Raw genomic sequence first — 114,337 nt, 5'->3', positions numbered from 1 at the left:
CGACGGCGATCCAACCAAGCTCGGTGAGGCGCTGCGCCGACTGACGGCGGCCAAGCCGGCCGAATAGCGAGCAGGGGAGGCCCACCAGGGCGACTTCGATCGCCTCTCCGTCCGGAGAGGCTTTTTGTTTTTCGATGCGCACGCATCATCCCAAGCGAGGGGACGACATGACAGCCCGGATCATCGACGGAAAAATCATTTCAGCCGATTTGCGTGGCCGCGTCGCCGCAGAGGTGACGCGAATCAAGGCCGAGCACGGCATCACGCCGGGTCTGGCGGTGGTGCTGGTCGGCAGCGATCCGGCCTCCGAGGTCTATGTCCGCAGCAAGCACAAGCAGACCCAGGAAGCCGGCATGGCGTCGTTCGAGCACCGGCTGCCGGCCGACGTGGCGCAGGCCGATTTGCTGGCGCTGATCGGCCAGCTCAACGCCGATCCGGCGGTGCACGGTATTTTGGTGCAATTGCCGCTGCCGAAGGGGCTCGACAGCAATGCGGTGATCGACGCGATCGATCCGGCCAAGGATGTCGACGGTCTCAACCCGGTCAATGCCGGCCGGCTCGCCAGCGGGCTGTTCGCGCTGACGCCGTGCACGCCGCTCGGCTGCATCATCATGGCCAAGCAGGTCCATGCCTCGCTGGAGGGCATGAATGCGATCGTGATCGGCCGCTCCAATCTGGTCGGCAAGCCGCTGGTGCAGTTGCTGCTCAATGAGAACGCCACGGTGACGATCGCGCATTCGCGCTCGCGCGATCTGCCGGCGCTGTGCCGTCAGGCCGATCTGGTGTTCGCCGCGGTGGGCAAGGCCGAAATGGTCAAGGGCGACTGGATCAAGCCGGGCGCGACCGTGATCGACGTCGGCATCAACCGCACGCCGTCGCCGGACGGCGGCAAGGACAAGCTTGTGGGCGACGTCGCCTTCCATGAGGCCAAGGACGTCGCCGGCGCCATCACGCCGGTGCCGGGCGGCGTCGGGCTGATGACGGTGGCGTGCCTGCTGGTCAACACTGTCCGCGCCGCCAGCGCGATCCACGGCCTGCCGAAGCCGGGCGTTTGATGATCTGATTCCAACGCCGTCATGCTGAGGCGCGCGCCGGTTTCGGCGCGCCTCGCAGCATGCGGCAATCTGGATGGCGTGCGCGGCCCATCCTTCGAGGCCGCCGCTGCGCGGCGGCGCCTCAGGATGACGTGCGAGGTGTTGAAAGGCTGCTTGGAAGCTGTCGCCTTCAGCCGGCCGTGTTCTGGATCAGCCGTTGATAGAACCGGATCATGTCGGCGTAGTTCTTGATGCTGATCCGCTCATTGGTGCCGTGGAAGCGCTTGAGGTCTTCCGAGGTCGCCCGGACCGGCGAGAACCGGAAGATGTTGTCGGCGACGTCCGCATAATGCCGCGAATCGGTGGCGGCGATCATCAGACCGGGCGCCACGACGACGTCCGGGAAGATCTCGCGGATGGTGAGGTTCAGCGCGCCGTAGGACGGGCTCGCGGTGCCGGTCACCGGCGGCGGATCGAAATTGCCCTCGAACGGCTTGATCGCGATCTTGTCGTTGGCGACGGCGGCGCGGACGTGGTCGGTGACGCTCGCCTGCGTATCGCCGGGGAGCAGGCGGAAATTGACGCTGGCCTCGGCAATGCCGGGCAGCACGTTATCCTTGTCGCCGGCGTTGAACACGGTCAGCGCGGTGGTGGTGCGCACCATCGCCTCGGTGGTGCCGCTCTTCTGGAATTCCCGCAGCAGCAGCGGCTTGAACAGCCACAGATTCGACAGCACGACGCGGTTGAAGCCGCTCATCTCCGGCGCCAGCGTGTCGAACATGTCGGCCACCGCACCGCGCACCCGCATCGGCAGGCGTTTGTCTTCCAGATGGGTCAGCGCCGCGGCCAGCATCCCGATCGCAGTGTCGCGCGGCGGCATCGAGGAATGGCCCGGGGTGCCGCGCGCGGTCAGCACCAGCGTCGCGTAGCCCTTTTCCGAAACGCCGATCAGCGCCGCCGGCTTGTTGAGACCTTTCATCACGCCTTCGGTGATCAGCAGGCCCTCGTCGAGCACGAAGTCGAGCCGGACCTTGCGCGCGGCGAGCAGATCCGCGATCTGCTTCGCGCCGCGCAGGCCGGAGACTTCCTCGTCATGGCCGAAGGCGAAATAGATCGTCCGCTTCGGCCTGAAGCCCTGCTTCGCCATCAGCTCGGCGGCTTCGAGCATCGCGTAGAGGTTGCCCTTGTCGTCCCACGCGCCGCGGCCCCAGATGAAGCCGTCGGCGATCACGCCGTCGAACGGCTTCTGCTGCCAGTCCTGCTCGGTCTTCGGCGCAATCGGCACCACGTCCTGATGCGCCAGCAGCGCGATCGGCTTGGTCTGCGGGTCCGAGCCCTGCCAGGTGTAGAGCAGGCTCTTGCCGTTCACGAGCTCGCGGGTCGCTGCGGCGTGGAACGCCGGGAAGCTCGCCGCGATATGCGCCTGCAAACCGCGCAGCGCCTCGGCGTCCTGCTCCGGGTTGAGGAAGTTGGAGATGGTCGGAAAGCGGATCGCCTCGGCCAGGCGTTTCGCCGCGCCCTGATCGTCGACCGCGATCGGCGGAGCGGGATCGACCGCGATCTGCCGCGACGGCTGCCGATAGGCGTTGTAGGTCAGCACCGCGGCAAGGCCGGCGACCGCGACCAGCGCGATCACCACGATGTTGCGGATCCATCTCAACAGCCGGCGCATCGCAATCCCCCTCGCGGCCGGCGACGCCGCCGATGCTTAAGTTTTCGCCGCCTTGGCCCGCTCGATGCCCTCGAGGATCAGCCTGTGCGCATCCTCGGCGCCGCCCCAGCGCAGGATCTTCACCCATTTGCCGGGTTCGAGATCCTTATAATGCTCGAAGAAGTGCTGGATCTGCTGCAGCGTGATATCGGGCAGGTCGGAATAGGTCTTCACCCGGTCGTAGCGCTGGGTCAGCTTCGACGACGGCACTGCGATGATCTTCTCGTCATGGCCGGCCTCGTCGCTCATGAACAGCACGCCGACGGGGCGGACGCTGATCATCGCGCCCGGCACGATGCCGCGGGTATTGGCGACCAGCACGTCGCACGGATCGCCATCGTCCGACAGCGTGTGCGGGATGAAACCGTAGTTCCCCGGATAGCGCATCGCGGTATAAAGAAACCGGTCGACCACCAGGGTGCCGGCGGCCTTGTCCATTTCGTACTTGATCGGCTCGCCGCCGACCGGAACCTCAATGATCACATTGACATCATGAGGCGGGTTAACGCCGACGGGAATTGCGTCGATGCGCATCGACTGCTCCGGATTGACTTGAGTGCGGGACGAACCGAATAGCCCGAGCTAGCGCCGTTCGCCAGCGCAAAACGTCAGTTGCTCCAGGCGAAGGCGACCTTGTCGAGCGACTTCTGGCCGAACCGCTCCGAGGAGCGCGCCACCATCCGGCCGCCGAGCGCCCGGTAGAACTCGGTCGCCGGCTCGTTGTCCGACAGCGCCCAGATCACCATGCTCTTCAGGCCGCTCTGCCCGAGGTCGCGGCGGGCCGCGGCGAACAGCCGCCGGCCGAAGCCGAGCCCCTGGAATTCCGGCCGCAGATAGAGCTCGTAGATTTCGCCCTCGAAATGCAGGCTGCGGGCGCGGTTGCGGCCGTAATTGGCGTAGCCGGCGACCTTGTCGCCGAAGCACAGCACGCTGACCCGGCTGCCCTTGCGGATCGCCGAATCCCACCAATTGGGGCCGCGGCGATTGATCAGTTTTTCCAGCTCGGCTCCGGGGATGATGCCCTGATAGGCAGATCGCCAGGCTTCGTCATGGGTGGCGGCGACGGCGGAAGCATCCGCAGCCCTGGCCGGCCGAACCTCGATCAGCGTTGTGCTCATGACCGTGATCAAAGCAAGTCACGGGCGCGGCTTCAAGGTCCAACGTTAATTATCGGTTAACATGTGGATTTCCTGCATCACCGCGGACAGGATTGTGCCGGAATCGGACAGGCCGGGCGGTGCAGGGCGGTCGCGAACGGCTTTGCGATGGCGGACGAAAACGTTCCGCACTGCAGCGCCCGGGGATCGCCGGAAGATCACTCCGGCTTTCGCGCTGTTACTACGCGTGGCCGATGATCTCCCTTGCCGCCCGCTCACCCGAGTCCCTCGCGCCGTGGGCGGTGGAGAAGAATTGCGGCGAGGTGGCTTCGCCGGCGAAGAACAGCCGGTCGTCGACCGGCGCGGCCAGCACCGCGCGGGCGCCGGCGTGGCCGGGCAATGCGTGCGAGTAGGAGCCGCGCGCGAACGGATCGCGCGTCCAGCGCGATTCCGCGAGCGGCTTGAGCTTGCGGCGGATGTCGTTGCCGAGCAGGCCGGCGATCTCGTCGATGCTCTGCGCCGCCAGTGCGCCGTCGCCGGCCTGTTCCAGTTCGCGGGCGAAGCGGCCGCCGAAAAATCCCTCGACGCCGTCGTGGCCGAACGGCCGCAAGTGATAAGTCCCGATCGCGGTGCGCATGGTCGCGCCGCGCAGATTGCCGTCGGCGGGAAAGTCGTTCGGATCGGATAGTTGCAGCATCACCTTGGCGTCGGCCCCGAGCGGCAGCCCGCGCGCCGCCGCGAGCTTGTCCGGCAGTTCGGGCGTGAAGCGGATCGCCTCGTCGGCGATCAGATTGGTCGGCACGGTGATTATCACCTTGCCGGCGGTGAGCGTGCCTTGCGAGGTTTCGAGCTTCACCTGCGGGCCGGAATGATCGATCACGCTGACCGCGCAATTCAGCGCGACCGGGCAGTGCGCGCCATAGGCCGCGATCAGCGCGCCGTAGCCTTCGCGAATCCGCCAGTTGATGCCGGTGTCGCGATAGGCCTCGACGTCCTTGACCGACACGCGGTCCAGTTCGGCGCCGTTGACCCAGGTCGACACCGCGTCGATCATCGCGTTCCAGCGATTGCCGGGCTCCAGCAACGTCGCAGCGGGCGCATCGGTCTTGCGCTTTGCGGCGCGCCAGACGCGCTCGTAGAAGGCGTCCAGCGCCTTGCTGAACGCGGCGCGCTCGCGCGGCGGAAACACGTCGCCGAAGCTGCGCTCGCTCCACGGCGGATGAGTGGTATCGATCTCGACGCTGAGGTCTCTGGCGATCCCGACGAACGAATTCTCGTCTGCCGAATGCAGCCAGCCGCAGCCGACATCGAAGGCGATCCCGGGCGTCACCATTCTGGTGAAGGCCCGGCCGCCGATCCGGTCGCGCGCTTCAAGCACGATCACCGACAGGCCGGAGTTCTCCAGCGTCCGCGCCGCGCCGAGGCCGGCCGCGCCCGCGCCGATGATGGCGATGTCCACGGAAGAGGGAAAGCGTTGCTGTGGCATGGTTCGAAGCTCTTACCATGTCGATCACGGCGCTTCGATGTCGCCGGCGAGTGCCCGACATGAAAATGCCCGGCACGAAGCCGGGCATTGATCATTCGGAGACTGTCGCCGATCGGATCAGGCCACGGCCTGCTTCGACTTCTCGGCGCGCTTGCGCTCATTGGCATCGAGGTGGCGCTTGCGCAGCCGGATCGACTTCGGCGTGATCTCGACCAACTCGTCGTCCTCGATATAGGCCAGCGCCTTTTCCAGCGTCATCCGGATCGGCGGGGTGAGGCGAACCGCCTCATCCTTCGAGGTGGTGCGGATGTTGGTGAGCTGCTTGCCCTTGAGCACGTTGATCTCGAGATCGTTGTCGCGGGTGTGCTCGCCGACGATCATGCCCTTGTAGACCTTCCAGCCGGGCTCGATCATCATCGGGCCGCGGTCTTCCAGCTTGAACATCGCGTAGGCGACCGCCTCGCCCTGATCGTTCGAGATCAGCACGCCGTTGCGGCGGCCCTGAATCTCGCCGCGATACGGCAGGTAGTTGTGGAACAGCCGGTTCATGATGGCCGTGCCCTTGGTGTCGGTCATCAGTTCGCCCTGATAGCCGATCAGGCCGCGGGTCGGCGCGTAGAACACCAGCCGCAGCCGGTTGCCGCCGGACGGGCGCATCTCGATCATCTCGGCCTTGCGCTCGCTCATCTTCTGCACGACGACGCCGGAGAATTCCTCGTCGACGTCGACCACGACTTCCTCGATCGGCTCCAGCAGCTGACCTTCCTCGTCGCGGGTCAGCACGACGCGCGGACGCGACACGCTCAGTTCGAAACCTTCGCGGCGCATGTTCTCGATCAGGATCGCGAGCTGCAATTCGCCGCGGCCGGACACTTCCATCGCGTCCTTGTCGGCGGCCTCGACCACGCGCAACGCGACGTTGCCTTCGGCTTCGCGCAGCAGGCGGTCGCGGATCAGGCGGCTGGTGACCTTGTCGCCTTCGGTGCCGGCGAGCGGCGAGTTGTTGACGATGAACGACATCGACACGGTCGGCGGATCGATCGGCTGGGCCTGGATCGGGGTGTCGACCGACGGATCGCAGAAGGTGTCGGCGACGGTGCCCTTGGTGAGCCCCGCGATCGCGACGATGTCGCCGGCTTCGGCGATATCGAGCGGCACGCGCTCGAGGCCGCGGAAGGCGAGGATCTTGCTGATCCGGCCGCTCTCGACCAGCTTGCCGTCGCGCGACAGCACTTTGACGGTCTGGTTCGGCTTCACCGTGCCGGACGCGATCCGTCCGGTGATGATGCGGCCCAGATAGGGGTTGGCTTCGAGGATGGTGCCGAGCAGACGGAACGGACCTTCTTCCACCGACGGCGACGGGACGTGCTTCATCACCAGTTCGAACAGCGGACGCATGCCGTCTTCGTGGCTGCCGTCGGGCTTGTCCGACATCCAGCCGTTCTTGCCCGAGCCGTACAGGATCGGGAAGTCGAGCTGCTCGTCGGTGGCGTCGAGCGCGGCGAACAGGTCGAACACTTCGTTGACCACTTCGGTCACGCGGGCGTCGGAGCGGTCGACCTTGTTGATTGCGACGATCGGCTTGAGGCCGAGCTTCAGCGCCTTGCCGACCACGAATTTGGTCTGCGGCATCGGGCCTTCAGCGGCGTCGACCAGCACGATCACGCCGTCGACCATCGACAGGATGCGTTCGACCTCGCCGCCGAAATCGGCGTGGCCCGGCGTATCGACGATGTTGATATGCGTGTCGTCCCACACCACCGAGGTGCATTTGGCGAGGATGGTGATGCCGCGTTCGCGCTCGAGATCGTTCGAGTCCATCGCGCGCTCGACCTGGCGCTGGTTGTCGCGATAGGTGCCGGACTGCTGCAGCAGCTTGTCGACGAGGGTGGTCTTGCCGTGGTCGACGTGTGCGATAATGGCGATGTTTCGGATGTTCATGGTTCTCTGTCGGGTCCTGCGGGCCTGGTGCCGGTCATCAGCGCGATCGCAGGCAAGCCGCGGAAGGCGCCCGAGGCGCGCCGCAATTTGCCTGTGCCTGAAACGCGCGGGGCAATTCCAAAAAACAGGCCCGGCCAAATGAGGGCCGGGCACTTGCACGCGTTGCGACGCAATATAACCAAAAACAGCGAAAAAACAATGACGATCGGGGATTTGTTGTTTTCCCGAGCGGCGCCCGAGGCTTGGCAGCGCCGAGCCTGACCGTCCCGTGACACCTCCCGTCATTGTCGCGCTTCGGCTTGGGGGCAGTCTTTCGATACCTCAGCTCAGCTTCATCGTGCCGGCAACGTTCGCAGCGCCCGTGCCACCTGCATTCAATCCAAGGCCGACCGGAAGGAGGGGGCGTGCGGGGCGCGCTTGCGCGTCGAAAATGTAATGTTATAACATTACATCCAGCATTGCTTCTGTTTTTCTCACCGAGGCTTCAAGCGATGGTTCAGACGCGTCCGGTCGCCCTGTCCGGATTATCCGACGCAGCCCACTCGCTGATTCGGATGACTCCCGAGCGCGCCGGCGGACGGGCCGCCACGATCGATGAGGCCCCGGCGCGAACAAGGGTGCCGCCTTCGAACGACTTTTGGGGAATGCGGGGCCGCGTTCGTTGACAGTGTTTCGTTACTCCCGATACGGTGAACATCGACGGTTCCCGCAAGGGATCAATAGGGAATGCGGTGAGGATTCTCGCGAATCCAATTCCGCGGCTGCCCCCGCAACTGTAAGCGGCGAGCCTTTCGCCAAGCGCCACTGGGCTTCGAGCCTGGGAAGGCGGCGAAAGGCAGCGACCCGCGAGCCAGGAGACCTGCCGTCGTCGTGGTCACACGCGAGCACATTGGGCGGGGTGTCCTGGTGGGTGTCGAACTGCAGCCCGAATGGCTGCGGCGAGGCTTTCGTTCGCGGTGACGTACCACGTTAACCGCGAGTCCTTGATGTCTCCCTCCCAAACTGCTTCCGGGCGCAATCGTCGCCTGTTGTGCTCTGTCGCCGTTGTCGCATTGCTCTGGCCAACCAACGGCTGGACCCAGATCGCCGCCATCTCTCGCGGCCTCGATCCGATCGTGGTCGAGGGCCAGACCGCGCGCGCCGCCAAGCCGCGCGCCGCGACCCGATCCAGCGCCAGCGCGGCGCGTGCGCAGCGTGCTGCGACATCGCCGGCCGCGACCAATCCGGCCGCCACGCCGTCGCCGACAGCGTCGACCGCACCGACCTTCAACCTCGGCGCGCCGGCGAGCAGCGCCAGCCGACTCAACCTGACGCCGCTGCAGACGCCGGCGAGCGTCGAAATCATCAAAAGCGAGACCATCGCCGAGCGCGGCCAGCGCAATGTGATCGACGCGGTGACGCAGAACGCCACCGGCTTCACCGCGAGCCCTCAGCCCGGCAATGGCGGGTTGTCGTTCACCACCCGCGGCTTCGCCGGCAACGGCACGGTGATGTCGCTGTATGACGGCACGCGGATGTATGTCGGCGCCGGCACCATGACCTTCCCGTTCGACACCTGGACGGCGCAGCGGATCGAGGTGCTGCGCGGCCCGGCCTCGGTGATGTATGGCGAGGGCGCGATCGGCGGCGCCATCAACGTGATCTCGAAGAAGCCGCTCGCCATCCAGCGCAACGAGGCCGAGATCTCGCTCGACACCAATCTGACGCGGCGGCTCGCGGTCGACAGCGGGGGGCCGATCAACCCGAACGTCACCTACCGGCTGGCGGCGATCGGCAACATGTCCGACGGCTGGGTCGACCGCGACAATACCTCGAACGTCGCCGTTTCCGGCTCGGTGCGGGTGCAGGCCGCCGACAACCTCGCTTTTACGCTGAGCGAGGACTACGCCGATCGCAGCCCGTCGCGCTATTTCGGCACGCCGCTGGTGGGCGGCCGGCTCGACGAATCGCTGCGGTTCCAGAACTACAATGTCGGCGACGCCGGCATCCGCTATCGCGACAACTGGACCCAGCTCAAGACCGAGTGGGACGTCTCCGACAGCGTCTCGGTCAAGAACGTCAGCTATTATCTCAGCAGCCATCGCCACTGGAAAAACGTCGAGAGCTACGCCTTCAGCCCCACGACGGGAAACATCAACCGCAACTCCTATATCGAGATCTTCCACGATCAGGAGCAGATCGGCAGCCGAACCGACGCGACTTTCCGCGGCCATCTGTTCGGGCTCGCCAACCAGTTCGTGGCGGGCTTCGACGTCAACCGGATCGCGTTCACGTCCACCAACAACTCGCCTTATGCGGGCGCGTCGTCGGTCTCGCGGTTCAATTTCGATCCGGGCGCGTTCCTGCCTGTCAGCCCGACCCGGCCCGGCTTTCATACGCTGACCACGCAATACGGTGTGTTCGCCGAGAACCGCCTCAGCCTGACCGATCAGTTGGCGGTGGTCACCGGCATCCGTTCCGATCAGCCGACCGTCGAGCGCACCGACTTCCTGACGCCTTCGGCGAGCTTCGAGAAATCCTATTCGGCGCCGAGCTGGCGCGCCGGGCTGGTCTACAATCCGATCCCGGATTTTGCGATCTACGGGCAATATTCGACGGCGGTCGATCCGGTCACCAATCTGATCACCATGACGGGCGTCAATCGCGATTTCGCGCTGTCGACCGGCAAGCAGATCGAGGTCGGCGTCAAGCAATCGCTGGCCGGCGGCCGCGCCGAGTGGACGCTGGCGGGTTATCAGATCGTCAAGAACAATCTGCTGGCGCGCGATCCGCTCAATCCCGCCAACACCAACCCGCTGCAGATCGGCCAGCAATCCTCGCGCGGCATCGAGGCGTCCGCCGGGCTCATCGTCGTGGACGGGTTGCGGCTCGACGCCAACGTCGCCTGGCTGCGCGCCCAATATGACGACTTCACCCAGGTGGTCGGCGGTCGGGCCGTGAACTATGCGGGCAATGTGCCAGCCAACGTGCCGCAACTGGTCAGCAACATCTGGGCGACGTGGGCGTTCGCGCCGAACTGGTCGGCCAATGCCGGCGTTCAACTGGTCGGGCAGACCTTCGCCGACAACGCCAACACGCTGACGCGGCCGGCCTACGGCCTCGTCAATGCGGGTCTGAGCTGGAAGCCGGATACGCGGCAGACGCTGTCGCTGCGGATCTACAATCTGTTCGACACGGTCTACACGACGTCGGGCAACACCACGCAATGGATGCTCGGAATGCCGCGCACCGCGGAGCTCTCGTACAACGTCAAGTTTTGACGATGCGTCGCGTCGTTCGGCGGCTGAAGCGGTGGCTGTATCTCGGCCACCGCTGGCTCGGGATCGCGAGCTGCGTGCTGTTCGCGATCTGGTTCGTGTCCGGCGTGGTGATGATGTATGTCGCGTTCCCGAGCTTCGACACGCGGGAGCGCTGGGCGTCGCTGCCGGACCTTGCCTTGAGCAAGGTCCGGCTCGCCCCCGATCAGGCGATGGCGGCGGCGGAGCTGAAACGCTATCCGCGCGAATTGCGTCTGGTGATGCAGAACGATGAGCCGGTGTACCGGCTGCTCGGCGCGGACGGGCGGCGGCAGGCGATCTCCGCCGTCGATGGCCGCGTCCTCGGCGACATCACCGCCGAACAGGCTCTGGCGGTGGCGCGATCTCATCCCGCCGCCGTCGCGCCGCGTCTGCTCGGCGTCGTCGAGCGCGACCAATGGAGCGTGACCGCGCGGTTCGATCCGTTGCGGCCGATGTTCCTGATCGGGCTCGGCAACGACGCCGGCACCGAGCTTTACGTCTCGCAGCGGAGCGGCGAGATCGTGCTCGACACCACGCGGCACGAGCGGGTCTGGAACTGGCTCGGCGCGATCCCGCACTGGATCTATTTCACCGCGTTACGCCAGGACGCGCCGCTGTGGCGGCAGGTGGTGATCGGGACTTCGGGGATCTGCGGTCTGGTCGCCGTCAGCGGGATCTGGATCGGTCTGTTGCGCGCCGGCCTGCGCCGCCGCTATGCGGCGGGTCGGATCACGCCGTATCGCGGCTGGATGGCGTGGCATCATCTCACCGGCCTCGTCGCCGGCGTGGTGGTGCTGACCTGGATGTTCAGCGGCTGGCTGTCGCTCAATCCGTTTGATCTGTTCACGCGGCGCGGCGACGCCCGCGAGGCGTTGCAGCGCTATGCCGGCCACGATGCGCCGACCGTCGCGGCGGCGCTTCCCTCCCGCGATCGGCCGGGCGTGGTGGAGGCGCGCTTCATCTGGGTCGGCGGCGCACCGCTGATGCTGCTGGCGCATCGTGCCGGATCGCAGAGCGTGGTCGATCCGACCAGCGGTGCATCGCGGACGCTGTCGCAGGACCGGATCTTCGCCGCCGCGGCGCAGCTCTTGCCCGAGGCGACGATGACGCTGCAGCAGCGGCTCGATCAGCCCGACGTCTATTGGTACGCGCATCATCTTCAGCGGGTGCTGCCGGTGCTGCGCGTCGGCTTCGACGACGTCGCGGAAACCTGGTTTCACCTCGATCCCCTCAGCGGTGAGATTCTCGGGCGCAGCGATCGCGGCTTGCGCGTCCGGCGCTGGCTGTTCAACGCGCTGCACAGTTTCGACTTCCCGCTGCTGCTGGCGCACCGGCCGGCGTGGGACATCGTGGTGATCGGCTTGTCGCTGGCGGGGCTGGTGGTGTCGATCAGCGGCGTCGTGATCGGCTGGCGGCGGCTCGTGCGCGGCTGACCGCGCCAGTTCTCACACTACCTGCGGCCGCGCCGGGCGAACAATCGGCGGCGCCGGCGGGATCGTCGACAGCAGGATCCTGCGATCGACCACCGCGTTGTGGAACTGCTCCAGCGCGATGCTGAAGGCGGTCAGCGACGCGCTGTCGATCGCGCCGTTCTCGTAGCAGGTCAGCGTATCGCGCAGGATGGCGTCCGCTTCGGTCTGCATCGCGTCGAGTTCGTCGGAAACATCGCAGCGCCGCGCCGCGGCCAGCATGTCGAGCAGCCGGTCGCGCTGCGAGACGTTGGTGTTACGCTCGTCCTTGCGCAGATAGCTGGCGAACCACGCGCCGAGCGAGCCCGTCGCCGACAATCCGATCAGCGAGAACCAGATCAGATCGCCGTAGCGATCGAGGAAGCTGCGTTCCTCGCCGTCGACATAGGCGGCGGCGCCGGCCTGCACCGGGATCACCGCATCCTTGTCGGTGTCCGGAGTTTCGATCATCGCCGCGAGCGGATTCTCCGAAATCACGTTCTGCCGCGCCGTGAACAGCTGCTGCGTGAAGGTGGCGATCGTGCTGTCGGACGCGCCCTCACGCGCGACGATGTAGTGCGAGAAGCTGATGGTCTTGATCTCGCTGTCCGGTCGCGCCGGAGCGCCGCCGAACGCGCCTGCCGGGATCGCGGCGGATTCGTAGGACGGATGATTGGCGGCGAGCGCCTCCGCCGAATCGATTCCGAGAAACACCGGCTCGGCCCCGCCATGCGCGGTGGCGGCCAGCGCCTCGCTGATCACCTTGCTGTTCAGCGGGCCGGCGGCGATGAAGGCGTCGACCTTGCGGTTCTGCGCCGCATCGGCGACGTCGGCGGTGGTGAGCTGGATGCTCTCGACCTTGGTCGGATCGACGCCGTATTGCTGCAGGATCACCCTGAGCAGTCCGGCATTGGCCTCGGTGCGGCCGATCACGCCGACGCGCTTGCCGACCAATTGGGTGATGCCGGTGAGTCCCGGGACGGCCTTCTTGCGCTTGCCGCCTGCAGGCTTGCCCGGCGCCCACAGCACCGCGACGTTCTTGTGCAGCACCGCCACCGAGCGAGCGTTTCGCGGCACCGGCAGGTCACCGCGGATAACGGCGAGATCGGCGGCGTCGGTTCGGATCGCCGACGCGCTCGCCGCCGGCCCGTCGGTGACGACCGGGCGCATCCGGACATTGTTGCGATCCCGGTGAAACGCCTGCGCCAACGCCTGAATCAGCCGCAGATCGTCGCCGCCTTGCGGCCCGACCGCAATCTTCAACGTCGCCGGCCGCATCGCGAAGTAATAGGCAGCGCTCACCGCGCCGATCAGCGCCAAGATGGCGGCCAGCGAGACCAGGGTCATTCTCCGGCGCACCGGGCGCGGAGAATTGTGCAGCAACGGGTCCACGCGCTCGGGCTCGTCCATCGACCGGGTGAACAATCGCTTGAAATCCATCCCCGGTCAGAACCCCTTATTAGCAGTTCCGAGACTGCCCGAGACTTTTCGTTTCGCTGTTCCATCCCGATATGGTGAACGGCGGGCGAAAAACGATCTGGCTCGCACTTTGTGGCCGAGTTCGGCGCGCAGCGGCGCGGGTCGATAAATTTGACGTGAGGAGAACCACCATGGTCGAGCGATTGGCGGCGGCGGAACGGCACAAGGCGCTGCAGGGCGTGCCTGGCTGGAGCGAGGTGAATGGCCGCGAGGCGATCGCCCGCATTTTCACCTTCAAGGACTTCAACGAGGCGTTCGGCTTCATGACCCGCGCGGCGCTGGTCGCCGAGAAGAACGACCACCATCCCGAATGGCGCAACGTCTACAAGACCGTCGAGGTGGTGCTGACGACCCATGACGCGGGCGGCGTCACCCGCCGCGACATCGACCTCGCGAGCGCAATGGACGCGATCGCACGGCAATTCGGCGCCGCCTGACGCCCGGCGAAGCTTGCGGCGGGGCCGGCAAATCCCCAAATCTGCATGGATCGACGACTGCATTCCGCAGCGGCGGAGGAGTTCCGATGACGACAGAACATAGTGTGGGTTTCGAGCCTGCCGACAAGCTCGCGCAGGATCCCGAGACGCTGCGCCGGCGGTTCTGGCACAAGATCAAGCGGGTGGCGGTGCATCTGCCGTTCGCCGAGGACATCCTCGCCGCCTATTATTGCGCGTTCGATCACCAGACACCGCGGCACGTCCAGGTCGCGCTGCTCGGCGCCATCGCCTATTTCGTGCTGCCGTTCGATTTCATGCCGGACATCCTGCCGATCCTCGGCTTCACCGACGACGCGGCGATCCTCGCCACCGCGATCCGCATGGTGGCGAGCAACATCACGCCGACGCATCGCGAAGCCGCCCGAACTGCGATGCGGCGGGGCCTCGAGGAACAAGCCTGACGGCTCGGCTTCGGTCTGCGCCTCACTCCGTCTCCATCATCCGACGCAGCACGCGGGTCGCCATCGCGGCCTTTTCGGCAATGGCCTCCGGCGTGAGCGGCCGCTCGGTGCCGAGCAACGTCTGCAGCGGACTGATTCCGATCAGCACCGAGAAGAACACGTTGATCAGCATCGCCATGTCGTCGCGGCGCAGGATGCCGCGCGCCGCCGCCTGATCGAAAAACCGGGTCACGCCCAGCACCACCGGCAGCCGGCCGCTGGCGTCGAGTTCGCGCGCCACCGCGCCGTCGCCGCGGCCGCCTTCGGCGATCGCCAGCCGATACATCGCCATCCGCTCCGGATGCAGAAACTCGGCGAGAAACGTGGCGCCGAACTGCTGGATCGTGGTGAGGAACTGCTCACGATCCTGCGGCGCCGGCAGGTCGGGCGAGGGCTGCATCTTGAGGCTGCCGTAGCGGATCAGCGCCGTCAGAATGTCCTGCTTGCTGGCGAAGAATTCGTACAGCGTCCGTTTCGAGGTCCGCGCCCGGCGGACGATCTCGGCGGTGGTCGCAGCCTCGAAGCCCTTCTCGACGAAGATCTCGAAGGCCGCCTCCAGGATCGCCGCCCGCCGCGGGTCGGCGGATTTTTTTTCTTGTTCAATCAGATCATTAGGCATTGTTGTCACAGGTCTTGAGATTCCGGTACCATTCAGTACCGATCTTGCTATAAATTCGGTACCCGATGGTACCGAAACGTGGCCCGGCGTCAATGTTGCGGCGTCGCCAAGGCTTCAGGGCCAGGGTCCATGATCAGCCCGGAGGCAACGATGCAGACCTTCCTGACGGTGAAACTGGTGCTGGCGCCGTTCGCGCTGTTCTGGGCGCTGCTTGCAACGCATCACCCGGACTGGGCGATCGGCGCGGGGCTGTTGCTGTCGCTGATCGGCAATGGCTGGCGCGCCTATCGGGGCGAATTGTTCGTGCTCGAAGCCGGCGGCCTCGTGCTGTTTCTCGGCCTTGCCGGATTGCTGATCGCAGCCCCCGATCTGGTTGCATCCAACGCGCTGTGGCTGTCCTTCGCCGGCCTGTCCGCGATCAGCGCGCTCAGCCTGCTGGCGTGCCGTCCGTGGACCGCGGACTATGCCCGCGCCGCCTATCCGGACAATGCCGGCACGCCGCAATTCTTCGTCATCAACGCCGCGATCACCGCGTTGTGGGCGGTGCTGTTCGGCGCGATCGCCGCCTGCCGCTATTCCGACGCGCCGGGCGAAGTGATCACCGCGATCGTCACGGCCGGCGCGCTGATCTCGATCTTCGGGCCGAAACTCGCGATCCGCTTGGTGCTGCAGCGGCTGGCGGCCTCGCAGGAAACCTTCCGCTGGCCGGCGCCGTCCTTCGCCAAGCAAGACACCGCGGACGACGGCGCCGATTGCGACGTCACGGTGATCGGCGCCGGCATCGGCGGGTTGACGGCGGCCGCATTGCTCGCCGACGCGGGCCTGAAGGTCAAAGTATTCGACCAGCACGTCGTCGCCGGCGGCTACTGCCACAGCTATCTGCGCAAGGCGCATCATCGCAACAGACCGGTGGTGTATCGCTTCGACGCCGGGCCGCATGACTTCTCCGGCGTTCATCCGGGCGGACCGTTCAACAGCCTGCTGCAACGGCTCGGCGTCGCGGACCGGCTGCAGTGGGAGCGGGTGACCCACAGCTTCCATCTGGCGGGCGGCGCGATCGACGTGCCGCCGGACTGGCGGGACTATGTCGCCGTGCTCGGCAAGAAATTTCCCGACAGCGCCGGCGGCATCGCAACACTGTTCGACGAGATCAAGGCGATCTTCGACGACATGTTTTCAACCGCCGCGAGCCGCGGCGGCGTTCCCGGATCGCCGGCGACGATCGACGAGTTGCTCGCCTTTCCGCGCGCGCATCCGCACGCCTACAAATGGATGGACAGGCCATTCGCCGACCTCGTCGCGGCGCATGTCAGTGACCCCAGTGCCGTGGGATTCATCAATGCGTTGTCCAGCTATATCGGCGACGGCAGCGAGCCGCCGAGCTGTGCACGGATGGTGCCGATCTTCGGCTACTACTTCCATGGCGGCTCCTATCCGCGCGGCGGCTCAGGCGTCGTCGCCGACGCGCTGGTCGACGCGATCGCGGCGCGCGGCGGCGTGGTCCGGCTGAAGACGGCGGTCAAGCAGATCCTGGTCGAGAACGGCCGCGCCAGCGGGGTGGTGCTGGCCAATGGCGACACGGTGCGCGCCCGGGCGGTGATCTCGAATGCCGACATGAAGCGCACGCTGCTCGAACTGGCGCCGCCGGATGCGCTGCCGCGCGGCTATTGCGACGATCTCGCCAAAGCGGCGCCGGCGAATTCCTGTTTCAGCGTGCATCTCGGCGTCGATTTCGTGCCGGAGCTTCGTCCATCGACGCATCTGCACGCGCCGATGAAGCTCGGCATTGCGATGATGTCGAAGCTCGATCCCTCCGCCGCGCCGGCCGGCCATTCGATCCTGTCGCTGATCGCCTTGGTGCCGCACGCGGAGGCGCAAAGCTGGTTTCCAGACCAGGGCGGCGGCAACGACTGGAAGGAGTGGCGGCGTTCGGAGGCGTATCTGCGGCGCAAGGAAGAACTTGGGGACCGGATGGTCGCCGCCGCCGAAACGGTGATCCCCGGCCTGTCGCAGCATATCGTCTATCGGACCGATGCAAGCCCGGTCACCTATGCCCGCTACGACTGGGCCAGCGCCGGCTCGATCTACGGGATGTCGAGAGCGGGACAGTTGAAGGGATCGAAGTCGCCGCTGCGCAATCTGGTGATCGCCGGCGGCGGCAATAGCGGCGCCGGCGTCGAGGCGGTGGTGATCTCCGGCGCAAATGCCGCCGAAGCGCTGCTGCCGGGATTGCTGAGCCGGCCGGCCTCAGCCGCAGGCGTTCGACAAGCCGCTGTCATCGCGCCGGTGCTGACGCCGGCGTAGCGCGGAGGCCGCAGGGCGGGCTAGAGCTTTTCCGGTTCTGAAAGAATCAGAACCGGAGCTCTCACTTTTTGGTCTGACGCGTTTTCTTCACGCGAACCGGTTTCCACTTCGCTCGAAAACGCTCCAACGCTCAGAGCGTCACCCGCCCTCCGAAGATCACGCGCCGCCGATTACGGATGCAAGATCACCTTGCCCATCGCCTGGCGGCCGCCGAGCACTTTCAGCGCGTCGGCGGTTTGCGCCAGGGGGAAGGTGCGGTCGACATGGGAGGAGATCTTGCCCTCCGCGGTCCATTGCACCAGTTTCTCGAGATTGGCGCGGTTTTTGGCCGCGTTCAGCCGCGTCCACGCCCCCCAGAACACGCCGCGGATGTCGCAGCCTTTCAGCAGTGCGAGGTTGAGCGGCATCTTCGGAATGTCGCCGGCGGCGAAACCGATCACCAGGAAGCGGCCTTCCCAGGCGATCGAGCGCAATGCGGCCTCGGCGTAGGTTCCGCCGACCGGATCGAAGATGATGTCGACGCCCTTGCCGCCGGTCAGCTTCTTCAGGCCCTCTTTCAGGTCTTCCTTGGCGTAGTTCAGCGTCAGCTCGGCGCCATGCTGCCTGGCGAATGCGAGCTTCTCGTCCGACGAGGCGCAGGCGATCACCTTGAGACCCATCAGCTTGCCGAGTTCGCAGGCGGCAAGCCCGGTGCCGCCGGCGGCGCCGAGCACGGCCAGCGTCTCGCCCGGCTTCGGGCTGGCGCGATCTTCCAGTGCGTGCAGCGCGGTGCCGTAGATAATGATGATGCCCGCGGCGCGGTCGTAGTCGAGGTTGTCCGGAATCTTGACGATCGAGGCGGCCGGCAGCGCGATCTTCTCGCGCGCGCCGTTATGGCCGCACGACGCCACCACGCGGTCGCCGACCTTGAGATCGGTGACGCCGTCGCCGATGCTCTCGATCACGCCCGCGACTTCCGCGCCCGGCGAGAACGGAAACGGCGGCTTGATCTGGTACTTGCCCTGAATCATCAGGATGTCGAAGAAATTCAGCGCCGCCGCCTTGATTGCGATCACCGCTTCGCCGGGGCCGGCGACCGGATCGGGCACGTCGGCGAGAACGAGATCGTCGGGACCGCAATATTGCTGGCAGAGAATGGCTTTCATCGGCTCACCTGACCTTCTGGCTCGAGACAGTTGTGAACTTCTTGCCGGATTTGCGCAGTGGGGACAATCGGTTTCGGGCCTGCGGCGCGCGCGCGCGGCGGTCGTTATGGCAGGATTTGCAGGCGCTTATTCCGTGATGCGGAGCGCGCCACGGCGAGGCGCTTGCAGGTTCCGATGGTCCCGCCCGACGCCTTTCCAGAATCGACCATCCCGGCTATTCCGGGTCGCGTGATTAGGCGAATCGCGCAAGCCATTTTGCAGTCACAATAATGAGGGACCAGACTTGCCCATGAGCGCGAGGCGAATGCTGATTGCCGCAGTTGCGGGGGCGATGGTGTGGGGCGCGGGCAGCGCCGCGCTGGCGAAGCCCGAGTCGAAGGGCGCGGCCGCCAAGCCGGCGTCGACCGGGAGCGTCGGCGCCGAGCCGACCCTGATCGGCCAGTTCGGCATTTGGGGCGCCTATATGGCGGCGCCGAACGGCAAGAAGGTCTGCTTCGTTCTCGCCAAGCCGTCCTCGTCCAAGACCACGCCGGCAAACCGGCCGCGCGATCCGGCCTACGCCTTCATCTCGACCCGTCCTGCCGAGAAGGTGGTCAACGAAGTCTCGGTGATGATCGGCTACCCGCTGAAGCCCGGCTCGGAATCCACCATGGAGGTCGGCGGCGCGACCTTCGCGATGTATACTCAGGGCGACGGCATCTGGATCAAGAACGCAGCCGAGGAAGAGCGGCTGGTCGAAGCGCTGCGCAAGGCTCCGGAGGTGACCGTCAAGGGCGTCTCCGCCAAGGGAACCGCCACCGCCGACACGTTTTCGCTGAAAGGCCTGGCGCAGGCGCTCGACAAGGTGGCGCAGAACTGCGGCGGCTGAGGTCGAGCCATCTGATTCGGCCGGCGCCAGCCGCGATTCGCGGCTTTGCAGAACCGTCGGAAACGCTTATCTGAGACGAGCTTTCGAGCCGCGGACGTCCGCGCTCGTCCCTCACGATGAGGAGTCCGCCGTGGCGGACGCCTCGAACCGTGAGGCCGAAGACCCTCCTCATCCTTCGAGACGCGGCCGCCGGCCGTTGCTCGGGAGGAGGATGTTCTGCTTGCTGCGGGCATTCGGCCCGCCTGAAACCGGTATGTCATGACCCTTGCCGCTGCTGCTCAGCTCGAGAAAACACCGCTGGAAACCTATGTTCCGCCGGCCAAGCCGTCGCTGATCGGGCTGTCGCGCGCCGAACTGGCCGAGAGACTGGGCCACATCGGCGTCGCGCCGGCGCAGCGCAAGATGCGCGCGCAGCAGCTGTGGAACTGGATGTATCTCCGCGGCGCCCGGGATTTTTCCGAAATGACCAACGTCTCCAAGGAGATGCGGGCGCAGCTCGGGGAGCATTTCACGGTCGACCGGCCCGAAGTGGTGGCCGAGCAGATTTCCAATGACGGAACCCGCAAATGGCTGCTGCGGCTGCCGAGCGGCGACGACGTGCAGAAGGCGCACGAGGTCGAGTGCGTCTACATTCCCGAGACCGACCGCGGCACGCTATGCGTGTCCAGCCAGGTCGGCTGCACGCTGAACTGCTCGTTCTGCCACACCGGCACCCAGCGGCTGGTGCGTAACCTCACCGCCGGCGAGATCATCGGCCAGGTGATGGTGGCGCGCGATCGTCTCAATGATTGGGTCGACCGCGAGACCCCGAACGGCAACCGCCTCGTCACCAACATCGTGATGATGGGGATGGGCGAGCCGCTGTACAATTTCGAGGCGGTGCGCGACGCGCTGCTGATCGTGACCGACAACGAGGGCATCGGCATTTCGCGTCGGCGGGTGACGCTGTCGACCTCCGGCGTGGTGCCGAACATCATCCGCACCGGCGAGGAGATCGGTGTGATGCTGGCGATCTCGCTGCACGCGGTGCGCGACGAATTGCGCGACGAACTGGTGCCGCTCAACCGCAAATATCCGCTCAAGGAGCTGCTGCAGGCCTGCCGCGACTATCCCGGCGCCTCCAACGCTCGCCGCATCACCTTCGAATATGTGATGCTGAAGGGCGTGAACGACTCGCTCGACGATGCGCGGCGGCTGGTGCAACTGCTGAAGGGCATCCCGGCCAAGATCAATTTGATCCCGTTCAATCCGTGGCCGGGCTCGGCCTACGAATGCTCGGACTGGGACCAGATCGAGAAATTCTCCGAATACATCTTCAACGCCGGCTATTCGTCGCCGGTGCGAACGCCGCGCGGCCGCGATATTCTGGCCGCCTGCGGCCAGTTGAAATCGGAAACCGAGAAGCTGTCGGTGCGCGAGCGCGACGCGTTGCGCGCGATGGCGATGACGGATTGACCGGATGATGCCGGCGCACGAGATCAAGGGCGCGCTCACATTCCTGCGTGAGGCGGAGCGTCTGAAGAGCGTGCTGCGCAGCGGCCACACCTCCACCGGGCGACCGGAGAGCACCGCTGAGCACACCTGGCGGCTGTGCCTGATGGCGATGCTGTTCGCCGATGCGTTCGGCGACATCGACGTGGCGCGGCTGCTGAAGATCTGCATCGTCCATGATCTGGGCGAGGCGTTGCACGGCGATGTTCCGGCGGTGGCGCAATCGGACGGCACCGACAAGGCGGCGCAGGAGCGGGCCGATCTCGAAGCCCTGACGCAGCCGCTCGACGCCAGGCGGCGCGCGGAAATCCTGGCGCTGTGGCAGGACTACGATTCCGGCGGCTCGCTCGAGGCGCGGCTGGCCAAGGGGCTCGACAAGCTGGAGACCATTCTGCAGCACAATCAGGGCCTGAACCCGGCCGATTTCGACTACGCCTTCAACCTTGGCTACGGCGTCAAACAGACCGGGGTTGATCCGTTGCTGGCGACGATCCGGACTGAACTCGAAGGCGAGACCCGAGCCCGGATGGCGCAGCAGCCATCGTCGCAGGCCGACATCTGATGGCGCTGATCGGCCGGCTGTTCGCCATTGCTTTCGGCTTCCTGTTCGCCAGCCTCGCGGCGGGGCTGGTGATCGTCGGCACGATGCTGTTTCCCGAGCTGAGCGATATCGCCGGCGCGCCGATCGATCCGGATGCGCTCAACATCGTGCTCGGCTTCGGCTTCATCTTCGTATCGGGCTTCGCGCTGTTGCCGGCGCTGATCGTCGTGCTGGTGACTGAAGCCTTCGCGATTCGCAGTGCTCTGGTCTATGCGATCGGCGGCGCTGCGGTCGGGGTCGCCTGCTATCTCGGCCTGGTGCCGTTCGATCCGGCGACGCTGCAGTTCGACGGGATCGTCCGGCGGCATCTCGAGATCATGACCGGCGCCGGCATCATCGGCGGGCTGGTGTATTGGCTGATCGCCGGACGCAACGCCGGCCTCTGGCGCGATCCGCCGCGGCGTTCACTGCCGCATCCCGGCGTTCCGCCGGCGCCGCAGCCGCCTTCGCCGCCTTCGCAAATTCCGCCGTCGCCCTGAGGCGCCGGGCCGCAGCCGGAGCTCCGGCCGCTCGCGGCGGCCCGCCTTTTCATCCCCCGCCGCCTCGGATAAACCCCGCCCATGAACCGTACGGGACTTATCATCGCGCTCGGGCTGTTCGCCGCAGTCGGATTGCTGTTCGGGCTCTATCCCGAGCTCGACCTGTGGCTCGCCGGGCTGTTCTTCGACCCTGCCACCCGCAGCTTCCCGCTGAAGGCGGTGCCTTTTGCCAATTTCGCCCGCGACGCGGCGATGTGGATCGCTTGGGCGTTCGTCGCGCCGTCGATCATCGCGCTGCTGGTGAAGCTGGCGCGGCCGGACAAGCCGCTGATGGTTCGCGGCCGCACCATGATGTTTCTGGTGGTGACCATGACGCTCGCCGCCGGCATCCTCACCAATCTTACTTTCAAGAGCCATTGGGGCCGGCCGCGGCCGATCTTCGTCACCGAATTCGCCGGCGCCAACCAATTCATGCCGTGGTGGGACCCGCGCGGCGCCTGCCCGAAGAACTGCTCGTTCTTCTCCGGCGAGGCCGCCACCGCCTATTGGACCTTCGCGCCGGCGGCGCTGGCGCCGGCGCCGTGGCGGCCGCTGGCCTATGCCGCCGCCTTCACCTTCGGCACCGCGACTGGCGTGCTGCGGATGGCGTTCGGCGGCCATTTCTTCACCGACGTGGCGATCGCCGGCCTGGTGACGTTTCTGGCGATCTGGCTGATGCACGGCTACATCTATCGCTGGCGCAAGACCCGGCTCACCGATGAGCGGATCGACGCGGCGCTGACCCGCTTCGCCTGGCCGCTGTACCGTCGGCGCTCGAAATGGCGCGGCCGCGACGTCGGCGAAGCGCCGGCCACGTGAGCGAATTCATGGCGTTCGGCGTCATTATGCGCGTGCCCGTGGCCGCGAAGTTTGATATTCGCGCAGCCAAACCCTTAAGCCGATTGGAATTTCGATGACGACGATCTTGAAAAGCCTGCCCAAAGGAGAAAACGTCGGCATCGCTTTCTCGGGCGGGCTCGATACCAGCGCGGCGCTGTTGTGGATGAAGCAGAAAGGCGCCCGCGTGTTCGCCTATACGGCGAATCTCGGGCAGCCCGACGAGGCCGACTACGACGAAATTCCGCGCAAGGCCATGGAGTTCGGCGCCGAGAAGGCCCGCCTGGTCGATTGCCGCTCCCAGCTCGTGCACGAAGGCATCGCGGCGATCCAGTCAGGCGCCTTTCATGTCTCGACCGGCGGCATTGCCTATTTCAACACCACCCCGCTCGGCCGCGCCGTCACCGGCACCATGCTGGTGTCGGCGATGAAAGAAGACGGCGTCAACATCTGGGGCGACGGCTCGACCTATAAGGGCAACGATATCGAGCGGTTCTATCGCTACGGCCTGCTGACCAATCCGGAGTTGCGGATCTACAAGCCGTGGCTCGATCAGCAGTTCATCGACGAGCTCGGCGGCCGCGCCGAAATGTCGGCGTTCATGACCGCCCATGGCTTCGCCTACAAGATGAGCGCCGAAAAGGCTTACTCCACCGACAGCAATCTGTTGGGTGCGACCCACGAGGCCAAGGACCTCGAACACCTCGACAGCGGTATCAAGATCGTCAACCCGATCATGGGCGTGCCGTTCTGGCGCGACGACTGCGCCGTCAAGGCCGAGACCGTCACGGTAAGGTTTGAGGAAGGCCAGCCGGTCGCGCTCAACGGCCAGAGCTTTGCCGATCCCGTCGCGCTGTTCCTCGAGGCGAATGCGATCGGCGGCCGTCATGGCCTCGGCATGAGCGACCAGATCGAGAACCGCATCATCGAGGCCAAGAGCCGCGGCATCTATGAGGCGCCGGGCATGGCGCTGCTGCACGTCGCCTATGAGCGGCTCGTCACCGGCATCCACAATGAAGACACCATCGAGCAATACCGGATCAGCGGGATGCGGCTCGGCCGGCTGTTGTATCAGGGCCGCTGGTTCGATTCGCAGGCCCTGATGCTGCGCGAGACCGCGCAGCGCTGGGTAGCGCGTGCCATCACCGGCGAGGTGACGCTGGAGCTGCGCCGCGGCAACGACTACTCGATCATGAATACCGAAAGCCCCAATCTGACCTATGCGCCGGAGCGGCTCAGCATGGAGAAGGTCGAGGACGCGCCGTTCACCCCGGGCGACCGGATCGGCCAGCTGACGATGCGTAACCTCGACATCGCCGATACGCGCGCCAAGCTGGATATCTTCGCCAAAGCCGGCTTGCTGTCGGCCGGCGAGGGCTCGCATATCCCCAAGCTCGAGAACGACAAGGGCTGAGGCGGCCGATTCGCTTCAACGTCATTCCGGGGCGCACGCAGCAAAGCTGCGGGCGAACCCGGAATCCCGAGATTCAGGGTTCCCCGCGGTTCGACGCAGACCAGCTCGGGATTCCGGGTTCGCGCTGCGCGCGCCCCGGAATGACGGTGGTGAACGACGTCATCGAACTGTCGTTTGTCGTCCATACCGTCCGCGTCCGATCCGGAGCGTTCTCATGATGCGTCTCGCCGCCACCCTTGTTGCCGTGCTGGTGTTGAATTCGGCCGCCTCGGCGCAGACGATCTACCCGATCGATCGCGCCGAGATTCTCGCCGGCGCAAGATTCGACCTCAAGGTCGAGTTCGCGGGCGAAGTCACTGCGGACAAGGCGACGCTCACGGTCGACGGCGCGGACGCAGCCGCCGTCTTCGGGAAGATGCCGGAGCTGATCGCGCGCGAGGACGGCCGCCCGCAATCGGCGCTGCTGCTGCGCGACGTGGTGCTGAGCAAGCCCGGCCGCTACACGATCGAAGCCGGCGACGGTACCGATCGCCGCAACGTGAGCTGGACGGTGTACGACACCGGGCCGCGGCGGGCGAAGAACGTCATCCTGTTCATCGGCGACGGCCTGTCGCCGGCGCATCGCGTCGCCGCGCGGCTGTTGTCGAAGGGCATCGTCGAGGGCCGCGCCGGCGGCAAGCTCGCGATCGACGACATGCCGCAGATGGCGCTGGTGTCGACCGCCGGCAGCGATTCGATCATCACCGATTCTGCCAATGCCGCCAGCGCCTATGCCACCGGCCACAAGGCCGCCGTCAATGCGATGGGCGTCTATGCCGACCGTACCGCGAGCCCGCTCGACGACCCCAAGGTCGAGACGCTGGCCTCGCTGGCGAAGCGGCGGCTCGGGCTGTCGATCGGCATCGTCACCAATACCGAGATCGAGGATGCAACGCCTGCGGCGGTGATCGCCCATACCCGCCGCCGCACCGCCTATGACGACATCGTCGCGCAGTTCTTCGCGGCGCAGCCCGAGGTGCTGATGGGCGGCGGCGCCGCGTATTTCCTGCCGAAGAGCGGGCAGGGCAAGCGCAAGGACGATCTCGACTACCTGTCGAAATTCCGCGACGCCGGCTACAGCGTCGCCACCAACGCCACAGAACTCGCGGCGGCCGGCAAGGCTGGTCCCGACAAGGCTGGTCCCGGCAAGCTGCTCGGCCTGTTTGCGTCCGGCAACATGGACGGCGTGCTCGACCGCCGCTTCCTCAAAGGCGGTGGGGTCGCGAAGAATCCGGACCAGCCGGATCTGACCGAACAGGTCGCGGTCGCGCTCGACATCTTGTCGAAGAACGAGGCCGGCTTCTTCCTGATGGTCGAATCCGGGATGATCGACAAATACGCCCACGCGCTCGACATGGAGCGCGCGGTCTACGACACCATCATGCTCGACAATGCGGTGCGGCAGACCCGTGACTGGGCCCGGGCACGCGGCGACGACACCCTGATCCTGGTGGTCGCCGATCACAACCATCCCAACGCGCTGGTCGGGACCGTGCGCGACGACCTCGCCGAGGGCGAGGATGCGCCGCTGCGCGAGCGGATCGGCGTGTATCAGAGCGCCGGGTTTCCGAACTACCCGGCGCCCGACAAGGACGGCTATCCGGACCGCGTCGACGTCAGCCGCAGGCTCGCGATCTTTTCCGCCAGCCTGCCCGATCACTACGAGACGCTGCGGCCGAAGCTCGACGGCCCGAACCAGCCGACCGAAGCCGGCGACAAGCCCGGCACCTTCAAGGCCAACGAGAAATACAAGGGCGTGCCCGGCGCGGTGCTGCGGCTCGGCAATCTGCCGGCGATGATGAATGCCAGCGTGCATTCCGGCGAGGACGTGATCCTGACCGCGGCGGGGCCTGGCAGCGACCGGGTCCGCGGTTCGATGGAAAACACCGATGTGTTCCGGGTGATGGCGGAGGCGCTGGGGCTCGCAGCGGCTTCGGCGAAATAGCGGCGGCGTCACCGCCCGCCGCACCATCCCTCGCGACGCCCGCTGCCGTAAGCCCGGGCGTGACCGGCTTCGATCAGCGCGGCGGAGACATTGGGGGTGCGTTTGGTCGCGACGTCGGCGACGACGCGGCCCTGATACTTGTCGGGGCCGATATTGTAGATCGCCACGCCGCCTTGCGCGAGAAGGCCGCGCAGCGCGCCGGTCGCGGCTTCGGCGAGCTTCAGTTCCTGCGCGCATTGCGCCTTCAGCTCCGGCGCGTCGATGCCACGCAGCCGGACCCGCGTTGCGAGGTCGAGTCCCGGCCACAGATGCACCCGCGCCTCGAACGTGTCGCCGTCGATCGCGTACAGCACGTCGACGGGGTGTCGGACGCCGGGATCGCCGGCCCGCCGCCACACCGTCTCGCTGTCGTTGCTGATCGTCTCCGAGGCCGGCGGCTTGGACCACGGCCACTGCACCCAGTGTCGCGACGGCAGCATCGTGCCCGCGGCGACGCCCAGCACGAACACCCATGGCCAGACCGACGACAACCGACTGCGCCATGGCAATCGCGCGATCCGTACCGGGTTCGTTCTCGATCGTGGGGACATATTCCTACGATAACCCGAGTCGGATCAGGCTGCAAGGCGTGATCGCAGTCCTCGGTTGCGTCTGTGTCGGGATGGACCTCCGCCGGGGTGGCGCCGCAGCCGAAAGCGAGAATCTGATTCGCCGAAGACGGATCGGACCCTAGAAGTCCGACGCGATGCCTTTGACTTCCCAGTCGCCGTAGCGGGTCGGCTCGGGGCCCTTCGGACCCTGATACTCCTTGGCGTGCGCGGCGGCGTGCTTGGCGGCTTCGGCGCGCCGCGCTTCGGCTTCGGCGAGCGCGCGCTTCGCGGCGTCGGGCAGTTCCTTGCGCGGCGTTTTGGTCGGCACAGCGGCCTCGATCTGCGGATCGGATTTCGTCATCGGCTCGGCCTTTCGTCGTCGCGCGATTTCAGTCGTTGGTCGATGGCATCACAACGCGGCAGCGGCACGGCGATTCTTAGAATTGGCATATTCGCCTGCCATCCAGCGCCGACCGCGTGCCACATCGCGCACGGCATTTTCCCTCCAAATGTGATACCCTCATTCCATGCCCGCACCAAGATTCGCACAGCCATCCGAGACGCCAGGGTTAGCCGCGCGCCGGATCGCCGCCGACATCCTGGACGGCGTTTTGCAAAAGCGCCGGACGCTCGACGAGCAGCTCGAAGGTCCAGCCGCGCATCCCGGACTGAAGACGCTTCCCGATCGCGATCGCGCGCTGATGCGCCGGCTGGTGGCGACGATTCTGCGCCGGCTCGGGACGCTCGAACACCTGCTGGCGCGGATGCTCGATCGCGGCGTCCCGACCGATGCGCCGCGCGCCAAGAGCGCGCTGTTGATCGGCGCCGCGCAGATTCTCTGGATGGACGTGCCGGATCACGCCGCGGTCGATCTATCGGTGCGGTTGGTGCAATCCGACCGTCGCGCGGCGAAATATGCCGGCCTCGTCAACGCGGTGCTGCGACGCTGCGCGCGTGAGGGCCAGCCGTTGATCGAGGAGGTCGCCGGCCAGGCGCTCGACGTCCCGGAATGGCTGATGGCGCGCTGGCGCGCGCATTACGGGGAGGACGCCGCGAAGGCGATCGCGGTTGCGATCAGCCACGAGCCGTCGCTCGACATCACGGTCAAATCCGATCCGCAGCATTGGGCGGGGCGGCTGTACGGCGAATTGCTGCCGACCGGCACGGTGCGCACGCTGTTGCAGGGCTCGGTGAAGATGCTGCCGGGTTTCGAGGACGGCGAATGGTGGGTGCAGGACGCCGCTGCGGCGCTGCCGGCGCGGCTGTTCGGCGATCTCGCCGGCAAGTCGGTGGCCGATCTCTGCGCCGCGCCGGGCGGCAAGACCGCGCAATTGGCGCAGGCCGGCGCGCGGGTCAGTGCGATCGACCGCTCGCCGGCGCGGGTGGCGCGGCTGCGCGAGAATCTGGCGCGGCTGTCGCTCGAGGCGGAGACCGGCGTCGCCGACGCCACCGAGTGGCGCAGCGATGCGCCCGGAAGTTTCGACGGCGTTCTGGTCGACGCGCCCTGCGCTTCGACCGGCACGATCCGGCGCCATCCCGACGTCGCCTGGCTGAAGCAGGAGAGTGACATCGGCGCACTGTCGGCGGTGCAAAGCCGGCTGCTGGAGAAGGCTGCGGCGCTGCTGAAGCCCGGCGGCACCCTGGTTTATTGCACCTGTTCGCTGGAGCCGGAGGAGGGCGAGCAGGCGATTGCGAAATTGCTCGCCGCCGAGCCACAGATGCGCCGCGTCCCGGTCGAGCCGGCCGAAGTCGCCGGCCTTGCCGAAATCGTGACCCCGCAGGGCGATCTGCGGACGCTGCCGTCGCATCTGCCCCATGCCGATCCAAGGCTCGCGGGGTTCGATGGATTCTACGCCGCGCGTCTGACGAAGTCCCTGTAATCGCTCTGAATTGCCGTTGTGTCGCGCGCAGGCGCGTCGCCCGGAAAGGCGCTCGTCCACACCCCGCCCAACGGCAGGGTGTGTGCTGGCGATTTCCGGATTAAAAGGATTTGAAACGAACTTTCATTAATCCGAGGTTGCTTTGGTTCATCACATCCTTTCGCCTCCGCAGCGCAGATGCCCGCAGAGCTGGTTCAGACCAAGCTGCGTTGGACCGCAAAGGTCGCCGACGTTTTGCCGAATCTGAAATCTGCCGTCCGCAAGGCGCAGAAAGTCGATGCGTTCCATGAACCCGGGGCATTAGCGCGCGTGTCATCCGCTCAACGCAAACGGATCTCGAGCCTGATCGTGGGCCGCTTCGCGCGGAACATGGCGGCGCGTGTATCCGGCGGTTCGGCGGCGCTGACCCGGCTATGGCCCGGCCGCACCGACCGGCTGATCATCGCCCCGCACGATCTGCGGACCGCCGACGCGACCCGCGCTGCGGAAATCTACGCCGGACGTTTCGTGTTCGCCGGCAAGATCGTGACCTGCCACGGCCGCTCGATCTTCGATCTCGAACCGCCGTCGGACGATTGGGAAGCCGCGCTGTTCGGCTTCGGCTGGCTGCGCCATCTGCGCGCCGCCGACACCGCGATCACCCGCGCCAACGCCCGCTCGCTGGTCGACGACTGGCTCTCCAATATGGGGCGCAACCGCACGGTGGGGCGGCGCCCGGATGTGCTGGCGCGGCGGGTGATCTCGCTGTTGTCGCAGGCCCCCCTGGTGCTCGGCGACACCGACGGAAAATTCTATCGCCGTTATCTGCGCGGCCTGACCCGCGAGATTCGCGCGCTGCGCTATGCGCTGCTCGACGTGCCGGATGGCGTGCCGCGGCTGCAGGTGATGATCGCGCTGTGCTATGCGGCGCTCTGCCTCGCCAATCAGGCGCGCAACATCCGCGGCGCGACCAAGCGGCTGTCGGAGGAATTGCAGAGCCAGGTGCTGCCCGATGGCGGGCATGTGTCGCGCAATCCCGGCGCGCTGATCGAATTGCTGATCGATCTGCTGCCGCTGCGGCAGACTTTCGCCGCCCGCAACATCGCCCCGCCGCCGGCGCTGCTCAATGCCATCGACCGGATGATGCCGATGCTGCGGTTCTTCCGCCATGGCGACGGCAGCATCGCTTTGTTCAACGGCATGAGCGGCACGCCGTCGGATCTGCTGGCGACGCTGCTCGCCTATGACGACAGCCACGGCACGCCGATGCCGAGTATGCCGCATTCCGGCTACCAGCGGATCGACGCCGGATCCACGCTGGTGATCGTCGACGCCGGCCTGCCGCCGCCGCCGAATGTCAGCCAGGACGCCCATGCCGGCTGCCTGTCGTTCGAATTGTCATCCGGACAGTGCCGGATCGTGACCAATTGCGGAATGCCCGGCACCAATCGCGAGAGCTGGCGGGCTTTCGCGCGCAGCACCGTGGCGCATTCCACGGTCGCCTGCCACGACACCTCGTCCTGCCAGTTCATCGAGCGCTCGGCGATGAAGCGGCTGCTGCAGGGCGCGCCGATCGTCAGCGGCCCGACGCTGATCGACAACCGCCGCGAGGCGGTTGCGGGCGGCGTGCTGCTGACCATGTCGCATGATGGCTACCGCGGAAAACTGGGCGTCCTGCATCAGCGGGTCATTATGGTGAAGCATGACGGCAGCCGGGTCGACGGCGAGGATACGGTGTCGCCTGCGCAGGGCGGGCGCCACCGCGCGGCGCAGGCCGACTATGCGGTGCGGTTTCATTTGCATCCGTCGATCAAGGCGACCCGGCTCGTCGACGCCCACGGGGTGATGCTGGTGCTGCCCAACCGCGAGGTCTGGACGTTCGAGGCACTGGACGACAAGGTCGATCTCGAAGACAGCGTGTTCCTCGCCGGCAATGAGGGCCCGCGGCGCACGACCCAGATCGTGATCCGTCAGAATTCGATCGAGGCGCCGAACATCCGCTGGAGCTTCATCCGCTCCAACGCCTCGCCGCAGGCGACCAATGCGCGCCGCAATGCCCGCCGCGAGCCGGAATTGCCGCTGTAACGCCTGTTCGGGCGGGCGGGACCCGACCCCGCCGATTGGCCGGTTTCATCGTGCGGAAAACCATGCTAGGCGGGCGTTCTTCCACCACAGGACGTCCCCAATGACCCATCATCCGCGCCGCGTGACCCGCGCTCTGTTGTCCGTTTCCGATAAGTCCGGGCTGATCGACTTTGCCCGCGCGCTGTCCGGCCACGGCGTCGAACTGGTCTCGACCGGCGGCACCGCCAAGGCGATCGCGGCGGCGGGGCTTGCGGTCAAGGACGTCTCCGAGCTGACCGGCTTTCCCGAGATGATGGACGGCCGGGTCAAGACGCTGCATCCGAAGGTGCATGGCGGCCTGCTGGCGATTCGCGGCAATGCCGAGCACAAGCAGGCGATGGCCGCGCACGGCATCGCGCAGATCGATCTGCTGGTGGTCAATCTCTATCCATTCGAGGCGACCGTCGACAAAGGCGCGTCCTACGAGGATTGCATCGAGAACATCGATATCGGCGGTCCGGCGATGATCCGCGCGGCGGCGAAAAATCACGACGACGTCGCGGTGGTGGTCGAGGCGTCCGATTATTCTGCGGTGCTCGACGAACTCGCCGCCAATGCCGGCGCGACCTCGCTCGATCTGCGCAAGCGCCTCGCCGCCAAGGCCTATGCCCGCACCGCGGCCTATGACGCCGCGATCTCGAACTGGTTCGCGCTGCAGCTCGAGACCGACGCGCCGGATTTCCGCGCGATCGGTGGCCGGCTGATCCAGAGCCTGCGCTACGGCGAGAATCCGCACCAGAGCGCGGCGTTCTATGCGACGCCGGAGAAGCGCCCGGGCGTCGCCACCGCGCGCCAGGTGCAGGGCAAGGAGCTGTCCTACAACAACATCAACGACACCGATGCCGCCTATGAATGCGTCGGCGAATTCGACGCCGGGCGCACCGCGGCCTGCGTCATCGTCAAGCACGCCAATCCGTGCGGCGTCGCCGAAGGGGCGAGCCTGTTTGAGGCCTATCGCAAGGCGCTGGCCTGCGATTCGACCTCCGCCTTCGGCGGCATCGTCGCGCTCAACCGCACGCTCGATGCCGAAGCGGCGCGCGCTATTACCGAGATCTTCACCGAAGTGATCATCGCGCCGGACGCCAGCGAAGAGGCGATTGCGATCGTCGCTGCGAAGAAGAATTTGCGGCTGCTGCTGGCGGGCGCGCTGCCCGATCCGCGCGCCATCGGCCTCACCTACAAGACCGTCGCCGGCGGCCTCTTGGTGCAGTCGCGCGACAACGCCGTGGTCGACGACATGGCGCTGAAGGTCGTTACCAAGCGGCAGCCGACCGAGGCGGAGCTGCGCGATCTGAAATTTGCCTTCCGCGTCGGCAAGCACGTCAAGTCGAACACCATCATCTACGCCAAGGACCTCGCCACCGTCGGCATCGGCGCCGGCCAGATGAGCCGCGTCGATTCCGCCCGCATCGCCGCCCGCAAGGCGCAGGATGCCGCTACCGAGTTGAAGCTCGCCGCGCCGATGACCAAGGGCTCGGTGGTGGCCTCCGACGCGTTCTTCCCGTTCGCCGACGGGATGCTCGCCTGTATCGAGGCCGGCGCCACCGCGGTGATCCAGCCCGGCGGCTCGGTCCGCGACGACGAAGTGATCAAGGCCGCGGACGATGCCGGCATCGCGATGGTGTTCACCGGCACCCGGCATTTCCGGCACTAGAGCTTTTCCGGTTCTGATTGAATCAGAACCGAAGCTCTAACTTTTTGTTCTGACGCGTTTTCTTCACGCGAACCGGGATCAACTTCGCTCGAAAACGCTCTAACAACAAAGCCGCAGCGGGACAGCGCATGATCGCCATCCCGCTGCCGGCTGGTTTCAGGCCGCGGCACCCTTGTGCTGCAGCCGCGCCGGCTGCCTAGCGGCGCGCCGGCCTTCCACGGCGGCGGCGAGATCATGCAGCACGCTTTCGGTCGTCGCCCAGTCGATGCAGCCGTCGGTGATGCTCTGGCCGTAAGTCAGCGGCTTGCCCGGCACCACCTCCTGCCGGCCGGCAACGAGGTTGCTCTCGATCATCATGCCGATGATGCGGGCATCGCCCGCCGCCACCTGACGCGCGACATCGGCCGCGACTTTCGGTTGGTTCTCCGGCTGCTTGCTGCTGTTGGCGTGGCTGGCATCGATCATCAAACGCGGCGCGATGCCGACCTTGGCGAGCACCGCGGCGGCCGCTTCGACGCTTGCGGCGTCAAAGTTCGGCGCGACGCCGCCGCGCAGGATGACGTGGCAGTCGCTGTTACCGGTGGTGGCCGCGATGGCGTTGCGGCCACCCTTCGTCACCGCCATGAAATGATGCGGCTGCGTAGCCGACTTCACGGCCTCCGCCGCGATCCGGACGTTGCCGTCGGTGCCGTTCTTGAAGCCGATCGGGCACGACAGGCCCGACGCCAGTTCGCGGTGAATCTGGCTCTCGGTGGTGCGGGCGCCGATCGCGCCCCAGGCGACGAGATCCGCAATGTATTGCGGCGTGATCAGGTCGAGGAATTCGGTCGCGGTGGGCAGGCCGAGATTGGTCACGGTCGCAAGCACCTGCCGCGCGAGCCGCAGCCCCTTGTCGATCCGGAAGCTGCCGTCGAGGTCGGGGTCATTGATCAGCCCTTTCCAGCCCACGGTGGTGCGCGGCTTCTCGAAATACACCCGCATCACGATCACGAGCCGGTCGGCGAAGGTCTCGCGCAGCGCCGCCAGACGGCTGGCATAGTCCATGGCCGCGGCCGGATCGTGAATCGAACAGGGGCCGACCACCACGAGCAGCCGGTCGTCGGCGCCGGTGAGGATGTCATGAATGGCGCTGCGCGCCGCAGCAACGGTGCGCGTCGCGGCAAGCGTGCGCGGGATCTCGCGTATCACCTCGTCGGGCGTACTGAGTTCGGTGAGTTGCTTGAGGCGAAGGTCGTCGGTGGTGGTCAACACGGCAGTTAGCTCCTGATCAGGAGACCCGCCGGCTTCAACGAAAAAGCCGCCAGGTCTGGCGGCTGTTCGGATTTGATGCTGCAATCTTCAGATCGAGCGAAATCCTCCCGCCGCCAGCGAGCTGTTAAAATAGTAATACCAGAACGAGGCGGTCAGGTGGATCATGCTGGTCGTATAGACCAAGCCGGCGTGTTTGTCCACGCGGTGGTTCATCAGTCCTCCGAGCGGCGCACCTGCGTCAAAAGCGCCAGCCCCGCGGCGAAGAACAGCACCAGCACCGCCATGCCGGCTTTCTGGCTGGCGGTGATCGCGGTGATGCTGGCGATCAGCAGCGGACCGATGAACGACGTCACCTTGCCGGTCAGCGCGAACAGCCCGAAATATTGCGCGATGCGGTCGCGCGGTGCGATCCGGATCAGCAGGGTGCGCGACGCCGCCTGTAGCGGGCCGCCGGCGATGCCGATCAGGCAGCCGAGCAGCAGATAGGCGCGCTCCGCAGGCGCCGCGAACAGTGCGGCGCCGGGCTGCGGCGGCGTCACGTCCATGAAGAGAATGTGCGACGGATCGATCAGCAGGATGCCGATGATCGAGATCAGCAGCAGCACGATCGATCCGGCGATCACCCGCTTGGAGCCGAGCGCGTCGTCGAGTCGCCCGCCGATGAACGCGCCGAACGCCGCGGCGATCGCCAGGATCACGCCGAAGCTGCCGATCTGGATCGTGCCCCAGCCGAAGGTGCCGGTGGCGTAGATGCCGCCGAACGCGAACAGCGACACCAGCCCGTCGGTGTAGATCATGTTGGCGAGCAGGAAGGCGGCGAGCGAGCGCCGCCGCGGCAGGTCGCGCAGCGTCTCGCGCAATTCGTTCAGGCCCGTACCCACAGCGGCGCGCAACGAGCGCTTTGCGGGAAAATCCGGCGTCAGCAGAAACATCGGCAGCACGAACACGATGAACCACAGCCCGGTGAGCGGGCCGGTGATGCGGTCGCCCTGATGGCTCGCCGGGTCGAGCCCGAACAGCGGAGTGACGCCGAGCAGTGTCTTGCCGGTCTGCGGATTGGCGGCGAGGAAGCCGAGCACCAGAACGAGCGAGAGAATTCCGCCGATATAGCCGGTGGCCCAGCCGGTGCCGGACAGTTTTCCAATCTTCTCGGGCGGCACCAGATTCGGCATCATCGCATTGTTGAACACGGTGGCGAATTCGACTCCGATGGTCGCGATCGCATAGGCAATCAACAGCGGCAGGATCACGCCGGCATCGCCCGGCCTGCCGAACCACATCAGCGTCGATCCGATCACCAGCATCGCGCCGAACACGGCGATCCACGGCTTGCGTCGGCCGCTGGCATCGGCGACCGCGCCCAGCACCGGCGAAGCCAGCGCGATCACCATGCCGCTCGCCGCGGTGGCGAAACCCCACAGCGATTGTCCGGTGGCCGGATCGGGCGCCACATAGGTGGCGAAATAGGGTGCGAAAATAAAGGTAGTGATCAGCGTGAAATAAGGCTGCGCCGCCCAGTCGAAGAAGATCCAGCCGGTGACCGCCGCCCGCGACGGATAGGTTCTCGGCACACGGTCCCGCGAGAGGTGAGGGACGATCGATGACGCCATCTTGTCTTCCTTGGGGCGGCCGGCGTTTGGCGGGCCGCGCCGAAACCACTATAGGATTCTGACGTGCAGGACAGCAAAACACTTACACCGCCGGAACCGATGATGCGCACGATGACGATGCTTCATCGCAAGGCTGTGACAGCGCTGGTCGCGATCGTCGCGCTACTGGTGACACAACTTGTCGCGCCGGCGCAGGACATGCGCGGCGGCGGGGCGCGTGCGCCGAGCGCTATGCCGGCCGTCGTCGCCAGGCACGGCATGGTGGTGGCGCAGGAGCGGCTGTCCGCGGAAATCGGCGCGAAATTTCTCGCCCGCGGCGGCAACGCAATCGACGCTGCGGTCGCGACCGGCTTTGCGATGGCGGTGACCTATCCGCGTGCCGGCAATATCGGCGGCGGCGGCTTCATGGTGATCCACTCCGCCGCGAAGAACGAAGACGTCGCGATCGACTATCGCGAGACCGCCCCCGCGGCCGCGACACGCGAAATGTTTCTCACCGACGGCAAGCCGGACCCGTCGAAGTCTCGGGATTCCGCGCTCGGCATCGGCGTGCCCGGCAGCGTTGCGGGACTCGCACTGGCGCTCGACAAATACGGCTCCGGCAAATTCTCGCTCGCCGAGATCCTGCAGCCCGCGATCGAACTCGCGCGTGACGGCTTTGTCGTCGCCGACGACATCGCCGACACGCTGCCGGGCTGGCACAGCCGGCTGGCGCGCTGGCCGTCGACGCAGAAGATATTCGCCCGCGCCGACGGCTCGCCGTTGCGCGAGGGCGATCGCCTCGTCCAGCCCGATCTCGCCGCGACGCTGCAGGCGATCGCCGCGCGTGGTCCGGACGGTTTCTATCGTGGTGAGGTCGCCGACAGGCTGGTGCGCGGCATCAGGGATGCCGGCGGCATCATCAGCGGCGACGATCTCGCCAACTACCAGGCGATCGTCCGCACGCCGGTGCGAGGCACCTATCGCGGCTACGACATCGTGGCGATGCCGCAGCCGTCGTCGGGCGGCGTTGTGCTGATCGAGACGCTGAACATCCTCGAGGGCTTTCCTCTGCATGAAGTCGGGCAGGGGAGCGCGCCGTCGCTGCATCTGCTGGTGGAGGCGATGAAGCGCGCTTATGCCGACCGCGCGCGTTATCTCGGCGATCCGGCCTACGTCGACGCGCCATTGTCGACGCTGCTGTCGAAGAACTATGCAGCGCAGCTGCGCGCAAGCATCGATCCCGCCCGCGCGACGCCCGCCGTGCAGGCATTGCCGCAGCCGAAAGAAGGCGAAAACACCACGCATTATTCGGTCGCCGATGATCAAGGCAACGCCGTCAGCAACACCACGACGCTGAATTTCTCCTACGGCCTCGGCCTGGTCGCCGACGGCACCGGCGTTCTGCTCAACAACGAACTCGACGACTTCACCGCCGCGCCCGGCGCGTCAAACGCCTATGGTCTCGTCGGCTTCGGCGCCAATCTGCCGGCGCCCGGCAAGCGGCCGCTATCGTCGATGTCGCCGACCATCGTGCTGAAAGACGGCCGCCCGGTGCTGGTCACCGGCTCGCCCGGCGGCAGCCGGATCATCTCGGCGACGCTGCAGGTGATCGTCAACGTGCTCGACTATCGCATGAATGTCGCAGCCGCCGTGGCCGGGCCGCGGCTGCATCATCAATGGCTGCCGGACGAAGTCCGCGTCGAGCAGGGTTTCCCCGTTGCCACGCTCGACGCCCTGCGAGCCTTGGGCCATCGCATCGCCACGCCGCTCGGCCAGACCTCGGCGAACAGCATCATGATCGACGCGGGAGGCTTCCACGGCGCTCCGGACCCCCGCACCCGCGGCGCGACCGCGGCGGGGCATTGATCCTGGTGGGGTGTCGTTGCCGGGCCTGACCCGGCTCGACATTTTGAACGGCTTCGATCCGACCAGATCACGCGCTACAAGAGGACAAGCGTCGACTGGCGCGAGGAGGGGAGAAACCATGTCATCACTCAAAGGCAAGACGCTGTTCATCACCGGGGCGAGCCGCGGCATCGGGCTGGCGATCGCGCTGCGCGCTGCACGCGACGGCGCCAATGTCGCGATCGCGGCCAAGACCACCGAACCGCATCCGAAGCTGAAAGGCACGATCTACACCGCGGCCGACGAGATCCGCGCCGCCGGCGGGCAGGCGCTGCCGCTGGTCTGCGATATCCGCGACGAGGCGCAGGTGATCGACGCGATCGACAAGACGGTCGCGGAGTTCGGCGGCATCGACGTCTGCGTCAACAACGCCAGCGCGATCAGCCTGACCAATTCGCAGGCGACCGACATGAAGCGGTTCGACCTGATGATGGGCATCAATGCCCGCGGCACCTTCATGGTGTCGAAATATAGCATCCCGCATCTGAAGAAGGCGCAGAACCCGCACATCCTGATGCTGTCGCCGCCGCTCGACATGAAGCAAAAATGGTTCGCGGCCTCGACCGCCTACACCATGGCGAAGTTCAACATGAGCATGGTGGTGCTGGGTCTATCCGGCGAATTGAAACACGCCGGCGTCGCCGTCAACGCGCTGTGGCCGCGCACCACCATCGCCACCGCTGCGGTCGGCAATCTGCTCGGCGGTGACGCGATGATCCGCGCGAGCCGGACGCCCGAGATCATGGGCGACGCCGCCCATGCGATCCTGACCAAGTCGTCGCGCGATTTCACCGGCCAGTTCTGCATCGACGACAAGGTGCTGTTCGAGTCGGGCGTTACCGATTTCGAGCACTACCGGATCGACCCATCGGTGCAGTTGATGTCGGATTTTTTCGTCCCAGACGACGATGTCCCGCCGCCCGGCGTGAGTGTCGCGTCGCTGCCGGGGGCGAAGGGGTAGCGTTTCAGTTTGAATTGCGCTGCCTGCTCCAGGCATGGCGAACTCCCTCTCCCGCTTGCGGGAGAGGGCTGGGGTGAGGGCGACGCGGGCGATCACCTCTCGGTGTAGTTCAGGGGAGCGTTGGCAGGCGCAGTGCTTGGTGCTCCCCCACCCCGACCCTCCCCCGCAAGCGGGAGAGGGAGGAGGCGGTGCTCGGCGTATGCGATCATTGCTTGAGGCGAGACTGTCCGACTCAAGAGAGTCTATTACTTACGCTTTCCCGATCTCGTAAGGTCCGCCCTTCTCCAGCGCGCGCTGATAGGCCGGGCGGGCGTGGATGCGGGCGAGCCAGGCCAGCGCCTTCGGATAGTTCTGGTCGAGTCCGCCGCGCGACGCTGCGGCTTCGAGCGGGAAACTCATCTGGACGTCGGCGGCGGTGAAGGCGTCGCCCGCGAAGTAATCAGTTTTCGCAAGCTCGCTCTCCCAGAACGCCATGTGCTGCTTGAGTTGCGGATCGACGAAGCCGGTCAGCACGCCTCCCGCGATCAGCTTCACCAGCGGCCGCACCAGCGCAGGCGCCTGTTGCGGCATCATCGTGAACAGGAGCTTCAGGAGCAGCGGCGGCATCGCCGAGCCCTCGGCATAGTGCAGCCAGTAGGTGTAGCGCAGCCGTTCCGGGGTCTTCGGCGGCGGGATCAGCCGGCCCTCGCCATAGTGGTCGATGACATACTCGATGATCGCGCCCGACTCGGCGATGGTGTTGCCGTCGTCGGTGATCACCGGAGACTTGCCGAGCGGATGCACGGCGCGCAGTTCCTTGGGCGCCATCATGTCGGGCTGGCGCTGATAGCGCTTCAGCTCGTAAGGCACGCCGAGCTCCTCGAGGAGCCACAATACGCGCTGCGAACGTGAGTTGTTGAGATGGTGGACGGTGAGCATGCGAACCTCGTTGGGGGCGTCGGCAACGGCACTCATACCGCGAAATCAACCGATGCGGACCGCGAATCCGGTCCGTGCGGATCACCTCTCAGACCGGCCTGGCGTCGAGCTTGCTCCGCCAATGCGCGGCGCGGTCCTTGAGCTGGTTGTCGCGCAGATAGCGATCGGCATCCGGTTCGAACAGTTCGAGCGTCTCGATCGCGAAGGCGTCCGCGCCGTGAGCGGTCCACGCCTGCTGCAGGTCGCGGTTAGGGTGGTTGCCGAACCGCAGCGTGAACCAGATCCTGTTCTGCACACTGTCCGGATTGAGCGTCGGTCCGACCCACAGCGCGTCCGCCGCCGTGCAGCGGATCGCATAGATCGCGGCTTTCGGCTTGCGATCCTTGTAGGCTGTGATCGCCGCCTTGCGGTCGTCCTTGTTCATGACCGGTCCCTGATTGTGGGGTGGAATGCGCGGGAAATAGCAGGCATGCAAAGACTTGTCAATTTTACCCGGGTAAAATAGGTTGCTTGGCGATTCATCGGGACCAAACTCACCATGACAGCCTCACCCAACCCGCGCTTCGTCGTGTTTCACAGCGACCGCAAACTCGCCGAAGGCGATCTCCGCACCGTCGCAGCGGCGGTGAAACCTCTGTTCGATTGCGGCGAGCATGCCTTCCTGGTGTTCGACGCCGCGACGACTGCGCGGATCGAGTTCGACCTCCGCGGCTCTCTCGACGAGGTGCTGGCCCGGTTGCCTGCCGAACAGCCAAGCGGGGAGACGATGGTCGAGGAGACCGCCGAGCCGCGCTCGCGCGGCCCCGGCCGGCCCAAGCTCGGCGTGGTGGCGCGCGAGGTGACGCTGCTGCCTCGGCATTGGGAGTGGCTGGCGCAGCAGCGCGGCGGCGCATCGGTGGCGTTGCGCCGGCTGGTCGACGAGGCGCGCCGCGCGTCGGTGGACAAGGACCGCATTCGCGCCGCGCAGGACGCCGCCCACCGTTTCATGACGGTAACGGCCGGCGACCGGCCGGACTATGAGGAGGCGGCGCGCGCGCTGTTCGCCGGCGACGCCGAGAAGTTCACGCGCTGCACGGCGTCCTGGCCAGCCGACATTCGTGACCACGCGCGCCGTCTCGCGCAAGCGGCGCTGCCGTCGCCACCCGGTTGATTGCCCGCCGCCGAACCGCTAGGCTGCGATGGCATGATGCCAATCATATAAGGCGTGCCGCAGCGCCACGACCGGGAGAGACCATGACGAAGCCTGCCCCGCAGTTCCTGTTCGATTTCGGCAGCCCCAATGCGTTTCTCAGCCACAAGGCGATCCCGGCGATCGAGCAGCGCATCGGCGTGAAGTTCGAATATGTGCCGGTGCTGCTCGGCGGCATCTTCAAGGCGACCAACAACAAGTCGCCGGCCGAAACGCTGGCCGGCGTGAAGAACAAACGCGAATTCTACGCGCTGGAGACGGAACGCTTCCTCCGGCGTTTCAAGGTCGAGCCTTATGTGTGGAATCCGAACTTCCCGGTGAACACGCTGAATCTGATGCGGACCGCGGTCGCGGCGCAGCTCGAAGGCGTGTTCGAAACATATGTCGAGGCGGCGTTCCATCACATGTGGGTCGAGCCGAAGAAGATGGACGATCCAGAGGTCGCGGCGCAGGCGCTGTCGTCGTCGGGACTCGACGCCGCGAAGCTGTTCGCCCGTGCGCAGCAGCCGGAGGTGAAGGCGAAGCTGATCGCCAACACCGAAGACGCGGTCGCTCGCGGCGCGTTCGGCTCGCCGACGTTCTTCGTCGGCAAGGAGATTTTCTTCGGCAAGGAACAGCTCAGAGAGGTCGAGGAGATGTACGCTTAGCGGCGACTCCTGATGCTCATGGAGAGAGGCTTGTCGAAGCCGCCTCGCGCCATGAGTCCGCTGCCTCATCCGTCACGACGCACGGACAGCGCGCCTCACGGGATCAGGGTGCTCAGACCGTCGAGATGAAAGGGAAGCGAACGTGCAGCCACGCAACGCAACCGTCGCAGTAATCGGCGCCGGCGATTACATCGGCGCGGAGATCGCCAGGAAATTCGCCGCAGAAGGCTTCATTGTGTTCGCAGGCCGGCGCGACGGCGCCAAGCTCGAGCCATTGGTGAAGGAGATCGAGGCCGCGGGCGGTCGCATCGTCGCGCGCACGCTCGACGCCCGCAAGGAAGATGAAGTCGCTGCCTTCCTCAACGATGCCGACGCCCATGCGCCGCTGGAGGTGACGATCTTCAACGTCGGCGCCAACGTCAATTTCCCGATTCTGGAGACCACCGACCGGGTGTTTCGCAAGGTCTGGGAAATGGCGTGCTGGGCGGGCTTTCTCGCCGGCCGCGAATCGGCGCGGCTGATGCTGCCGCGCAAGCAAGGCAACATCTTCTTCACCGGCGCCACCGCCAGCCTGCGCGGCGGCTCCGGTTTTGCGGCCTTCGCCAGCGCCAAATTCGGGCTGCGCGCGGTGGCGCAGTCGATGGCGCGCGAACTGATGCCGAGCAACATCCATGTCGCGCATCTGATCATCGATTCCGGCGTCGACACCGCCTGGGTGCGGCAGCGCCGCGAGCAGCTCTGGGGAAAGGAGGCGCTGGATAATCCCGACCTCCTGATGCCGCCGGCCTCGGTCGCCGGAGCCTATTGGCAGCTCTATCAGCAGCCGAGAAGCGCCTGGACCTTCGAGATGGAGATCCGCCCGTTCGGCGAGAAATGGTAGCCGACACGCTCGCCACGGCGCGCTGGACGCGATAAAACTCCGCAAATTCAGGGGGGCTGTGCAATGCGGGTTCTCGTGGTCGGCGCCGGCGCGATCGGCGGCTATTTCGGCGGCCGGCTGCTGCAGGTCGGGCGTGACGTCACCTTCCTGGTGCGGCCGAGGCGCGCCGAAGAACTCGCGCGCGACGGGCTCGTGATCAAAAGCCCGCACGGCGACCTCACGATCCCGAATCCGCCGACCGTGCAGGCCGCCGGGCTGAAGCCGGATTTCGACCTCGTGCTGCTGAGCTGCAAGGCGTTCGACCTCGACGATGCGATCGCATCGCTCGCCGCCGGCGTCGGACCGCAGACCGCGGTGCTGCCGCTGCTCAACGGCCTGAGGCATCTCGATGTGCTCGACGCGACATTTGGTCGCGAGCAGGTGCTCGGCGGACAGTGCGTGATCGCGGCGATGCTGAATGCGCAGCGCCATGTCGTGCAGCTCGCGCCGATCAATGCGATCACTTTTGGCGAGCGCGACGGCAGCGTGTCCGAGCGGGTCGGTGCGATCGCGCGGACGCTCGGCGGCGCCGGTTTCGAGGTCAAGCCGACCGCCGAGATCATGCAGGAAATGTGGGAGAAGTGGGTGTTTCTCGCCGCGCTTGCCGGCTCCACCAGTCTGATGCGCGCGCCGGTCGGCGACATCCTGGCTGCGCCCGGCGGCGCCGATTTCATGCTCGGGGTGGTCGACGAAATCTCCGCGGTCGCTGCCGAAGCCGGCTATCCGCCGCGCGAGGCGTTCCTGGAGCGGACCCGCGGCATGCTGATGGCCGAAGGCTCCAAACTCACCGCCTCGATGTTTCGCGACATCCTGGCCGGGGCGAAGATCGAGGCCGATCACATCATCGGCGATCTGATCGCGCGCGGCGACGCCGCCAAGCGTCCGGTCGCGCGGCTCCGGGTGATCTACATCCACCTCAAGGCCTACGAGCGCCAACTCGGCTGAGGCTGTTCGGCCTCCGCTGAGTCGCTCCGCATCACCGCTGATTCGCCTCGTCATCCGTCGCACGAATCGATCGAGGATTCGGGGGCTGTCGCTCACATGCGGATGCGTCGCATCGACGGAGTTGTCCGCCCTGCATTACCGCCGGCGAGTGCGACTGAATCGCGACTGGATAATGCAGCCTCATCCTTTCGTCTAGCAACTTTCCCGATTGGTTTTGAAAATGCCTCGTACTCGTCCGAGGCCGTTCCGCTTGGACACTTTTGCTTCTTGCACATTCGACGCGTTTCAAAGACAACCGCCGCAACGGACCAGCTATGCCGCAAAATTATGCAATTTGATTTCGATCAAATGGCTATTTCGGATTCCGCGTTTGCTGCCGACAACCGCCCCGCCGAGAAAAGATTGATCAGATGAATCAAGCTCTCACACCGAAACGGATCACCTTCGGCGAAGGTGGTCTGACGATCGTGTTCACGCTGACCACGGTGCTGTGCGTCTACGCCTCGATCTTCGCGAAAGACGCCCCGTTTGCATTCCATGCCGCGCTCGGCGCCGCGTTCAGCGCCTGGGCGGTGTTCGCGATCATCACGCGCTACAGCCGCCGCACCGGCCAGCCGCCGCAGGAAATCAACGGCGTGCCGAACTACAATCTCGGCCCGATCAAATTCCTGTCGTTCATGGCGATGTTCTGGGGCATCGCCGGCTTCACGGTCGGCCTCTACATCGCGCTCGAGCTCGCCTATCCCGGGCTGAACGTCGCCCAATGGGTCAATTTCGGCCGGCTGCGACCGCTGCACACCTCCGCGGTGGTGTTCGCCTTCGGCGGCAACGTGCTGCTCGCGACCTCGTTCTACGTGGTACAGCGGACGACGCGGGCTCGGCTCGCGGGCGACCTCGCTCCGTGGTTCATCGCGATCGGCTACAACTTCTTCATCGTCATCGCCGGCACCGGATATCTGCTGGGCGTCACGCAGTCGAAGGAATACGCCGAGCCGGAATGGTACGCCGATTTGTGGCTGACCATCGTCTGGGTCACCTATCTGCTGGTGTTCGTCGCGACCCTGATGAAGCGCAAAGAGCCGCACATCTACGTGGCGAACTGGTTCTACCTCGCCTTCATCATCACCATCGCGGTGCTGCATCTCGGCAACAACCCGACCCTTCCGGTCAGCCTGCTCGGCTCGAAGTCCTATATCGCCTGGGCCGGCGTGCAGGACGCGATGTTCCAGTGGTGGTACGGCCACAACGCGGTCGGCTTCTTCCTCACCGCCGGCTTCCTCGCGATCATGTACTACTTCATCCCGAAGCGGGCGGAGCGGCCGGTCTATTCCTATCGGCTGTCGATCATCCATTTCTGGGCGCTGATCTTCCTGTATATATGGGCCGGCCCGCACCATCTGCACTACACGGCGCTGCCCGACTGGACGCAGACGCTCGGCATGACCTTCTCGATCATTCTGTGGATGCCCTCGTGGGGCGGCATGATCAACGGCCTGATGACGCTGTCGGGGGCCTGGGACAAGCTGCGCACCGACCCGGTGCTCCGCATGATGGTGGTGTCGGTCGCGTTCTACGGCATGTCGACCTTCGAAGGCCCGATGATGGCGATCAAGGCCGTCAACTCGCTCAGCCACTACACCGACTGGACCATCGGCCACGTTCACTCCGGTGCGCTCGGCTGGGTCGGCTTCGTCTCGTTCGGCGCGCTGTACTGCCTGGTGCCGTGGGTCTGGGGCCGCAAGGAGCTCTACAGCCTCCGCCTCGTCAATTGGCACTTCTGGATCGCGACGCTCGGCATCGTGCTCTACATCTCGGCGATGTGGGTGTCGGGTATCCTGCAGGGCCTGATGTGGCGCGCCTACACCTCGCTCGGCTTCCTCGAATACTCGTTCATCGAGACCGTCGAGGCGATGCATCCCTTCTACGCCATCCGCGCTGCCGGCGGAGGCCTGTTCCTGATCGGCGCGCTGATCATGGCCTACAATCTTTGGATGACGGTTCGCGTCGGCGAATCGTCTGAGGCCCAGCCGCGCGTCGCCCTGCAGGCCGCCGAGTAAGGAACCGACAGATGTCTTTTTGGAATCGTCACAAGATCTTCGAGACGAACTCACTCGTCCTGATCGTCGGCATCCTGCTGGTCATCTCGGTCGGCGGCCTGGTCGAAATCACGCCGCTGTTCTATCTGAAAAGCACCATCGAGAAGGTGGACGGGATTCGTCCCTATACGCCGCTCGAGCTGGCCGGACGCAACGTCTACATCCGCGAGGGATGCTACCTCTGTCACTCGCAGATGATCCGCCCGCTGCGCGACGAAACCGAGCGCTACGGTCACTACTCGCTCGCCGCCGAAAGCATGTACGACCATCCGTTCCAGTGGGGCTCCAAGCGCACCGGTCCGGATCTCGCGCGGGTCGGCGGCAAGTATTCGGACGATTGGCACGTCGCGCATCTGAAGAACCCGCGGTCGATCGTGCCGCAGTCGGTGATGCCGGGCTACGCCTTCCTCGCCGAGGCCAAGGTCGACGCCGAGAGCCTGCCGGATCACCTCCGCGCCAACAAGATGCTCGGCGTGCCCTACACCGACGAGGATATCTCCAAGGCGATCGTCGACGTGAAGGCTCAGATCGATCCTGACAGCCCCGCCGCCGCGGACCTGTCGAAGCGCTACCCGAAGGCCGTGGTCCGCAATTTCGACGCTCAGGACGGCGACCCGACCGAAATGGACGCGCTGGTCGCCTATCTGCAGCTGCTCGGCACGCTCGTCGACTTCAAACTGTACAACGAAAAAGCCAACCTGCGCTGAGGCCGTGACATGAAGGCGATCCTCTCAGTCGAAAACTACGTATCCAGCTTCGTCACAATGTGGTGGACGCCGCTGTTCATGGTGATCTTCTTCGCCATCGTGGCCTACGCGTTGTGGCCGAAAAACAAGATGGCTTTCGACGACGCCGCCCGCATGCCGTTGCGAGAGGATTGATACCATCATGGCTGACCACTCACATCACGCCGAGATCGACAAGGTCACCGGCACCGCCACCACCGGCCATGAATGGGACGGCATCAAGGAACTGAACACGCCGCTGCCGCGGTGGTGGATCTGGACCTTCTACGCGACCATCGTCTGGGCGCTCGGCTACTTCGTCGTGTACCCGGCCTGGCCGCTGGTCGACGGTTACACCAAGGGTCTGTTCGGCTACTCCTCGCGCGCCGAACTCGCGGTCGAACTCGCCAAGCTCGACGCGGTGCGCGGCGGAAAGATGGCCGTGCTCGCCACCGCGCCGCTCGCCGATATCGAGAAGGACCCGGGGTTGCTGGCGCTGGCTCGCGCCAAGGGCAAGGTGGTGTTCGGCGACAACTGCGCCCCGTGCCACGGTTCCGGCGCCGCCGGCTCGAAGGGCTTCCCGAACCTCAACGACGACGATTGGCTGTGGGGCGGGTCGCTCGAGCAGATCGAGCAGACCATCAAGTACGGCGCTCGCTCGGGTCACGACGATGCCCACCAGGGCAACATGCCGGCATTCGGCAAGGACGGCCTCCTGACCGCGGAGCAGATCGTCACCGTCGTCAACTACGTCCGGTCGCTGTCGGGTCTTTCGACACGGCCCGGCAGCGATCTCGCCGCCGGCAAGCAGGTTTTCGCAGAGACTTGCTCGTCGTGTCACGGCGACGAGGCGAAGGGCAATCCGGAACTCGGCTCGCCCAACCTGACCGACAAGATCTGGCTCTACGGCTCGGATGAGGCTACCATGATCGATACCTTGACCAACGGCCGTGGCGGCGTGATGCCGGCCTGGGCGGGGCGTCTCGATCCCGCGACCATCAAGGCGATGACGGTGTACGTGCACTCGCTCGGCGGCGGCAAATAACCGCCCCCGCTGGCGGACTCGGCGTGTTGGGGGGCACGCCGGGGCCGGACGATCCGCAGGAGATTGAGCTGAAGCTCGACCAAGAATCAAAGAAGAACCCCGAAATGAATAAGCCTTTGCGCGAGTCCGATCTGCTGCCGGACGATGACGGCCCGCTTTACGCTGCCGGTAAGAAGATCTATCCCCAAAGCGTCTCGGGATCGTTCCGCCGGATCAAGTGGATCCTGATGGTCGTCTGCCTCGGGATCTACTACTTCCTGCCCTTCGTGCGCTGGAACCGTGGTCTCGGCGCTCCCGACCAGGCGGTGCTGATCGACCTCGCCAACAACCGGTTCTATTTTTTCTTCATCGAGTTGTGGCCGCAGGAAATCTATTACTTCACCGGGCTGCTGATCGTCGCGGCGATCACCCTGTTCTTGATGAACTCCCTCGGCGGCCGGGTGTGGTGCGGCTATCTCTGTCCGCAGACGGTGTGGACCGACCTGTTCTTCGCGGTCGAACGGCTGATCGAGGGCGACCGCCGCGAGCGGATTCGCAAGGCGGAGGAGGGCTGGTCGCTGCAGCGCGGCGCCGAGCTGGTGCTGAAGCATTCGATCTGGTTGATGATCGCGTGGTGGACCGGCGGCGCCTGGGTGCTGTATTTCGCCGACGCGCCGACACTGATCAAGGAGCTGGTCACCTTCCAGGCGCCGATGGTCGCCTATATCTGGATCGGTATCCTCACCTTCACCACCTATACGCTCGCCGGCTTCATGCGCGAGCAGGTCTGCGTCTACATGTGCCCATGGCCGCGGATCCAGGCGGCGCTGACCGACGAATGGGCGCTCAACGTCACCTATAAATACGATCGCGGCGAAACCCGCATGTCGCTGAAGAAGGCCGCGCAAGCGCGCGCGTTGGGCGAGCAGGTCGGCGATTGCGTCGACTGCAACCAGTGCGTCGCGGTGTGCCCGACCGGCATCGACATTCGCAACGGGCCGCAGCTCGACTGCATCCAGTGCGGGCTGTGCATCGACGCCTGCGACAACGTCATGACCAAGATCGGCCGGCCGACCCGTCTGATCGGCTATGATAACGACATCAACATCCATCGCCGGATGGAGGGCAAGCCCGAGGTCTTCAAGCCGCTGCGCGCCCGAACTGTGGTGTATTCGGGGCTGATCGCCTCGATCGGCGCCATCATGCTGTATACCCTGCTGAACCGCAGCCTGCTCGACCTCAACGTGCTGCACGATCGCAACCCGGTCGCGGTGCGGCTCAGCGACGGCTCGATCCGCAACGGCTACACCGTCCGCTTCCTCAACAAGCGCGGCTTCGACCGCGTCGTCGCGGTCGACGTCGTCGGCCCGCCGAATGCGGTGATCCACGTCGTCGGCACCGACTCGATCACGCCCGACCGGCCGATGATCATCCTCGCCCGCGACACCACCACCGAGCTGCGCGTGCTGGTGGACTCCAACTCCAATCAAGAGCTCGCCAAGTCCACGCCGGTGACCTTCCACGTCACCGACATCGGCCTCGGCGAGGTCGCCACCGCCAAGGACGTCTTCGTCACGCCCTGACCTGCAACCGGAGCCGTTCCATGAGCCCATCGATCTCAAAGCCGCGACAATTGACCGGCAAGGTCGTGCTCGCCATGCTGGTGACGTTCTTCGGCGTGGTGTTCGGCGTCAACGCGTTGATGATGACGCTGGCGATCAAGACGCTGCCCGGCACCGAGGTCGACAGCGCCTACGCGGCGAGTCTCGCTTATGAGAGCGAGATCGCCGCAGCGCGCGATCAGGACAAGCGCGGCTGGAGGGTCGACGCACACGTTGAACGGAAGCCGGACGGGCAGGCCGCGCTGCGGGTCGAGGCCCGCGACAAGGCCGGGCTACCGCTGGCCGGGCTGAAATTCTTCGGCCGGCTCGAGCGTCCGTCCGACAAGCGCTTTGATCGCGAGATCGTGCTCGCGGAGGTCGGCGCCGGCGTCTATCGTGGAGATGCGAGCGGCGTGCTGCCTGGCCGCTGGGAGCTGGTCCTCGAAGGCGATCAGGACGGCATTCGCATGTTCCTGTCGAAAAATCGCCTGGAGCTGAACTGATCAGTCATCGGGGCGGGGATCAAAAGGTCGCTGCATGTTGCTGACGCGGGATTTCTCTCACTACGTCAAGGAAGTCGATCAGCAGATCGCGCATCTCGATCTCGCGGTCGAAGGCGTGAGCTGCGCCGGCTGCATGGCGAAGATCGAGCGCGGCCTGTCCGCCATTCCCGACGTGACGCTGGCGCGCGTCAACCTCACCGACCGCCGCCTCGCGGTGGAGTGGAAGAAGGGCGCGCTGGAGCCGGCGCTGTTCATCGATCGGCTCGCTGAGCTCGGCTACAAGGCCTATCCTTACGAGCCCGTCCGCGCCGAAGTCGAAGAGGCCGAGCGGTCGAAATTCCTGCTGCGCTGCCTCGGCGTCGCCGCCTTCGCGATGATGAACGTGATGATGCTGTCGGTGCCGGTGTGGGTCGGCGGCGATCTCAGCCCGGAAGCGCGTGATTTCTTCCACTGGCTGTCGGCGCTGGTCGTGCTGCCCTGCGCAGCTTATGCGGGCCAGCCGTTCTTCCAGTCCGCATGGCGCGCGCTGAAAGCGCGCAGCGTCAACATGGACGTGCCGATCTCGATCGGCGTGGTGCTGGCGCTCGGGATGTCGCTGGTCGAGACTATCCATCACGCCGAGCACACCTATTTCGACGCGGCCATCATGCTGATCACATTCCTTCTGGCGGGGCGCTTCCTCGACCAGAAGATGCGCCAGCGGACCCGCGCGGTGGCCGGTAATCTCGCCGCGCTGAAGGCCGAGACCGCGACCAAGTTCGTCGGTCCGGACGAAATCAGCGAAGTGCCGATCGCCGCGGTGCGAACCGGCGACATCGTGTTGTTGCGTCCGGGCGAGCGTTGCGCCGTCGACGGCAGCGTCGTCGAGGGCCGCTCCGAGATCGACCAGAGCCTGATCACCGGCGAGACGCTGTATGTAAAGGCCGAGCGCGGCACCCAAGTCTATGCCGGCACGCTGAACATCTCCGGCACGCTGCGGGTTCGCGTCGCGGCGGCGGCCGAAGGCACGCTGCTGTCGGAGATCACGCGGCTGCTCGACCACGCACTGCAGGCGCGTTCGCGCTACGTTCAGCTCGCCGACCGCGCCTCGCAGTATTATGCGCCGGTGGTGCACGCCACCGCGCTGCTCACCGTGATCGGCTGGGTGCTGGCCGGCGCGAGCTGGCACGACGCCATCGTCATCGGCATCGCCGTGCTGATCATCACCTGCCCCTGCGCGCTCGGGCTCGCGATTCCGGCGGTGCAAACCGTGGCGTCCGGGGCGATGTTCCGCGCCGGCGTGCTGCTCAACGCCGGCGACGCGATCGAGCGCGCCGCCGCCGTCGACACCATCGTGTTCGACAAGACCGGCACCCTGACATTGCCCGAACTCGACGTCGTCAACGCCGCGAGCGTCCCCGACGAGGTGTTTCAGCTTGCCGGACGACTGGCGCTCGCCAGTCATCATCCGGTCGCAGCCGCGGTGGCGCGTGCGGCCCAGGCGAGGTCGCCGATCCCCGGCGTGACCGAGGAACCCGGTCGCGGCGTGCGCGCCATGTTCGAAGGCGAGGAGTTGCGACTGGGTAGTCCGGCGTTTTGCGGCGCAGATTTCCAGGCCAACGCCATCCTGAGTGAAGATCCGGAAGTCTCGGTCGTCGCGTTCAGCCGCGGCGATCAGCGCACGGTGTTCGCTGTCCGGCAGTTGCTGCGGCCCGACGCCGCGAGGACGATCGACGCGCTGACGAACCGCGGCATCAGCGTCGAATTGCTGTCCGGCGATCGCGAGCCGGCGGTGCGGCACGCAGCCGACGCACTCGGCGTCAGCGCATGGCGCGCCGGCGTCACGCCGGCCGAGAAGATCGCCCATATCGAGGCGCTGAAGCGCCAGGGCCGCGTGGTGATGATGGTCGGCGACGGCATGAACGACGCGCCGTCGCTCGCCGCCGCGCATGTGTCGATGTCGCCGATCAGCGCTTCGCATCTCAGCCAGGCGACCGCCGATCTGGTGTTCCTCGGCAAGGAACTGGCGCCGGTGTTGGCAGCGGTCGATTACTCGCGCAAGGCGATGGCGGTGATGCGGGAGAATCTGGGGCTGGCGATCGGCTACAACATTCTCGCGGTGCCGATCGCGATCGCCGGCCTCGCAACGCCGCTGATCGCCGCGCTGGCGATGTCGGGCTCGTCGATCCTGGTGATGCTGAATGCGATGCGCGCCCGTCGGGTCCGCCTGGGAGGTGCGTCATGGAAGTGATGGTGATTCTGGTGCCGCTGGCGTTGACGCTCGGGCTGGTCGGGCTGGCCGCGTTTCTGTGGTCGCTGAAGAGCGGCCAGTACGATGATCTCGACGGCGCCGCGTGGCGCGCCATTTCCGACGACGATCAGCCGCCGCGGCCGCCGCCCGCCAAGGATCGGGTCTGAGAGAGCGAGACGATTATGGCGATGCTCACCTACGACGATCACCCGATCGACGCCCTGATCGGTCCGGCCGCGTCAGCGGAGCAGCGTGCCGAGACCGCGCCGGACGACGACGTCGAGGAGCGATGGCTGCAATCGCTGCCGCTGCCGCGCCGGCTGTTCGCGCGGTTCTATCGGGCTTTGCGTAAGCTGCAGCCGATGTTCCCGCCGATGTCCTGTTGCTGACGCGCGCCGGCGAAGCGTCGCGCCGGCAAAGCGCCGAGCCGATTTCATTCTGCTGATACAGTCCGCGGCTATCAGGCCGGCGTAGCGTCGCACGCGAATCGCCTACCTCGAATCAACGAGCCGCCATGTCCCAGCCTCCCGCGTCCAAAGCCTTCATCATCGAAGTGAATTCGCGCGCCGCCGGCATCGTCGTCCGCGACGGCCGCGGCTTTCGCTTCCACGCAGCCACCGACGATTTCACCGGACTGGAGGGGCGGGGATTTCGCTCGCCAGGCGACGCCCAAAAGGCGGTGCTGCGTCTGATCGAGAGCCTACCGGGCGGCCGAAGCCTCAAGCTGGGCGCGGCCTGACGGCGCACCCGCTTTGGTCGAAGCAGGACGCGGCCGCCGATCTGGTCGAAACCGACTTGCGTGAAAAAATGTTCCAACTATGATGGAGATTGACGCTTCATTTGGAAGAATGTTCTACTATGACCGATATCGAGACTCCCATCGCCGAGAACCATCGCCGCCTCGATGCGATTGACCGCAAAATTCTGACGGTTCTCCAACAGGATGCCTCGCTCTCCGTGGCCGAAATAGGCGACCGCGTTGGCTTGTCGTCGACGCCATGCTGGAAGCGAATTCAGCGGCTCGAGGCCGATGGCGTGATCACGCGGCGGGTGGCGTTGGTCGATCAGGACAAGATCGGGCTCGGCCTGTCGGTGTTCGTTTCGATCGAGAGCGGCGACCATTCCGAGGCCTGGCTGAAGACCTTCGCCGACGCCGTTAGCGCGCTGCCGGAAGTGATCGAATTCTATCGGATGGCCGGTGACGTCGACTACATGCTGCGCGTCGTCGTCGCCGATATGCGCGCCTACGATATCTTCTATAAGCGGCTGATCAGCACGGTGGCGCTGAAGAACGTCACCTCGCGCTTTGCGATGGAGAAAATTAAATCGGTGACCGCGCTGCCGGTGCCGCCGCTGAGCGCCGCTTGATCGTCAGCCGATCAGGCATCGGTGGGTTTGGCGACCCAGCGCAACCGAGGCGCATTGCCGCCGGCGGATGCAGGTCGTTCGTGGGAAGTTGCGAACTCGCCACGACAATTCGGCCGAAGTTCGGCCGCTAACATGTTGCATATCAGAGTACCCGAATAGTGGATGCCGGTTTTCGGGTGAGCGCCGTGCTTGAGGTCAGGCTTGGGTGCCGCCCAACTGACGACAGCTTCAATCACAACAGAGCGTCAAGTCGACTAAAAAATGTCGAGAATATGCGCTGCACAACGCAACACGTCGCTGCTTGTTCCCGCCATCGATCGAACCATTTTCGCGGCTGGCCCCTAGGCAGTCTGTTCCGGTTCACTTACAAAACTGGAAGAGAAATGGATTGATATGACCGAAGGCATCGCGAAATCCCTTACCGGCATTGAAGGTTTCGACGAACTGACGCTCGGCGGATTGCCGTCGGGGCGTCCCAGCCTGGTGTGCGGATCGGCTGGCTGCGGCAAGACCCTGTTCGCGTCCACCTTCCTCATCAACGGCGCACGGCTGTATGGCGAGCCGGGCGTGTTCGTCACCTTCGAGGAGCGTCCGGTCGACATCGTCGACAACGTGCAGTCGCTCGGCTTCGATCTCCAGGAGTTGATCGATCAATCGAGAGTTTTCATCGAGCACATCGCGCTCGATCCGAGCGAGATCGCCGAGGTCGGCGACTACGATCTCGAGGCGCTGTTCCTCCGGCTCGAATACGCCGTCGACCAGATCGGCGCCAAGCGGATCGTGCTCGATACGATAGAGAGCCTGTTCTCGGCGTTTTCCAATCCCGCCGTGCTACGCGCCGAAATCCGCCGGCTGTTCGACTGGCTGAAGCAGAAGGGGCTGACCGCCGTTATCACCGGCGAACGCGGCGACGGCACATTGACCCGCCAGGGGCTGGAGGAATACGTCTCCGACTGCGTGATTCTGCTCGACCACCGCGTCGACCAACAGATTTCGACGCGGCGGTTGCGTATCGTCAAATATCGCGGCACCGCGCACGGCACCAACGAGTATCCGTTCCTGATCGACGAAGACGGCTTCAGTGTGCTGCCGGTGTCGTCGCTCGGGCTTACGCACCAGGTATTCGAGGAGCGGATCTCGACCGGCGTCAGGGACCTCGACCGGATGCTGACCGGCGGCGGCTTCTATCGCGGCAACAGCGTCCTCGTCAGCGGCGTGGCCGGATCCGGCAAGAGCTCGCTCTCCTGCATGATGGCCGACGCCGCCTGCCGCCGTGGCGAGAAGGCGCTGTATATGTCCTTCGAGGAGTCCGAGGCCCAGACCGCGCGGAACATGAAATCGGTCGGCACCGATCTCGGGCCATGGCTTGCGAGCGGTCAATTGCGCTACATCGCGGCGCGGCCGACCTTCTACAGCCTGGAAATGCATTTAGCCGTGATCCTGCGCGAGGTCACGCGGTTCAAGCCCGATGTCGTCGTGCTTGACCCGATCTCGGCGTTCCTCGGAACCGGCCAGATCGGCGAAGTGCAGGCGATGTTGCTGCGGATCGTCGATTACCTGAAATCGAACGGCATCACCGGCGTGTTCACCCATCTCGCCCACGGCCAGGAAACTCAGACCGACGCCGGGCTGTCGTCGCTGATGGATGCCTGGATCTTGCTGTTGAATCGCGAAGCCCACGGCGAGTTCAATCGCGAGCTTTATCTGCTGAAGGCGCGCGGCATTTCGCATTCAAATCAGGTCCGCGAATTCGTGATGTCCGACAACGGCATCCATTTGCTCGAGCCTTATCTCGGAGAGGGCGGCGCGTTGACCGGCTCGGCGCGGCGCAGCGCGGAGGCGCGGGCGCATCGCGCGGAGATCGAGCGCCAGGCCGAGGTGGCGCGCGTTCAGGGCGAGATCGCCCAGCGTCGCTCCCGCGCTCTGGCGCAGATCGAGGCTTTGCAAGCCGAGATCGATGCCGACGAGTCCGAGCTGCGGCGGTTGGCGGAGATCGAGGACAGACACGTCAGGCAGACCGCAATCGACTCGGACACATTGGCGCGGAGCAGGGGCATCGATCACGCTCCGCGCACGAAGTAGGAATCTGATATGGCCGACCCGATCAAGCTCGTTCTCTACGTCGCCGGCGAAACGCCGAAATCGCTCGCAGCGATTCGGAACCTGGAAAAGATCTGCGCCGAGCATCTCGCCGGCAAGTACAAGGTCGAGGTGGTCGACTTAAAGAAATCGCCGCAGCTCGCGCGCGAGCACGGGATCGTTGCGATCCCGACGCTGGTGAAGGAACTGCCGGTCCCGATTCGCAAGATCATCGGCGATCTGTCCGACACGCCGAAGGTGCTGGTGCATCTTTCGGTCGAGGGATCCTGACGATGGGCTCGGCGGTCGCGGCGCTGAGCAGGGAAGAACTCGAAGCCAGGCTGGAGGAAGCGGAAGATACGCTGCGTGCGATCCGGGAAGGCGAAATCGACGCGCTGGTGGTCAAGGGCGGCGGCGCCGAGCAGGTCTTCACACTCGAAGGTGGCGGCCAGTCGTACCGCACATTTATGGAAGCGATGGACGTCGGCGCCGCGGCGTTCGACGGCGAGGGCCAACTCCTCTACGCCAATCATGCGCTATGCGCGCTGCTCGATCAGCCGCCCGGCTCGCTGACCGGGACCGCGCTGGTCGGACTGCTCGATGCCGTCAACCAGGCCAAATTCCGGCGGTTGCTGACGCAGGCGATGAGCGAGCGGCAGTCGGGTGAAATCCATTTGCGCGCGGGCAACGTCGAACGCAGCATCCTGCTCGCGGGGACGCCGCTGGAATTCGGAGTCGTCCACGGCGCCGCGATCACCTTCACCGATATCAGCGAGCGCGAGCAAGCCGCGGCCGCCAGAGAATCCGAACGTCTGGCGCGGGCGATCCTCGCTTCCGCCAACGAGGCGGTGATCGTCTGCGACCGCGCCGGCAGGGTCACGCATCTCAATGGCGCCGCGACCCGGATCTGCGCCGAGTCGCCGGTCGGGCTGTTGTTCTCTGACGCGATCGAGCTGACCTTCACCGAGGCCTCCGGGCTGATGAGCGGCAGCGACATCGTCACGATGGCGGCGTCCGGGATGCCGGTTCAAGGTCTGGAGGCTGCGGTGCGCACGCCGTCGGCCTCCGTCACCGACGTGCTGATCAGCGCCGCGCCGCTGGTCGTATCCGGCGAACGCACCCAGGGCTGCGTCGTCACGCTGATCAACCTGTCGCAGCGCAAGGCCGCCGAGCGCCACCAGGCGCTGCTGATGGGCGAACTCGACCACCGCGTCAAGAATACCCTGGCGATGGTGATGGCGATCTGCGCGCGCACCGCCGCGCACGAGCGCACCATCGAGGATTTTCAGAGATCCTTCTCAGGCCGGATCCAGGCGCTGGCCGCGACCCACACGTTGTTGTCGAACTCATCGTGGCAAAATCTACAGATCAAGGACGTGCTCGGCGCCGAGCTTGCACCATTCGCGTCGCTGTCGAGCGGCCGGATCGTCACCGAGGGACTCGACATCACCGTCGACGCCAAGACCGCGGTGTCGCTCGGGCTGGTGTTTCACGAACTGACCACCAACGCGGTGAAATACGGCGCGCTCTCGGTGCCCGGAGGCAAGATCGCCGTGCGGCAAGTCGGCCGGTCGGACGACGGCGCGCTGATGATCGAATGGCAGGAGCACGATGGCCCGCTGGTGACGCCGCCGGAGTCGTCCGGCTTCGGCCAGGCGCTGATCTCGCGCAGTCTCGGCAGCGGCGGCGCCACGCTGGAGTTTCGCCCCACCGGGGTGATCTGTAAAATCGCGATCCCGCGCTAAGGACATTTCACGACTGACGCGTTCACGACTGGCGTATCGCCCTCGCCGGCATTCGCGGGCGGTTCGTCGCGGCGTCATGGCTGGCCAAGGTCACCAGCACTACCGCAGGGATTATCTGCGCGCGCTGGCCCAGCGCGTCGAGGTTGACGCCCAGGAACTTCGCACCATGGGGTTGAAAAGCGAACTGCTGCGCACGCTGGTCGCCGCTTCAAGCAGGAAATCGGCGGTTTTCGGTGTTCATAGTTCTGTACTGAAATGGCGCACCCGACACGATTCGAACGTGTGACCTTTGCCTTCGGAGGGCAACGCTCTATCCAGCTGAGCTACGGGTGCTTCGCACGCTTCTGTAGCCGATCAGGCGGGGATCGGCAACGGGCGCGGGGAAAGCCGCCGCTTTTCCACGAACAATGCCCTCAGGCCGTGGTCGCAGGTTCGAATCGATCGAGCGTTGAGGGATGTGGAGGCCCCGCCGGCTTGCCGCGTGCGGTGCGGTTGGGGTGGCTCGGCTGCAGTCCTGGATGGCGTGCTTCGCCGTCTCGGCTCTTCACGCCGGAACGATGACCTTGCCGATCGGCCACAGCGCAATGCCGGCGAGCTTCACATGCGCCCACGCGAACGGGATGCCGATGATCGTTACGGCGAGTAGAACCGCGGTGACGAGGTGTCCGAGCGCGAGCCACCAGCCGGCGACGATCAGCCAGATGAAGTTACCGAGGACGCCGAGCGGACCGGTGCCGACGTCCTCGCGCCCTGTGACGGTTTCGCGCGGCACGGCCATCTGGCCGAACGGAAACAGCGTGTAGGCGGCGATGCTGAAGGCGGCGCGCGCCCATGGCAGGCCGATGATCGTAATCGCCATGATGACCGCTGCGATCGCCCAGCCCGCCGCCATCCAGAAGCCGCCCAGCGCAATCCAGAAAATGTTCAGAAGCAATGAAACCGGTGACATGCGTGGACGTCTTTCGTGTCGGAGGGCGGATATCGCGGGAGTGTCGCTGAGTCGTTGTGGAACCGTCGACACTGTTGCGGTGAAATTGGGCCTTCCTTGGCTCTTTGCAATCGCCGTGGCAAAAGCCGCGACGGGACGGCAAGACAGCGAGATGATCACACCTCGCCGTATTTTCCTTTGCCTCGCGAATGGCTGCGATGCGCCCATCGCAGACGCGTGCGCGCGACACGTTTGTGAGACGCAAATTCGCCATCGTCGCGGCGAATTGCCGTCAAAGCCGTCGGCCAGTCTGCGCCGAGATGCCGACGAAGGAACTGTAGCTTGCCTTACACTGTCACGGCCGTCCGAAAGGATGAAAAGATGCAGAGCGTGCGCAACAGTTCGCTGATCGCGCTCGCCAAGGCGCGGGTCTGGGAGAGCGAAGGCTGGAAGGTCCTGATCGCGGATCCGGAGGGTCGCGAGCACGATATTGCGCAACTCGACGAACTGACCGCATTCAAGCCCGGGAAAATGACGGCGCTGTCCGCTATCCTGCCCGCAGACGAACCACTCTCCGCGCAAAGGCCGGCTTCGCAGTCCAGGGTCGAGGAAGAGGCGGCGACCGAGGAAGAGGCGGCGTTCCACCTCGAAGAGGTGCACGGGCCTTGGCTTGCCGAGCCCCACGGACCCTGGCTCGCTGAATCCTACGATTCCGAATCCTATGATTCCGCGTCCCGCGAGAGCCTCTCGTTGCATTCTTCGTGAGTCAGGACATAGTCGCAACGCTCGCAGCGAAATACCAGAATGCGCCGTCGTTGCTGCAACTTCGGCAGGTTGCCGATCTGCAACATCGTGCCCGTACAGGCGGGGCAATCAGGCAGGCGCTGGTTGAACAGGTCGGACATTTCGGCTGCTGACTCGCGGTGCCCGGCATCGAGCCGATTGCGCGTGTATGTAGCAGCAGGGTGTGAAACGTCCGCGATGCAATCGGCTCCAAGTTGGAGGGGCGTATTTCATCGATCTTCATGTTTGCCGCACACGCCCCGGTGATCTCCCGAGGGCGTATACGTCGCTCCACGAGAAGTACTAAAAGTTGCATGCGGCGATGCGATCGAACTCAGGCTTCGGATACCGCATCGCCCCATGGCTGCGCGATTTCGGTCGCGCCGCTGTTGCTGACGCCTTCCCGCAGCACCACGCTCGGGCAGGCGAATTTCATCGGGAAGCTCTGCACCCGCGCTTCCTCGTAGTCGAAGCGCTGCGCCAGCGTTGCGCGCGTGGCGTCGGGAAGGCGGACGTCGCCGATCACGATCGCGCCTTCGCTGGCGTCGATCCGCGGCTGATGGATCGCCGCGTTCAGATCCATGCCGTAGTCCATCACGAACGACAGGATCTGCGCCACCGCCGGCAGGATGCGACGCCCGCCCGACGCGCCGAGCGCCAGCCTGCGGCCGTCGGCCGCCTGCGCCAGCACCGGCGTGTAGTTGGTCAGGCAGCGCTTGCCGGGCGCCAGCGAGTTCGGTCGGCCCGGTTCGGGATCGAACCACATGATGCCGTTGTTCATCATGATGCCGGTCTGCGGCAGTACGAATTTCGAGCCGAAGGTCGACAGCAGCGTCTGCGTCACCGCCGCCATATTGCCGTCGCGATCGACGACCGAGAAATGCGTTGTGCAGGCCGGCGCCAGATGCTCGGCGCCGAGCGCGCGGCGGCCGTCGGCGTCGCCCATGTCACGCAGCCGTTCGGCGTAGGCCGATTGAAGCGCCAGCGCATAGGCCGCGTAGGCCTCCGCATCCGGAGCGCCGCCGCTCGCGTGCAAGTTCTGCTGCAGCACGCGCAGCGTATGCGCCAGCGTCGGCCCCGCGGTGAGTTCGGGCGTCGCATACACCGCGCCGCCACGATATGGAATCCGCAGCGGTTCGCGCAGCCGCGCGCGGAACGAGGCGAGATCCTCGACAGTCAATGAACCGCCATTGTCGTTCATGTCGGCGGCGATGCTGCGCGCCAGCTCGCCCTCGTAGAAATCGCGCGGGCCTTGGGCAGCGAGCTGCGCCATCGTCGCCATCAGCCGATCCTGCGAAAGCCGGACGCTCGACTTGATGCCCCATGGCGTCTGCGGCGGCAGGCCGTCGATCAGATAGGCGGCGGTGCTCGCTGCGTAGCGGCGTAAGTCGACGGCGACGCTGCCGATCATCAGCGTCGTCCACCAATCCACGGCGAGACCTTCACGAGCGAGCGCGATGCTCGGCGCGAGCAATTCCTGCCACGGCAATTTCGCGTGGCGGCGATGCGCTTCCTCCATGCCGGCGACCACGCCCGGCACCGCGACCGATCCCGGTCCGTGCAGATTGCGGTCGTCCTTCACCCGCGGCCATGGAAACAGGTCAGAGGCCGCGCCGGCGCCGGTCAGCGGATAATCCTCGGGGCGCAAGCTGCCGGGCGCGCACATGCCGTAGTCGATGACTTCGTATTTGTTCTCGCGCGCCCGATACAGCACCATCGCGCCGCCGCCGCCGAGTCCGCTCATCCACGGCTCCAGCACGCCGAGCGCAAACGTCGTCGCAATCACCGCGTCGATGCAGTCGCCGCCTGCCGCCAGCACCGCCGCGCCGATCTCCGCCGCCTGGCGCGACTGCGCGGCGACAATGCCGCCCGTGGAGACGATCGCGGGCTTGCGGATCTGCTGCAGGTTGCTGAACTGGTCGGCCATGGCGGGGCTTCGCTTTCGCTGTGTTGGTTTCGATCACGCCGGCGCGGATGCGCTGCGGACTCTCATCAAACACACGATACCGGAGCGCGACAATCCAGGGCCGACGCGTTTCGAGCGAAGCGGAGTCAGGTTCGCGTTAAGACAACGCGTCACATTCAAATCGAAAGCGTCGTTTCGATCAGATGGGGTCGAATGCGCGTAGAGCTTCGGTTCTGATTAAATCAGAACCGAAGCTCTAACTCGATGTTCTGACGCGTTTTCTTCACGCGAACCGGCATCCACTTCGCTCGAGAACGCTATAAGGATGCGCGGCCGCTCAAGCGGCTTCCGTATTGCGGTGCTTGGTCAGCAACGCGCGGAATTTCGGCGCGGGCGTTGCCGGGCTGAACAGGTAGCCCTGCATCTGGGTGCAGCCGAGCGCGCGCAGGATGTCACGTTGCCGGACAGTCTCGACGCCTTCCGCCGTGGTCGTCATGTGGCGCGACGCCGCGATATTGACCACGGCCTCGATGATCGCAGTCGAGCCGTCCGCATTGTCGATGCTGTCGACGAAGGCGCGGTCGATCTTGATCTTGTCGAACGGGAAGCGCTGCAGATAGCTCAGCGACGAATAGCCCGTGCCGAAATCATCGAGCGAGATCCGCACCCCGAGCGCACGAAGCTGGTTCAGCGTCGTCAGTGCAGCGTCGTCGTCGTGGATCAGCACCGCTTCGGTGACCTCGAGCTCGAGTCGTCGCGCCGGTAGTCCGGTCGATCCCAGCACCGAGGCGACCAGAAGCGCGAGGGTCGGCTGCCGGAACTGCACCGGCGAGATGTTCACCGCGAGGGTGATGTCGTCGGTCCATTGCACCGCCTCGGCGCAGGCGGCCGCCAATGTCCAGCCGCCGATCTCGTTGATCAGGCCGGTGTCCTCGGCGATCGGGATGAATTCACCCGGCGAGATCATGCCGCGGGTCGGATGTCGCCAGCGCAGCAAGGCTTCGCAACCGGTGATCTTGTTGCTGCGCAGGTCGACGACCGGCTGGTAGTGGATCTCGAAAGCGTCATCGGCGATCGCGCTGCGCAGGTCGAATTCGAGCTGACGGCGCGCGCGCGCGACCGCATCCATCTCTGGCTGGAAGAAACGGAAGGTGCGCCGGCCGTGGGCCTTGGCGCCGTACATTGCGAGGTCGGCATTCTTGACGAGTTGGTCGATGTCGTCCCCATCCCTGGGCGCAATCGCGATACCGATCGAAGCGTCAGTCGACAGACGATGGCCGAGGCATTGATAGGGCGTGCGGATCGCCTGGAGGATGCGTTCGGCCATCTCGGTCGCCTGGTCGCTGTCGCCGGCCCCGTTGGTGACGATGGCGAATTCGTCGCCGCCCAGTCGGGCAACAAATTCGTCCTCGCCGACACAGGCTTGCAGCCGCACCGCCACCTGCTTCAACAATTCGTCGCCGACCGGATGGCCGAGCGTGTCATTGATGCTCTTGAACTCATCGATGTCGATATAGAGCAGAGCGAAAGAGGCGCCGCGCTGGGCGCCCTCCAGCTTTCGCTCCAGCCGCTGCCGGAACAGGCTGCGGTTGGGCAGATCAGTCAAGCTGTCGTAGTGTGCGAGATACGCGATCTTCTCGCCATCGCGAAGCCGCTCGGTGATGTCCTCGTGGGTCGAGACCCAGCCGCCGCCTGGAACCGGCAGGCTGGAAATTTGGACCGAACGTTCGTTCAAACCGTGGATTGCCGTGGTCTTTTCCACGATGACGGACTGGATGCTGCGGCTGCAATACTCATCGACATTGCCCTTGAACGATCCCAGCGCCTGCCGGTGAGCGATGATGTCACGATAGCTGCAGCCCGGCTTCACGACCTCCGGAGACAACCCGTACATCTGGATATAGCGCTGATTGCATACGACCAGGCGTGCGTGGGCGTCGAACAACAGCAGTCCCTGCGACATGTTGTTGATCGCAGTGTTCAGCCGCTGCTTGTCCAGTGCCAGCCGTGCCTCCGTTGCGTGGTGCTGTTTGCCGATTTCTCGAATGATCAGCAAAAGGATGACAGATACGACAAGCGCCGAAATCGTCGCGGCGGAGATCAGCAGCCGGGTCTGCTTGCGCCATGCGGCCAGAGCTTCGTCCGTCGTGGTGGCGGAAAAAACCACAATGGGCAGATTTTTGAGGGCGTAGGTCGACACCAGCCGGTCGCGTCCGTCGACTGGGCTCGTGAGTTGTACATTGACGTTGGCATCGAACATCTTCAGCTCTTCGGCCGGCCCGGACCGAAGATTGCGGCCGATGATCTCTTCGGCGTGGGGATGGCGTGCCATCAGAAAGCCGTCGCGATGATGGATCGAGATCGCGGAATCTCCGCCGAGCGACACCGACGCCAGGAATTGCTCGATATGCGCTGGCGTCAGCGATCTGCTGACGATACCGAGAAAGTCGCCATTCGCATTGGTGAGACGCTGCGCCATCACGATCAGCCAGCCGCCGTCGAGCGTATTCCGGACCAGTTCGACGGTTGTCCGTGGCGCAGTGCCGGCTTTGTGAGCCCGAAAGTAGGCGCGGTCGGCGATCGAGAGTTCGGAAACCGGCCAGGCCCCCGAGCTGTTGATCAGCATTCCCCGATCGCTGAAGATCGCGAGCTTCGAAGACTCCGGCCCGGTCTGCGCTTTGGAGCGGAGCAATTCGTGGGTTTCGAGCGTCGCCATCTGGCCGCTGAAGGTGTCGGCGGAGACGAATTGGGCCTGCCGGACCATCGTCACGATGTCGGCCTGGATCGCGAGGAAATCCTCGAGTTCCCGATCATAATGGTGTGCGAGCAAGACTGCCGTATTGGCCAGTTCCCGCTCGCTGTTCTTGAGTGCCTTGCTGCGGAAATCGCCGACCATCACGGCGGTCACCACCGCGATTGCCGTAATCAGCAGCAACCCGCATCCCATCAGCAACACCACCGGGCGGTGGTGTAGCATGTTACCGATAGTCAAGCGCTTTTGGGTTCCGAGCGAATCGTCGGCGTCCCCGGTACCAATCTGCAGGCCTATCCTCATCCTGATACGTGTAACAATCAGTGATGGAGACCAAGTTAGCAATTACGGTAATTAAATCTTCAACAGCCGGCCCCGAGGGGGTCCTCCGCAGGGTGTCTTGCGGCTGGTGATTCCGCACACGGTGTTGCGCAAATGCCAAAGAGCCGACGGCCAACGCCGCCGGCTCTCGAATCCTATCCTTGGGAGGCGCGATCCGACCGCGCGAGGCTCAGTTGATTCGGGTGCCGGGCCGAGCTGCCGAACTCGTGGTGCGATACACCTCGAACACGCCGAGCGCGACCGCCGCCAGGAAGACGAAGATGACAAGGTTGCGCGGCAGCAGCATCGATAGCGCGATCAGTGCCACGGAGACGGTGCACGCCTTCACCAGCTTCTGCTCGTCGACGAACAGCGCCTTGAACCGGTCGATGTTCTCCTGCTTCCAGAGCGGCGGCGACAGGGATTGGAGCCCAAACTTCTCCCAGGCGCCCTTGAAACCAAGTTCGCGCGCCCACAACAGGAACAGGGCGATCACGAAGGCGAGCAGGGCGACAACAGCCCCCGGGGGGGCGCCCGCGTAGCCGATCACGACTACCAAAGCGACCGCGAATGCAGCGAGCCAGATTTGCATATTGTACCTATGTCCACCCCGGATCGAGGTGCCTTTTCAGGTTCGTCCACCGCGTTGCCGCGGGTGGAGGGAAAGGACGGCAAAGCACGCGCACGCCACTGCGGAAATCGCCATTGCGGAGGTCGTCATCCACGACTGCGTCCACGATCTCGCACGCGTAGCGAACCGGCCCGCGCAAGGGCCGACTCTATCCCGATAGGACAAATGGGAAACAGCCGCCAGTCAGGGGAATTGCTGACATCGGCCATTGGACGAAAGTCATTCGCCGACGCAGCACGATTTTCACCACGGTCCCGCCGCCACGACCTCCGCGATCGAACGTTGCGACCGCGCGTGCTTGTCGAAGCATCGCGCCCTCCGCAGCAGGTGGATGCAGGCGCATCGGTATTCGTACGAGCCCTCAATTTAATCTCTGTGTAACGACGATCCCGGGATAGTCGCCGAGATGGAGATCGGCGCTATGATGATGCAAACGCTTGAAACGACGAATGTGAAGGAAGCCAGGCGGTCGCGTATTGCGCAGTTCAGCGGTCGCGCGGCGACGCTGACGGTGGGCGGTTCTTCCATTACTGGCGTTGTTCGCGCGGTCAAGGAAGACACCACCGGAGACAAGCCGCGCTGGATCGTGACCGTCATCGAGAAGCCGCGACGCGCGTGATTACCCGCCGATCAACGGCTCAGGAGGTATGAAGTGGCAGGCGTTGCGACCGGCTTGTGCGCGCGCGGTCGCCAGTTCGGCCCGCGCGACGACGCGCAGATGCACCTCGTCCGGACCATCGAGAAAGCGCATCGCGCGACCCCAGGTCCACAAATAGGATAACGGCGTATCCGGCGTCAGTCCCATCGCGCCGAACACTTGCATCGCGCGGTCGACAATCCGGGTCTGCAGCCTTGCCGCGACAAGCTTGATCGCAGAGACGTCGACGCGGGCGGCCGCATTGCCTTCGCGGTCCATGCGGTGTGCCGCCCTCAACACCAGAAGTCGCGCCTGATCGATCTCTAGCCGGGATTCCGCGATCCAGTCCTGGATGTTGGCGTAGTCAGCGAGATGCTTGCCGAACGCCTTACGCTCCAGCGCGCGCTCGCACATCAGCTCGAGCGCGACCTCGCACTGGCCGATGGTGCGCATACAGTGATGCACCCGCCCGGGTCCGAGCCGATCTTGCGCCAGTTTGAAGCCTTTGCCCTCCTCGCCGAGCAGGTTCGTGACGGGAACGCGGACGTTTCGAAACAGCACTTCGCAATGGCCCTCGGGCGAGTGATAATGCATCACCGGAATGTTGCGGACGATGCTCAGACCCGGCGTATCCATCGGCACCAGCAGCATCGAATGCCGCTCGGTCGAGTTGGGATCGAGGTGCTCGCCGGTGACGCCCATCACGATCGCAAGTCTGCAGTTCGGATGCGCGGCGCCGGTGATGAACCATTTCCGGCCGTTGACGACGTAGCTGTCGCCATCGCGGGCGATGGTGGTGCGGATGTTGCGCGCATCGGACGAGGCCGCGTCGGGCTCGCTCATCGCAAAGCAGGACCGGATCTCGCCGATCAGCAGCGGCTCCAGCCACTGCCGGCGCTGATCCGGGGTCGCGGCGAGCTGCAGCAGCTCCATATTGCCGGTGTCGGGCGCGCTACAATTGAACACTTCCGGCGACCAGTGCACCCGGCCCATGATCTCGGCGAGCGGCGCATATTCCAGATTAGTCAGGCGCTGCCCGGGATCCTTGTCGCGCAGGCTCGGCAGAAACAGGTTCCAGAGATCTTCGGAGAATGCGCGCGATTTGAGCCGCTCGATCAGCGCGAGCGGGTAACCACCGGCTGCGGTCTCGCGATGCCAAGCGACATTCGCCGGCTCGACGTGAAACCGCATGAAGTCGTTGAGCTGCGCCCGCAGTCGCACGACCCTGTCGCTGAGCTCGAAATCCATGGCGCGGCCTTCAGGCGGTCACACCGCAGAGCGGCGCGATGCGTGGCAGGCTTCGGAAAGTCGGTGCCAAGCCCATCAGTCCCGCTTGAGGCTGAGGATGTAGTGCACGATATCGTCGGCATCGCCGGGCGCGATGATGAAGTTCGGCATGTTGGTGTGGTTCGAGCGCAGGAACACTTTGAGCGACAATTCGGTGGTCGAGGGCATGTTGGCGATGCGCGTGAACGCCGGCCCCTTGCCGCTCGCGGCGTCGCCGCGCTCGACTGCGTGGCACTCGTTGCACCACTGCGCCGCCAGCCTTTGGCCGGCCGTTACCGCTTCCGGCAATGCCGTGCCCCCGGCGCGGTGCGGCCGGATCACCAGCAGCGCCGCGACGATCAGACAGGCGGTTGTCAGCAGGCGGATCGGGCCGAGCGCCATCACCGACGTCAGTGTCGCGCAGTCGACGGCGCGGTAATGTGCTGTTCTTCCCCGAGCGCGTCGAGCGTCACCTTGTTGGCGCAATAGGCCTGGTAGTGCTCCACGAGGGAGCCGTCGGCGATGTCGTGATCGCACTCCGACTTGTGACGGCACAGCGCGCAGACACGTTCGAGATCGCGCATCACCAACGGCTGGGTCCGTGCAATCGCGTTTTCGTCGATGCCGAGCGCCTTCAGAAGCTGCGGCAACTCTTCGACCTTGTGCGGACCCTGGCGGACCAGCTCGTCCAGATCGGCCGAGGTGACGCCGAGATCGTGGGCGATGCGGCCGAATTCGGCGGCGTCGAACTGGCACATCTCTTTGATCTCGCGCCTGTGCTTGAGCCAGTCAGCGAAGGTCTCGATCAATCGTTCGACGAAGGGATAGGGATGCGTGTGGGCAGGCATGGCGCCCTCCAGATTGTCCGGGAGTAGCGCGACCATCGCCGATCAACCGTCGGGTCACATTGCGGTAGATCAAGCCACGTAGCTCGGAAAAGCCGGCGACTGTTGTCGAAGAAAGTGAGTGTGATCAGTGCCTTGCGGGCGGTACGCGGTACGCGCGCCAGCCCCGCGTCCGATGCAGGCAGCTCTGCGCAGCGGACTAACGGCGACCGCCGCTCGATCGCGAAAACACCGGTCGCGGCGCTTCGATCCGGCGGCCATAGGGGGGCGGCCTGCCACTGCTGAACTCCGGCGCCGACGGCTTCAGATCGTCGAGGAAGACCGGCTTCGAGAAGTAATAGCCCTGCGCGTAGCGGATCTTGGTCGCTGCCTGCAGATAGGCCAATTCCTCGAACGTCTCCAGTCCTTCGGCGATCATCGTCATACCCAGCGCTTCGCTCAGGGATTCGATGGCCTTGAGAATGCTCTGGCTGCGCGGGCGCTTGTGAATGTCGGTGATGAAAGAGCGGTCGATCTTGATTTCGTCGGCGGTGATGTCCGCCAGCGCCGACAAGGACGAGTAGCCGATGCCGAAATCGTCGATCGAAATCCCGACGCCGACTTGGCGCAGCAACGGCAGGATCTCGCTTTGGAAGTGATTCTTGGCGACGAAGGCGTCCTCCGTCACCTCGACGATGAAGCGCGACGGGCACTCGGTCGCGGCCAGCGCCGTTGCGAAAGACTGCATGAAATTGTAGTTGCCGGCCTGTTTGGCCGCGACGTTGATACTGATGCTGGCGCCGGCGCCGAAGGTTTCGTTGATCAGATCGATCGACTTCATGATCTCCGCGAGCACCAGATGGGTGAGTTCATCGATCAGCCCGAGCTCGACGGCCAGTTCGACGAAGGTGCCCGGCGCCTGGATCACCCCGTTGTCGTCGCGTAGCCGCACCAATGCCTCGATGCCCTTGATCTCGCGGGTGCGGATATCGACCTTCGGCTGGAACGCACAGCAGAACCGCTTGTCCAGGATCGCCTGGCGCAGCGATTGCTCGATCGACATTCGCTCAAGCGCCTCGCGCTCCATGGCGGTATCGAACATCGCCGCGGCGCCCTTGGTTGCGCTCTTGACCCGGTACATCGCTGTGTCGGCATTCTGACGCAGCGCGTCGAAGCTGCGGCCGTGTTCAGGATACAGGCTGACGCCGGTCGACGCGGAGGCGAATACTTCCGAGCCGTCGATATAGAACGGCGCCTTCAGTCGCCGTAACAGAAAGTCGATGTAGTCGGCGACTTCGCTTTGGCTCTCGATCGGGTTGAGCAGCAGCAGGAACTCGTCGCCGCTGATGCGCGACAGCATGTCGGTCTCGCGCAGCTCGAGCCCGAGCCGTTTGGCGATGCCGACCAGCAGCGCGTCGCCAACGGCGTGGCCGTAGTAATCGTTGATGTGCTTGAAATTGTCGACGTCGAGGAATGCCAGCGCGAAACGGTTCGGCGGCCCCCCGGCCTGCAGCAGCGCGTCCGCCCGGCGTTCGATCACGCTCCGGTTCGGCAGCCCGGTCAGGTCGTCGAAGTAAGCGCGGCGGAACAACTCGTTCTCGATCGCCTTCTGTTCGCTGATGTCGAGCGAGCTCGACAGCAGCAATCGGCGGCTGCCGATCTCGACCGGACGGTGCGCGGTCAGGAAAGTGCGGACGGTTGCACCGTGGCCAGCACGTTCCTCCTTGGTCGCCGGACGGCCGGTTGCGAGCAACGCCACGGCTTCGGCGCGGCGCTGTTCGATCGCCGGATTCAAGGACACCACGCTCGCCGCATGGCCGGATGGCGGTACATTGAGGCGGGATGCGGCGGCATCGTTAACGATCAGGAAGTCGCCGCGGTCATCCAGCACCGTCACCGCTGCGGGGAGGGCGCGGATGATTTCCTCCAGCAGTTGAAGATCGATCGCGTTGTTATCTTCCGGCAAACGATCTTGCGGCGCGGCAATAGCGGCTCCGTCAGCCGCCAATTCTGCCGTCATCTTTGCTGGATAGGATTTTGCTGCGCTGGACATCGCGGCAGAGCATGTCAAGCTTGGCTGTAATATTGGTTAAGTGACAGCCGGAAAACATGCGGCAAACCTGTGTCGCAATCGAATTGAATTGAAGCGCTGCGATTTGTCATTAACAGACGATCAATGAGCAGGCTGAGTGCAGCCGGAAGAGCTGCGCCGCAACCAGGGAGACGACGTGATGGGACGGCTGAATGGCAAGGTTGCGGTGATTACCGGTGCGACCAGCGGCATCGGTTTGCGGACGGCCGAAGTGTTCGTCGCCGAGGGCGCCAGCATCGTCATCGCCGGGCGCCGCGCGCCGGAGGGTGAAGCCCTCGCCGAGAAGCTTGGATCCTCCTGCGTCTTCAGACAGACCGACGTCACCCAGGAAGATCAGATCAAGGCTCTGATCGGGCAGGCGATCGACTCGTTTGGCCGGATCGACTGCCTGTTCAACAATGCCGGCGGGCCGGCCCAGACCGGTGGCATCGAGGGACTCGAGGTCGAGCGGTTCGACGCTGCGATGGCCACGCTGGTCCGCAGCGTCATGCTCGGGATGAAGCATGCCGCGCCGCATATGAAGAAGCAGGGCTCCGGCTCGATCATTAACAACGGCAGCATCGCCGGCCGGCTCGCAGGGTTCTCGTCGTCGGTGGTGTACGGCGCCGCCAAGGCCGCGGTGATCCACCTCACCCGCTGCGTCGCGATGGAGCTCGGAGAGTCCGGCGTCCGCGTCAACAGCATATCGCCCGGCGCGATCGCGACCGGGATCTTCGGCAAGGCGCTCGGCCTTACCGTCGATGCCGCAGAAAAAACCTCGGCGACGATGCGCGAGATTTACAAGACCGCGCAGCCGATCCAGCGGGCGGGGTTGCCGGAGGACATCGCTCAGGCCGCGGTATTCCTCGCCAGCGACGAGTCCGGCTTCATCAACGGGCACGACCTCGTGATCGACGGCGGCATTACCGGCGGCCGCAACTGGACGCAGCAGCAGCAGGGCTACGTCGCGCTACGTAAGGCGTTCGACCATGGCGAAGGCTGATGCCTCGCGTGTTTTTACGACCAAGTCAGTGTAGCGGTGTGACGTTCACCCGCAGCCCGTCCTTCGGCTTCGGGATCGGCCACATCTGCCACGACGACTGGTAGTTCGCCGGCAGGCCGAGGTTGAGGTTCTGCAACAGATGCACCGCGAAGCACTTCGCCTGCATATAGGCGAAGTTCAGCCCGAGGCACATATGCGCACCGCCGCCATAGGGAATCCAGGCGAAGCGGTGGCGGCCGCGCTGGGCCTCGTCGGTGAAGCGCAACGGATCGAACCGGTCCGGCTCGGGCCAGATTTCCGGCATGTGGTGGGTGTGCAGCGGATTGATCGCGATCATGGTGCCGGCGGGAATTGCGAAGCCCCGGAAGCTGAACTCGCGGGTGGCGCGGCGCGGCAGCGACGGCACCGGCGGTCGCAGCCGCATTGCTTCCTTGAACGCCATCTCGGTCAGCGGCAGCGCGTCGAGCTGCTCGAACGATATCGGCTCGCCGGGCTTGAGGCCCAGCGCCGCAATCTCCGCGCGCAGCCGCTGCTGCCATTCCGGGTCGGCCGCGAGCGCGGCGACGAACGAGGTCAGCGACGATGTCAGCGTGTCGTGCGCGGCCATCATCAGGAAACTCATGTGGTCGATGATGTCTTGCGTCGACAGCAATGCGCCGTCCTCATGGGTGGCGCGGCAGAGCTGCGAGAACAGATCGTCGCCGCCCTTGGCGCGGCGGATCGGGATCTGCTCGGAGAAATAAGCGACGATCCGCTTGCGGCCTTTGACGCCCCGCGCCATTGCGGTGCCCGGCCAGGGCTTGCGGATCGGCGCGACCGAGGCTGCGACCATGTCGACGAAGGCGGCGTTGATCTCCGCGGTCTCGGCGCCGATCGCGGTGCCGAGAAACGAGGTCGCGGCGAGGTCGAGCGTGAGCCGCTTCATTTCCGGATAGCACAGCATCTCGCCGGGCTGCGCCCGCCATTGCGCCACCCGCCGCGCGATTCCGCTGTTGAGTTCGGCAAGATAGGATTGCATCGGCCCGGCCTTGAAGGCCACCGATAGCGCGCGCCGGTGCAGCCGGTGTTCCTCGAAATCGAGCATCATCAGTCCGCGGGGAAACAGCAGTCCGAGGATCGATCCCCAGCCATGGGTCGAGGAGAACAGCTTGGTATTGTCGAACAGCACCAGCTCGTTGGCCTCGGGGCCCAGCAGCGTGATGCTGGTTTCGCCGAGCACCCGGCTGCGATAGACCGGACCATAGGTCCGCCCCATCATCTGGACCTGGCCCTTCGGATCGGCGAGCACTTCGAGCGTGCGGCCGATGATCGGCCAGCCTTCGTCGCCGGGGATGTGGGCGAGCGCGCTGCGCGGCGGCGCGATCGGCGTTGCGACGAGCGATGAGTCCGCGACCTGGATCGACATGGGGCCTCCCTCGGCAATGGAACGGCCGTGCGGAGGTTGGCCTCCGTTCGCAGGCTCGTTGTAGTTGAAAATAGGTGGCGATTGCTCGGCTTGGCAAGGCCTAACTGGGACGTCGTTCAGTTATGATGCGGCTGTTTGTGACCGAAACGCCGAGGTTCCGCGTGGGCTCAGAATCGTCATCGGCGCAGCGACGCCGCGCAGCGGATAGTCGCCGAGCGTTTCTAGCGGTACACTGATATGGTTGGCCGCCGCCGCGGTGATCAGGATGTTGCGGCCGATAGTTTTTTGCAGCGCCTCGACGCGGCTGGCCTCATTGACCGCTGGCCCAATCACCGTGAAGTCGAGCCGATCCGGCGCGCCGATATTGCCGAAGAACACTTCGCCCTCGTGCACTGCAATGCCAGCGCGGAGCGGACGCCAGCCTTCGACCTCGGCCAGTCGCCCCGGCGGCTCGGCGTTCAGTCGGGCGAGGCCGGCTTGCGCCGTTTCGGCGGCCGCGAGCGCGGCGTTGCCGGCGGTGCAGCCGTCGGCGCCGAGCGGAAAAACCGCGAGCAGGCCGTCGCCGATGAATTTCAGCACTTCGCCGCCCTGCGCCAGCACGCTGTCGGCAAAGATCTCGAAGTAAGCGTTCAGCAGCGCGACCATGTCGGCGCCGCTGAGCCGGTCGGACAGGTCGGTGAAGCCGCGCAGGTCCGAGACCCAGATGATCGCGCGGATCGGCTCGCCGCCGCCGCGCTTGATGTCGCCGCTCAGCACCTTGGCGGCTGCGACCGGGCCGAGATAGGCGCCGAGCGCGTTGGTCGCGATTCGCAGCGCGATGTGGCGCTCGACATGCAACGCGAACAGCACCAGCAGCCGCTCGATCTGCGCAATATGATCGTCGCTGAAGCCGCCGGGACGTGCCGTCGCCAGCGTCATCACATGGCGGAAGCCCGCGCTGCCCATCGGTATCGCCAGATACTCGGTATAACCGCCGGCTGCGAGGTCCCGCATGATCGGGAATTCCGCCTGCGCCTCCGCGCCTTGCGGATTGCGCCGCAACGCCGCGCCTGTCGTGAAGATTTGCGCCAGCGGGTTGAGCTTGAACGCGTCGGTCTCGACCGTCGATTGCTGCACCTGAACCTCGTCGCACAGCCCGTCGGAGGCGCGCCAGTTCCAGGCGAAGCCGAGCAGCTGCGGATGCAGCGTGCCGATATGCAACGTGGCGCGATGCACCGGCAGACCGGCGGCGTTGATCCGCCACAGGAAGGTTTCGAAGGTCAGCAGCAACTCGCTTTCGGCTGCAGCTTCCAGCAGAAGCCAGCGTTCAACGTCGTCGAGCGTCCCGCTCGCTGGCGCGCAGGACGCGCCGCGCTGGCTGCGTTGAACAATGGTCACTCCGGGCGGGTAGGCCCGGACGGATTCGGGTGGGGCGGAGGGGTCGGTCACCGCGACAATCTGGCCTGCGATTGCGGCGGCGGCAAGCCGCGACGCGCTGCCGCACGGAACGATCTTGTTCGAGGCCCGGGAGTTACCCATTTCACGATTGTGTTATCCCGTTTCGTGCGGGGGCAGGAGGAGGACCATGAGTTACTTCAAAACCGCGATGTTGCTCGCCGGCTTGACCGCGCTGTTCATGGGCATCGGTTATCTGATCGGCGGCGCCAGTGGCGCGTTGATCGCGCTGGTCGTCGCCGCGGCGATGAACGTCTTCACCTACTGGAATTCCGACCGGATGGTGCTGTCGATGTACGGCGCGCAGGAGGTCGACGCGCGCAGTGCGCCTGATCTGGTGCGGATGGTCGCCGAACTCGCCGGCCGCGCCGGCCTGCCGATGCCGCGCGTGTTCATCATGGACAACCCGCAGCCGAACGCTTTCGCCACCGGCCGCAATCCGGAGAATGCCGCCGTCGCCGTCACCACCGGCCTGATGCAGCAGCTCAGCCGCGAAGAACTCGCAGGCGTGATCGCGCACGAGCTGGCGCATGTGAAGAACCACGACACGCTGCTGATGACCATCACCGCGACGATCGCCGGTGCGATCTCGATGGTGGCGCAGTTCGGCATGTTCTTCGGCGGCAACCGCGAGAACAACAACGGCCCCGGCCTGATCGGTTCGCTGGCGCTGATGATCCTCGCGCCGCTCGGCGCCATGCTGGTGCAGATGGCGATCAGCCGGACCCGCGAATACGCCGCCGACGAGATGGGCGCGCGGATCTGCGGCCAGCCGATGTGGCTCGCCTCGGCGCTCGGCCGGATCGATGCCGCCGCGCATCAGGTGCCGAACGTCGACGCCGAACGCGCGCCGGCGACCGCGCATATGTTCATCATCAACCCGCTGTCGGGGCAGGGGATGGACAATCTGTTCGCGACCCATCCCTCGACGCAGAACCGGATCGCTGCGCTGCAGCGCCTCACCGGCGAGATCGGAGGCGGTGGCGCGAGCATCGGTCGGCCCGCCGGCCCGTCGCCGCGCGGCGCTCCGCGTAGTCCGTGGAGTGGTCAGCCGCGCGCGCGGGGGCCCTGGGGTTGAGGATCGAGGTCGGCCCTGAGCGCCAGTCCAGGAATCGGACAAAGACAATATGAGCCGGTTGTCGCTGATCTGCTCCGGCATTCCAGAACAGAAGGCAGAAGGTCCCGGTCCTGATGTGGCTGTCGAGCCGGGACCTTCTCGATTGTTCTGACGCGCGTCGCCCAGGCGCGCGGATTTCGCGTTGACAGGGCTGCGGCCCGTTCCGCAAACTCTCAACCATTGATGCTTGGGTCGGTCGCGTAGCCGGCTCGCAAGATTTGTTTTGAATTGTTTTCCGGATCGGTTCCGGTCCGCATTCGGCGCGCCGGCGTGATCCGACGATTCATAATGGTTACCAGCCAGGTAATCGACCCGATGACGACGGGCTGCAACGTTCCCGACACCGCAGCCGATTGCCCAGGATCGTCGCCATGCATCAGACCCTTGCCGCCGCCGATTCCTCGCGCCGTTGGCGGGTGCTGGCGATCGTCGTCGCCGCGCAGTTCATGTTCGGGGTGGACTCCTTCATCGTCAACGTCGCGATCCCGACGATCTCGACCGAACTGAATGCGTCGTCGTCGCAGATCGAGGCGGTGATCGCGATCTATCTGATCGGCTATGCGACGTTGATCGTCACCGGCGGCCGGCTCGGCGATATCTACGGGACCAAGACGGTGTTTCTCGCCGGCGTGTTCGGTTTCACGCTGACCTCGCTGTGGTGCGGGCTGGCGCAATCCGGCCCCGAGCTGATCCTGGCGCGGCTGGCGCAGGGCGCTACCGCGGCGCTGATGGTGCCGCAGGTGCTGGCGACGCTGCACGTCCTGTTTCCCGACGCCGACCGCGCCAAAGCTTTCGCGATCTACGGGATCGTCCTCGGCCTCGCCGGCGCGGCCGGCTTCGCGCTCGGCGGCCTGTTGGTGACGCTCGATCTCGGCGGCTACGGCTGGCGATCGATCTTCTTCGTCAATATCCCGGTCGGGCTGGTCATTCTCGCCGCCGCGGCGTGGGTGGTTCCGCAGGCGCCGCGTCGTCCCGCTACGCGGCTCGATCTGCCGGGCGCGGTGATTCTGTTCACCGGATTGCTGTGCGTGATCGGCCCGCTGCTGTTCGGCCGCGAGGTCGACTGGGCGGGGTGGATCTGGCTGGTGATCGCCGGAGGCGTCGCCATCGTGCTGTTGTTCCTGCGCTACGAGCGGGCGCTCGCCGCGCGCGGCGGCATGCCGTTGATCGATCTCGGCCTGCTCGCCGATCCGGCCTTCATGCGCGGGCTCGGCGCAGTGTTCCTTTTCTTCTTCGCCAACCAGTCGTTCTATCTGGTGGTGACGCTGTACATGCAGATGGTGCTGAAGATTCCGCCGTTGCCGGCCGGGCTGGTATTCCTGCCGCTGGCTCTGGCTTTCGTGATCGCGTCGCGGCACTCCGGCGCGCGTGCCCGGCGGCGCGGCACGCTGGTGCTGATCGAAGGCTGCCTGCTGCAGATCGCCGGCCTCGCGCTCGTCGCGCTGACAGTCGCCCTCATCGCAGCGCCGACGCCGTTCATGCTGGCGCTGGCGCTGATCGTGGTCGGTTACGGTCAGGGGCTGGTGATGGCGCCGCTGTCCGGCGCGGTGCTGTCGACGGTGCAGGCGACCAGCGCCGGCTCCGGGGCCGGCCTCTACGGAACCACCACCCAGATCTCCAGCGCAGCCGGCATCGCCGCGATCGGATCGATCTACTTCGCGCTGGCGGAAGCCTCCTCCGGCCGCTTCGCGCTGCTGGTCGCTCTGGCATTGATCGCCGGCTCGGTCGCCGGCAGCGCTATTTTGCTGCGGTGGATGCGACGGGCGACTTTGGTCCCATCGTAGGGGATGCTTCGCTTTCATTCGGTGGGCTAGGCTTCGGCGTCGCGCGTCGGGGGATCGCGCGGCCGCACGTCGCCGTCCGCAGTCGATTTGCCCGCATTCACGTCAGAACCCCCTTGAATTAAACGAGCGGTTGGTTAATTTTACCAGCCGTAGCGAAAACCGGGCCGTTCAAGCGCCCGGGTCGCATCGGGGGAGGACGCGTGGACACCACGATATTCCTGTTTCTATTGCAGGACGGCATCATCAACGGTGCGGTCTATGCGTTGGTTGCCATTGCGTTGGTGCTGGTGTTCGCGGTCACGCGCGTCATCCTGGTGCCCCAGGGCGAATTCGTCGCGTTCACCGCGCTGACGATCGCCGCGCTGGAGAACGGCGTCGCGCCGGCGACGCCGTGGCTGCTGCTGGCGCTTGGCGGCCTCGCCGCATTGTCCGAACTGATCCGCCATTTCCGCGACCTGACGCTGCGCCGCGTGGCACGGATCGCGCTGTTCGATCTGGCGCTGCCGATCGCGCTGCTGCTGCTGACGCGATGGATCGCCCCGATGAAGATCGGGCAGGTCGGCAGCATCCTGCTCGCGGTGGCGCTGATCACCCCGATGGGGCCGATGCTGTATCGCATCGCGTTTGAACCGATCGCGCATTCCAGCGTGCTGGTGCTGCTGATGGCGTCGTTCGGCGTACACTTTTCGCTGATGGGGCTGGGCCTTCTGTTCTTCGGCCCAGAAGGCACCGGCACCACGCCGTTATCGTCGCAATCATTTTCGCTCGGCGAGCTTCTGATCACCGGGCAGAGCGTCGCGGTGCTCATCGTCACCGCCGTGCTGCTGTTGCTGTTCGCGCTGTTCTTCGGACGCACCTTGCTCGGCAAGGCGTTGCGGGCTTGTTCTTCGAACCGCACCGGCGCGCGGCTGGTCGGCATCCCGATTTCGGCCGCGGGCCAGATCGCATTCGCGCTCGCCGCGCTGATCGGCGCGGTGTCCGGCGCGCTGGTCGGGCCGCTGATGACGGTGGCCTACGATTCCGGCTTCCTGATCGGGCTGAAAGCATTCGTCGCCGCCATTCTCGGCGGGCTGGTGAGCTATCCGCTGACCGTGCTGGCAGCGCTCACCGTCGGCTTCGCCGAGGCGCTGTTTTCGTTCTGGGCCAGTAACTTCAAGGAAGTGCTGGTGTTCACCCTGATCATTCCGGTGCTGGCCTGGCGCTCGCTGGTCGCGCCGCATGCCGAGGAAGCGGAATGAAGCGGCACGCGCCCCGGCTGATCCGCGCGGCCTCAGCCGCTGCGATCCTGATTCTTCCGTTTACCGGGCTGATGCCGGACTACTGGATCACGCTGTTCAACTATATCGGCATTTCCAGCCTGGTCGCGATCGGTCTGGTGCTGCTCACCGGGGTCGGCGGCATGACCTCGTTCGGCCAGGCTGCGTTCGTCGGCTTCGGCGCCTACACCACCGGCGTGCTGACGGTGTATTACGGCGTCTCGCCATGGCTGACGCTGCCGGCGGCGATCGCCGTCACCATGGTGGCGGCGCTGCTGGTCGGCGCGATCACGGTGCGGCTATCAGGCCATTATCTGCCGCTCGGCACCATCGCCTGGGGCATCGCGTTCTTCTATCTGTTCGGCAATATGAGCTGGCTCGGGGCTCATGACGGCCTACCGGGGATTCCGGCGCTGCAGATCGGCGGCTACGCGCTGATCCAGCCGCGCGACTACTTCGTGGTGGTCTGGATCGCGGTGGTGCTGGCGGTGATCGCGACCCAGAATCTGCTGAGCGGCCGGGTCGGCCGCGCGGTGCGGGCGCTCCGCCGCAGCACCCGCGCCGCCGAGGCGTTCGGCGTCAACACCGCCGGCGCCAAATTGTTGGTGTTCGTCTATGCGGCGATGCTGGCGGGCCTCGCCGGCTGGCTCTACGCGCATTTCCAGCGCTCGGTGTCGCCGGGGCCGTTTGGCATCACCGCCGGCACCGAATATCTGCTGATGGCCGTGCTCGGCGGCGCCGGCCGGGTCTACGGCGCAATTCTCGGCGCCGCGGGCATCACCTTTCTGCGCGATCAGTTGCAGGACTGGCTGCCCAAGCTGCTCGGTCACACCGGCAATTTTGAGATCATCGCGTTCGGCGCGGTGCTGGTGCTTCTCCTGCAGACCGCGCCGGGCGGGCTGTGGCCGATCCTGTTCGGGCCGCCGCCTGCGCCGAAGCTGCCGCCACCTCCGGACGGCGACCGCCTCCCGGTGCGCGCGCTGCCGCCGCCCGGCACGCCGCTGCTGCAGGCCGATCAGGCGCGCAAGACCTTCGGCGGTCTGGTCGCGGTCAACGATGTGTCCTTCGAGGTCGACAGCGGCCGCATCATCGACCTGATCGGACCGAACGGCGCCGGCAAGAGCACGACGTTCAACCTGATCACCGGCGTGCTGCCGCTGACGTCCGGCCAGATCGAGTTCGAAGGCCATCCACTCGAGGCGCAGACGCCGCGGCGCGCGGCGTTGCTCGGATTGGGCCGCACCTTCCAGCACGTCGAAATCGTCGCCGACATGAGCGTCATCGAGAACGTCGCGCTCGGCGCCAATCTGCGCGGACAGGCCGGCGCGCTGCGCGCGATCTTCCGGCTTGACCGAGCCGAGGAGGCGCTGCTGCTCGACAGTGCGATGCGGGCGCTCGCGCGAGTGGGCCTCGCGGATCTCGCTCATGAGCCGGCCGGCACGCTGGCGCTCGGCCAGCTTCGTCTGGTCGAGGTCGCGCGCGCGCTTTGCCTCGAGCCGGTGCTGCTGCTGCTCGACGAACCGGCCGCCGGCCTGCGCGTTGGCGAGAAGAAGGCGCTGGCCAGGCTGTTGCGCGAAGTCAGGGCCGAAGGCATCAGCGTTCTGCTGGTCGAGCACGACATGGATTTCGTCATGAGCCTCGCCGATCGGCTGGTGGTACTCGACTTCGGCACCAAGATTGCCGAAGGCATTCCGGCCGCGATCCGCCAGGATCCGGCGGTGCTCGAGGCCTATCTCGGAGGCGTGTCGTGACCGCGGGCCTCCTCGATGTCCGGAATGTCAGCGTGGCCTATGGCCGCGCAGAGGTGGTGCACGACGTCTCGATCAAGGTCGACGAAGGCGCGCTGGTCACCGTGATCGGCGCCAACGGCGCCGGCAAGACCACGCTGCTCAACGCCATCATGGGCCTGTTGAAGGCGCGCGGACGGATCGACTTCCGCGGCCGTGACGTCAGCGGCGTCATGCTGGAGTCGCGGGTCAAGGCCGGGCTCTGCCTGGTGCCGGAGCGGCGCGAGCTGTTCGCCGACATGGCGGTCGAGGACAATCTGCTGCTCGGCGGTTTCCGCAGGACACGCGCCGAACGCAACCAGACCATCGAGGAGATCTACGCGCGGCTGCCGCGGCTGAAGGAGCGGCGCGAGCAGCTCGCCGGCACGCTGAGCGGCGGCGAGCGGCAGATGCTGGCGATGGGGCGGGCGCTGATGGCGCGACCGACCTTGCTGATGCTCGACGAGCCGAGCCTCGGGCTTGCGCCGCGGATCGTGCGCGATGTGTTTCACATCCTGACTGATTTGCGCAAAACCGGCGTGTCGATCCTGCTGGTCGAGCAGAATGCCCGCGCGGCGCTGGAAGTCGCGGACTATGCCTATGTCATGGAGCTCGGCGCGATCACCAAGCAGGGCTCTCCGGCGGATATCGCCCAGGATCCGAGACTGGTCGAAAGCTATCTCGGCCTCGGCGGTCACGATTACTAACGACAACAAACCTGACGACAACAAACGGAGGAGGACGTCGATGCAACAGACCAAGACACTGATCGTCGCGCTGGCGACGATGCTGGCGGGCGTCACCGCGGCGCAAGCGGAAATCAAGATCGGTATCACCATGAGCGCGTCCGGCCCCGGCGCCGCGCTCGGCCAGCCGCAGTCGAAGACGGTGGCGGCGCTACCCAAGGAAATCGGCGGCGAGAAGGTCACCTACTTCGCGCTTGACGACGAATCCGATCCGACCAAGGCCGCGCAGAACGCCCGCAAGCTGCTCTCGGAGGAAAAGGTCGATGTGCTGATCGGCTCGTCGCTGACCCCGGTCAGCCTGCCGCTGATCGACATCGCCGCCGAAGCCAAGACGCCGCTGATGACGATGGCGGCCGCCGCGATCCTGGTCGCGCCGATGGATGACCGCCGCAAATGGGTCTACAAGGTGGTGCCGAACGACGACATCATGGCGGAGGCGATCGGCAAGTACATCGCCAAGACCGGCGCCAAGAAGGTCGGCTATATCGGTTTCTCGGACGCTTACGGCGAGGGCTACTACAAGGTGCTGGCCGCCGCCGCGCCGAAACTCGGCTTCGAACTCACCACCCATGAGGTCTATGCCCGCAGCGACGCCAGCGTCACCGGTCAGGTGCTGAAGATCATCGCGACCAAGCCCGACGCTGTGTTCATCGCGGCCGCCGGCACGCCGGCGGTGCTGCCCCAGAAGGCGTTGCGCGAGCGCGGCTTCAAGGGACCGATCTATCAGACCCACGGCGTCGCCACTGAAGAGTTCATCAAGCTCGGCGGCAAGGACGTCGAAGGCGCGATCTTCGCCGGCGAGGCTTTCAGCGGCGCCGAGGACATGCCGGCCGACAGCCCGTTCCGCAAGGTCAAGGCGCGCTTCGTCGACGCCTACAAGGCCGCCAATGGCGGCGCGTCGCCGACCATCTTCGGCGTGCATCTGTGGGACTCGGTGACGCTGGTCGAGAACGCGATCCCGGCAGCGCTCAAGGTCGCCAAGCCCGGCACGCCGGAATTCCGTGCTGCGATCCGCGACCAGATCGAGAAGTCGAAGGATCTCGCGCTCAACAACGGCCTGTCGAACATGACGCCCGACAACCACAATGGCTACGACGAACGATCCGCCGTCCTGATCGAAATCCGCGACGGCGCGTTCCGGTTGAAGCAATAGTAACCATCGTCGTCATTCCGGGGCGCGCGTAGCGCGAACCCGGAATCTCTCTTGGCTACAATTTCTGGATTCCGGGTTCGCGCAGCTTTGCTGCGCGCCCCGGAATGACTTGTTAGTCGAGGCGCCCAAGCTCCTCTCCCCCTTGCGGGGAGGGGTCGGGGGTGGGGGTCCCCAGGCACTGTGCTCGCGGCACCCCCACCCCGGCCTCCGCTTCGCTCGGCCGACCCTCCCCGCAAGGGGGAGGGGTTGAACCAGCGCCCCCGCCTACAGCTTCAAGCGCCTCGGCCCAAAGCACCGAGCGCTCGTAGCTACGCAGACTGTGTCCTCACCAGCTACGCCGGCACGCTCTCTGCCAGATAGTCGATCGCGGCGCCGACGCCGCCTTTGCTGTGCGGGATGTTCAGCGCGGCCATCGCCATCTCGATGACGCCGAGCGTGCCGAGGATCATCGGCGCGTTGATGTGGCCCATATGGGCGATACGGAAGGCGCGGTCCTGCAGTTCGCCGATGCCGACGCCGATCACCAGGCCGCATTTGTCCTTGCAATAGCGATGCAGCGCCAGCAGGTCGTGGCCATCGGCGGCGCGCACCGTGGTCACCGTGTCGGCGCGCTCGCGCGCATCCTCGATGTTGAAGCTGAAGACCCGGCCCTCGGACCACACCGCGACGGCGCGGCGCACCGCCTCGGCGAGCAGCCGGTGCCGCGTGAAGGCATTGTCCAGCCCTTCCGCGAACAGCATGTCGAGCGCCTTGCGCAGCGCGAACAGCAGATGCACCGGCGCGGTGCCGGCGTATTTCTGATAGTGCTCGGGCCCGTCGCGCTGGGTCCAGTCCCAGTAGGGCGTGCGCAGGCCGGCGCTCTGATGCGCGGCGCGGGCGCGGTCTCCGACCGCCACGAAGCCGAGGCCCGGCGGCGACATCAGGCCCTTCTGCGAGCCGGACATCGCGACGTCGATGCCCCACGCGTCCATCTCGAAAGGCATGCAGCCGAGCGAGGCGACCGCGTCGACCATGAACAGTGCGGGATGCCCCGCGGCCTCGATCGCGCGGCCGATCGCTTCGAGATCGTTGTAGGCGCTCGACGCGGTGTCGACCTGCACCACCACGATCGCCTTGATGCTGTGCTCCTTGTCGCGGCGCAGCCGCTCTTCAACCTCGGAGGCACGCACGGCGTGGCGCCAGCCGCCTTTCAGCACCTCGACTTCGCAGCCCATCGCCTGCGCAGCGGCGCCCCAGCCCAGCGCGAAGCGGCCGCTCTCCAGCACCAGCACCTTGTCGCCGCGCGACAGAACGTTGCTGATCACCGCCTCCCAGGCGCCGTGGCCGTTGGCGATGTAGATGTAGGACTTGCCCCTGGTCGCGAACAACCGGCTGAGGTCGCGCAGCAGGCTTTCGCTGAGCTCCACCATCGCCTGCGAGTAGATGTCGAGCGCAGGGCGATGCATCGCCTGCAGCACCTCGTCGGGCATCGTGGTGGGTCCGGGAATCGCCAGGAATTCACGTCCGGCGCTGACGGCCATTTTTCTGATTCCTTGTCTTCGAGCGGCGGGCGCGCGATGACCATGCAGGCTCCCGCCGCTGAATTCAAGGCGCGGGCGGACCGGCGACGGCGTCGGTGACGGTGCGGAAAATCCGGTCCTTGATCTCGGTCGCGAGCGGGCTCGGCAGAACGGCGGCAGGGCTGCTGCGCTTCTTGCAGCCCTCGACCAGCCGCAGGATCCAGACTTCGCCGTCGGTGTAGTAGCGGTCGCCTTCGCCGTTGTGTCCGGCGATCGTCGGGCCGATGCCGGTGACTTGGTATTTCGCATCGACCATCGCCGCGGCTTCGAGATCGGAAGCAAGCAGGCCGCGCTCGGCGTCGATGTCGGGATCGATGTGATGCGTCACCGCGCCGGTGTATTTGCTGACGCCGACGCCGCGATCGAAGGTGGCGTCGCCGAGCCAGACCGGGCGGCCCTCATCGCCGCTGTCGAGCACCTTCCACAGCCGGACATGATGACGTCGGTCGGCGCTGCGGCCATCCGGCTTCTCGAAAGCGAGATCCTCACGACGGCCGAGATAGTACAAGTTCGACACCGGTGCGTGATGATACGCCCGGTCGAGCAGAACGCTGCCGGCGATTTCGATCGATGAGCTCAGCGTCAGCGGGTCGGCGGGCGTCCAGTTCGCCGCGAGCATGGCGCAGACCACGTCTTTCTGGTTGCCGATCAGTCCGACATTGATCGGGTCGCCGGGAATGCCCTGCGCAGTCCGCGTCGCCATCGGCATATCGGCCAGCCCGCGTTGATGTTCGTAGTGGGTCCAGAACAGCGGCAAGGCCAGATAGGCGGCCAGCGCGTAGACGGTCACGAACAGCGCGGTGATCAGCCCCGCGCGTCGCAGCCGGGGATGGCGCCGCCGTTTGCGGTGATGTTCGCCGGTGGCGTCGTTCATATCGCCGCGCCCTTATGCTCTAGCGTCGCGTCTCGCGGCAGCCGGCGGCTTCGGCGTCCTCGACCGAGCAGAACCAGCGCGTGCCTTTGCTGATCTTCATCTGGATCTTCGCATACCAGCGGCTGGTGGGCTTGTGATAGATGCATTCGCCCGAGGTGTTGACGTTGCCCTTGATGGTGCAGTCGGGCGACGGCGCCACCGGGCCGGAGGCCGAGGCCAGCAGAATATTGCGCGCATTCTTCGGCGGTCGGGTGGCACCGAGCACCGTGGTCTTGTTGTTGCGCACGCGCCAGTCCCACGGCGCGATGAATGCGCCCTGCCACAGCCCGGCGCGAGCGGTGCGCGCCGCCTTCTCGTCGGCGTCGTAGGTGTGCGCGAAGCGAACATAGGACAGCGCCCAGCCGCTTTTCACCATCCATTGCTGGATGTCTTCGCCGTCGACCTCGCATTTTGCGACCGAGAGAGCGTTCTTCTCGGTACGCATCACCCGGCAGGTCCAGCTCTTGCCGGCGACGTGAGCCACCAGCGCGTCGCGCGCGGCGATGCCGCAGGTCCAGCGTTCGCCCTTCGGATTGAGGCACAGCTGATCGATCGAGGGCGCGTCGATGCCCGCGAGCCGGATGCGGGCGCTGCCGATCGTGAGATGATCGCCGTCGCGAATTTTCGGCACGCCGGTGATTTCTGTGGCCTGCGCCGTCACCGGGAGCAGCACAACAAGCGAAAGCGGAAGCAGGAACGTCTTCAACATGCGTTGGCCATTTCGGTCGGGAGCCCCGCGGAAGCGGTACGCGAGCACACCGGGCCCGTTGCAGCAAGATCCGCCGATTGTGATGATGATTTGGCGGCTGGACCAGCGCGACGCGCGCCGCCGCGCTTCAACTTCGCGCGAGACGCCGGCCGGGATGCTTTATCCATTGTGCGGGCGCTGCAAAATCGCCTTTCGCGCCAGCGCCAGCCCCATCAGCACGAAGGCCGAGGTGACTTCCGGCCCGCCGACCAGGATGCGGGTCGGAGTCTTCATCTTATTCCACTCATAGGCCTTGAACGGACCGCGGCGGCCGCCTTCGCCGAGGTGATTGAGAATGCAATGCAGCGCCGGCGTGAAATGTGCGAGTTCGCCGCCGAGATGGCCGAGTGCAATCAGCGCCAGCGCGGCGTCGAACACATTCATTTCTTTCGCCACCAACTCGTCCTGGACGTAGGCCAGGACGCGCTCGCGGATGAATTCGAATGTGCGGTCCGGATCGATTGCGCGTTTCGTCGCCTCGTCGAGCGCACGGAACGCGACGTAGCAGCGGCCGAAATAGGCGCAATACAGCTCGGGCAGATAGTAGACGTGCGATTTCGGGTCGGCGAAGGCTCCGCTCGCGACCAGGCGTCGGTGGAATTCGACGATTCGCCGCACCGTTTCCAGGCGCGACGGCGTCTCGACGATCTTCCAGCGCGCGCAATTGCGGAAGCTGACCTCGAGCACGTCGAGATTGAGCGTCGGATCGAGGTCGTTGCCGAAAGGCCGTTCGCCGGCGAGGCTGTCGATCCAGGTGACGATGCCGCCGTCGTAGTCGATGGCGTCGTTGAGTGGCACGGTGACCAGCGGTTCGTTGGCCCCCGCGCGGACCTGATAGCCGGCGTAAAAATCGATCAGCGGCTGGTCGAGGATCGGGTCGGTGGAATTGGCCTGAGTCGCCGCCGAGATCGCGCAAGCGGTGGTGTCGCAGTCGGGGACGTAGACGCCGAAACCGAGCTTCTGTTTGATCTTCGTGAAGAATCGGCTGAATCGCGGATGCGGCGGCGGCGCCAGCGCGGTGATGACGTCGAAGCCTTCGCCATCCGCCGAACGGACATGCTCGCGGCTGATCTGGATGCAGAATTCGACCATATCGGCGATGATGCGCCGCGCAGTCCGGACGTCTTCTGGCGTGCCGAGCCCGGTGTCGATGAAGCTCAGCAACGCCTCGATGTAGAAGGCGTCGTAATAGGCCGAGCGATGCCGGATCTGCACCGGCGCCCACATCGGCTCGGCAATGCCCCGCCACGGCGGATTGATCAGACCCGCGACGGGCGACCGGGCGATGAACACCCGCGCCAGATTGAACAACAATGTCGAATTCTTGTAGCTACGCGCATTCAGCCCGGTGAGAGCCGCCAGCAGTTCCCGGCCGCCGAAATCGGGATCGCCGATCAGGTTGAAGGCGGCGTAGGTCGGGATGAATCCGTTGCGCTCCCACGACTGCAGCAGGTTTTCGCTCGCGGCGCGGATGGCGCTGTCGATGTCGGAGAGCCTCGGCATTTGGGCCGGCGCGACCCACGGGCGCGGGCGCGGATGCTGCAGCTTGACGGAATCGAGCAGTTCGGCGACCGGCCGGCCGATCGCGGCCCAATCCGGATCGGTATCGTCGCGCGCGGCGATCAGCGCGTCGCGAACGGCGCGGAACCGCACTGGCTGCTCCAGCTCGGACAGTCCAGCCTTGCGCAGCAGTGGCCGTAGCGCCGGATTGCCGAGCGCGGTCTTGTAGAATTTGGCGATGTGCGGATTGCCGCGCTTGCGGCCGAGAAACACCGGGTCGCACAGATCGTAGAGCGACGGCGCCTGTTTGCGGGCGGTCAGCGCGCGAAACGCCGCGCCGGCCATATGCAAAATATTCATGGTCTGTTCCCGCAGCTCCGAACCGTCAAGTCCTTGAGAAGTCGCACGGACAGGCCGGATTGACAAATCGCCCCCAGCGATCGCGCCAAGGCGCGTTGCTCGCTGCGAATTCTTTGCGCAAGCCTAGCCGCCGTGACCGGAGGATGGTTTCCGAAGATGTCTTTCGTGCGGTTGGGTCACGCAGCGTAATAATGACTGAAGAAGTGTGATCGGTTCCAAGCAAAACCCCAGTCTAGGCAGCGGGCTAGCTCCGAGCTATACGGTCGTGGATCTGCTGGCTTTCCCGAAAGGGTTGAAACGGTTAAACCTTTCTTATGGTGCGGTGCCGCAAATTGAGCTTAATTCAACCGCACTGGATTGGTTAATCCTTCACAGACGAATGTCTCCGGCGCGATCGATGTCGCGCGGACAAGGAGCGATTGACGATGACGTTTCGCGCACCCGGCCTGTCGCGCCGTTCGATGACGACCATCGCCGCTCTGATCGGCGTCGTGTCGCTGGCGATTGGCGCCCATGCCGCGCTGAACAAGCGCGTCGGCGATGTGGACCCCGCCAAAGACGCCGCGCGGATCGAAGGCAATGGCCCGACGGCGTCGCGATTCGCTCTGGTGATCGGCAACGGCCGTTATCCGGACGCGTCCGAGCCGCTGATCCAGCCGATCAACGACGCTCGCGCGCTGAGTGGTGCATTGCGCCGTGAGGGCTTCGACGTTGACATGATCGAGGACGCCCGTCGCGACGACATGCTGCAGGCCGTCGAGCGGATGAAGGCCCGGGTCACCAAGGATTCCACCGTTGTGCTGTTCTTCGGCGGCTACGGCATTCAGTCCGGCCGCGAGAGCTACATGATCCCGGTCGACGCCAACATCTGGAACGAGGCCGACGTCCGCCGCAGCGGCGTCAGCATCGAATCCGTGCTCGGCGAGATGAGGGAGCGCGGCGTGCACGCCAAGCTCGCGATCATCGACGCCTCGCGTCGCAATCCCTATGAGCGCCGCTTCCGCTCCTATTCGCATGGCCTCGCGCCGATCAACGCGCCCGCCAATGCGCTGGTGCTGTCGTCAACGACGCCCGGCAAGGTCGCCGAGGACGGCGAAGGCCAGAACAGCGTGCTGGTCGGCGCATTGCTCGGCTCGATCTCGTCGCGCCTCGCCAGCGCCGAGGCCGCCTTCACCAAGGCCCGGCTCGCGGTGACGCGTGCGACCAACGGCGCGCAGGTGCCGTCGCTGACCTCGTCGCTGGTCGATGACGTGAAGCTGGCGCCGGTCACCGCCGACGCGACGCCCGCCTCCGGCGGCTGATCCCGCGGGCCGTTGATACCAACCACGTCACGCGTACTTCGCCGGACTCGTCCCGGCCATTCACGTCTTTGACTTGGCGTAGCGCCATGACCGCGACACGCGGCGTCATGACGAGTCTTTCGTTCTTGCCGTTGGGATCAGTTCGACTGCAGCACGAAGCGGCGGTTGTCCTTTTGCGGCGGCCGCGCGTTCATCGGATACAGCTTGGCGAAACCGGCGATGTCCTCGTCGGCGACGGTGATCGGACTAGCCAGCACCATCCAGTCGACCACTTCCGAACAAGGTGGCGTCGTCAGCGAGCCTTCGTAGCGATAGTACGAGCGCTTCTCCGGCAGCAGCGCGTTCGGATCGATCGCCGGGTCGGCCTTGACCGCCGGGCCCTCGCGCTGCGGCATCGTCGCGACGATCTTGCCGAAGGTTGCATTCGCCTTGCCGGCCTGCATCAGCACGCCGAGCACGCCCAGCGTTCCGGATTCCGCGCGATGGACGAAATGCACCTCCATCGGGAAATTCTTGCCGTCGATCAAATGTTCGCTCGGACGGTGGAAGTGGAACTGCACCAGCTTGAAGGTGACGCCGCCGAGCTTCAGCGTGCTGCCTTCCGCGACGTTGAGCTGGATGGTGTGGCCGTTATTGACGATGGTGTCGGCCTTTCCGGCCCAGTTTATCTCGATCGGATACAAATTGGCGCTGACGGTCGCGCCGATATCGATCGGCGACTGCTGCACCCCGATCGTGCAGATCTGGTTGGCGGAATCGAGCTCGCCCCACTTCGCCGGGCCGCTTTCGCCTTCATATCCCCAATGATGCGCGCCTTCCGCGGCGACGCCGGCGGTGGCGCAAAGCGGGCACAGAGCCAGGCCTGCAAAGGCCTTCAGGATAGCGCGGCGGTCCATCGCAGAGTCTCCCGAATTAAGTCGGTCGACTATGACCCAACCGGGAACTTTGTGAAGTTCGACGAATAGCTGACTCGCGAGAGCGGCTATTGACTGGCCCAGACGATGCGCGCGATCCACTCGACATCGGCCGGCGCCAGCGTCCTGTCCGCATGGCTGGGATTGAGCGACGCCAGTTCGACGATCTTGGTGGTGCGGCGCTTCAACTCCTTCACCATGACCTCGCCGCCGGTGGTCTTCACCACGACCCGGTCGCCGCGCCGGATCGCAGTGCCGGGCGACACCACGATGATGTCGCCGTCACGATAAGCGGGTTTCATCGAATCGCCGGAGATTTCCAGCGCATAAGCGTGTTCGTCGTTGACCGAAGGCAGGCCGACTTCCTCCCAGCCTTTGCCGGCCGGAAAACCGCCATCGTCGAAGAAGCCGCCTGCGCCCGCCTGAGCGAGACCAAGCAGCGGGACCGACTGCACCACCCGCGGCCGGTCGGTGATCAGTTGGACGAAGGTGTCGATCGCGGTGTTGGTGGCCGCGAGCGCCTTGGCGACCGACTCGGTCGAAGGCCAGCGTTCGCGGCCGTCATTGGTGATCCGCTTCGACTTGTTGAAGGTGGTGGGGTCGAGGCCCGATCGTTTGGCCAGTCCTGACGCGGACAGGCCGGCTCGTTCGGCCAACCGGTCGAGCGCCGTCCAGATCTGGTCGTGGGTCAGCATGTGCATCGCGGCTATCCCATGGCGAAGCCCGGAACGGCCGGGCGGCAGAAGATCACTTGACAACTAGGAATTATTACCTCAATGCGCGGCGTTCCGCAATCCCGTCCTGCGACAAAAAACGTTGCGCTTGCAGTGCACCGAGGCCGCCGATACGGTCGATGCCAAGCCCGGACGATTTCCAGGCAACCGAACGCGCACCGGTCCGCTCCAGGGGGCCCGGTTCAGCGATCAGGACGTGCGCAAAGTATTGTTCCGCGGATGTTATTTCGGTTGCCCGGCGGTCTGCGGGTTGCATGACCAATCCGCCCCAACAACCAGCCGCAACGGGAATCCGGGCCTTTGCGCACGATTTACAAGATCTGTGACGCTCCGGCGTGGCGCGAGGCCGAGCTGGCCGGCGTCTACCGCGGCAGCGCCGATGACAGCCGCGACGGCTTCATCCATTTCTCCACCGCCGAGCAATTGGCGGGGACGCTCGCCAGGCATTACGCCGGCAAGACCGGCCTGCTGCTGATCGCGGTCGATGCCGAAAAGCTCGGTCCTGCGCTGCGCTGGGAGGCGTCGCGCGGCGACGAGCTGTTTCCGCATCTCTACGGCGAACTCGCCCTCGGCGTCGTCACCGGCGTGCGCGAGATTGCGACCGGCGCCGACGGCAGCCACTCCGTTCCGGAGTTTGCGCCGTGATTCGCGCCTTCGACGCCTTCTCGCTGCCGCTGCTGCGCCTGTTCGACGCCGAGGACGCGCACCGGCTCGCGATCCAGGGATTGCGGCTGCTGCCGCAGGTGAAGCCGCGCCCGGACGATCCCAAGCTCGCGGTGCGCGCTTTCGGGCTGAATTTTCCCAACCCGGTCGGCATCGCGGCCGGCTTCGACAAGAACGCCGAGGCGCCGGATGCGCTGATGCGGCTCGGCTTCGGCTTCGTCGAAATCGGCACCGTGACGCCGAAACCGCAGGCCGGCAATCCGCGGCCGCGACTGTTCCGGCTGGAGCGCGACGAGGCCGTCATCAACCGGATGGGCTTCAACAATGACGGCAGCGAAGCGGTGCTGCGGCGGCTTGCGGCGCGGGCGCAGCAAGGCGGTATCCTCGGCGTCAATGTCGGCGCCAACAAGGACAGCTCGGATCGCGTCGCCGACTACGTCGCGCTGATCGAGACCTTCGCCCCGGTGGCGAGCTACTTCACCGTCAACGTCTCGTCGCCGAACACGCCGGGCTTGCGCAATCTGCAGCAGGCGGCGGCGCTCGACGATCTGCTGGCGCGGGTGATCGAAGCCCGCGAGCGTGTACGCCCCAGCGCCGGAGATACTCCGGTTCTACTGAAGATCGCGCCCGATCTTACGCTCGGCGAACTCGACGACGTCGTGCACATCGCCCGTTCGCGAAAGGTCGACGGCATGATCGTCGCCAACACCACGCTGTCGCGCTCGCCGCTGCTGCGCGAGCGAACGCGGATGAACGAGCAGGGCGGCCTCAGCGGCCGGCCGCTGTTCCGGCTGTCGACGAGGATGGTGGCGGAGACCTATGTCCGCGCCGAGGGCGCATTCCCGCTGATCGGGGTCGGCGGCATCGACTCCGGCGGCGCCGCGCTGACCAAGATCCGCGCCGGCGCCAGCCTCGTGCAGCTTTACTCGGCGCTGATCTACAAGGGGCTCGGCCTCGTCGAGAGCATCAAGACCGATCTCGCCTCGACGCTGCTACGCACCGGCCGGGATTCGCTGGCCGAAATCGTCGGCGCCGACGCGCCGACCATCACCGCCGAAGAGTGGCCGGTGTGAGGCGTCGTCTGCCTTGACGTTCGTTGTTCCGGGGTGCGAGCCGCGCGCATTGTGAACCCTCGAGCAAGTCATTCCGGGCCTGCGCGCGTCAGCGCGCAGGCCGGAATCTCGAAGAGTTCTTCACCTCTGGATTTCGGGTTCGCGCGCTGACGCTCGCGCCCGGAAGGACGTGCCTTTCGCCGGAAGGATGGCGCGTCGTGCAACTACAACTCGACGATCAGTCCGTCACTCGCGCCCATGTGCGGCACGGAATCGAGCTTGTGCAGTACGTCGTCGCCCATATGGGTGAGGATCAGCCGCTTCGGGTTGATCTCGGGCAGATGGGTCTCGAGCGTCTTCAGGCTGAGATGGTTCTTCACCGTGCGCTCATAGGTGTAAGCCTCGGCGATGAAGACATCGGCGTCGTGCGCCGCACTGACCAGCGTGTCGGTCCATTGCGTGTCGCCGCTATAGGCCAGCGTGCGGCCCTCGGCCTCGATCCGGTAGGCGAAGAACGGCCCGCCGGAATCGCCGTGTACCACCGGAAACGGCGTCACCGTCACGGCGCCGAATGTCTGCGGCACGGCGGGTTCGAGCGCCACGACTTGCAGATCGAAGGTCGGCTTGGTCGCCGACGAATGCTCGAACAGCGCTTCCATCAGCCGTGTCAGCCGGATGTCGATGCCGGGCGGTCCGGCGATCACCAGCGGCCGTTTGCGCTTGGCGAACTGGGCGTCGAGCAGCAGAAACGGCAGGCCGCCGAAATGGTCGCCGTGGAAATGGGTGATCAGGATCAGATCGAGCGCGTCGCGCGAAATGCCGTAGCGCTTCAGCGCCGGCAGCGTGGTCGCGCCGCAGTCGATCAGGAAGTTGGCGCTTTCGCCCGACACATGAAAACAGGTGTTGAGCCGGCCGCCGGAGCCGAACGCATCGCCACAGCCGACAAATCGAAGTTGCATTGCTGATCCCTCGACCGGCAATTGCCGGGCCAAGGCAGCTCTACGCCGGGGGGGCGCGGAACGAAAGCCCAACCATCGCCGGATTGCACGCCGCGAGCGCGGGCAAAGGCCAGCTGCGGATGGGCGATGCGGCCGGCCCGGCAGGGCAGGCCGCGCCGCAGGGGCGCACGCGGACGTTTGCGCCTCCGGTTGCGCGCGATCCTACACCAGATCGATCTTGCCACTCGCGAGATCGTAGACGCCGCCGACCACCTTCAGCTTGCCGCTGGACACCAGTCCAGAGAGGATCGGCTTCGATTCCAGCAACTGCTGCACATTGCTGCGCACATTCGCGATCACCGCCCGCTGCGGCAGGTTGTCGCCGGTCTGCTTGAGCGAAGGCTCGATCCCCGGCTTCATCGCACGCACCAGATCGCCGATGTGTCCGGGTAGGTCGTTGCCCTTCTGCAGCGCGCCGATGGTGGCATTGACCGCGCCGCAATTGCTGTGACCGAGCACCATGATCACCTTGGTGCCGAGCACCGCGGCGCCGTATTCGAGGCTGGCAAGCCCGTCTTGCGTGACGAAATTGCCGGCGACGCGGACGACGAACAAATTGCCCGGACCCTGGTCGAACGCCAGCTCGGGCGCAATCCGTGAGTCAGCGCAGCCGAGGATCGCCGCGAACGGCGACTGTCCCTGCGAACGTGCGACCCGGCCGGCGGAGAAATCACGCTCGCGCAGTTGATTGCCGACATAGCGCGCATTGCCCTGCATCAGCTTGTCGAGCGCTGCGTCCGGCGTGTCGCCTGGGCTTGCCGCCTGCGCATGGACAGCCGATGGAAGCGCGGCGGCGGCGAACAAGCCGAAACCAGCTTGAACCAGCGTTCGACGAGATAGCTCGCCTTTGGAGCAGTCATCGCACATTCCATCTCTCCTTTGCGGTCGACATCGGGGAGATGGTATTTTGAGCGCAAGGAGTTTGCGAAGAGCTGTTGTGACCAGAGCTCATTCTGTCGTGAAGATCGAGCTAAGCTGGTGCTGCAAGCTTTAGAAAAACTCAGCCGACCGCGGCGGGTGGAAACGAGGCGCGCAGCATCGCCGGATAGCGTAGCGCCTGCAGCCCGCCGCGCCAGATATAGTGCGACAGCAGGGCGATCCACAGTCCGGTGTTGCCGAGTGGGCGCAGCGCCAGCCAGGCGAGAAGGAACAGGAGCAGCGACAGCAGCATCAGATTGCGCATCTCGCGCGCCCAGGTGGCGCCGATGTACACCCCGTCATAGGCGAAGGCAAACACGCCGAGGATCGGCGCGAGCGCCACCAGCCACAGATAGTCGCGGGCGGCGCGGCGTAGCTCGGCGCTCGACGTCATCACATCGATCAAGAGCGGGCCGGTGAACGCGTAGGTCGCGCTCACCGCCAGCGCAAAGGCGAAGCCCCACAGGATCACCAGCCGCGTCGCGGAAACGAATCCGTCGCGGTCGCGTGCGCCGAGCGTCCTGCCGCAGAGCTGCTCGGCGGCGTTGGCGAGGCCGTCGAGAAAGAACGCGCTGACCATCAGGAAATTGTTGAGCACGGAGTTGGTGGCAAGCACCACATCTCCGCCACGGGCACCTTGCGCCGTGAAAAACAGGAACACCGCGATCAGCGCCGCGGTGCGCAGCATGATGTCGCGGTTGACCGCGAACATCCGCTTCAGGCGGCTCGGATCGAACAGCATCGCCCGCGACGTGCGCGGAATGCCGCGGCCGAGCCACGCGGCGATCACAAGCCCGATCAGCAGACCCGAGCCCTCCGCGATCACCGCCGCCACCGCCGCGCCGGCGATGCCGAAGTCGAACCACAGCACCAGCGCGATGGTCGCTGCGATATTGACCAGGTTGATCGCGACCTGCACCGAGAGCGCGAGCGTCGCGCGCGCCTGTCCGACCAGCCAGCCGAGCACTGCGAAATTCGCCAGCACCAGCGGCGCCGACCAGATCCGGATCGTGAAGTAGGTCCTGGCCGCGGCGCTGACGCCGTCGCTGCCGCCCATCGCGCCGATCAGCGCGGCGGCCAGCGGGCCCTGCAACGCGATCAGCACCACGCCGACCGCGATCGCGATGATTAATCCGCGAAGCAGATGTGCCGGCACCTCGCGCGTGTCGCCGGCGCCGATCGACTGGGCGGTGAAGGCCAGCGTGCTCATCCGCAGGAAGCCGAACAGCCAGAACAGGCAGTCGAAAATCACCGACATCATCGCCACGCCGCCGAGCATCGTGGCGTCGCCGAGCCGTCCGATCGCGGTGGTGGCGACGATGCCGAGCAGCGGCGTCGTCAAATTGGCGACCATCGCCGGGCCGGCGATGGCGAAGACCTGTCGAGAGGTTACGGCGGCGGGCGGCAAAACTCCGGCCTGCGCGGCCTCCGGCTTCACTTGCTCGCCGACGCTAGCGCCCGCGCGGCGTACCGAACAGCCGCGTCAGCAGCCAGATCGGGATCACGATCACCGCGCCGAGCAGGAAGTAGCGCCACACGCCGCTGATGGCGTCGAAGCCCAAATCCCAGATCCGCTGGAACAGCAGCCGGATGCTGACCAGGATATTCCACGGATCGAGACCGATCGCCGCAAGCACGACGCCGACCAGGATCGACATCAGCGCCAGCCGAAAAAACACCGCGAGCGGCGAGCCGCCGAGGAAGCGGGTCAGGCTGTCGTCGGTGGCGGGAAGGTCCCGTGGGTCGTTTCGCATCGCTGGTGTCCTTGCGCGGTCAGGCCGCATGATAATCGGTGGAACGCAAATGGGAAACCGGTTCGCGCGCGTCAATGGCCGCGGGCGGGCGCCGCCGATGGAATCGCGCCGTCGGCCTTCAACATCCGCTCCAGCGTCTCCAGCCGGTCGGCGTCGCGCGGCGGCTTGTCCCAGCGCAGCCGGCTGATCCGCGGAAAACGCATCGCCACGCCGGATTTGTGCCGCGGCGAGCGCTGCAGCCCCTCGAAAGCGACTTCCAGCACAAGGCCCTGATCGGGTTCGTGCACGACATGGCGGACCGGGCCGAATTTTTCGGTGGTGTTGCGGCGGACGAAGCGGTCGATCTGCAGCAATTCCTCGTCGGTAAAGCCGAAATACGCCTTGCCGACCGGGACGAGCTGATCGCCGCCGTCGCCTTCGGTCCAGACCCCGAAGGTGTAGTCCGAATAATAAGACGAGCGCTTGCCATGGCCGCGCTGGGCATACATCAGCACCGCGTCGATGATATGGGGATCGTGTTTCCACTTCCACCATTGGCCTTTCGGGCGGCCGGGCAGATACGGCGCATCGCGCCGCTTCAGCATCACGCCCTCGACCGCGTCGGCATCGAGGCCGGCTCCGGCGCTGGCGGGATCGCGCCGCGCCGCGTGCAAATCATCCCAGTCGGCGAATGTCACCATCGGGGACAGGTCGATCTTGGGTTCGTCGAGCCGTGCGACGAACGCCTCCAGCCGTGCGCGGCGTTCGGCAAACGGCAACGTACGCAGATCTTCGTCGCCCTCGCCGAGCAGGTCGTAGGCGCGCAGATGGATGGGATACTCCTTGATCAGCTTCGGCGTCACCGATTTGCGGTTGAGCCGCTGCTGCAGCACGTTGAAGGACTGCACCCGGCTCTCGCGCAACACCAGCAGTTCGCCGTCGATCGCGCCCGGTAATCGCAGCGACGGCAGCAGGTCGGGGAAGCTCCGCGTGATGTCCTCGCCGCTGCGCGAATACAGCCGTACGATGGCGTCGCCACCGTCACCGACGCCGCTCACCGCCTGCACGCGGATGCCGTCCCATTTCCATTCGGCAATGTAGTCGGCGGCGTTCATCGCGGCGAAGTCGGCGTCCTCGAGCGCATGCGCCAGCATCACCGGGCGAAACGGCGCCGGATCGCGATTGACCGGCTGGGGCCCGTGGCCTTCCAGCCAGGCGAACAGATCGAGATAGGGTGCATCGAGTCCGGGCCACATCAGCTCGACGTCGTGCGGGTCCTTGTCGCCGAGCGCGGCCGCTGCGGTCTTCGCCAGCCGCGCCGAGACGCCGATCCGCAGGCCGCCGGTGACGAGCTTCAGCAGCGCCCAGCGGCCGGTTTCATCCAGCTCGTCGAGCCAGCGCGTGAGCTGCGCCGGCAGCTCGGCCTTGCCGAGGCTGTGCAGCGTGGTGACGATCTCGGTGAGCGACGGCGGCGGTGGATTGTTGTGGCCGGGGCTCGTTGCGGCGCTTAGTTCTGAATCACGGTCCTCGCCCCAAGCACTGCGCGCTCCCTCTCCCGCTTGCGGGAGAGGGTTGGGGTGAGGGTGCCACGAGGATGGCGTCCCGCTGTGGCCCCCCACCCCCGACCCCTCCCCGCAAGGGGGAGGGGAGGAGGCCGAGCCGGGGGGAGGGGAAGAGGCTCCGCCAGCGGGAGTGGAGACGGCCGTATTGCGCGGCGTCGGCCACATCAGCGCCACCGTTTCCGACAGATCGCCGACGTAATCATACGACAGCCCGAACAGCACCGGATCGGTACGGGCGGCGATCAGTTCGCGGATCAGGCCGGGCTTGGCGTGGCGGAACGACAGCGCGCCGGTCAGCGCCGCGAGCGCATAGCCGCGATCGGGGTCTTCGGTGGCGCGGAAGTAATTGGTGATCAGCCGCAGCTTGTTGTTGCGGCCGGGCTCGTAGGCCAGACGGTCGAGCAGTTCGGCGAAGCGGTTCATGCCTCGGCGGCCTCGCTCGCCGGCATCCCGACGTCCTCGTCCTCGTCGCCATAGCCGACCAGATCGAGCGGCCGCGCCGCCAGGCCGTTGCTCCGGCACCAATGCACCAGCGCGTCTTCCTGTCCGTGCGTGACCCAGATTTCGCCTGCGCCGGTGGCGGCAATCGTCGCGGTCAGGCCGTCCCAGTCGGCGTGATCGGAAATCACCAGCGGAAGCTCGACGCCGCGCTGCCTGGCGCGGGCGCGCACCCGCATCCAGCCGGAGGCGAAGGCGGTCAACGGATCGGGGAAGCGCCGCGTCCATAGATCGGAGGTCGCCGACGGCGGCGCCAGCGTGATGGCGCCGGCGAGTTCGGCCTTCTTTACGCCCTTCACCGGGCGCAGCTCGCCGAGCGTCACGCCGCGCTCGGCGTAATACTGCGTAATCTTCTCCATCGCGCCGTGCAGATAGATCGGCGCGTCATAGCCGGCGGCGCGGATCAGCGCGATCAGGCGCTGCGCCTTGCCGAGCGAATAGGCGCCGACCAGATGCGCACGTTCGGGAAACAGTGCCACCGACGCCAGCAGCTTGTTCACCTCATCCGCCGCGTCGGGGTGGCGAAACACCGGGAGCCCGAAGGTGGCCTCGGTGATGAACACGTCGCACGCGACGATCTCGAACGGCGTGCAGGTCGGGTCGGGCGCGTCCTTGTAGTCGCCGGACGCGACGATCCGGATGCCGCCGCATTCGACCGCGACCTGCGCCGAGCCGAGCACATGCCCGGCCGAATGGAATTTCACGCGCGCGCCGCCGAGCCGAATCTCCTCGCCATAGCTGATCGCCTGCGTCGAGCCGGCGAAATCGTCGCCGTAGCGCAGCCGCATCATGTCGAGCGTTTCCTGGGTCGCCAGCACCGCGCCGTGGCCGGCCCTCGCGTGGTCGGAATGGCCGTGGGTGATCACCGCGCGGTCGACCGGCCGCACCGGATCGATGTGAAAGCCGCCCGGTTTGCAGCACAGGCCTTCGGTCGTGGGGATCAGGATGTCGTGCGGACGCATGGTCACCATATAGGCGGGCCTGAACTGCAAACGAGTCCGGCCCCTCCGGGTTCCGTCGACGCCGCAATCAGGCGGGAGCACAAACAAAAACCCCGGCCGCGAGGCCGGGGTTCGATGTCTTGGTTCGGTGTCGTCGTTCGGCTTAGTACTTCGCGACCACCGGCTGGTTGAAGTGATAGTTGATGCCGGTCCGGACCATGTGCTCGGTCACCTTGGAGGTGCTCACGCCGAGGCCGCCGGCGAACACGTCGGTGGTCGAGCCGAGGTCGACGTAGAGATATTCGGTCTTCGAGGTCCAGTTCGGGCCGAGCAGACCGAACAGGCTGAACGGCATTTCAACGCCGCCGCCGACCGCATAGCCGCTGCGCGAGCGATTGGAGGTCTCGTTGCTGAGCGGGGTCACGATGTTGGTCTTGACGTTGCCATAGGCGTAACCGCCGGTGGCGTAGAGCAACGTCGAGCCGACCGAATAGCCGAGCCGGGCGCGCGCCGTGCCGAACCAGGGCAGCTTCTGATTGTAGGCCACAGTCGAGCCGAACACCGCGGTGCGATCGTCCTTCTGGGTCGAGCCCTGGAAGTCGGCTTCGGCGCCGAACACCCAATTCGCGGTCTGCCAATTGTAGCCGATCTGGCCGCCGCCGATGAACCCTTCCGGCGACAGGTTGAACTGCTCGGTGAATCCGCCGATGGTCGCGGTGGTGCGGTTGCGCGCGGTGGCCGAGCCACCGAAATTGCCGCCGATATACAGGCCGGCCCAGTTCGCCGGCGGCGGGGCGATGTACGCTCCGGTGCCGCCGATGCGATAGTTCAGACCGACGCGGAAGATGTTCTCGCGCAATTCGGTGCGCAGCGACTGGGTGCCGAACACGTCGGTCCGGTTGCCGAGGTCGAGATACAGATATTCGATCTTGCCGGTCCAGTTGCCGCCGAGCGCCGCTTCGACGCCGGAGCCGATTACCCAGCCGGTGCGGGTGCCGCTGAGGTTGAACGGGACCAGGCCGACTTCGGTGACGGTGGTCTTGACGTCGCCCGCCGCGAAGCCGCCGGTGAAGTAGCTGACCACCGGGCCGCGCGCGATGCCGATGCGGCCGCGCACCGTGGTGAACCAGTCGAGCTTCTGATTGTAGTTCACCGTGCCCAGCACGCCGTTCAGCGTGTTCAGGGTGGTGCGGCCGTCGCTCATGCCGCTGCCCTGGATGTCGGCCTCGACGCCGATCAGCAGCGGGCCGAACACCGAATTGGTCTGCCAGTTGTAACCGATCTGGCCGCCGCCGATCACGCCCTGGGGCTGGAGATAGGAGGAGTTGGCGACGCCGCCGGCGGGGAAGACGTGGCTCTGCAGGTTGCGACCGACGCCGACGCCGACGTTTCCGCCGATGTAGAATCCGGTCCAGTCATAGATCGCCGCGACCGGCGCCTTGACGTACGGGGCTCTGACGGCAAGATCGGCTGCCTGGGCGCTGACGGCTGAACCAACGAGCGCAACGCCGACGAGAAGCTTCTTCATGCGGGTACCTTCCTGAAAATCGCGTGTAATTTACCGCCGATCGCGGCAAGCAGCTGTACCCGCGCAGCCACACCTGCCCAAAATCGCCCGTTGCTCGGCCCGTAAACAATTGATTAACCGTCCGAATTTGCAGGGGGCGGAACCCGGACGAGGGCTGCGGCTACAAGTCGCTGGATAATGTCGCCAGATTCTCGCGCTTCTCCCGCAGGGCGGTAAATTTGGCGCATCCGGGGTTGCGATCTGGAGGTGTTCCGAACAGGATGGCGCCGCCGCAAAAGGGACATGCGTTGCGGCAGAACGAGAACCGGACGCGCGAGCGAACCGGCACATTAGAGGAGGAAACTCGATGAATCTGCGCTCCACTTCCGTCTTCACATCCGCAGGCGCTTTCGCCGCGGTTTTGCTCGCCGCCACATCGGTGGCTGCGGCGGAGAAGAAGTGCGATCCCGGCGCCAGCGATACCGAAATCAAGATTGGCCAGACTGTTCCGCATTCCGGTCCGGGTTCGCTGTACGGCGTGCTCGGCCGCGTCGGCGAAGCCTATTTTCAGATGCTGAACGAGAAGGGCGGCATCAACGGGCGCAAGGTGAAGTTCCTGACCCTGGACGATTCCTACAGCTCCCCGAAGGCGGTGGAGGCGACCCGCCGGCTGGTCGAGCAGGAAGAGGTGCTGGCGCTGTATGGCTCGCTCGGCACCGCGCCGCAGACCGCTGTGCACAAATACCTCAACAGCAAAAAGGTCCCGCAGCTTCTGCTGAACACCGGTGCGTCGAAGTGGAACGACCCGAAGAATTTCAAATGGACCATGGCGGGCCTGCCGCTGTACCCCACCGAGGCCCGCATCCTCGCCAAACACGTCGTGAGCGTGAAGCCCGACGCCAAGATCGCGATTCTCTACCAGAACGACGATTTCGGTCGTGACTTCCTCGGACCGTTCAAGAAGGTTCTGGAAGAAGCCGGCGGCAGGGCCAAGGTGGTCGCCGAGGCCAGCTACGACCTGACCGAGCCGACCATCGATTCGCAGATGATCAACCTGTCGAAGTCCGGCGCCGACGTGTTCTACAACATCACCACCGGCAAGGCGACGTCGCAGTCGATCCGCAAGGTGGCCGAGCTCGGCTGGAAGCCGCTGCAGTTGTTGTCGGCGGGCTCGACCGGCCGTTCGATTCTCAACGCCGCCGGCATCGAGAATGCGACCGGTATCGTCGCGATCCGCTACTCCAAGGAGGTCGGTGTGCCGCGATTTGAGAACGATCCGGACGTCAAGGCGTTCGAGGAGTTCCGCCAGAAGTATCTGCCGAACGTCGACAAGGACAACACCATCGCCTACGCCGGCTACGGCCAGGTGGTGACGATGGCCGAGATCCTGCGCCGCTGTGGCGACAACCTCACCCGCGAGAACGTGCTGAAGCAGGCGACCTCGCTGAAGGGCTTCCACTCGCCGTATTTCCTCGACGGCATCGAATACAGCTACACGTCGGACGACTACACGCCGATGAAGACCCTCTACATCTCGACCTTCAACGGCAAGGACTGGGACATCTCCGACAAGCCGGTCACCGAATAACGACGACTTTGTCGAGCACATGCTCGTGCAGCGCCCGCCGCCCGGCGGGCGTTGTGCGTTTCCGGGCGCTGCGCGCCGGAGATGGCGGCCTGCGCGGGCGACTTGCGTCGGGACGATCTCGATTCCGAAGGCGCGAATGCCTACCTTCGCCGGGTGATCATCGCCGATTCCGACGTGCCCCCTGATTTGCTGCCCGACCGGTTCAGGCATTGGTTTGCCGCACGCGGCTGGTCGCCGCGCGCGCATCAGCTCGAACTGCTCGAAAAGGCCCGCGCGCAACGTTCGGCGCTGCTGATCGCGCCGACCGGCGCGGGCAAGACCTTGGCCGGCTTCCTGCCGACGCTGGTGGAGCTGGCCGAGACCTCACTGCGGGCGGGGCCGGAGGGCAGGGGCCTTCACACCCTCTACATCTCCCCGCTGAAGGCGCTCGCCGTCGACATCGCTCGCAATCTCGAGGCGCCGATCGCGCAAATGAATCTGCCGATCCGGGTCGAGACCCGCACCGGCGACACCCCGGTGTCGCGGCGGACGCGGCAACGCAAATATCCACCGGATATTCTGCTGACCACGCCGGAGCAGCTCGCGCTGCTGCTCGCCTCCGACGACGCGCCGTATCTGTTTTCATCGCTGCAGCGCATCGTGCTCGACGAGCTGCATGCGCTGGTGACGTCCAAGCGCGGCGATCTGCTCTCGCTCGGGCTGGCGCGGCTGTGGCGGATCGCCCCTGACCTTCGCGCCACCGGACTGTCGGCGACGGTCGCCGATCCGGACGAACTCGCGCGCTTCCTGGTGCCGCAGCCCGTTTCACCCTCTCCCCTTGTGGGAGAGGATGGCAGCCGAGGGCTGCCGGGTGAGGGGGAGGCCACAAGCGCCGAGCCCGCGGCTTACCCCCGACCCTCCCCCGCAAGGGGGGAGGGAGAAGCAAGGGCCGACATCGTGGTCGCCGGGGGCGCGGTTCAGCCGATCGTCGAGATGCTCGATACCAAGGAGCGGCTGCCCTGGGCCGGCCATTCGGCGCGCCACGCGCTCGGCGAAATCTACGATCTCATCAAGGGCAACAAGACCACGCTAATATTCGTCAACACCCGCAGCCAGGCCGAGATGCTGTTCCAGGAACTCTGGCGCATGAACGACGATAATCTGGCGATCGCGCTGCATCACGGCTCGCTCGACGTCGCACAGCGCCGCCGCGTCGAGGACGCGATGGCGGCCGGCAAACTGCGCGGCGTGGTGTGTACCTCGTCGCTCGATCTCGGCATCGACTGGGGCGATATCGATCTCGTGATCAATGTCGGCGCGCCGAAGGGCGCCTCGCGGCTGATGCAGCGGATCGGCCGCGCCAATCACCGTATCGACGAGGCGTCGCGCGCGGTGCTGGTGCCGGCCAATCGCTTCGAGGTGCTGGAATGCGCGGCTGCGATCGACGCGGTCGCGGAGAATGCGCAGGATACGCCGCCGCAGCGCAAGGGCGCGCTCGACGTGCTCGCCCAGCACATCCTTGGCTGCGCCTGCGGCGAGCCGTTCTTTGCGAACGATCTTTATAGCGAGGTGAGAAGCGCCGCGCCCTACGCCGATCTCACCCGCGCCGATTTCGACGACACGCTCGATTTCGTCGCCACCGGCGGCTACGCGCTGAAGAGCTACGAGCGCTTCGCCCGCATCAAGCCGGACAAGCAGGGCCGATGGCGGGTCGCCAATCCGAAGGTGCGGCAGGGCTATCGTCTCAATGTCGGCACCATCGTCGAAGAGGCGATGCTGAAGGTGAAGCTGGTGCGGTCGTCGCGTAGTTCCGGCACCGGCGCCACCGGCGCGATCGCGCGCGGCGGCCGGATGCTCGGCCAGATCGAGGAGTACTTCATCGAGGGGCTGACGCCGGGTGATACGTTCGTGTTCGGCGGCGAGGTGGTGCGCTACGAGGCGATGATGGAGGATCAGGTCTATGTCTCGCGCGCCGCCGACAAGGACGCGCGGGTGCCGTCCTATATGGGCGGCAAGTTTCCGCTGTCGACCTATCTGGCCGAGCGGGTGCGCGGCCTGCTCGATGATCGCCGCGCATGGCAGGGATTGCCCGACCAGGTGCGCGACTGGCTGGCGCTGCAGAGCAAGGCGTCGCGCGTGCCTGGTCGGCGCGAGCTCGTGGTCGAGACGTTTCCACGCGCTGCCAAATACTATCTGGTCTGCTATCCGTTCGAAGGGCGGCTCGCGCATCAGACGCTCGGCATGTTGCTGACCCGGCGGCTGGAGCGCAGCCGCGCCCGCCCGCTTGGCTTCGTCGCCAATGAATACGCGCTCGCAGTCTGGGGGCTCGGCGACATGTCGCAGATGATCCGGCAGGGCCGGCTCGATCTCGACGCGCTGTTCGATCCCGACATGCTCGGCGACGATCTCGAAGCTTGGCTCGCCGAATCGGCGCTGATGAAGCGCACCTTTCGGAGCTGTGCGATCATTTCGGGCCTGATCGCGCGGCGTTTCGCCGGCGAGGAGAAGTCGCGGCGGCAGGTGCTGTTCTCGACCGATCTGGTCTACGACGTTCTCAACAAGCACCAGCCCGATCACGTGCTGCTGCGCGCCGCGCGCGCTGACGCCGCCACAGGTTTGCTCGATCTGCGCCGCCTCAGTGATATGCTGACCCGAATCAAGGGGCGCATCGTCCACAAGGAACTCGATCGGGTGTCGCCTTTGGCGGTGCCGGTGATGCTGGAAATCGGCCGCGAAGCCGTGTACGGCGAGGCCTCCGATGAACTGCTCGCCGAAGCCGCCGAGGAACTGGTGCGCGAGGCGACGCGCCGGTCCTAACCGAGACAAACGGTCCTAACCGAGACAGGGCGATGCCGGTGAAGCGCGACAGAACGGGTTGCCTTCTCACTCCCTCCCCGCAAGGGGGAGAGGAGCAGACCGTCGCCGTCGCCGACGTCACGCTGATCGCGGATCTCTCGGGCGCGCTGTACTGGCCGGACGAGCGGCTGCTGGTGGTCTCCGACCTGCATCTCGAAAAAGGCTCGAGCTTCGCGATGCGCGGCGTGCTGCTGCCGCCTTACGACACCGTCGCAACGCTCGGCCGGCTTGGTGCGGTGATCGCGCGCTTCGATCCGAAAACCGTGATCGCACTCGGAGACAGCTTTCATGATCGCGACGCGCATGGCCGGCTGTCCAACGCCAATCGCGATATACTGACCGCGCTGCAGGTGGGGCGCGACTGGATCTGGATCGCCGGCAACCACGATCCGGCGCTGCCCGCCGATCTCGGCGGTTGCGTCGCCGAAGAGGTCGCGCTCGGCGGCGTCGTGTTCCGGCACGAGCCGACCGGGGCGCATGGCGAGATTGCGGGACATCTGCATCCCAAGGCCCGCGTCAGCCGCCGCGGCCGCAGCGTCGAGCGGCGCTGTTTTGCCGGCGACGGCGGGCGCGTGGTGATGCCGGCGTTCGGCGCCTATGCGGGCGGGCTCAACATTCGGGACGCGGCCTTTGCCAGGCTGTTCGGCAGCGCCGCCTTCATGGCGCATGTGCTCGGCGACCACCGGCTGCACGCCATCGCCGCTTCGCGCTGCGTCTAGAGTTTCGTGGTCTGATTGAATCAGCCTAACTTCTTGATTCGGAATGATCTTTTCTGAAAGCCGGCGTCCACTTTCTGGATCAATCCCGCCGGAATACGATCGACGCCATCCACCCGGTCGCCAGCGCCATCAGCGCGGTCAGCAACCCGTAGATGATGCCGTGCTGTTTCGCGGCGTTGGCGACGAATTGTTCGAAGCCGACCTTGGCGATTTCGAACGAGGTCTCGGTCTGCGTCAGCAGCTCGCCATTGCCGAACAGCTTGATGTGCACCTCGTAGCTGCCGATCGGCACCTCCGCCGGCAGCGGGATGCCGGTGCGGAACAGCGTCGGGGTCAGAAACTTCACTGCCGCAGGATCCTCGTCATACAGACCGCGCTCCTCGCGGAGCCGGACGAAGGCGGTGCGAAACTGATCATCGGCGACGACATCGGCATAGTCGGTGCCGATCCGCTGCGTCAGCAGCGTGTGGGTAATGCCGAGTTGCTGCCGCCGCCGGACGTCGGCCGCTGCGATCGCCTCGATCGGCCGGTTGGAGAACACCGCAAGATAGCTCGGCACCATCAGGAACTGCCGTGAATCCATGTTGATCCAGATCCCGAACTTCCGCTCCTTGCGCCGAGTCACCATGTCGGACCGCGGGCCGATGACGGTGACCACCAGGTCGTAGGGGAACTGCTCGGGCGGCGCCGGATTGTCCCGCTCGACCGAACCGAACAGCACCAGCTCTCCGCCTGAGTAGTTCGGCGTCACCATCACCCGCGCATTTGAGACGGAGACGATCAGCTTTTCGGCCTGCGCCGGGCCGGCAAATGCGAGCCCGAGCAGCGCGGTGGCGACGATCGCCAAGGCTGATGCAGCGCGGCGCGTCATCAGCTCGGCCCGGTTTCACGGATCGTAAACAACTCGGCGGGGCGGATGCCGAGCTCGATAGCGAAGCGGATGCCCACCGCGAGCACCAGCAGGCCCAGCAGCAGCCGGAGCTGCTCGCCGCGGATCCGCTGGCCGGCGCGGGCGCCGAATTGCGCGCCGGTGACGCCGCCGACCATCAGGATCAGCGCCAGCACCGCGTCGACCAGGTGGTTGGTGGCGGCGTGCAGCACGGTGGCGACCAGCATCGTCACCAGCGTCAGCACCATCGATGTGCCGACCACCATGCTGGTCGGCACCCGGAGCAGATAGATCAGCATCGGCACCAGGATGAAGCCGCCGCCGACCCCCATCACCGCGCCGATGAAGCCGATCAGCAGGCCGATCGCCGCAACCGGGATCACCGACAGATACATCTTGGAGCGCTTGAACCGGACCTTGAGCGGCAGCGCGTGAATCCAGTTGCGGTTGCCGGTGCGGCCGCTCAGCGCGACCTCGCCGCGGCGCGTGCGCAGGATCGCGCGCAACCCTTCATAAACCATCAGCCCGCCGACCGCCGTCAGCAACACGACATAGGACAGCGCGATCATCAGATCGAGCTGGCCGACCGAGCGCATCAGCACGAAGAACCAGACGCCCACAGCGGTGCCGGCGATGCCGCCGCAGAGCAGCACAAAAGCCAGCATCGGATCGATCGCGCGGCGTCGCCAGTACGACAGCGCCCCGGAGAACGATGAGGCGGCCATGTGGCTGGTGACCGAGGCGACCGCCACGGCGGGCGAGATCCCGATGAAGATCAGCAGCGGCGTCATCAGGAAGCCGCCGCCGATCCCGAACATGCCGGACACGAACCCGACCGCAGCGCCCATCGCCAGGATCAGCAGGACGTTGACCGGAAGGTCTGCGATCGGAAGATAAAGCTGCACGCGCGGTCGCTTCGGAGTTCGTCGCTGTGGCTGAAAGCGCGGATCGCAGCGATCCGGGCAATCCTGAATAACCGAAATCGACCTGAGCAGTGATTAAAGAATCCGCGATGGCCGGAGTTTTTTCAGCCCGGCGGTCGCGTCGCCTTCGGCGTGGTGAACGATAGGCTTAGCGCGCCGCGCGCTTGCTGGTCGCAGGACTGATCGCCGCCGCCGGGGATTGGGCGTCCCAGCCACCGGCGGGCGCTGCAACCTTGACGGCGTCGTCGGGCTGCGACTCGACGACAAACGTCTGGATCGCGAGTTTGGCCGCCGACAGCGATTGCGGATCGAGCCGCTTGGCGACGTCGTCGCGTTTGCGGGCGGAGTCGGAGTCGCCCTGCGCCGCCGCGAGGCTGAACCATTTGAACGATTCGGCGAGGTTCTGTTCGACGCCGATGCCTCGTGCATACAGGATTCCGAGGTTGAACTGGCTGTCGGCGACGCCGCGCTCGGCGGCTTTCCTGAACCACTCCGCCGCGGTCTTGTAGTTCGCGCCCTTCGAGCCGCCGTCGGCGTCGAGCACGGCGAGATTGTGCATCGCCTTGGCGTTGCCGCGATCGGCCGCCTGCACGTAGTAGCGCCGCGCCGTCTCGAGATCCTTTTTCAGCCCGAGCCCCTTCTCGTTGAGGGTGCCCATCCGGAACATCGCCGGCACGATGCCGGCCTGCGCGGCGCGGCCGTACCATTTGGCGGCCTCTTCGAAATTCGCCGCGATGCCTTTGCCGTCGGCGTAGCGGTTGCCGATTTCGAAAGCCGCCGCGGCGTCGCCTTTCAGCGCGGCCTTGCGCAGCACCGGTCCGCCGATCGCGTCGGGCAGGGTTTCACCGGCCGGAATCGCAATCTTGCCGGCGGCGCCCATGCCGGCGCCAGCCTGCGGCGCCGGGATGGTGCCGGTGATGTCTGCGGGTGCGGTTGCCGGGGAGACCGCCGGAGCGGGGGCGGCCGGCGCCGGGGCGGCCGCGGGCGGTTGTTGCGGCGCGAACAGCGACTGGCGGTTGATCGGGGTCGGCGACGTCATCGATGGCGCCGGTGCGGAAGGAGCGCTGGCGGCGGGTGGCGTGTCATCCTCGTCCTCGTCCTCGTCGGACGGCGCTATCCCTTGCGGCGCCGGCTCGCTGAGGCTTGCCGCCGGCACCGGCTGGCCCCCGTCGAGCAAGTTCATCGCCATCTTGAAGGTGCCGAGCACGATCACGACGACGCTGGCGCCAACCAGAAGTGAGCGAATCTTGGAGCCGATGGTCGAGCCCGGTCCGGCCTTGCCGGGGGTCGGGCCGGCTTTACCGTCGCCTTTGGACTTGTCGGTGGAATGGCCGGTCGCCGACGCCGCGGCTTGCGCCGCGCGACGGGCGGCGGCGATGAAGTTCGAGCTGCTGGCCGGCTCCGGCTTGGCGCCGCCGAGTTCGTTGATTGCGCTTTCCGATGCCGCGATCCGCTCGGACGGCGAGGTGACCCGGGCCGGCGGGCGTGAGCCTGGCTCCAGCGGGTGGTCCGGCGGCAATGCGGGATTGATCGCTGCGCGTGGCGACGAAATCTGCGGCTCGGTCGAGGGACCGGCAGCGGCCCGGCTCGCAGCCGGATCGAGAATGTCCTGGATCGCCCGCGGTGCAGGTGCAGGTGCAGGTACCGGCGCCGGTTGCGCCGGCGCGAACTCTCGTGGCGCAGCGCTGAAGGCAGTCGCCGCAGCGGGATTCGGCATTTCCGGACGCGGCGGCAGCGAAACCTGCGGCGACACCGCCGGCTGGGTGGTCACCGGCAGCGGCCTGGCCGGCTCCGGCGCGGGCTGCGGCGCGGCGCGCGCCGCGCGCAGGTCGCCTTCGATCATCGCCAGTCGGTCGACGACATGGCCGAGGGTGTTGTGAACCGCTTCCAGCGAGTCCTGGGTGTGGCGGCCGGTTTCCGACTGGCTGAAGCGCATGTCGGAGACTTCGCGCTTCAGGGCCTCCACCACCCCGGGATCGAAGGCCGGCGGCGGCGCCGGGCGCTCGATGTCGGCCAAGCGATGAAAATTCTCCTGCTGCCGCTCGAGCATCCGCAGGATGTCCTGCAGCCCTTCCTCGACCCGGCCGAAATCGCCGCTGCCGCGCGGCGTCGCGGCGGTTTCCATCCGTTCCAGCAGATAGGAGACGCGCTGCTCGAGATGCGCGAAGGCCGACGAGCTGTCGTTGCCGACCGGTAGTTGGTCGAGTCGCTCCGACAGCGCGCGCACCGCGCCTTCGAGCTGCTCGGAGGAGTCGGCGGCGACCGGGCGCTCGCGGCTTTCGAGCGCCGCGGTCAGCGCCGAGATGCGGTTTTCAAGCGCCGCAAACGAGTCGCTGTGATGATCGACGCGGGTGAGTTGGTCGACCTTGTCGGCCAGCGTGTGAACATTGTCGCTGAGCTGCGCCAGCGCCTCGTTGGAGGCGACGTTGGAGACGATGCTACGCAAAGCGCCGATGGCTTTCTCGAGCTGCTGCATCGTGCCGGGATCGTCGCTGTTGCGCACGATCATGTCGATCTTGCCGCCGAGATTGCGGATCGCCTCGTCGAAGCCGGCGAGTTGCTCGGCCGGGGTGAGCGAGCGCAGCGCGTCGTGGATCTCCCCGAGCGCGCGTTCGATGCCGGCGATGACGCTGGCGTCGCTGCCGTTGCTGCGGGTTTCGTCGAGCCGCCGCGACAGCGATTTGATCTCGCTCTCGAGCGACTCGATCGCCTTGCGGGGCATCGCTTCGGTGATGGTCTGACGGATTTCGGCGAGATCGGCGCGGAACGCCGCGATCGACTGCTCGATCACGTCGGGGCGCTGCAGCGCGTCGATCTGGCTGGTGATCTTGAGGAGTTGCTGCTCCAGGCTGGAGAAGTCCGGCCCGGTTCGGACCGGCAGTGGCGCCATCGCGGGCACGATCGGGGGGGCCTGGCGCGGCGCGACCCGGTTCACCGTGCTGTCGAGTTCGTTCTGGCGCGCGGCGATTTCAGCGATCGCCAGATCGAGCGCATTGGGATCGAGCGGGGGCGAGGCGTGGTAGACCTGAGCCGCAGCGCGTTCGACTCGCTCGGTCGGGGTCTGGAGAGGGGCGTGTTGAAGCGGCGCGGTTCGGGCGGTTGCCGCCGCCGGGGGAGCCGCCGCAGGAACCGTCGCGGAAGCCGTCGCAGGAACTGTCGCAGCAGCCGTCGTAGAAACCTTGGGCTCGGTGATCCGCGCCAGGCGGGCGTCCAGCCGCGAAATTGCGTCGTTGAGCTGCCGCGCCACGCCGGGCTCGTTACGCACCGGCGGCCGCGACATCTGGTCGATCTGGCGGGCAATGGAATCCAGCCGCTGATGGATCTCGGCAACTTCGGTGGCGCTGTTTTCCGCCAATGCGGCGCGGATCGGCTGATGTTCGGCCTCGGCGGCCGAGCAGGGCTGGGACTGAACCAGAGTCTGGGGCGCGGTATCGCCGAGCTGACCGTTGATCCAATCGGCCAGCGACATGCCGGCGCGCTTGGCGGCGGCTTCCGCCCGCTCGCGCACCGACGGCTCGATACCTTCTACGCTCCACGATACGCGATTCATGCTCTGTCCGCTTCCGAACTGGCGCCCGCTGCGCCTGCAACTCCTCCCCCTGACGTCCCGTGCCGAAAGGCACCCGAATTCAATGCGGGAGAGCCGCCTCTGGCATCGACTTTTTCGTGTTAGGGTAAATACCGAGTTAAGGATCGGACCGGAGGACGGGTAAAGTTATCGCGCACGCGCGATCGTGCGCCGGGTGCGTCTTTATTGCATCCCAATGGAGCGCTGCGCGCGACGCGTCGAGGCCGATCGGAGCGACCCGCGTTTTCCAAATCTGTTCGCGAGTTATCGCGTGAACAACGCGCTGAGGTCGTCGATATCCAGTTCGGTGATAACGGTGTGCACCGGATTCAAAACCGCCGTTTGGCCGATATAGGCCCAGTATAAAAACTCCGCCCGTGGCAGCGCTCGCCGACTTTCAACTCCGGACTCGATCAGTAGCTTCGCGAGATACTCGACACGCCGGGCGTCGACCAGGGCCACCATCTCGGCGGCGGCCGAGTCGGTCGCGGCAAGCTCCCGGATCGCCCTGTCGAGATTTCTGTCCTCGTTGAACGCCAGCTTCATCAGGTGCGTCAGCCGCGCCGGTCCGACGATCGCGGCATCGATCTCGCGGAAGACCTGATCGGTCGCACGCTCCTGCCAGAGCTGCAGGAGCTGGAGACGGAAATCGGTCGAGTCTCTGAAGTGCCAGTAGAAGCTCCCGCGAGAGACGTTCAACCCGTTGGCGAGGTCGCCGACTTTGAGGGCATTCGCGCCGTGCCGCGCCAAGGTTCGCAGCCCGTGGGCGAGCCAGTCCGAACGTGTGAGCCGATCTTTGGTATCCGGGTCCATAGCGACACCATACACCAGTGTATTGACAGGTCCAAGCTGCACCGTTACATGCCATTCATAGCTGTATGGAGATGATCCCGCAGAATGGGGCCTTGCGGTCGCCGGGATCATCCTGATGGAGGAGCGTTCGTGCACGACATCTTGGTCCAGCGCTGGATGTGCGCGACAGCCCTGTCGCCGCTCGTCCTGGTCAGTTCGGTCGAGCTCGCCAATTGATGTTGCGGCCGATTGTGTTCGATCGTTTCCGCCTTTTCCGTGCGTCCCCTACGCAATCATGTCCTGTTGATCTGGAGCGCAGCCGATGACCTTGAACGGGCTCGACAAGTGGTACGCCTTCATGAAGTCCAAGGACGAGGCTGTGCTGTGGGATCTTCTGCATCCCGACGCCGTGTTCGAGAGCCCGGTGGTCCATACCCCGCAGCTCGGGCGTGCGGTCGTGTTCAAGTATTTGATCAGCGCCGAGAAAGTGCTTGGCGGAGCGGGTTTTTCCTATCGGGGCGAATGGCGCGGCGAAAACAGCGTGGTTCTTGAATTCGAGAATGAAATCGAAGGGATCAAGATCAACGGCGTCGACATGATCACTTTCGCCGACGATGGGTGTATTACCCATTTCAAGGTCATGGTAAGACCACTCAAAGCGATAAACCTGCTGCATCGGCTGATGGGAGAGCAACTGGCGCGACAATAGGGCGCTGGCAAACAGTCGAATTCCACTGGCCGACGTCTGAAATTCATTCGAGCGGCGACCACCTAACATTCATTCCGATTGAGAGAACCGCATGACGATCTACAAGGCACCCGTTGAAGATGTCGGCTTCCTGCTCAACGACGTATTTCAGTTCGACCGCTACAACAATCTGCCCGGCTTTGCCGATGCGGCGCCCGACGTGCGCGACGCCATCATCAACGAGGCGGCGCGGCTGAGCGAGCAGGTGCTGCAGCCGCTGAACGCCGTCGGCGATCGCGAAGGCTGCATCCGTCACGACGACGGCAGCGTCACCACGCCGAAGGGCTTCAAGGAGGCCTACAAACAGATCGCGGATGGCGACTGGCTCGGCCTGTCGTCGCCGCCCGAATTCGGCGGCCAGGGTCTGCCGATCACGCTGACCCAGACCGTGTCCGAGTTTCAGACCTCGGCCAATATGGCGTTCTCGATGTATCACGGCCTGACCATGGGCGCCGCCGCGGCGCTGCTGGTGCATGGCAATGCAGAGCAGAAGGCGCTCTATCTGCCGAAGATGACGTCCGGCGAGTGGACCGGCACCATGAACCTGACCGAGCCGCAATGCGGCACCGATCTCGGTCTGCTGCGCACCAAGGCGGTGAAGCAGGCCGACGGCAGCTACAAGCTGACCGGCACCAAGATCTTCATTTCCGCCGGCGAGCATGATCTGGCCGACAACATCATCCATCTGGTGCTGGCGCGGATCGAAGGCGCGCCGGCCGGGATCAAGGGCGTCTCGCTGTTCGTGGTGCCGAAGTTCCTGGTCAATCCCGACGGATCGATCGGCGCCCGCAACGGCGTGATGTGCGGCTCGATCGAGCACAAGATGGGCATCCACGGCAACGCCACCTGCACCATGAACTACGACGACGCCACCGGCTGGCTGATCGGCGAAGAGAACAAGGGCATGCAGGGCATGTTCGTGATGATGAACGAGGCCCGGCTCGGCGTCGCGGTGCAGGGCCTCGCGCAATCCGAGGTCGCGTATCAGAATGCGGTCGCCTATGCGCGCGAGCGTCTGCAGGGTCGCGCGCTGTCCGGCCCGAAGGCGACCGACAAGCCGGCCGATCCGATCATCGTGCATCCGGACGTGCGCCGCGCGCTGCTTACCATCCGCTCCTTCAATGAAGCGGCGCGGGCGCTGGTGATGTGGACCGCGCTGAAGAGCGATGTCGCGCATCGCTCCGACGACGCCAAGGAACGTCAGACCGCCGACGATCATCTCGGCCTGATGACCCCGGTGCTCAAGGGCGTGCTGACCGACGTCGGCTTCTCCAATGCGGTCCTCGCGCAGCAGGTCTATGGCGGCCACGGCTACATCGCCGCCAACGGCATGGAGCAGTTCGTCCGCGACGCCCGCATCGCGATGATCTACGAGGGCGCCAACGGCATTCAGGCGCTCGACCTGGTCGGCCGCAAGCTGCCGCGTGACGGCGGCCGTGCGGTGATGGCGTTCTTCGCCGAGGTCGGCGCCTTCGCCAAGGAGCACGGCGGCGACGACGCGATGAAGCCTTTCGTCACGCCGCTGTCGACCGCGCTCGGCCATTTGCAGCAGGCCACTACCTGGCTGATGCTGAATGCGATGGCGGCTCCCGACAACGCCGGCGCCGGCGCGACCGATTACATGCAGCTGTTCGGCCGGGTGGCCTGCGGCTACATGTGGGCGAAGATGGCCAAGGTCGCGCAGGACAAGATTGCCGCCGGCGGCGCCACGCCCTATCTGACCACCAAACTGGTCACCGGCCGGTTCTTCATGGAGCGGTCGCTGCCCGAAACCGCGTTGCACCTGGCGCGGATCCAGACCGGCAGCGCGACCACCATGGAATTGTCAGCGGAAGCGTTCTGATAACGACACATTGCTGTCATCCCCGCGAAAGCGGGGATCCAGTAAACCCGATGCCCGCGCTCAATCCGAGGGCGCACTTGAATACTGCGTCGCCCGGTCGAGCCGGGCGATGACGTCGCGAACACCATCGCGCTGCAGATTTTTTTTGGGAGAGAACCGATGCCCGAAGCCTATATCTACGATCACGTTCGCACTCCGCGCGGCCGCGGCAAGGCCGACGGCGCGCTGCACGAAGTGACCGCGCTGGCGCTCGCCACCGTGCCGTTGAAGGCGCTGAAGGAACGCAACAACCTGAAGCAGGACGTGGTCGACGACGTCGTGATGGGCGTGGTCGATCCGGTCGGCGAGGCCGGCTCGGACATCGCGCGGTTCGCCGCGATGAACGCGGGCCTCGGCGAAGCCGTGCCGGGCATTCAGATCAGCCGGTTCTGCGCCTCGGGTCTCGACGCGGTGAACTTCGCCGCGGCGCAGATCATGAGCGGCCAGCACGAGCTGGTGATCGGCGGCGGCGCCGAATCGATGAGCCGCGTCGGCCTCGGCGCCTCCGGCGGCGCCTGGCCGATGGACCCGTCGATGGCGGTGCCGTCCTACTTCATGCCGCAGGGCGTCTCGGCCGATCTGATCGCCACCAAATACGGCTTCTCGCGCGACGACGTCGACGCCTATGCGGTGCAGAGCCAGCAACGCGCGGCGAAGTCTTGGGAGGAAGGTCGCTTCGACAAATCGGTGGTGCCGGTCAAGGACATCAACGGCCTGACCATTCTCGCCAAGGACGAGCACATGCGGCCGTCGACCACGATGCAGTCGCTGGCGCAGCTGCAGCCGTCGTTCGCCGCGGTGGCCGCGATGGGCGGCTTCGACGCGGTGGCGATCCAGTCGCATCCGGAAATCGAGAAGGTCAACTACGTCCATCACGCCGGCAATTCGTCCGGCATCGTCGACGGCGCCGGCGCGGTGCTGCTCGGCAGCAAGGAAGCGGGCGACAAGCACGGTCTGAAGCCGCGCGCCAGAATCCGCGCTTTCGCCAATATCGGCTCGGAGCCGGCGATGATGCTGACCGGTCCGGTCGACGTCACCAAAAAGCTGTTCGAGCGCTCCGGCATGAAGAAGAGCGACATCGACCTGTTCGAACTCAACGAGGCGTTCGCCTCGGTCGTGCTGCGCTACATGCAGGCGTTCGAGATCGACAACGACAAGATCAACGTCACCGGCGGCGCGATCGCGCTCGGCCATCCGCTCGGCGCGACCGGCGCGATGATCCTCGGCACCGTGCTCGACGAACTCGAGCGCACCGACAAGTCGACCGCCCTGGTGACGCTGTGCATCGGCGGCGGCATGGGCACCGCGACGATCATCGAGCGGGTGTAAGCGTGTCCTCGTAGGGTGGGTTAGCGCCGAAGGCGCGTAACCCACCAGCCTGTCGTCGTGCGGGTCTGTTGTCGTGCGAGGTCGGTGGGTTACGGCGCAACAGCGCCTAATCCACCCTACGGCGAACTAACCGGCAGCTTTGACGTCAATCCTCGGCGTCAGCAGCGGCACCTCGGGCAGAGCCATCAGAGCGGGCTTAGCGAAATGGTAACCCTGGAACAGCGAAATCCCGGCCGCGCGCAGCACGGTGCATTCCTGTTCGCACTCGACGCCCTCCGCCAGCACGCGGACGTCGAGTTCGCGGGCGATGCCGACGATTCCCGCGACGATGACCTGTTTGGCCCTGCTGAGGTGAATGTCGCGGAGCACTTCCATGTCGATCTTGATCAGATCGGGCTGCAGCTTGGCGAGCAGGCCGAGGCCCGCGAAGCCGGCGCCGAAATCGTCGAGCGCGGTGAGGAAGCCGAGCTTGCGGTAGGCCTCGATGATCGTGTTCAGGTGAGCGGCGTCCTGCATCCGCTCGTTCTCGGTGAACTCGAACATCAGGTTCCGGTGCGGGAAGCCGGCGCGTTTCGCGGCAGCCAGCGATTTCTGGATGCAGGCGTTGGGCTCGTACACCGCGTTTGGCATGAAGTTGATCGACAGCCGCACGTTCGGATCGCGGAACAAAGTGCCCGCGGTTTCGATCGCCAGCACCCGCGCGGCCTGGTCGAACCGGTAGCGGATTTCTTCGGACACCTGCGACAGCACGGTTCCCGCGGGTTCGCCGTTCGGACCTCGCACCAACGCCTCGTAGCCCCACACCCGCTGCGCCGACAGATCGACGATCGGCTGGAACGCCATCTTCATGGCGAAAGGCAACGGCAGATCGTTGCGGCACTGGGTGCAGACAGAACTCATGATGTTCGCTCTCAATCGGCAACTTGGATGCCGGGAGCGTAGGTCGATATCTCTTAATCAACGTTTAGCTATTCAGTTCGAACCGGAGCACACAGCGATGAGCTACAGCAACTTCAAGATCGAGACCGACTCCGACGGCATCGCGCTCGTGACTTGGGATCTTCCCGGGCGCTCGATGAACGTGCTCGATACCAAGACCATCGAGGAACTCGGTGCGATCGTCGAGCAGACGACCAAGGACGCCGCCGTCAAGGGCGTGGTGATCACGTCCGCCAAGGAGGCATTCTGCGCCGGCGCCGACCTGTCGATGCTGGAAGGCATGAACAAGACCTTCGCGCAGATCCGAAAGGAGAAGGGCGAGGA

Annotated in this window: 100 protein-coding genes, 1 tRNA gene, 1 pseudogene and 1 riboswitch (2 of these 103 cut by a window edge); of the genes and pseudogenes, 57 read left to right on the top strand and 45 right to left on the bottom strand. The window is 65.6% G+C overall.

The annotated features are described in order from the left end of the window. Positions 1-67, top strand: the 3' portion of a protein-coding gene (locus BMY71_RS14435) for a DUF167 domain-containing protein (protein WP_092684556.1). The gene continues 257 nt to the left of window position 1, outside the view; 67 of the gene's 324 nt are visible here — the last part of the coding sequence; its start codon lies off the left edge, out of view; its stop codon occupies positions 65-67. 100 nt (positions 68-167) lie between these two features. Continuing rightward, positions 168-1,055: a bifunctional methylenetetrahydrofolate dehydrogenase/methenyltetrahydrofolate cyclohydrolase FolD gene (gene folD, locus BMY71_RS14430; RefSeq protein WP_011501119.1), complete on the top strand. Its 888-nt coding sequence runs from the start codon at positions 168-170 to the stop codon at positions 1,053-1,055. A 169-nt stretch (positions 1,056-1,224) separates the two neighbouring features. Here the strand turns inward: folD and BMY71_RS14425 are convergent, their stop codons facing one another. From BMY71_RS14425 to typA, 5 genes are all read right to left on the bottom strand, one after another. Further along, a complete protein-coding gene (locus tag BMY71_RS14425; RefSeq protein WP_092684554.1) occupies positions 1,225-2,706 on the bottom strand; it encodes a M20 family peptidase in 1,482 nt (493 codons plus the stop codon). 36 nt (positions 2,707-2,742) lie between these two features. Next, positions 2,743-3,279, bottom strand: a complete 537-nt coding sequence (gene ppa / locus BMY71_RS14420) for an inorganic diphosphatase (protein ID WP_011501121.1) — start codon at positions 3,277-3,279, stop codon at positions 2,743-2,745. A gap of 74 nt (positions 3,280-3,353) precedes the next feature. Further along, a complete protein-coding gene (locus tag BMY71_RS14415) occupies positions 3,354-3,863 on the bottom strand; it encodes a GNAT family N-acetyltransferase (RefSeq protein ID WP_011501122.1) in 510 nt (169 codons plus the stop codon). Positions 3,864-4,083: 220 nt separating this feature from the next. Further along, positions 4,084-5,328 carry a flavin monoamine oxidase family protein gene (locus tag BMY71_RS14410; RefSeq protein ID WP_092684552.1) on the bottom strand — a complete coding sequence of 415 codons (1,245 nt, stop codon included), beginning with the start codon at positions 5,326-5,328 and terminating at the stop codon, positions 4,084-4,086. A 117-nt stretch (positions 5,329-5,445) separates the two neighbouring features. Continuing rightward, positions 5,446-7,269 carry a translational GTPase TypA gene (typA, locus tag BMY71_RS14405; protein ID WP_011501124.1) on the bottom strand — a complete coding sequence of 608 codons (1,824 nt, stop codon included), beginning with the start codon at positions 7,267-7,269 and terminating at the stop codon, positions 5,446-5,448. A 683-nt stretch (positions 7,270-7,952) separates the two neighbouring features. Further along, positions 7,953-8,150: riboswitch (cobalamin riboswitch) on the top strand. 105 nt (positions 8,151-8,255) lie between these two features. Between typA and BMY71_RS14400 the strand changes: the two genes are divergently transcribed. Together BMY71_RS14400 and BMY71_RS14395 are read left to right on the top strand one after the other, a co-directional pair. Further along, the gene (locus tag BMY71_RS14400; protein WP_092684550.1) at positions 8,256-10,529 is read left to right on the top strand and encodes a TonB-dependent receptor; all 2,274 of its coding nucleotides are present in this window, start codon (positions 8,256-8,258) and stop codon (positions 10,527-10,529) included. Between the two features lie 2 nt (positions 10,530-10,531). Beyond that, positions 10,532-11,980, top strand: a complete 1,449-nt coding sequence (locus BMY71_RS14395) for a PepSY domain-containing protein (RefSeq protein WP_092684548.1) — start codon at positions 10,532-10,534, stop codon at positions 11,978-11,980. 12 nt (positions 11,981-11,992) lie between these two features. Here the strand turns inward: BMY71_RS14395 and BMY71_RS14390 are convergent, their stop codons facing one another. Further along, the gene (locus BMY71_RS14390; RefSeq protein ID WP_092684546.1) at positions 11,993-13,435 is read right to left on the bottom strand and encodes a TAXI family TRAP transporter solute-binding subunit; all 1,443 of its coding nucleotides are present in this window, start codon (positions 13,433-13,435) and stop codon (positions 11,993-11,995) included. A 170-nt stretch (positions 13,436-13,605) separates the two neighbouring features. On the opposite strand from BMY71_RS14390, the gene BMY71_RS14385 reads away from it, so the two are divergent. Together BMY71_RS14385 and BMY71_RS14380 are read left to right on the top strand one after the other, a co-directional pair. After that, entirely contained in the window at positions 13,606-13,911 is a 306-nt protein-coding gene (locus BMY71_RS14385; RefSeq protein ID WP_092684544.1) for a 4a-hydroxytetrahydrobiopterin dehydratase, read from the top strand. An 86-nt stretch (positions 13,912-13,997) separates the two neighbouring features. After that, positions 13,998-14,372 (top strand): YkvA family protein, encoded by a 375-nt coding sequence (locus BMY71_RS14380; RefSeq protein WP_092684542.1) that lies wholly within the window; start codon positions 13,998-14,000, stop codon positions 14,370-14,372. Between the two features lie 22 nt (positions 14,373-14,394). Here BMY71_RS14380 and BMY71_RS14375 read toward each other — a convergent pair whose 3' ends face one another. Then, complete coding sequence (locus BMY71_RS14375) at positions 14,395-15,030, bottom strand: TetR/AcrR family transcriptional regulator (RefSeq protein ID WP_244526058.1); 636 nt, start codon at positions 15,028-15,030, stop codon at positions 14,395-14,397. Between the two features lie 150 nt (positions 15,031-15,180). Between BMY71_RS14375 and BMY71_RS14370 the strand changes: the two genes are divergently transcribed. Then, positions 15,181-17,334 (top strand): phytoene desaturase family protein, encoded by a 2,154-nt coding sequence (locus BMY71_RS14370; RefSeq protein WP_092684626.1) that lies wholly within the window; start codon positions 15,181-15,183, stop codon positions 17,332-17,334. A 170-nt stretch (positions 17,335-17,504) separates the two neighbouring features. Here BMY71_RS14370 and BMY71_RS14365 read toward each other — a convergent pair whose 3' ends face one another. Then, positions 17,505-18,479, bottom strand: coding sequence for an NADPH:quinone oxidoreductase family protein (locus BMY71_RS14365; protein ID WP_011501132.1), 975 nt, complete (start codon positions 18,477-18,479; stop codon positions 17,505-17,507). A gap of 304 nt (positions 18,480-18,783) precedes the next feature. Between BMY71_RS14365 and BMY71_RS14360 the strand changes: the two genes are divergently transcribed. The 7 genes from BMY71_RS14360 to BMY71_RS14330 all read left to right on the top strand — a co-directional run bounded on the left by BMY71_RS14360 (position 18,784) and on the right by BMY71_RS14330 (position 26,192). Then, positions 18,784-19,347: an invasion associated locus B family protein gene (locus BMY71_RS14360; protein ID WP_244526057.1), complete on the top strand. Its 564-nt coding sequence runs from the start codon at positions 18,784-18,786 to the stop codon at positions 19,345-19,347. 258 nt (positions 19,348-19,605) lie between these two features. After that, positions 19,606-20,802 (top strand): dual-specificity RNA methyltransferase RlmN, encoded by a 1,197-nt coding sequence (rlmN, locus tag BMY71_RS14355; protein WP_092684538.1) that lies wholly within the window; start codon positions 19,606-19,608, stop codon positions 20,800-20,802. A 4-nt stretch (positions 20,803-20,806) separates the two neighbouring features. Continuing rightward, positions 20,807-21,400 carry an HD domain-containing protein gene (locus BMY71_RS14350; RefSeq protein ID WP_092684536.1) on the top strand — a complete coding sequence of 198 codons (594 nt, stop codon included), beginning with the start codon at positions 20,807-20,809 and terminating at the stop codon, positions 21,398-21,400. Beyond that, positions 21,400-21,918, top strand: coding sequence for a hypothetical protein (locus BMY71_RS14345; RefSeq protein WP_011501136.1), 519 nt, complete (start codon positions 21,400-21,402; stop codon positions 21,916-21,918). The genes BMY71_RS14350 and BMY71_RS14345 overlap by 1 nt, the downstream gene beginning before the upstream one ends. An 81-nt stretch (positions 21,919-21,999) precedes the next feature. After that, the gene (locus tag BMY71_RS14340; RefSeq protein ID WP_011501137.1) at positions 22,000-22,776 is read left to right on the top strand and encodes a phosphatase PAP2 family protein; all 777 of its coding nucleotides are present in this window, start codon (positions 22,000-22,002) and stop codon (positions 22,774-22,776) included. Between the two features lie 94 nt (positions 22,777-22,870). Beyond that, entirely contained in the window at positions 22,871-24,208 is a 1,338-nt protein-coding gene (gene argG / locus BMY71_RS14335) for an argininosuccinate synthase (RefSeq protein ID WP_092684534.1), read from the top strand. Positions 24,209-24,422: 214 nt separating this feature from the next. Continuing rightward, positions 24,423-26,192, top strand: coding sequence for an alkaline phosphatase (locus BMY71_RS14330; protein WP_092684532.1), 1,770 nt, complete (start codon positions 24,423-24,425; stop codon positions 26,190-26,192). Between the two features lie 8 nt (positions 26,193-26,200). Here the strand turns inward: BMY71_RS14330 and BMY71_RS14325 are convergent, their stop codons facing one another. After that, the gene (locus tag BMY71_RS14325) at positions 26,201-26,782 is read right to left on the bottom strand and encodes a thermonuclease family protein (RefSeq protein ID WP_092684529.1); all 582 of its coding nucleotides are present in this window, start codon (positions 26,780-26,782) and stop codon (positions 26,201-26,203) included. Between the two features lie 139 nt (positions 26,783-26,921). Beyond that, positions 26,922-27,143, bottom strand: a complete 222-nt coding sequence (locus BMY71_RS14320; RefSeq protein WP_011501141.1) for a DUF1674 domain-containing protein — start codon at positions 27,141-27,143, stop codon at positions 26,922-26,924. A 166-nt stretch (positions 27,144-27,309) separates the two neighbouring features. Between BMY71_RS14320 and BMY71_RS14315 the strand changes: the two genes are divergently transcribed. The 3 genes from BMY71_RS14315 (at position 27,310) to purH (ending at position 32,419) form a co-directional block, all read left to right on the top strand. Beyond that, entirely contained in the window at positions 27,310-28,662 is a 1,353-nt protein-coding gene (locus BMY71_RS14315) for an RsmB/NOP family class I SAM-dependent RNA methyltransferase (RefSeq protein ID WP_092684527.1), read from the top strand. Between the two features lie 309 nt (positions 28,663-28,971). Next, complete coding sequence (locus tag BMY71_RS14310) at positions 28,972-30,726, top strand: heparinase II/III family protein (protein ID WP_092684624.1); 1,755 nt, start codon at positions 28,972-28,974, stop codon at positions 30,724-30,726. A 100-nt stretch (positions 30,727-30,826) separates the two neighbouring features. Continuing rightward, entirely contained in the window at positions 30,827-32,419 is a 1,593-nt protein-coding gene (purH, locus tag BMY71_RS14305) for a bifunctional phosphoribosylaminoimidazolecarboxamide formyltransferase/IMP cyclohydrolase (protein ID WP_092684525.1), read from the top strand. Positions 32,420-32,575: 156 nt separating this feature from the next. Here the strand turns inward: purH and BMY71_RS14300 are convergent, their stop codons facing one another. The 3 genes and pseudogenes from BMY71_RS14300 to BMY71_RS14295 all read right to left on the bottom strand — a co-directional run. Then, a complete protein-coding gene (locus tag BMY71_RS14300) occupies positions 32,576-33,670 on the bottom strand; it encodes a 3-deoxy-7-phosphoheptulonate synthase (protein ID WP_092684523.1) in 1,095 nt (364 codons plus the stop codon). A gap of 87 nt (positions 33,671-33,757) precedes the next feature. Continuing rightward, a complete protein-coding gene (locus BMY71_RS25450) occupies positions 33,758-33,883 on the bottom strand; it encodes a hypothetical protein (protein WP_283804817.1) in 126 nt (41 codons plus the stop codon). Further along, positions 33,883-35,316, bottom strand: a pseudogene (locus BMY71_RS14295) (MFS transporter); the annotation flags it as partial. The pseudogene BMY71_RS14295 and the gene BMY71_RS25450, both read right to left, overlap by 1 nt. A gap of 75 nt (positions 35,317-35,391) precedes the next feature. Between BMY71_RS14295 and ggt the strand changes: the two are divergent. Both ggt and BMY71_RS14285 read left to right on the top strand, forming a co-directional pair. Further along, on the top strand, positions 35,392-37,128 hold the full coding sequence (gene ggt, locus BMY71_RS14290; RefSeq protein WP_430715331.1) for a gamma-glutamyltransferase: 1,737 nt from the start codon (positions 35,392-35,394) through the stop codon (positions 37,126-37,128). Between the two features lie 118 nt (positions 37,129-37,246). Further along, positions 37,247-38,128, top strand: a complete 882-nt coding sequence (locus BMY71_RS14285; RefSeq protein WP_092684519.1) for an SDR family oxidoreductase — start codon at positions 37,247-37,249, stop codon at positions 38,126-38,128. A gap of 249 nt (positions 38,129-38,377) precedes the next feature. On the opposite strand, the gene BMY71_RS14280 is transcribed toward BMY71_RS14285, so the two are convergent. Further along, positions 38,378-39,046, bottom strand: coding sequence for a glutathione S-transferase family protein (locus BMY71_RS14280; RefSeq protein ID WP_092684620.1), 669 nt, complete (start codon positions 39,044-39,046; stop codon positions 38,378-38,380). A gap of 88 nt (positions 39,047-39,134) precedes the next feature. Continuing rightward, positions 39,135-39,470: a GIY-YIG nuclease family protein gene (locus tag BMY71_RS14275; RefSeq protein ID WP_092684517.1), complete on the bottom strand. Its 336-nt coding sequence runs from the start codon at positions 39,468-39,470 to the stop codon at positions 39,135-39,137. Between the two features lie 114 nt (positions 39,471-39,584). Here BMY71_RS14275 and BMY71_RS14270 point away from each other — a divergent pair, with 114 nt between their 5' ends. The 19 genes from BMY71_RS14270 to BMY71_RS14180 all read left to right on the top strand — a co-directional run bounded on the left by BMY71_RS14270 (position 39,585) and on the right by BMY71_RS14180 (position 56,403). Then, positions 39,585-40,196 (top strand): DUF2239 family protein, encoded by a 612-nt coding sequence (locus BMY71_RS14270; protein WP_092684515.1) that lies wholly within the window; start codon positions 39,585-39,587, stop codon positions 40,194-40,196. An 83-nt stretch (positions 40,197-40,279) separates the two neighbouring features. Further along, a complete protein-coding gene (locus tag BMY71_RS14265; protein ID WP_092684513.1) occupies positions 40,280-40,882 on the top strand; it encodes a 2-hydroxychromene-2-carboxylate isomerase in 603 nt (200 codons plus the stop codon). Positions 40,883-41,024: 142 nt separating this feature from the next. Continuing rightward, positions 41,025-41,762, top strand: a complete 738-nt coding sequence (locus tag BMY71_RS14260; protein ID WP_092684511.1) for an SDR family oxidoreductase — start codon at positions 41,025-41,027, stop codon at positions 41,760-41,762. A gap of 63 nt (positions 41,763-41,825) precedes the next feature. Beyond that, positions 41,826-42,746, top strand: coding sequence for a 2-dehydropantoate 2-reductase (panE, locus tag BMY71_RS14255; protein WP_092684509.1), 921 nt, complete (start codon positions 41,826-41,828; stop codon positions 42,744-42,746). A 410-nt stretch (positions 42,747-43,156) separates the two neighbouring features. Next, positions 43,157-44,803, top strand: coding sequence for a cytochrome-c oxidase, cbb3-type subunit I (gene ccoN / locus BMY71_RS14250; protein WP_011501155.1), 1,647 nt, complete (start codon positions 43,157-43,159; stop codon positions 44,801-44,803). Positions 44,804-44,814: 11 nt separating this feature from the next. Continuing rightward, a complete protein-coding gene (gene ccoO / locus BMY71_RS14245; RefSeq protein WP_092684507.1) occupies positions 44,815-45,549 on the top strand; it encodes a cytochrome-c oxidase, cbb3-type subunit II in 735 nt (244 codons plus the stop codon). A 9-nt stretch (positions 45,550-45,558) separates the two neighbouring features. Continuing rightward, positions 45,559-45,723, top strand: coding sequence for a cbb3-type cytochrome c oxidase subunit 3 (locus BMY71_RS14240; RefSeq protein WP_011501157.1), 165 nt, complete (start codon positions 45,559-45,561; stop codon positions 45,721-45,723). A 7-nt stretch (positions 45,724-45,730) separates the two neighbouring features. Continuing rightward, complete coding sequence (ccoP, locus tag BMY71_RS14235) at positions 45,731-46,612, top strand: cytochrome-c oxidase, cbb3-type subunit III (protein ID WP_092684505.1); 882 nt, start codon at positions 45,731-45,733, stop codon at positions 46,610-46,612. Between the two features lie 104 nt (positions 46,613-46,716). After that, positions 46,717-48,174 carry a cytochrome c oxidase accessory protein CcoG gene (ccoG, locus tag BMY71_RS14230; RefSeq protein WP_011501159.1) on the top strand — a complete coding sequence of 486 codons (1,458 nt, stop codon included), beginning with the start codon at positions 46,717-46,719 and terminating at the stop codon, positions 48,172-48,174. A gap of 20 nt (positions 48,175-48,194) precedes the next feature. Beyond that, positions 48,195-48,695 (top strand): FixH family protein, encoded by a 501-nt coding sequence (locus BMY71_RS14225; protein WP_011501160.1) that lies wholly within the window; start codon positions 48,195-48,197, stop codon positions 48,693-48,695. Between the two features lie 34 nt (positions 48,696-48,729). Next, entirely contained in the window at positions 48,730-50,925 is a 2,196-nt protein-coding gene (locus BMY71_RS14220) for a heavy metal translocating P-type ATPase (protein ID WP_092684503.1), read from the top strand. Beyond that, positions 50,916-51,092: a cbb3-type cytochrome oxidase assembly protein CcoS gene (ccoS, locus tag BMY71_RS14215; protein WP_041805119.1), complete on the top strand. Its 177-nt coding sequence runs from the start codon at positions 50,916-50,918 to the stop codon at positions 51,090-51,092. Before BMY71_RS14220 ends, ccoS begins: the two co-directional genes overlap by 10 nt. Before the next feature lie 15 nt (positions 51,093-51,107). Then, complete coding sequence (locus BMY71_RS14210; protein WP_092684501.1) at positions 51,108-51,314, top strand: hypothetical protein; 207 nt, start codon at positions 51,108-51,110, stop codon at positions 51,312-51,314. Between the two features lie 125 nt (positions 51,315-51,439). Then, positions 51,440-51,664, top strand: coding sequence for a hypothetical protein (locus BMY71_RS14205; protein ID WP_011501164.1), 225 nt, complete (start codon positions 51,440-51,442; stop codon positions 51,662-51,664). A 119-nt stretch (positions 51,665-51,783) separates the two neighbouring features. Next, positions 51,784-52,293, top strand: a complete 510-nt coding sequence (locus BMY71_RS14200) for an Lrp/AsnC family transcriptional regulator (protein ID WP_092684499.1) — start codon at positions 51,784-51,786, stop codon at positions 52,291-52,293. A 393-nt stretch (positions 52,294-52,686) separates the two neighbouring features. Then, on the top strand, positions 52,687-54,375 hold the full coding sequence (gene kaiC, locus BMY71_RS14195) for a circadian clock protein KaiC (RefSeq protein ID WP_092684497.1): 1,689 nt from the start codon (positions 52,687-52,689) through the stop codon (positions 54,373-54,375). Positions 54,376-54,384: 9 nt separating this feature from the next. Next, positions 54,385-54,663 (top strand): circadian clock KaiB family protein, encoded by a 279-nt coding sequence (locus tag BMY71_RS14190; protein WP_011501167.1) that lies wholly within the window; start codon positions 54,385-54,387, stop codon positions 54,661-54,663. A 2-nt stretch (positions 54,664-54,665) separates the two neighbouring features. Continuing rightward, complete coding sequence (locus tag BMY71_RS14185) at positions 54,666-56,117, top strand: HWE histidine kinase domain-containing protein (RefSeq protein ID WP_011501168.1); 1,452 nt, start codon at positions 54,666-54,668, stop codon at positions 56,115-56,117. Between the two features lie 76 nt (positions 56,118-56,193). Then, positions 56,194-56,403, top strand: coding sequence for a hypothetical protein (locus tag BMY71_RS14180; RefSeq protein WP_244526056.1), 210 nt, complete (start codon positions 56,194-56,196; stop codon positions 56,401-56,403). Here BMY71_RS14180 and BMY71_RS14175 read toward each other — a convergent pair. Both BMY71_RS14175 and BMY71_RS14170 read right to left on the bottom strand, forming a co-directional pair. Further along, positions 56,374-56,450 (bottom strand) — tRNA-Arg (locus BMY71_RS14175). The two genes, BMY71_RS14180 and BMY71_RS14175, sit on opposite strands and share 30 nt — an antisense overlap. A 211-nt stretch (positions 56,451-56,661) precedes the next feature. After that, positions 56,662-57,066, bottom strand: coding sequence for a YccF domain-containing protein (locus tag BMY71_RS14170; protein ID WP_011501186.1), 405 nt, complete (start codon positions 57,064-57,066; stop codon positions 56,662-56,664). A 360-nt stretch (positions 57,067-57,426) separates the two neighbouring features. Between BMY71_RS14170 and BMY71_RS14165 the strand changes: the two genes are divergently transcribed. Continuing rightward, on the top strand, positions 57,427-57,810 hold the full coding sequence (locus BMY71_RS14165; protein WP_175557675.1) for a hypothetical protein: 384 nt from the start codon (positions 57,427-57,429) through the stop codon (positions 57,808-57,810). A 352-nt stretch (positions 57,811-58,162) separates the two neighbouring features. Here BMY71_RS14165 and BMY71_RS14160 read toward each other — a convergent pair whose 3' ends face one another. From BMY71_RS14160 to BMY71_RS14150, 3 genes are all read right to left on the bottom strand, one after another. Beyond that, positions 58,163-59,755: a gamma-glutamyltransferase family protein gene (locus BMY71_RS14160; RefSeq protein WP_092684495.1), complete on the bottom strand. Its 1,593-nt coding sequence runs from the start codon at positions 59,753-59,755 to the stop codon at positions 58,163-58,165. A gap of 316 nt (positions 59,756-60,071) precedes the next feature. After that, on the bottom strand, positions 60,072-62,789 hold the full coding sequence (locus BMY71_RS14155) for a bifunctional diguanylate cyclase/phosphodiesterase (RefSeq protein WP_092684493.1): 2,718 nt from the start codon (positions 62,787-62,789) through the stop codon (positions 60,072-60,074). A gap of 208 nt (positions 62,790-62,997) precedes the next feature. Then, on the bottom strand, positions 62,998-63,357 hold the full coding sequence (locus BMY71_RS14150) for a hypothetical protein (protein WP_244526054.1): 360 nt from the start codon (positions 63,355-63,357) through the stop codon (positions 62,998-63,000). 487 nt (positions 63,358-63,844) lie between these two features. On the opposite strand from BMY71_RS14150, the gene BMY71_RS14145 reads away from it, so the two are divergent. Further along, positions 63,845-64,057: a hypothetical protein gene (locus tag BMY71_RS14145; RefSeq protein WP_011501191.1), complete on the top strand. Its 213-nt coding sequence runs from the start codon at positions 63,845-63,847 to the stop codon at positions 64,055-64,057. On the opposite strand, the gene BMY71_RS14140 is transcribed toward BMY71_RS14145, so the two are convergent. The 4 genes from BMY71_RS14140 to BMY71_RS14125 form a co-directional block, all read right to left on the bottom strand. After that, positions 64,058-65,323 carry an acyl-CoA dehydrogenase family protein gene (locus BMY71_RS14140; RefSeq protein ID WP_092684489.1) on the bottom strand — a complete coding sequence of 422 codons (1,266 nt, stop codon included), beginning with the start codon at positions 65,321-65,323 and terminating at the stop codon, positions 64,058-64,060. Positions 65,324-65,398: 75 nt separating this feature from the next. Then, on the bottom strand, positions 65,399-65,743 hold the full coding sequence (locus BMY71_RS14135) for a c-type cytochrome (protein WP_049760667.1): 345 nt from the start codon (positions 65,741-65,743) through the stop codon (positions 65,399-65,401). 8 nt (positions 65,744-65,751) lie between these two features. Further along, positions 65,752-66,189 (bottom strand): hypothetical protein, encoded by a 438-nt coding sequence (locus BMY71_RS14130; protein WP_041805654.1) that lies wholly within the window; start codon positions 66,187-66,189, stop codon positions 65,752-65,754. Positions 66,190-66,385: 196 nt separating this feature from the next. Continuing rightward, a complete protein-coding gene (locus tag BMY71_RS14125) occupies positions 66,386-68,218 on the bottom strand; it encodes a putative bifunctional diguanylate cyclase/phosphodiesterase (protein WP_092684487.1) in 1,833 nt (610 codons plus the stop codon). A gap of 178 nt (positions 68,219-68,396) precedes the next feature. On the opposite strand from BMY71_RS14125, the gene BMY71_RS14120 reads away from it, so the two are divergent. After that, positions 68,397-69,239 (top strand): SDR family NAD(P)-dependent oxidoreductase, encoded by an 843-nt coding sequence (locus BMY71_RS14120; RefSeq protein WP_092684618.1) that lies wholly within the window; start codon positions 68,397-68,399, stop codon positions 69,237-69,239. Between the two features lie 25 nt (positions 69,240-69,264). Here BMY71_RS14120 and BMY71_RS14115 read toward each other — a convergent pair whose 3' ends face one another. Next, complete coding sequence (locus BMY71_RS14115; RefSeq protein WP_092684485.1) at positions 69,265-70,644, bottom strand: cytochrome P450; 1,380 nt, start codon at positions 70,642-70,644, stop codon at positions 69,265-69,267. A gap of 120 nt (positions 70,645-70,764) precedes the next feature. After that, on the bottom strand, positions 70,765-72,162 hold the full coding sequence (locus BMY71_RS14110; RefSeq protein WP_092684483.1) for an adenylate/guanylate cyclase domain-containing protein: 1,398 nt from the start codon (positions 72,160-72,162) through the stop codon (positions 70,765-70,767). A gap of 46 nt (positions 72,163-72,208) precedes the next feature. Here BMY71_RS14110 and htpX point away from each other — a divergent pair, with 46 nt between their 5' ends. The 6 genes from htpX to BMY71_RS14075 all read left to right on the top strand — a co-directional run bounded on the left by htpX (position 72,209) and on the right by BMY71_RS14075 (position 79,900). Continuing rightward, positions 72,209-73,156 (top strand): zinc metalloprotease HtpX, encoded by a 948-nt coding sequence (gene htpX / locus BMY71_RS14105; RefSeq protein WP_092684481.1) that lies wholly within the window; start codon positions 72,209-72,211, stop codon positions 73,154-73,156. A gap of 410 nt (positions 73,157-73,566) precedes the next feature. Beyond that, positions 73,567-74,979 carry an MFS transporter gene (locus BMY71_RS14095; protein WP_092684477.1) on the top strand — a complete coding sequence of 471 codons (1,413 nt, stop codon included), beginning with the start codon at positions 73,567-73,569 and terminating at the stop codon, positions 74,977-74,979. A 200-nt stretch (positions 74,980-75,179) separates the two neighbouring features. Continuing rightward, positions 75,180-76,217, top strand: coding sequence for a branched-chain amino acid ABC transporter permease (locus tag BMY71_RS14090; protein ID WP_011501201.1), 1,038 nt, complete (start codon positions 75,180-75,182; stop codon positions 76,215-76,217). Further along, positions 76,214-77,986: a branched-chain amino acid ABC transporter ATP-binding protein/permease gene (locus tag BMY71_RS14085; protein ID WP_092684475.1), complete on the top strand. Its 1,773-nt coding sequence runs from the start codon at positions 76,214-76,216 to the stop codon at positions 77,984-77,986. Before BMY71_RS14090 ends, BMY71_RS14085 begins: the two co-directional genes overlap by 4 nt. Beyond that, positions 77,983-78,708 (top strand): ABC transporter ATP-binding protein, encoded by a 726-nt coding sequence (locus BMY71_RS14080; protein WP_011501203.1) that lies wholly within the window; start codon positions 77,983-77,985, stop codon positions 78,706-78,708. Before BMY71_RS14085 ends, BMY71_RS14080 begins: the two co-directional genes overlap by 4 nt. A 40-nt stretch (positions 78,709-78,748) precedes the next feature. Further along, a complete protein-coding gene (locus tag BMY71_RS14075; protein ID WP_011501204.1) occupies positions 78,749-79,900 on the top strand; it encodes an ABC transporter substrate-binding protein in 1,152 nt (383 codons plus the stop codon). A gap of 332 nt (positions 79,901-80,232) precedes the next feature. On the opposite strand, the gene BMY71_RS14070 is transcribed toward BMY71_RS14075, so the two are convergent. From BMY71_RS14070 to BMY71_RS14055, 4 genes are all read right to left on the bottom strand, one after another. Next, complete coding sequence (locus tag BMY71_RS14070; RefSeq protein ID WP_092684473.1) at positions 80,233-81,420, bottom strand: pyridoxal-phosphate-dependent aminotransferase family protein; 1,188 nt, start codon at positions 81,418-81,420, stop codon at positions 80,233-80,235. 64 nt (positions 81,421-81,484) lie between these two features. Next, complete coding sequence (locus BMY71_RS14065; protein ID WP_092684471.1) at positions 81,485-82,333, bottom strand: LssY C-terminal domain-containing protein; 849 nt, start codon at positions 82,331-82,333, stop codon at positions 81,485-81,487. 19 nt (positions 82,334-82,352) lie between these two features. After that, positions 82,353-83,081 (bottom strand): thermonuclease family protein, encoded by a 729-nt coding sequence (locus tag BMY71_RS14060; RefSeq protein ID WP_011501207.1) that lies wholly within the window; start codon positions 83,079-83,081, stop codon positions 82,353-82,355. A gap of 159 nt (positions 83,082-83,240) precedes the next feature. Next, entirely contained in the window at positions 83,241-84,980 is a 1,740-nt protein-coding gene (locus BMY71_RS14055) for a hypothetical protein (protein WP_011501208.1), read from the bottom strand. A gap of 425 nt (positions 84,981-85,405) precedes the next feature. On the opposite strand from BMY71_RS14055, the gene BMY71_RS14050 reads away from it, so the two are divergent. Then, positions 85,406-86,281 (top strand): caspase family protein, encoded by an 876-nt coding sequence (locus tag BMY71_RS14050; RefSeq protein WP_092684469.1) that lies wholly within the window; start codon positions 85,406-85,408, stop codon positions 86,279-86,281. Between the two features lie 137 nt (positions 86,282-86,418). Here BMY71_RS14050 and BMY71_RS14045 read toward each other — a convergent pair whose 3' ends face one another. From BMY71_RS14045 to BMY71_RS14035, 3 genes are all read right to left on the bottom strand, one after another. Beyond that, a complete protein-coding gene (locus BMY71_RS14045; protein ID WP_092684467.1) occupies positions 86,419-87,177 on the bottom strand; it encodes a carbonic anhydrase in 759 nt (252 codons plus the stop codon). An 86-nt stretch (positions 87,178-87,263) separates the two neighbouring features. Then, positions 87,264-87,890: a S24 family peptidase gene (locus tag BMY71_RS14040; RefSeq protein WP_041805659.1), complete on the bottom strand. Its 627-nt coding sequence runs from the start codon at positions 87,888-87,890 to the stop codon at positions 87,264-87,266. A 73-nt stretch (positions 87,891-87,963) separates the two neighbouring features. Then, positions 87,964-88,185, bottom strand: a complete 222-nt coding sequence (locus BMY71_RS14035; RefSeq protein ID WP_092684465.1) for a hypothetical protein — start codon at positions 88,183-88,185, stop codon at positions 87,964-87,966. A 44-nt stretch (positions 88,186-88,229) separates the two neighbouring features. Here BMY71_RS14035 and BMY71_RS14030 point away from each other — a divergent pair, with 44 nt between their 5' ends. Together BMY71_RS14030 and BMY71_RS14025 are read left to right on the top strand one after the other, a co-directional pair. Beyond that, positions 88,230-88,574 carry a DUF952 domain-containing protein gene (locus BMY71_RS14030; protein WP_092684463.1) on the top strand — a complete coding sequence of 115 codons (345 nt, stop codon included), beginning with the start codon at positions 88,230-88,232 and terminating at the stop codon, positions 88,572-88,574. Next, positions 88,571-89,665 carry a quinone-dependent dihydroorotate dehydrogenase gene (locus BMY71_RS14025; protein WP_011501213.1) on the top strand — a complete coding sequence of 365 codons (1,095 nt, stop codon included), beginning with the start codon at positions 88,571-88,573 and terminating at the stop codon, positions 89,663-89,665. The genes BMY71_RS14030 and BMY71_RS14025 overlap by 4 nt, the downstream gene beginning before the upstream one ends. Before the next feature lie 203 nt (positions 89,666-89,868). Here BMY71_RS14025 and BMY71_RS14020 read toward each other — a convergent pair whose 3' ends face one another. The 7 genes from BMY71_RS14020 to BMY71_RS13990 form a co-directional block, all read right to left on the bottom strand. Next, positions 89,869-90,603, bottom strand: coding sequence for an MBL fold metallo-hydrolase (locus BMY71_RS14020; protein WP_092684461.1), 735 nt, complete (start codon positions 90,601-90,603; stop codon positions 89,869-89,871). 201 nt (positions 90,604-90,804) lie between these two features. Beyond that, complete coding sequence (locus tag BMY71_RS14015) at positions 90,805-91,509, bottom strand: carbonic anhydrase (protein WP_092684459.1); 705 nt, start codon at positions 91,507-91,509, stop codon at positions 90,805-90,807. Positions 91,510-91,642: 133 nt separating this feature from the next. Next, a complete protein-coding gene (locus BMY71_RS14010) occupies positions 91,643-92,914 on the bottom strand; it encodes an MATE family efflux transporter (RefSeq protein ID WP_092684616.1) in 1,272 nt (423 codons plus the stop codon). A gap of 97 nt (positions 92,915-93,011) precedes the next feature. Further along, the gene (locus BMY71_RS14005) at positions 93,012-93,314 is read right to left on the bottom strand and encodes a DUF6460 domain-containing protein (protein WP_011501217.1); all 303 of its coding nucleotides are present in this window, start codon (positions 93,312-93,314) and stop codon (positions 93,012-93,014) included. A 71-nt stretch (positions 93,315-93,385) separates the two neighbouring features. Beyond that, positions 93,386-95,278 (bottom strand): ATP-dependent DNA ligase, encoded by a 1,893-nt coding sequence (locus BMY71_RS14000; RefSeq protein WP_092684457.1) that lies wholly within the window; start codon positions 95,276-95,278, stop codon positions 93,386-93,388. Continuing rightward, positions 95,275-96,315 (bottom strand): ligase-associated DNA damage response exonuclease, encoded by a 1,041-nt coding sequence (locus BMY71_RS13995; protein ID WP_092684614.1) that lies wholly within the window; start codon positions 96,313-96,315, stop codon positions 95,275-95,277. Before BMY71_RS13995 ends, BMY71_RS14000 begins: the two co-directional genes overlap by 4 nt. Positions 96,316-96,457: 142 nt before the next feature. Beyond that, positions 96,458-97,822: an outer membrane protein gene (locus BMY71_RS13990; RefSeq protein ID WP_092684455.1), complete on the bottom strand. Its 1,365-nt coding sequence runs from the start codon at positions 97,820-97,822 to the stop codon at positions 96,458-96,460. Between the two features lie 346 nt (positions 97,823-98,168). Between BMY71_RS13990 and BMY71_RS13985 the strand changes: the two genes are divergently transcribed. The 3 genes from BMY71_RS13985 (at position 98,169) to pdeM (ending at position 102,943) form a co-directional block, all read left to right on the top strand. After that, positions 98,169-99,389: an ABC transporter substrate-binding protein gene (locus BMY71_RS13985; RefSeq protein ID WP_092684453.1), complete on the top strand. Its 1,221-nt coding sequence runs from the start codon at positions 98,169-98,171 to the stop codon at positions 99,387-99,389. A gap of 81 nt (positions 99,390-99,470) precedes the next feature. After that, the gene (locus BMY71_RS13980; protein WP_244526053.1) at positions 99,471-102,185 is read left to right on the top strand and encodes a ligase-associated DNA damage response DEXH box helicase; all 2,715 of its coding nucleotides are present in this window, start codon (positions 99,471-99,473) and stop codon (positions 102,183-102,185) included. A gap of 38 nt (positions 102,186-102,223) precedes the next feature. Then, the gene (gene pdeM / locus BMY71_RS13975; protein WP_283804816.1) at positions 102,224-102,943 is read left to right on the top strand and encodes a ligase-associated DNA damage response endonuclease PdeM; all 720 of its coding nucleotides are present in this window, start codon (positions 102,224-102,226) and stop codon (positions 102,941-102,943) included. A gap of 79 nt (positions 102,944-103,022) precedes the next feature. On the opposite strand, the gene BMY71_RS13970 is transcribed toward pdeM, so the two are convergent. From BMY71_RS13970 to BMY71_RS13955, 4 genes are all read right to left on the bottom strand, one after another. After that, positions 103,023-103,814, bottom strand: coding sequence for a TIGR02186 family protein (locus tag BMY71_RS13970; protein WP_011501224.1), 792 nt, complete (start codon positions 103,812-103,814; stop codon positions 103,023-103,025). Then, positions 103,814-104,737, bottom strand: coding sequence for a sulfite exporter TauE/SafE family protein (locus tag BMY71_RS13965; protein ID WP_011501225.1), 924 nt, complete (start codon positions 104,735-104,737; stop codon positions 103,814-103,816). Before BMY71_RS13965 ends, BMY71_RS13970 begins: the two co-directional genes overlap by 1 nt. 166 nt (positions 104,738-104,903) lie before the next feature. Further along, positions 104,904-108,305: a tetratricopeptide repeat protein gene (locus BMY71_RS13960; RefSeq protein WP_092684449.1), complete on the bottom strand. Its 3,402-nt coding sequence runs from the start codon at positions 108,303-108,305 to the stop codon at positions 104,904-104,906. A gap of 282 nt (positions 108,306-108,587) precedes the next feature. Next, a complete protein-coding gene (locus BMY71_RS13955; protein ID WP_092684447.1) occupies positions 108,588-109,136 on the bottom strand; it encodes a TetR/AcrR family transcriptional regulator in 549 nt (182 codons plus the stop codon). A gap of 301 nt (positions 109,137-109,437) precedes the next feature. Between BMY71_RS13955 and BMY71_RS13950 the strand changes: the two genes are divergently transcribed. The 3 genes from BMY71_RS13950 to BMY71_RS13940 all read left to right on the top strand — a co-directional run bounded on the left by BMY71_RS13950 (position 109,438) and on the right by BMY71_RS13940 (position 113,074). Continuing rightward, positions 109,438-109,824 (top strand): nuclear transport factor 2 family protein, encoded by a 387-nt coding sequence (locus tag BMY71_RS13950; protein ID WP_092684445.1) that lies wholly within the window; start codon positions 109,438-109,440, stop codon positions 109,822-109,824. 91 nt (positions 109,825-109,915) lie between these two features. Beyond that, positions 109,916-111,706 (top strand): acyl-CoA dehydrogenase C-terminal domain-containing protein, encoded by a 1,791-nt coding sequence (locus BMY71_RS13945; RefSeq protein ID WP_092684443.1) that lies wholly within the window; start codon positions 109,916-109,918, stop codon positions 111,704-111,706. A gap of 159 nt (positions 111,707-111,865) precedes the next feature. Then, entirely contained in the window at positions 111,866-113,074 is a 1,209-nt protein-coding gene (locus BMY71_RS13940) for an acetyl-CoA C-acetyltransferase (RefSeq protein ID WP_092684441.1), read from the top strand. A gap of 126 nt (positions 113,075-113,200) precedes the next feature. On the opposite strand, the gene BMY71_RS13935 is transcribed toward BMY71_RS13940, so the two are convergent. Continuing rightward, entirely contained in the window at positions 113,201-113,974 is a 774-nt protein-coding gene (locus tag BMY71_RS13935) for an EAL domain-containing protein (protein WP_092684439.1), read from the bottom strand. Positions 113,975-114,071: 97 nt separating this feature from the next. Here BMY71_RS13935 and BMY71_RS13930 point away from each other — a divergent pair, with 97 nt between their 5' ends. After that, positions 114,072-114,337, top strand: partial view of a 3-hydroxyacyl-CoA dehydrogenase NAD-binding domain-containing protein gene (locus tag BMY71_RS13930; RefSeq protein ID WP_092684437.1) — the beginning only. Its footprint extends 1,951 nt past the window's final position; 266 of the gene's 2,217 nt are visible here — the first part of the coding sequence; its start codon is at positions 114,072-114,074; its stop codon lies off the right edge, out of view.

Origin of the sequence: Rhodopseudomonas pseudopalustris (assembly GCF_900110435.1) — a bacterium.
GTDB lineage: Bacteria > Pseudomonadota > Alphaproteobacteria > Rhizobiales > Xanthobacteraceae > Rhodopseudomonas > Rhodopseudomonas pseudopalustris.
This window is presented reverse-complemented; position numbering and strand designations above follow the sequence as displayed.

Excerpts from the sequence above, each read along its gene's own strand:
- folD (WP_011501119.1), top strand. The coding sequence starts at position 168 with ATGACAGCCCGGATCATCGACGGAAAAATCATTTCAGCCGATTTGCGT.
- BMY71_RS14425 (WP_092684554.1), bottom strand. The coding sequence starts at position 2,706 with ATGCGCCGGCTGTTGAGATGGATCCGCAACATCGTGGTGATCGCGCTG.
- ppa (WP_011501121.1), bottom strand. The coding sequence starts at position 3,279 with ATGCGCATCGACGCAATTCCCGTCGGCGTTAACCCGCCTCATGATGTC.
- BMY71_RS14415 (WP_011501122.1), bottom strand. The coding sequence starts at position 3,863 with ATGAGCACAACGCTGATCGAGGTTCGGCCGGCCAGGGCTGCGGATGCT.
- BMY71_RS14410 (WP_092684552.1), bottom strand. The coding sequence starts at position 5,328 with ATGCCACAGCAACGCTTTCCCTCTTCCGTGGACATCGCCATCATCGGC.
- typA (WP_011501124.1), bottom strand. The coding sequence starts at position 7,269 with ATGAACATCCGAAACATCGCCATTATCGCACACGTCGACCACGGCAAG.
- BMY71_RS14400 (WP_092684550.1), top strand. The coding sequence starts at position 8,256 with ATGTCTCCCTCCCAAACTGCTTCCGGGCGCAATCGTCGCCTGTTGTGC.
- BMY71_RS14395 (WP_092684548.1), top strand. The coding sequence starts at position 10,532 with ATGCGTCGCGTCGTTCGGCGGCTGAAGCGGTGGCTGTATCTCGGCCAC.
- BMY71_RS14390 (WP_092684546.1), bottom strand. The coding sequence starts at position 13,435 with ATGGATTTCAAGCGATTGTTCACCCGGTCGATGGACGAGCCCGAGCGC.
- BMY71_RS14385 (WP_092684544.1), top strand. The coding sequence starts at position 13,606 with ATGGTCGAGCGATTGGCGGCGGCGGAACGGCACAAGGCGCTGCAGGGC.
- BMY71_RS14380 (WP_092684542.1), top strand. The coding sequence starts at position 13,998 with ATGACGACAGAACATAGTGTGGGTTTCGAGCCTGCCGACAAGCTCGCG.
- BMY71_RS14375 (WP_244526058.1), bottom strand. The coding sequence starts at position 15,030 with ATGCCTAATGATCTGATTGAACAAGAAAAAAAATCCGCCGACCCGCGG.
- BMY71_RS14370 (WP_092684626.1), top strand. The coding sequence starts at position 15,181 with ATGCAGACCTTCCTGACGGTGAAACTGGTGCTGGCGCCGTTCGCGCTG.
- BMY71_RS14365 (WP_011501132.1), bottom strand. The coding sequence starts at position 18,479 with ATGAAAGCCATTCTCTGCCAGCAATATTGCGGTCCCGACGATCTCGTT.
- BMY71_RS14360 (WP_244526057.1), top strand. The coding sequence starts at position 18,784 with ATGCTGATTGCCGCAGTTGCGGGGGCGATGGTGTGGGGCGCGGGCAGC.
- rlmN (WP_092684538.1), top strand. The coding sequence starts at position 19,606 with ATGACCCTTGCCGCTGCTGCTCAGCTCGAGAAAACACCGCTGGAAACC.
- BMY71_RS14350 (WP_092684536.1), top strand. The coding sequence starts at position 20,807 with ATGATGCCGGCGCACGAGATCAAGGGCGCGCTCACATTCCTGCGTGAG.
- BMY71_RS14345 (WP_011501136.1), top strand. The coding sequence starts at position 21,400 with ATGGCGCTGATCGGCCGGCTGTTCGCCATTGCTTTCGGCTTCCTGTTC.
- BMY71_RS14340 (WP_011501137.1), top strand. The coding sequence starts at position 22,000 with ATGAACCGTACGGGACTTATCATCGCGCTCGGGCTGTTCGCCGCAGTC.
- argG (WP_092684534.1), top strand. The coding sequence starts at position 22,871 with ATGACGACGATCTTGAAAAGCCTGCCCAAAGGAGAAAACGTCGGCATC.
- BMY71_RS14330 (WP_092684532.1), top strand. The coding sequence starts at position 24,423 with ATGATGCGTCTCGCCGCCACCCTTGTTGCCGTGCTGGTGTTGAATTCG.
- BMY71_RS14325 (WP_092684529.1), bottom strand. The coding sequence starts at position 26,782 with ATGTCCCCACGATCGAGAACGAACCCGGTACGGATCGCGCGATTGCCA.
- BMY71_RS14320 (WP_011501141.1), bottom strand. The coding sequence starts at position 27,143 with ATGACGAAATCCGATCCGCAGATCGAGGCCGCTGTGCCGACCAAAACG.
- BMY71_RS14315 (WP_092684527.1), top strand. The coding sequence starts at position 27,310 with ATGCCCGCACCAAGATTCGCACAGCCATCCGAGACGCCAGGGTTAGCC.
- purH (WP_092684525.1), top strand. The coding sequence starts at position 30,827 with ATGACCCATCATCCGCGCCGCGTGACCCGCGCTCTGTTGTCCGTTTCC.
- BMY71_RS25450 (WP_283804817.1), bottom strand. The coding sequence starts at position 33,883 with ATGAACCACCGCGTGGACAAACACGCCGGCTTGGTCTATACGACCAGC.
- ggt (WP_430715331.1), top strand. The coding sequence starts at position 35,392 with ATGACGATGCTTCATCGCAAGGCTGTGACAGCGCTGGTCGCGATCGTC.
- BMY71_RS14285 (WP_092684519.1), top strand. The coding sequence starts at position 37,247 with ATGTCATCACTCAAAGGCAAGACGCTGTTCATCACCGGGGCGAGCCGC.
- BMY71_RS14280 (WP_092684620.1), bottom strand. The coding sequence starts at position 39,046 with ATGCTCACCGTCCACCATCTCAACAACTCACGTTCGCAGCGCGTATTG.
- BMY71_RS14275 (WP_092684517.1), bottom strand. The coding sequence starts at position 39,470 with ATGAACAAGGACGACCGCAAGGCGGCGATCACAGCCTACAAGGATCGC.
- BMY71_RS14270 (WP_092684515.1), top strand. The coding sequence starts at position 39,585 with ATGACAGCCTCACCCAACCCGCGCTTCGTCGTGTTTCACAGCGACCGC.
- BMY71_RS14265 (WP_092684513.1), top strand. The coding sequence starts at position 40,280 with ATGACGAAGCCTGCCCCGCAGTTCCTGTTCGATTTCGGCAGCCCCAAT.
- panE (WP_092684509.1), top strand. The coding sequence starts at position 41,826 with ATGCGGGTTCTCGTGGTCGGCGCCGGCGCGATCGGCGGCTATTTCGGC.
- ccoN (WP_011501155.1), top strand. The coding sequence starts at position 43,157 with ATGAATCAAGCTCTCACACCGAAACGGATCACCTTCGGCGAAGGTGGT.
- ccoO (WP_092684507.1), top strand. The coding sequence starts at position 44,815 with ATGTCTTTTTGGAATCGTCACAAGATCTTCGAGACGAACTCACTCGTC.
- BMY71_RS14240 (WP_011501157.1), top strand. The coding sequence starts at position 45,559 with ATGAAGGCGATCCTCTCAGTCGAAAACTACGTATCCAGCTTCGTCACA.
- ccoP (WP_092684505.1), top strand. The coding sequence starts at position 45,731 with ATGGCTGACCACTCACATCACGCCGAGATCGACAAGGTCACCGGCACC.
- ccoG (WP_011501159.1), top strand. The coding sequence starts at position 46,717 with ATGAATAAGCCTTTGCGCGAGTCCGATCTGCTGCCGGACGATGACGGC.
- BMY71_RS14225 (WP_011501160.1), top strand. The coding sequence starts at position 48,195 with ATGAGCCCATCGATCTCAAAGCCGCGACAATTGACCGGCAAGGTCGTG.
- BMY71_RS14220 (WP_092684503.1), top strand. The coding sequence starts at position 48,730 with ATGTTGCTGACGCGGGATTTCTCTCACTACGTCAAGGAAGTCGATCAG.
- ccoS (WP_041805119.1), top strand. The coding sequence starts at position 50,916 with ATGGAAGTGATGGTGATTCTGGTGCCGCTGGCGTTGACGCTCGGGCTG.
- BMY71_RS14210 (WP_092684501.1), top strand. The coding sequence starts at position 51,108 with ATGGCGATGCTCACCTACGACGATCACCCGATCGACGCCCTGATCGGT.
- BMY71_RS14205 (WP_011501164.1), top strand. The coding sequence starts at position 51,440 with ATGTCCCAGCCTCCCGCGTCCAAAGCCTTCATCATCGAAGTGAATTCG.
- BMY71_RS14200 (WP_092684499.1), top strand. The coding sequence starts at position 51,784 with ATGACCGATATCGAGACTCCCATCGCCGAGAACCATCGCCGCCTCGAT.
- kaiC (WP_092684497.1), top strand. The coding sequence starts at position 52,687 with ATGACCGAAGGCATCGCGAAATCCCTTACCGGCATTGAAGGTTTCGAC.
- BMY71_RS14190 (WP_011501167.1), top strand. The coding sequence starts at position 54,385 with ATGGCCGACCCGATCAAGCTCGTTCTCTACGTCGCCGGCGAAACGCCG.
- BMY71_RS14185 (WP_011501168.1), top strand. The coding sequence starts at position 54,666 with ATGGGCTCGGCGGTCGCGGCGCTGAGCAGGGAAGAACTCGAAGCCAGG.
- BMY71_RS14180 (WP_244526056.1), top strand. The coding sequence starts at position 56,194 with ATGGCTGGCCAAGGTCACCAGCACTACCGCAGGGATTATCTGCGCGCG.
- BMY71_RS14170 (WP_011501186.1), bottom strand. The coding sequence starts at position 57,066 with ATGTCACCGGTTTCATTGCTTCTGAACATTTTCTGGATTGCGCTGGGC.
- BMY71_RS14165 (WP_175557675.1), top strand. The coding sequence starts at position 57,427 with ATGCAGAGCGTGCGCAACAGTTCGCTGATCGCGCTCGCCAAGGCGCGG.
- BMY71_RS14160 (WP_092684495.1), bottom strand. The coding sequence starts at position 59,755 with ATGGCCGACCAGTTCAGCAACCTGCAGCAGATCCGCAAGCCCGCGATC.
- BMY71_RS14155 (WP_092684493.1), bottom strand. The coding sequence starts at position 62,789 with ATGAGGATAGGCCTGCAGATTGGTACCGGGGACGCCGACGATTCGCTC.
- BMY71_RS14145 (WP_011501191.1), top strand. The coding sequence starts at position 63,845 with ATGGAGATCGGCGCTATGATGATGCAAACGCTTGAAACGACGAATGTG.
- BMY71_RS14140 (WP_092684489.1), bottom strand. The coding sequence starts at position 65,323 with ATGGATTTCGAGCTCAGCGACAGGGTCGTGCGACTGCGGGCGCAGCTC.
- BMY71_RS14135 (WP_049760667.1), bottom strand. The coding sequence starts at position 65,743 with ATGGCGCTCGGCCCGATCCGCCTGCTGACAACCGCCTGTCTGATCGTC.
- BMY71_RS14130 (WP_041805654.1), bottom strand. The coding sequence starts at position 66,189 with ATGCCTGCCCACACGCATCCCTATCCCTTCGTCGAACGATTGATCGAG.
- BMY71_RS14125 (WP_092684487.1), bottom strand. The coding sequence starts at position 68,218 with ATGTCCAGCGCAGCAAAATCCTATCCAGCAAAGATGACGGCAGAATTG.
- BMY71_RS14120 (WP_092684618.1), top strand. The coding sequence starts at position 68,397 with ATGGGACGGCTGAATGGCAAGGTTGCGGTGATTACCGGTGCGACCAGC.
- BMY71_RS14115 (WP_092684485.1), bottom strand. The coding sequence starts at position 70,644 with ATGTCGATCCAGGTCGCGGACTCATCGCTCGTCGCAACGCCGATCGCG.
- BMY71_RS14110 (WP_092684483.1), bottom strand. The coding sequence starts at position 72,162 with ATGGGTAACTCCCGGGCCTCGAACAAGATCGTTCCGTGCGGCAGCGCG.
- htpX (WP_092684481.1), top strand. The coding sequence starts at position 72,209 with ATGAGTTACTTCAAAACCGCGATGTTGCTCGCCGGCTTGACCGCGCTG.
- BMY71_RS14095 (WP_092684477.1), top strand. The coding sequence starts at position 73,567 with ATGCATCAGACCCTTGCCGCCGCCGATTCCTCGCGCCGTTGGCGGGTG.
- BMY71_RS14085 (WP_092684475.1), top strand. The coding sequence starts at position 76,214 with ATGAAGCGGCACGCGCCCCGGCTGATCCGCGCGGCCTCAGCCGCTGCG.
- BMY71_RS14075 (WP_011501204.1), top strand. The coding sequence starts at position 78,749 with ATGCAACAGACCAAGACACTGATCGTCGCGCTGGCGACGATGCTGGCG.
- BMY71_RS14070 (WP_092684473.1), bottom strand. The coding sequence starts at position 81,420 with ATGGCCGTCAGCGCCGGACGTGAATTCCTGGCGATTCCCGGACCCACC.
- BMY71_RS14065 (WP_092684471.1), bottom strand. The coding sequence starts at position 82,333 with ATGAACGACGCCACCGGCGAACATCACCGCAAACGGCGGCGCCATCCC.
- BMY71_RS14060 (WP_011501207.1), bottom strand. The coding sequence starts at position 83,081 with ATGTTGAAGACGTTCCTGCTTCCGCTTTCGCTTGTTGTGCTGCTCCCG.
- BMY71_RS14055 (WP_011501208.1), bottom strand. The coding sequence starts at position 84,980 with ATGAATATTTTGCATATGGCCGGCGCGGCGTTTCGCGCGCTGACCGCC.
- BMY71_RS14050 (WP_092684469.1), top strand. The coding sequence starts at position 85,406 with ATGACGTTTCGCGCACCCGGCCTGTCGCGCCGTTCGATGACGACCATC.
- BMY71_RS14045 (WP_092684467.1), bottom strand. The coding sequence starts at position 87,177 with ATGGACCGCCGCGCTATCCTGAAGGCCTTTGCAGGCCTGGCTCTGTGC.
- BMY71_RS14040 (WP_041805659.1), bottom strand. The coding sequence starts at position 87,890 with ATGCTGACCCACGACCAGATCTGGACGGCGCTCGACCGGTTGGCCGAA.
- BMY71_RS14035 (WP_092684465.1), bottom strand. The coding sequence starts at position 88,185 with ATGCAACCCGCAGACCGCCGGGCAACCGAAATAACATCCGCGGAACAA.
- BMY71_RS14020 (WP_092684461.1), bottom strand. The coding sequence starts at position 90,603 with ATGCAACTTCGATTTGTCGGCTGTGGCGATGCGTTCGGCTCCGGCGGC.
- BMY71_RS14015 (WP_092684459.1), bottom strand. The coding sequence starts at position 91,509 with ATGTGCGATGACTGCTCCAAAGGCGAGCTATCTCGTCGAACGCTGGTT.
- BMY71_RS14010 (WP_092684616.1), bottom strand. The coding sequence starts at position 92,914 with ATGGTCGCCAATTTGACGACGCCGCTGCTCGGCATCGTCGCCACCACC.
- BMY71_RS14005 (WP_011501217.1), bottom strand. The coding sequence starts at position 93,314 with ATGCGAAACGACCCACGGGACCTTCCCGCCACCGACGACAGCCTGACC.
- BMY71_RS14000 (WP_092684457.1), bottom strand. The coding sequence starts at position 95,278 with ATGAACCGCTTCGCCGAACTGCTCGACCGTCTGGCCTACGAGCCCGGC.
- BMY71_RS13995 (WP_092684614.1), bottom strand. The coding sequence starts at position 96,315 with ATGCGTCCGCACGACATCCTGATCCCCACGACCGAAGGCCTGTGCTGC.
- BMY71_RS13990 (WP_092684455.1), bottom strand. The coding sequence starts at position 97,822 with ATGAAGAAGCTTCTCGTCGGCGTTGCGCTCGTTGGTTCAGCCGTCAGC.
- BMY71_RS13985 (WP_092684453.1), top strand. The coding sequence starts at position 98,169 with ATGAATCTGCGCTCCACTTCCGTCTTCACATCCGCAGGCGCTTTCGCC.
- BMY71_RS13980 (WP_244526053.1), top strand. The coding sequence starts at position 99,471 with ATGGCGGCCTGCGCGGGCGACTTGCGTCGGGACGATCTCGATTCCGAA.
- BMY71_RS13970 (WP_011501224.1), bottom strand. The coding sequence starts at position 103,814 with ATGACGCGCCGCGCTGCATCAGCCTTGGCGATCGTCGCCACCGCGCTG.
- BMY71_RS13960 (WP_092684449.1), bottom strand. The coding sequence starts at position 108,305 with ATGAATCGCGTATCGTGGAGCGTAGAAGGTATCGAGCCGTCGGTGCGC.
- BMY71_RS13955 (WP_092684447.1), bottom strand. The coding sequence starts at position 109,136 with ATGGACCCGGATACCAAAGATCGGCTCACACGTTCGGACTGGCTCGCC.
- BMY71_RS13950 (WP_092684445.1), top strand. The coding sequence starts at position 109,438 with ATGACCTTGAACGGGCTCGACAAGTGGTACGCCTTCATGAAGTCCAAG.
- BMY71_RS13945 (WP_092684443.1), top strand. The coding sequence starts at position 109,916 with ATGACGATCTACAAGGCACCCGTTGAAGATGTCGGCTTCCTGCTCAAC.
- BMY71_RS13940 (WP_092684441.1), top strand. The coding sequence starts at position 111,866 with ATGCCCGAAGCCTATATCTACGATCACGTTCGCACTCCGCGCGGCCGC.
- BMY71_RS13935 (WP_092684439.1), bottom strand. The coding sequence starts at position 113,974 with ATGAGTTCTGTCTGCACCCAGTGCCGCAACGATCTGCCGTTGCCTTTC.